This is a genomic window from Ruegeria sp. CDSA236, from assembly GCF_059611285.1.
Genome location: NZ_JBXWPG010000016.1, coordinates 1 through 99,707, shown reverse-complemented (window position 1 = coordinate 99,707; position 99,707 = coordinate 1). Strand labels below are relative to the sequence as shown.

Below are 99,707 nucleotides of genomic sequence, written 5' to 3'. Positions count from 1 at the left end.
GTGCCCAATATCGAGCGCTGGACCGAAAACGGGGTTGTTGATCGTGCGTTCTGGCGCAAAGCCGGTGACATGGGACTGATGGCTGGCGCGATCACCGAAGAACACGGCGGTGTCGGTGGTGGCATGGGATTTGATGCGCTGACCATGTACGCCCAGACCTCGCACGGAGATTCCGGTTGGGGCTATGCGATCCAGTCGATTGTCATCCACTATATCACCGCTTATGGCAGCGAAGATCAAAAGTTGAAATGGCTGCCGAAACTCGCCTCGGGCGAGATGGTCGGCGCGCTGGCCATGACAGAGCCCGGAACCGGTTCGGATGTGCAGTCGATCCGCACAACTGCGGAAAAGAACGGTAACTCATACTGTCTGAACGGGTCCAAGATCTTTATCACCAATGGGCAATCTGCGGACTTGATCCTTGTGGCCGCAAAGACCGACAAGACCCAAGGGTCGAAAGGGGTATCGTTGGTCGGGGTCGAAACGCAGGGCGCAGATGGGTTCCGCAAGGGGCGGAACCTCAAGAAACTGGGCATGAAGTCCAATGACACGGCCGAGCTGTTCTTTGAGGACGTCAAGGTCCCGATGACAAACCTGATTGGTGCGGAAGAGGGGCAGGGTTTTTACCAGATGATGCGGCAACTTCCCTGGGAACGCCTGACGATTGCAATCGGTGCCCTGGGTGCGATTGATTTCGCGATTGCCGAAACAGTGAAATACACGCAGGAGCGCAAAGCCTTCGGTCAGCGCGTGATGGATTTCCAGAATACCCGCTTCAAGCTTGCCGAGTGTAAAACCAAGGCCGAAGTGCTGCGCAGTTTTGTCAACGACTGTATTGCCCGGCTTGAGGCTGGAACTTTGGATGCATCGACCGCGTCGATGGCCAAATACTGGGGGTCTGAGGTGCAGAATGAGATCATGCACGAATGTCTGCAGCTGTTTGGTGGCTATGGGTTCATGATGGAATATCCGATTGCTCGGCTTTACGCGGATGCGCGGGTTCAGATGATCTATGGCGGGACAAATGAGATCATGAAGGAACTCATTGCTCGGTCGTTGGACACATAATCCTGTTCGGAACGCTCCCTCCCCGCAGTTTTCTAGGGTGGTCGGAATGGCCCGGTCACGAGATTTGGTCGACTTGGCCTTGCAGCCAAGAACAGAACGACTTCAGCGGCTCGGATGCCACCCGGGATTGCGGCCAGACCAGAAAGAAATCGCCCAGACTGACGCCTGGGCCTTTCCAGGCGGGAACGAGTCGCCCGGTTTTCAGGTCGTCTTCGACCAGATAGCTGGGCAGCAGCGCCACCCCAAGCCCATGAATTGTGGCTTGTCCCATAGTCGAGAATTGGTCGAACATCATGCCGCCAAGCCCTGATGCCACAAGCCCTTGTGCGGCAAACCATTGCTCCCAGGCATCAGGGCGCGTTTCCAGGTGCAGCAGCGGGGCATTCATTAGCCAGTCAATCTGTTTGGGTTTTTTTGGCAGAATTTCCGGAGCGCAGACCGGTACAACGTTTTCACGCATGATCGGCAGGTAGTTGACGCCGTGCCAATCTCGACGCCCGAAATGAATCGCGGCGTCGAAATGTTCCGTTTCGAAATCGAAGGGGCGAAGCCGGGTGTTTAGATTGACGGTCACCTCGGGATGTCGGCGGGCAAAGTCCTGAAGACGCGGCGCCAGCCAATGCATCCCAAACGCTGGCAGGATCGACAGGTTCAGCGATCCTCCGGTCGGATTGGCTCTGAGTTTTAGGGAGGCCTGCGCCAGTTGGTGCAAGCTTTTGCGCGCGACCTGAACGTATTCTTTTGCCGCCGGGGTAAGCTGCAGCCGCATCTGGGTTCGCTGGATCAGTTCGATGCCCAGCTGTTCCTCCATCGACTTGAGCTGTCGGCTGATGGCGCTTTGGGTCAGCGAAAGCTCTTCCGCTGCCGCTGAAGCACTGCCAAGGCGGTCAACGGCCTCGAGTGCCAGCAGAGAGGGGATAGACGGCAGAAAACGACGGGGGGCGATCATATGATAATTCCTCATACCTTTCGGATGGAATATCACTGGCTTTTAGGGCCCGCCAGCCCGATACCAAATGAATATTTTGGTCAAGAGAGACGTTGGCAGTGTCCAGGGAAATCGCAGCAGATAGTTTTAGGCGTGCAGACAGGCTGCGCGGGATTGAGTTGTCAGAGATTGTTCAGATCTCTGAGCAGGCTGCACGCCTAAAGGCACAGGGTGTCGATGTGGTCGCGCTCAGTACTGGCGAGCCTGATTTTCCGACCCCTGAACATGTGGTCGAAGCGGCCCATCAAGCGGCGCTGGCCGGGCAAACACGGTACCCGGCGACGGCAGGGGTGCCAGATTTGCGGGCGGCCATAGCTGAGGACGCCGGTGTGCAGTCGCAAAACGTGATCGTCTCAACTGGGGCCAAACAGGTTTTGTCGGGCGCGCTGATGGCAACGCTGGACCCCGGGGATGAGGTGATCACCGCCGCGCCGTTCTGGACCAGCTATGCGGATATGGTCAGACTGTCCGGCGGTATTCCGGTTGTGCTGGACTGTCCTGTGTCTCAGGGGTTCAAACTGACCCCCGCACAGCTTGAGGCCGCGATTACGCCGCGCACCCGTTGGCTTTTGCTGAACACTCCCTCAAATCCGACCGGCGCCGTCTATTCAGAATCGGAACTGCAGGCGTTGGGCCGCGTCTTGGACAGGCATCCCCATGTCTGGGTGATCTCGGATGAGATTTATCAGCACCTGTCCTATGCCCCGTTCACGCCCTTTGTTCAGGCCCTGCCGCATCTGGCGGATAGAGTGCTGACCGTGAACGGAGTTTCCAAGGCCTATTCGATGACCGGGTGGCGGATCGGTTGGGGCATCGGGCCGTCCCCCCTGATCAGGGCGATGATTGCTGTTCAGGGGCAGATTACATCAGGCGCATGTTCCATCGCACAGGCGGCAGCATTGGCTGCGATTACCGGGCCGCAAACGCTTTTGGGCGAACGCCTGCAGGCGATGCGGGCGCGCCGTGATCTTGTGGTTGCTGGGTTGAATGCCGCGGGTCTGGAGTGTGCCGTTCCAGATGGCGCGTTCTATGTCTTTCCCAAAACACCGGCTGAAATGCCAGTCGATCACGAATTCTGCCGGTATCTGCTGGACGAAGTCGGGGTGGCACTGGTGCCGGGGCGTGCCTTTGGTTTGCCGGGCCATCTGCGGCTTTCTTTTGCTTACGCCACCGAAAGCCTGCAAGAAGGGTTGCGGCGCATTTCTGTTGCGACCGCCAGATTGAAGTAGAGGGGCCGCCATGGATCGCGCTCAGATCGTTCATGAGAATTTCCTGACACGTGTGGCGCAAGGCCACCTGCCTGACGGCGCAGCCCCGCGCCCCGGACTTAGCAATACCGAGGCGGTGTCGCTGTACCGGTCGCAGGTTCTCAGCCGGGCGTTGGACCGGACCAGCCGCGCGATGCAGAAGGCGGGGCAGGGGTTCTACACGATCGGCTCGTCCGGCCACGAAGGCATGGCGGCTGTCGCCCACGCGCTGCGGCCCACGGATATCGCGTTTCTGCACTACCGGGATGCCGCCTTTCAGATCGCACGTTCCGAACAAGTGCCGGGCCAGCAAATCGCCTGGGATATGTTGCTGAGTTTCGCCTGCTCGAAAGAGGACCCGATCTCGGGTGGCCGGCACAAGGTGCTGGGTTCAAAGGCGCTGATGATCCCGCCGCAGACCTCGACCATCGCCAGCCATCTGCCCAAGGCCGTGGGTGCGGCCTATTCGATTGGCGCGGCGCGGCGGCACCCGCCCGAGCATCGTGAGCTGCCTACGGACGGGATCGCCATGTGTTCCTTCGGGGACGCATCGGCCAACCACTCGACTGCGCAGGGGGCGATCAATACGGCGGGGTGGACCAGCGTACAGTCGACCCCTTTGCCCCTGTTGTTCGTCTGTGAGGATAATGGGATCGGTATCTCGGTCAGAACGCCAAAGGGATGGGTTCAAGCGTCGATGCAGCACCGGCCGGGGATCAAATATTTTCAGGCCAACGGTTTGGATATTTTCGAAACCTATGCGGTTGCGAAAGAGGCGGCGGAATACGTGCGCACTCGGCGCAAGCCGGCTTTCCTGCATCTAAGAACCGTTCGGCTTTATGGCCATGCGGGGGCGGACGTCCCGACGACCTATATGGCGAAATCCGAAGTCGAAGCTGATGAGGCAAATGATCCGCTGCTGCATTCGGTGCGGCTGTTGGATCAGGCCGGGGCGCTATCGTCGGATCAGGCGCTGAAGATATATCAGGATACCTGCGCCCGCACCGACAGGATCGCGGCAGAGGCCGTGACCCGCCCACATCTGACCACCGCGTCCGAGGTCATGGCCAGCCTGATCCCGCCGAAACGCACCTGCAAACCCACCAATGGTCCGGGGGCCGAGGCCCGTGCAGCCGCCTTTGGCGGCGACATGCGCGCGATGGACGATCCCCAGCCGATGAGCCGTCTGATCAACTGGGCACTGACCGATCTAATGCTGGAACACGCCGAGATCGTGTGCATGGGCGAAGATGTGGGACGCAAGGGTGGCGTCTATGGCGTGACCCAAAAGCTGCAACAGCGGTTCGGCCCGGATCGGGTGATCGACACGCTGTTGGACGAACAGTCCATCCTGGGGCTGGCCATCGGTATGGGGCATAACGGCTTTGTCCCGATCCCTGAAATTCAGTTTCTGGCCTATCTCCACAATGCCGAGGACCAGATCAGGGGCGAGGCCGCGACCTTGCCCTTTTTCTCGAACGGGCAATTTACCAATCCGATGGTCCTGCGGATCGCCGGGCTGGGATATCAGAAGGGTTTCGGGGGGCATTTCCACAACGACAACTCTCTGGCCGTTCTGCGCGATATTCCGGGTGTGATCATTGCCTGCCCCTCGACCGGTTCGGACGCGGTGCAGATGCTTCGAGAAGGCTTAAGGCTGGCCCGCGAAGAGCAGCGCGTCGTGGTATTCCTGGAACCCATTGCGCTTTATCCGATGCGCGACCTCCATCAGGCACAAGATGCCGGATGGATGACGACCTATCCTTCACCGGATCGCAGCATCCGCCTGGGCGAGGTCGGGGTACAGGGGGACGGCACCGATCTGGCGATTGTGACCTATGGCAACGGCCACTACCTGTCGCAGCAAGCCTTGCCCGAACTTGAGGCCGCAGGAATCCGAACCCGGATTATCGACATGCGATGGTTGGCTCCATTACCTGCAGAAGCGTTGCGCGAGGCCACCAAAACCTGTGCGCATATTCTGGTCGTTGACGAATGCCGCCGGACTGGAAGCCAGTCAGAGGCGCTGACAACTTTCTTCGTCGAAGAAAGCCCCGGCACCCCAATCGCCCGGGTAGTGGCAGAAGACAGCTTTATCGCGACCGGGCCTGCATATGCTGCGCCATTGCCGTCAAAGGATAATATTGTCGCCGCTGCGCTCAATCTGACTGGAAACCGCTCATGACCCGCACTGCCGTCGTGATCTGCCCGGGTCGGGGCACCTATAACAAGGCCGAGCTGGGGTATTTGCACCGTCATCACGCAAACCGGATGCAGATGATTGGCGGGTTTGACGCCATCCGCGCCAATGCGGGGCAAGCGGCAGTCACGGCGCTGGACGGTGCCGATCGGTTCACGGTCAGCAAGTATTCGCGTGGAGATGTGGCCTCACCTCTGATCTACGCGGCATCTCTGGCTGATGCTCAGGTGCTGGCCGATGACATTGAAGTGGTGGCTGTCACCGGCAACTCGATGGGCTGGTACATCGCCCTCGCCGTCGGAGGCGCGGTGTCGCCCGAGAATGGCTTTCGTGTGGTGAACACAATGGGGACGCTGATGCAAGACCACCTAATTGGTGGGCAGCTCGTATACCCGTTTTCAGACGATAGCTGGGTGGCTGATCCTCAGCGTAAGGCTGAATTGCTGGCGGATGTGGCGCAGATCAACGCGCAGGACGGTCAGGTGCTGGCATTGTCGATTGATTTGGGCGGAATGCTGGTTCTAGCGGGTAACGAAGAGGGCTTGCGCGCGTTCGAGGCATCGTGGCCGAGTGTGCAAGACAGGTTCCCCATGAGGTTGGCAAATCACGCCGCATTTCACACCCACCTTCAAGCTCCAGTGGCTGCGGAAGGGCGCACGCAACTTGGTGCGGAGCTGTTCAAACAGCCTGACCGGCCTCTGATCGACGGGCGTGGCAAAATCTGGTGGCCGGGTGCGACGGACACGCAGGCACTGTGGGATTACACCCTGGGGCATCAGGTGACCGCGGCCTATGACTTCACCCACGCAATCCAGACCGCCGCGCGCGAATTCGCGCCTGACCTGTTCATCGTGACAGGCCCCGGAGCGACTTTGGGCGGTGCCGTTGCGCAATCGCTGGTTCTGGCCGGGTGGCAGGGGATGTGCGATCGGGCAGCGTTTCAGTCGCAGCAAGAGGCGCGGCCTTTCCTGATCGCGATGGGGCGTGAGGATCAAAGGGCTCTTGCGACGACCTGATCCCGCGTCCTAATGGTTTTTGACACCGCAAGGAGTCCGCATTGAGCGACTACGATCAATCCCTTTGGCTACACACCTGCCGCGAGCATGTGGAGAGCGCCCCGCTGACCAGCGATTTGTCTGTGGACCTTGCGGTGATCGGCGGCGGTTATACTGGCTGTTCCGCGGCTTTGACGGCCGCACGGGCCGGTGCCTCGGTCTGTGTGCTTGAAGCGCAAGAGATCGGGCATGGGGGGTCTGGGCGCAATGTGGGGCTGGTTAATGCTGGGCTCTGGGTACGCCCTGCGGAAATCTGCGCTCATCTGGGGGATGCGGCCGGAACACGTCTGATCGAAATCCTTGCGGCGGCCCCAAGTGAAGTATTCAGCGTGATCCAGACACATGGGATCGAGTGCGAGCCGATGCGCGCGGGCACGTTGCATTGTGCGCATTCTGGCTCTGGTCTTGCTGATTTGAAAATACGCCATGCACAGTTGCGTCAGGCAGGCGCTCCGGTCGAGTTGCTGTCGTCGGACAAGACGTACCAGCGCACGGGCAGCGCCACCTTTCGTGGAGCTCTGTTCGACCCGCGCGCCGGAACGATCCAGCCGATGGCATATGTGCGTGGTCTGGCCCGCGCGGCTGTCGCAATCGGGGCACGCGTTCACACGCACAGCCCAGTGATGACGATGCGCCATGTCGATGGCCAGTGGCTGTTGGAAACCCCGCAGGCCACGGTGCGCGCCAAATCAGTGATCCAGGCCACCAACGCGTATCATCGGAACCTGCCCGACACGTCGCCGGCCTATGTTCCTGTCTCGTATTTTCAATTCGCTACTGCGCCATTGTCCGACAACCTGCGCGCGAGTATTCTTCCCGGAGCCGAAGGATGTTGGGATACCGGCCTGATTATGACCTCTTTCCGAATGGATCACGACGGGCGCTTTATCCTCGGCGCAATGGGCAATCTAGAACATGCGGGCAGCGCCGCGCATACCGGATGGATCAAGCGCAAACTGTCAGAGCTTTATCCTCAGCTTGCGGATCAACCCTTGCAGCAGGGATGGCATGGCCGCATTGCGATGACCTCGGACCACATTCCCAAGATCACCCGGATCGGACCGGATGCGGTTTCGATCCATGGCTATTCAGGCCGGGGTATCGGGCCGGGCACGGTGTTTGGCCGTATGGCGGCTGAGAGCCTTTTGGCAGGGGATCCGGCGTTGCTGCCAGTTCCCGCTGTGGCGGAACATACTGAACGCTGGACCCGCCTGCGTCACGCCTACTTTGAAACCGGTGCTGCACTGACCCATTTGATCAAGGCGCGCTGATGTCAGCTGCTATGGCTTCGATCCTTCTGCGCAGCCAACGATGCGCCGGGTCATTGGCCGACCTTTGGTGCCAGACCATGTAAAGCGGAACCGGGGTGCATTCGAAGGGCAAATGCGCACAGTCCAACCCGGCCAGAGGACCTTGTCTCATCAAGGCGGTATCGGTCGAGATCAACGAGCTGCCCCGCACAAAGGCTGGTATCGCGTTGAAATGGGGCAGGGTAACAATCGGCGCTCTGATCTGGCTTTGATCAACACCCCGCATGACGGCACGGGCATTGCGGCCATCGGCAAAGCGCACCTCGATATGGTCGCTGTCGCAATAGGTCTGCCAGCTGTCTGGCGGGGTGCAATGGGCGGCGTCGAAGAACATCATCAGCGGGCTTTCGAACAGCCGTTTCTGGTAAATGTCCGGCCCATCCGGCGGCATAGGGGTGACCATCAACTGACACCGGTCGCTGCGCAACAGGTCCGGATCGGGAACGCCCGATGGGATGAACTCCAACCGTAGCCGTGCACCCTCGGCGCGTGTGTCGCGCAACAGCCTTGGGAATATCACTTCGCGTGGCATGTCATTTGTGGCGATGCGAATGTCGATCTGTTCGGATAACGGGTCAAAGGGGCGACCGTCGGTCAAGGCACGCATCCCGTCCAGCACCGTTTGAATAGGGTCCTTCAGGGACAAGGCCCGTTCGGTCGGGGTCAGGCCCTGACCTGAACGTACAAACAACGGATCGCCCAGCACCTGCCGCAGTTTGGACAGCGTGTGGCTGATTGCCGATTGCGTGACCCCCAGCCGATCGGCTGCTTTCGAGACCGAGCTTTCCTCGAGTATTGTCAGAAAGACCCGCAGGACTTTGCCGTCCAAATCAGTGAAATCATTTTTATTCATATTATTTATGATTAAGTATGAATGGTATTGCTGTCTACCGGGCATTAAGGGTCAGACGGGCAAGGGGAGGCACGCTATGGGAATCCGTTTCTTTTCAGACCGGAACAGGCCAGTTCATATGGGCGGCTACCCGCTAGAGCGGTTGGCGCGGCAGGACACAATGCCGGACCTGTCTCAGGTGACGCCTATGGGCGATCTTAGCTTTCGCCGACCCGATCAGCCCCACAGCATCGTCAATGCGATGGGTGAGTTTCAGGCGATGATGGATGCGATCCGCGACGGGTTGGTGAACCCGGCAATGGGCGATATCCCGTCAGATCCGAATGCGCGCGCCAACCATCTGAAAGCCTTTGGTTATTTCAACGATGCGTCGATGATTGGGTGCGGACCACTGCCGCCCGAAGCACTGTTGCCCGAGCTGCGCCGCAACCCTGATATCGACCGGCTGGCTGATGCCCTGAGGACACGGCAAACCAAGACGCTGGCCTCGGGCATTGATGTCATCATGGCGGATTTGAAGGACAGTATCGAGGCTGCGCCCAAGCCAATCGACAGCCACCGCCATGGAATCGTGTTCCTATATGAACACAACCGTGACCCGGACCCGTCCGAGCCCGGAGCCGATTGGATCGCGGATGCGCAGGACCATCGCGCTTGTTTGTTGGCGACCGAAAATGCGGTGGTTATTGCCAACTACATCCGCCTGCTTGGCTTTGATGCGCGGGCGCATACGGCGATGTCGTCGGACGTTGATCTGGGCAAACTGGCGGTCGCTGCGGGTCTTGCCGCGGTTGAAGGCGGAAAGCTTGTCGCCCCTTGGCTTGGGACTCGGTTCGGGCTGGCCGTAGTGACGACCGAGATGGAGATCGCCCATGACCGCCCGCTGTGCCCGATGGCCCAGCAACCGCGGTTTCGCACACAAGGGCCGGCATGGTGGTTGGGGGCGGGTTTTGCCAAGAATGCGTTGAACCGAGACTCCTATGCCAAACGGCGCTATGTCGACGGCGCGCATCCCTTCGAAAAGCTTAAGCGTGTCGAAACGCCGACAACTTATATTGACGAGGAAAACGTTGCACGCGTCCCCAAACGGGCTGACATGTTTGCCCGGGCGCAATTCGGCGACATGGGTAAGACTCTGCAGGACGCCGCCAAGGGTGGGCATTATGTGCGCAAGGCGGCCCCCAGTTTCGCGCAACGGCGCGCGCTGGGCGCGTTTGTTCTGCTGCAGGATGGCGACAGTGCCCAGACCACGCCACCGACAGATGCCGCCCGGAACGCCGCCAATATCAAGGCCGCGACCTATTTTCTGGGTGCGGATGCCGTCGGTCTCAGCCGGTGCCCCGATTGGGCGTGGTATTCACATGATGCTGCCGGAGAAGAGATCACGCCGCCGCATGATCAAGCCATCAGCATGATCATTGATCAGGGTTACGAGACCATGGAAGGGTCCAGTGGTGACGACTGGATTGCAGTGGCCCAATCCATGCGCGCCTATCTGCGGTTCTCGCTTTTGGGTGGGGTCGTTGCACAGCAGATCCGCAACCTTGGGTACAAGGCAAAGGCCCATACGGTGATGGATGGCGAGGTGCTGCAGCCTCCGCTTTTGCTGTTGTCGGGACTGGGAGAGGTCAGCCGGATTGGCGAGGTCATCCTGAACCCCTATTTGGGCCCGCGTCTGAAATCCGGTGCGGTCACAACAGATATGCCTCTGGCTCATGACAAGCCGATAGATTTCGGACTGCAGAGTTTTTGTGAAAGCTGCAACAAATGCGCGCGAGAATGCCCCTCGGGGGCGATCACCGCCGGGCCAAAACTGATGTTCAACGGCTATGAAATCTGGAAGTCCGACAGCCAGAAATGCGCGACTTACCGGGTGACAACATCGGGTGGTGCGATGTGCGGGCGGTGCATGAAAACCTGCCCATGGAATCTGGAAGGCATCTTCAAGGAACGTCCCTTCCGTTGGGCCGCGATGAACTTCCCCCAAGCCGCGCCAGCGCTGGCGAAACTGGACGATGCGGTGGGCAATGGTGGCTTGAACGACACCAAGAAATGGTGGTGGGATATCGAATTGCAGCCCGACGGCGCGTATCGCCCGACCCAGCATCCGCTGAACCGGCGCAACCTGCAGACGGACCTTGCCCTGAAATATGAGGATCAGACGCTGGCGGTCTATCCCGCCTATCTGGCCCCGCATCCCTGGCCCTATCCTTTTGCCATGGACCGCGAAGCCGGGATTGCAGCTTATGAAGCGATGGTCACGGCAGAGGAGTACAAGGCACGCAAGGCCGCCGGGGACATGTCTGTTGTTCACAACTATTCGATCGCAGGTGATGCCCCTGTCATGCGGGTCGAGCTGAGCATGGTCGACCGGATGACGGATGATGTGACCAAATATGAGTTCGCGACGCTGGATGGCGCGCCGCTGCCTCAGTGGACCGCAGGCGCCCATCTGGACGTGCTGGTCGCGCCAGAGTTCCTGCGGCAATATTCAATGTCCGGCAATCCGGCGAACCCAGCGACCTATCAGATCGGTGTCTTGCGCGAGGATGAGGGGCGGGGCGGCTCGGCCCTGTTGCACCGGATTTTTACCGAAGGGCGCAAGGTTTTCATCTCGAAACCCATCAACCATTTCGAACTGGATGAGACCGCCACCAGGACATTCCTGATGGGCGGCGGGATCGGCATCACGCCGATGATCGCCTTTGCCCACCGCCTGCACAGTCTGGGCAAACCCTTTGACCTGCATTACTCGGCCAGTACCCGCGCCGGGGCGGGGTATCTGGACGATCTGGCCGCAATGCCCTGGGCCGATCACGTGCACTATCATTTCTCGGACGAAGGTACGCGCGCTGATTTACAGTCAATCCTGTCGGGATATCAGGCAGGTTGGCACGTCTATACCTGCGGCCCGGATCGGTACATGGAAGGCGTGATGCAGGCAGCGGAACGTCAGGGGTTCCCAGACGAGGCGCGGCATCTGGAGTATTTCTCCGTTCCCGAGCAGCCCGAATATGAGAACCATTCTTTCACGCTGAAACTGGCCAAATCGGGGCGAGAGCTGCAGGTTCCCGCTGACAAACACGCGGCGCAGGTGCTGAACGAAGCCGGAATTCAGGTCGACGTGAAATGTTCGGACGGAATTTGCGGCGTCTGTAAATGCGGTGTGATTTCGGGTGAAATCGAGCACAGGGATTTCGTGCTATCGAACAAGCAGCGCGAAGGCGCAATCATCCTGTGCCAAAGCCGTGCTGCGGACCCGGACGGGGTGGTCGAGATCGACCTCTGATCCGAGGTCTGGAAACGACATTTCGGGATCGAAAAATAGGTCGTTCTTGCCATGGACGCCAGTGTGTTGCTGCACTAACGTCCCTGCGAACCCCAGTGGATCCTGACCAACAGGCGCGAGGTAAAATCATGGATTATCACAGCCCTGCCAGCTTTGCCGAGGCGTCGGCTCTGGCAGAAAATGCAAATGGCGTTACACGGTTTCTTGCCGGTGGCACCGATGTTCTGGTGCAGTTGCGCTCGGAATTGGTGACGCCTGATACATTGATAGACATCAAGAAAATCAATGGCGTAAGCGATATCACCCGCAATGCTAACGGCAGCTGGACGCTGGGCGTGGCGGCGACGGGTGCGGAAATGAGCGAACATCCTGGGTTGGGCCTCGACTGGCCCGGCGTGGTCGAAGCGATGGATTTGATCGGATCGACTCAGGTGCAGGGGCGGGCGACGCTGACTGGCAACCTGTGCAATGGCTCGCCTGCGGCGGATTCGGTGCCAGCCATGGTGGCAGCGGGCGTGACCGTGACAGTAACCGGACCAGGTGGCATCCGTGAGGTTGCCGTCGAAGATATTCCGACCGGCCCGGGCAGAACGTCCTTGGCTAAGGGTGAACTGATCTCGGCGGTCAATATTCCTGCACGCGGCGAAAACGGAGGTGATGCCTATCTGCGGTTCATCCCTAGGACCGAGATGGATATTGCGGTGGTTGGCGTAGGTGTGAATCTCCGTCTGGACGGGGATACCATCACCGAGGCCCGCGTGTCTCTGGGTGCCGTGGCTCCGACTGTTCTGCTTGTCGAAGACTGCGCCAAGGCGATCATGGGCAGCACCCTTGACGATGCTGCATTGGACGCGCTTGCCGCTGCCGCATCTACTGCCTGTAACCCGATCGACGACAAGCGCGGCACAATCGCATTCCGTACCGAAGTGGCCGGGGTTCTGGCCAAACGCGCCGCGAAAATCGCCTATGCCCGTGCCAAGGGAGAGCAAGCATGAGCAAGTTCCACGTATCCACCACCGTCAATGGTGACACGGTCGAATACCTGTGTGACCCACGCGAGACCCTGCTGGACTGTCTGCGCGACAAGCTGAACCTGACCGGTGCGAAAGAAGGCTGCGGCACCGGCGATTGCGGTGCCTGCTCGGTAACTGTCGATGGCCGTTTGGTTTGTTCCTGCCTGATGCTTGGGATCGAAGCAGAGGGTAAACAGATCGAGACCGTCGAAGGTCTTGCAGACGGGGACGTTCTGCATCCGCTGCAGAAGAAGATGATTGAATATGCTGCTCTTCAATGCGGTATCTGTACCCCCGGTATTCTGGTCGCGGCCAAATCGTTGCTGGAAAAGAACCCGAACCCGACCGAGGAAGAGACACGGTATTGGTTGGCCGGTAACCTGTGTCGCTGCACCGGGTATGACAAGATCATTCGCGCCGTGATGGATACAGCGGCTGAACTGCGGGAGGCTTCGTAATGGCACTCGACGATCGCAAATCTGAATTCACTTTCGTTGGTACCCGACCGAACCGCCCTGACGGGCTGGACAAGGTCACGGGGCGCGCGAAATTTGGCGCTGACGCCACCGCGCCGGGCATGTTGCACGGGGCTATTCTGCGCTCACCCCATGCCCATGCGCGGATCGTAAAGATCGACACCTCCAAGGCCCAAGCGCATAAAGACGTCAAGGCCGTTGTGACCCGTGACGATTTCGCTGAGGTGCCGTTTAAGCCCGGTCTTGAAGGTGAGTTCTGGAACGTGCTGGAAAACGTTATGGCAGGCGAGAAGGCCCTGTATGACGGCCACGCGGTGGCAGCTATTGCGGCAACTTCGGCGCTGTCGGCGCGTGATGCACTCAAGCTGATTGAGGTCGAATATGAGGTGCTGCCCCATGTGACCGATGTCGACAAAGCGATGGCCCCGGACGCTCCGGTTATACGCGAGGGGGCGGCGGATTATTCCGTGCCCGAAGGGATGCACCCGAACGTCGTGCGCTATCACGAAAGCGGGCATGGCAATGTCGAAGCAGGTTTTGCCGAGGCGGATCTGGTCGTTGAAGACAGCTTTGTCACCGAGGCAACCCATCAGGGCTATATCGAACCTCATGCCTGTTTGGCGACGCTGGGAAATGACGGCAAGGGTGAGCTGTGGTGCACCACCCAAGGGCACTGGATCGCGCAGAAAACCTGTGCGGCTCTGCTGGGGATCGAAACATCGCAACTGCGGGTGACGGCGTCCGAGATCGGCGGCGGCTTTGGCGGCAAGACTACCGTATTCATCGAGCCGGTCGCGCTGGCGCTGAGCCGCAAGGCCAACCGTCCGGTCAAGTTGGTGATGACCCGGTCCGAGGTGTTCCGGGCCACCGGTCCGACCGCCTCGGCATCGATGGACATCAAGATCGGGATGAAGAAGGACGGCACGATCACCGCAGCGCAAGGCGTGTTCCGCCTGCAGGGTGGGGCCTTCCCCGGAGCGCCGGGTGATATGACGGCCATGTGTGCCTTTGCTCCTTATAACCTGACTAACGTCAAGCAGGTGGGCTATGACGTAATGGCCAACCGCCCGAAACAGGCGGCCTACCGGGCGCCCGGTGCACCGATGGGAGCCTTTGCTGTTGAGTCGGTGATTGACGAGCTGTGCAAGAAACTGGGTCTGGACCCCGTGGATGTGCGTCTGAAAAACGCCGCCTACGAAGGTACGAAGGCCAGCTATGGCCCGCGCTACGAACGCATCGGTCTGGTCGAAACGCTTGAGGCCGCCAAGGCGCATCCGCACTATTCTGCGCCACTGAAACCAGGGCAGGGGCGTGGGATATCCTGTGGATTCTGGTTCAACCACGGCGGCGAGACATCGGTGTCGCTTGCCCTGTCCGAGGATGGTTCGGCCCAGCTGATGGTCGGCACGCCCGATATCGGCGGTTCGCGCGCGTCGATGGCTCTGATGGCGGCCGAGGTGCTGGGCATTCCTTACGAAAATATCCGGGTCACCATCGCGGACACAGCAACGCTGGGCTATAACGATGTCTCACACGGATCGCGCGTGACCTATGCCTCGGGTCTGGCCACGATCAAGGCGGCCCGGCATGCGGTTGAAAAGCTGAGCGAGCGCGCAGCGGCCAAGTGGGGCATTCCGGTAGATGCGGTGAAATGGGAAAACGGCTGCGCGGTGCCCTCGGGCCCCAATGCGGGCGATTTCGATCCGATGCCGTTGGCCGATATCACCGCTGATATGGGCGCGACCGGTGGTCCGATTTCGGGCCATTTCGAAGCGACGCCCGAGGGCGCAGGCGTGTCCTTCGGCACCCATATCGTCGATGCCGAGGTCGACCCGGAAACCGGCAAGACCAGCATCACCCGCTATACGGTCATCCAGGACGCCGGAAAGGCGATCCACCCGACCTATGTGGAAGGCCAGTATCAGGGTGGCGCGGCGCAGGGTATCGGCTGGGCGCTGAACGAGGAATATGTCTATGGCGAGGATGGTCGTCTGCAGAACTCGATCTTCCTCGACTATCGCATCCCGGTCGCCAGCGACCTGCCGATGATCGACACGGTGATCGTCGAAGTTCCCAACCCCGGCCACCCGTTTGGGGTGCGCGGCGTGGGCGAGACCGGCATCGTGCCGCCGCTGGCAGCCATCGCCAACGCGGTTTCGAACGCTGCGGGTGTGCGGATGAAACAACTGCCAATGTCACCGCCGCGCATTTTGGCGGCGCTCAAGGACAATGGTTGAGGTTCACCTGTGGTCCGGCCTCCGGTCTTTGACCGGGGGTCAGCAGGTGGTCGAGGTCGAGGCTAAAACCACCGGCGAGTTGTTGCAGGCGCTCGCGCGGGTACATCCGCAGCTTCAGGCGCCGATAGATGCCGGTGTATCCATCTCAATCAACGGGCGCGTGATCGCCAGCGGGCTGACCGAACCGATCCCCGAAGGCAGCGAAGTGTATCTGATGCAAAGGCTGCGCGGCGGTTAGCCCTTGGGTGACCAGGGTTCGCGCCCGACCATCCTGTCTGCTTCGGCCGTGATGTCGTTCATATGCGCCTCAAGGCTTAACCGCAGGGTCTCGAGTTCTTCTTCGCTGGCCTTGCGGGGAACATTTTCGGTCCATTCCCGGCACAGAAACACGCCTTTGTTGCGCCAGGGGCGCGGCATCAGCAGGCGATCCCAGGTACCGGCCTCGCTGCCGTGGCGGGCGGAATAAGTGATACCGAAGACCCGCTTGCCCGAGGTGCGTGCCCAAACCAGAGGCACTGTCGACAGCACCCGTTCCGGACCGCGCGGGCCGTCAGCGGCGATACCGATGGAAATGCCCCGCTTGATCTTGCCGATCACTTCGCGTGACACCGCGATGTTGTTGGCGTTTTTGCTGGTCATGGCGATGGTGTCCATGCCGAACAGTTTCTGCACCCGACCAACCATGCTGCCAGCGCGTGCCGAAGATGTGATCGAGCAGATACGCCCCTTATCCAACGGAAAGAAATAGGGTGATTGTGCCAGTCGCTGATGCCAAAGGACAACGATGACCGGCTCGCCCTGATCGGCCAGTTGGTCCAGCTCTTCATAGCCGATGCGTTGCCATTGGGTGTTGCGGTTGACCATCCGAATATAGCTCGCGATGCGGCGGGCGGTCCAATTCAGGACGGCCTCGCTATCGGCGATTTTCTTGCGGATACTCACTAATGGTGACCCTCATATTGATCAAACCGTGTCTTATAGAACTCAACGCCATACGCAACTTGTTTGTCGTGCGCATAACTGAGGAGGAATCTGAAAAAGCCTCTTGAGTCCGCCGCGCGGCTGGCATATTTGAGGCGGACCTTAGGGGTATAGCTCAGTTGGTAGAGCGACGGTCTCCAAAACCGTAGGTCGCGGGTTCGAACCCTGCTGCCCCTGCCATTCTCTCCATTGCCAGAAGTTTGTGCCAGCTTGGGCGGAATGGGACACGCGTGACCCTTTGCGCAGCCTAGCTGTTACAACTTGGACCAGCAGAGCATTCGACCGATGCGATAAACCGCGTTCTGGTTGCTCAACAAATCACGGTCTAACCCAAAATCGGTGATATGCCACCGGCAAAAGCGGCCAAGATTGGGGCCGTCAGGGCGAAGCCGGCGCGGATGATGTCACCTGTGCCTTCTGTCAGCTTATGCGACGATCTCCAGTCATCAATGTCGAATGCCTGGTCTGTGCCGCCCTGATTTCGGGCAGCCAAAGCGAGGTTAGAAATTCTTCCGTCCAGAAGGACTGCCACGGGAAGAAAGTAGCTGAGCATTAGCAAGCAAAAATATGTGCCGGTGAACAAGGCCGATGCGTTGAGCAATGCGCTATAGGCGGCCCTTTCTGATTCAGCGATCATGGGCAAGGGCCAGTACATCCAGCTTGCGGCAAAGAACATGCCGAAGGTCAGCACCAGACTGGACAGGTAGAGCTGCTGCCGCATCTGCCGCAGGTTTTGCGCCAGCTCAGCTGCGGTTGCTTCGATGTCCTGAGATTCATGCCGACCAAGACACAATATCATTCCGACAATCAGCGACCCGATCGCAAGGCCGGCCATTGCATTCACCAGGTCCAGAATACGGTTGAACAGCGAAAGAACAGGGGCCTGCCCGCATTTCCCAAACATCCAGCTATCTTCCGAACCGGAACATGCCGGTAAGGTGCCTTGCGACAATGCTGTTTCAAAAACGGCTTTGCCGATCTGGTGGTAAATCTGCGGGCTTTGGTCGGTCATATGCTTTTGAATGGTCGGCACGAGAGCCAGAAACACGATGGCGACTACAATCGCGATTGCCGCGATCCGGGTGTTTTTTTCGATCGGGCGTGACAGGGTCCGGAACAAGACTGCCACGGGCAACAAGGCCAGCGATAAAAAGAACCAGGACGCGGCAAGAAACCGAAACCGACCAACGGCTTCCTGCCAAGAGCTACCGCTCAACACAAAGTTCACTGGAACGTCCAGTTCATTGGCGATCATTTGGTTCTGGATCAGTTTATGGATTGCGAAAACACATACCGGCAGCAGGGCGATGGCAAAATAGCGCGGTTTTACTCGGCTTTTTGACACGTGATACCTTTCTTGCCGGGGCGTTGCACAGCACACAGTTTAGCACAAAACTCGTACATCGATGCCTGGAGTTTCAGGCGGGCTTTCTGATGGTGACAATCGAACGGCCGGTACGCTTGCCCATTTGCCCCAGCCAGACCGCCAGAAGTACGATACAGACACCGGCGATCTGCACAAAGGTCAAGTTTTGCCCAAGCATGACCCAACCAATCATTACGGCGGATAACGGGCTGAGAAAGCCAAGTGCCGAGACCGCAGAGGGTTCGATCCGGGCGAGGCCTCGGAACCACAGGATATAGGTCAGGGCAGCCCCGATGACGCTCAGATATCCAATTCCGAGAAGGCTGTTTGTTTCAAGCGCTGGTAAGGCGGGCTCAAATATCAGTGCAAGCGGCACCAGCAACAGCCCGCCGGCGGTTAGTTGCCAAGCGGTAAATGTCAGCAGCGGCACTGGCGGTTGCCATTTGCGCGTCAGGACAGTTCCTGCCCCCATCGAAAGGGCGCCACCCAGTCCAGCGATCAGGCCAACCGTATCAAGATTGATAGCTGTTCCGAGGACAAGGCACCCGACGCCGATCACCCCCAGCAGCGCTGCGCCGACCGATCTCAGCCCAACCGGGGTGTTCAGCAGAAATGCCGACAGGAAGACTACAATAAGAGGTTGTACCGCGCCGACAGTGGCTGCGACCCCACCGGGGAGCCTGTAAGCCGCGACGAAAAGCAGGGTCCAGAACACGGTGAAATTGAGCGCGCCCAGAATGAATATGCGGCCCCACCAATGACCTGTTGGAAGTTGACGGGACAAAACTAGCAGCAGCAGTCCGGCAGGCAGCGCACGCAGCGCGGCCATCGTGATCGGATATCCGACGGGCAAAAATTCGGTCGTAACATAATAGGTGCTACCCCAGATCAAAGGGGCAACAGCAGTTAGGGCGATGTCGGTTTGGTGTCTCATGGCGATTCCCTTTTATCTTGACGTCAAGATATATTGCAAAATCTTGACGTCAAGATAAAGTTCGGCTAGCCAGAATTCATGGATCATGTGGAGCGAATTATCGCGCAGTGGAACAGTGCCCGGCCCGACCTGGATGTGGGGCCGATGGAAACCGTTGGTCGACTGACGCGGTTGGCGGTTCAGTTGCGAAGGGCGATGGAGAATACTTGGGCTCTTCATGACATGAACGCTGCCAGCTTTGATGTCCTTGCCACGTTGCGAAGGTCTGGCAAGCCAGAGGGTCTTTCACCTGGCGAGCTTTTGGAGCTTACAATGGTGACGTCCGGCACAATGACGAATCGCGTCGATCAACTGGTTAAGGTGGGGATGGTCGAAAGAGTGCAAAACCCTGAGGATGGCCGGGGCTTCCTGATCCGTCTTACCCAAAATGGGTTCAAAGCGATCGAGGCCGCCGTTTCGGATCATGTAGAGACTCAGCAGCGCCTGGTTCAGGGTTTGTCCCTGCAACAGCGCGATCAGCTCAATCACCTGCTCAGATCGTTGTCTGAAACGCTGGACTGATCCAGGCAGGTAAGCATTCTGGACCGGGGTGCCAATTCCGATGTGGCATAAGCCGTTTTAGTGCGCACGGCTCAAATTCTATAATTCTTGGGCTATGCGGTTTCCTCGGTCAGGGGATTGGCATATTGTTCAAACGAATTTCAGGTAGCCGGATGAGGATACATGTCGCGCTTCGATGGATATTTCCTGCGGCAACTGCTGATTCTGTTCGGCTTTTTCACTCTGATTCTGGTGGGGGTTTTCTGGATCACCCGCTCGGTCAGCCTGTTTGACCGTGTCATCAGCGGTGGTCAATCGGCCATGGTGTTTCTTGAATTTACCGCTCTTACTTTGCCGACGCTGATCCGTACGGTGATGCCCATGGCCGTGTTCGCAGCGGCCGTCTATGCCACCAACCGCCTGAGCCGTGAAAGCGAGCTTACGGTGATGCTGGCCACAGGTTCCAGCCCGTGGCGGCTGGCTCGCGCTGTGGTTCTGTTCGGTCTTGTTGCTGGTCTGATGATGGCCTCGATCAGTGTTTTCCTGCGCCCGGCCTCGGTCGATCTACTGGAAAAACGGCAGGCCGAAGTGGCGGGTGACGTCACAGCGCAGTTATTGAATGAAGGCGAATTCCTGCATCCTGCAAGTGACGTGACCGTCTATATTGGGGGGATTGATCAGGACGGGACTTTGCGCGAAGTTTTTGTTTCGGACCGGCGGGATAAAACCAGCCCGGTCAGCTATTCCAGCCAAACAGCTTATCTGGTCAATAACGGCTCGGGCATTCATCTGGTGATGGTTGACGGGGTTGCCCTGCGTCAGGACCGGCAGGGACGTACCCTGTCGTCTACACTGTTTCAGGACGCGTCCTATGACATCTCAGAATTGACGAGTACCGACAACACGGCCGAGCGAAGCCTCGAGGCCATTCCCACCGCAGAGCTGTTGCGCGACCGGGCTGCGATTGCGGCAGCAGAAGGGTTCACTGAGGGCGCGTTGATCGACGAGCTGCATCAGCGATTTTCATGGATCACCATTTGTATCGCGGTCGCAATGGCGGGCTATGCAACCCTTATGTTGGGCAGCTTTTCCAGATTTGGCCTGTGGCCACAGATTTTTGGAGCATTCATAATTCTGGTCCTTTTGGAAGGTATGCGCGGCTTTGTGTCCCCGTTGGTGATCGAAGACCCGAAATTGTGGCTATTGCTCTATTTGCCTGCTGTCATGGGCATATTGATCTCGTGCCTGTTTCTTTTGATTGCAGGTCGTCCGCTTCTGCGCGTGCGCGCAAGAAAACACTCGCAGGCATTGTCCCAAGCCTGAAGTTACGGCGCATTTCGGCGCAATGTTCTTCGGCCAAGCTAATTCGTTTTTTCGCTCAGGTTTTCTGCGTTAGGCTGCGGTTGGATGATCAGTCAAAAGGACCGGACCATGCTGGACAAAACCCACAAACCCACCTGGACCAGCTTTGAAGAGGCGACCAAGGCCGATTGGGACGCCGTCATGGAATACGAAGAGGCCTATAACGCCGCGTTGCCGGACAGGATACTGGATGCGATCCGTTCGCTGGACGAGGATTGGACGCCCTATCCCGTGAACCGCTATCAGCACAGCCTGCAGGCCGCGACGCGCGCCTATGAGGATGGGGCGGAAGAAGAGCTGGTCGTCGCAGCGCTGATCCACGACACCGGCGATATCCTGTCTCCCTATAACCATGGAGAGCTGTCAGCGGCGATGATGAAGCCCTATGTCAGCCAGAAAACCCATTGGATCCTCAAACATCACTGCGTGTTCCAGGGCTATTACTACAATCACCACCTGGGCGGAGACCGCAACGCCCGAGACAAGTACCGCGACAGTCCTTATTGGGAGGAATGCCGCTATTTCTGCCATGAATACGACCAAAAGGCGTTCGATCCGGATTACCCGACCAAACCGTTGGAGTTCTTCGAGCCGATGCTGCGCCGTGTCCTAAGCCGCGGCGAGGGGCATATGGAGTTGAACGAAACCGCCGAAGGTTAGCAGGCGGCCATCAGACGGTAGACGATCTGTGCGGCGGTAAAGTCCCAGGCGGCATTGCCGTCCGGGGCCAGCTCGACCACGTCGAACCCCACGCATTTGCGCCCCCGAAGGGCATGCTCGACCAGTTGCAGCGCCTGATAATAGCCCAAGCCGCCGGGCACGGGTGTTCCTGTGGCCGGCATTTGCGAAGGGTCCAGCCCGTCGACATCAAAGCTGACATAGACCAGTTCGGGGAAATCCTTGGGCAGATCGACCGCGTTGATGTTACCGGTGACCAGCTCCTCGGCATCAATGTGGAACACGCTGTTCTTCACCCGGCTCTGCGCCTCTTCGGTCGAAAAGGCCCGGACGCCGAATTGGGCCAGTCGGACGCCTTCTTCGGCCAGTAGATGCATGACCGAGGCATGGCTGTGCTTTTCACCCTGATACGTGTTGCGCAGGTCCGCATGCGCATCAATCTGGACGATCCCGATCGGTTGGTTCAACGCGCGGGCCACACCCATCACCGCACCGTAGCTCAGAGAATGCTCACCGCCCAGAGTAACCGGCACTTTACCAGCGCGAATGGCGGCTTCGGTGCGCAGGGCAAGGCGTTCCATCACTGCAGGCATAGGGCCGTCACAGTTCAAAGGTTCCTCAGTGAAAATACCCGCTGTGCAAGGCTCGGCAAGGCCAGTGATGCGCTCCAGCTCGTTGCTGGCCTCGATGATCGCCGCCGGGCCACCGGCTGTACCCGAGCCGTAGGATACCGTGCGCTCCAGCGGTACTGGGATTACACGAAACCGGGCGTTTTCGGTCCGTTCCGATGTGGTCAATTCACTGTCGAGGAAAACGCTCATGAGAGCCTCTCTTTAAAGTCGTCATAGCCGAACTGTTTGATAATTTTCAACGCGTCGGTTTCGCTGTTCCACAGGGCGATTGTGGGCAGGGGGACACCGTTGAAGGTGTTGGTCTTGACCATCGAATAATGCGCCTGATCTAGGAAGGCAAAGCGTTGGCCGATCTCAAGCGGTTTGTCCCACGTATAGTCGCCGATCACATCCCCCGCCAGACAGGACGGGCCGCCCAGACGGTAGGTATGGCCTGCCTCGGCCTCGTCCATCAGGGCCGGGCGATAGGGGGCTTCGATCACGTCCGGCATGTGGCAGGTGGCCGAAATGTCGGTGATCGCAAGGGTCATGCCATTGGTCGGCAGGTCGAGAATTTCGCCCACCAGAATGCCCGCATCCAGTGCCACAGCCTCGCCGGGTTCAAGATAGACGTCGACGTCATGGGTTTCGCGGATCGCCTTGATGAACGCGATCAACCCATCACGATCATAGTCGTCACGGGTGATATGGTGGCCACCGCCGAAGTTCAGCCATTTGAGATGACCCAGGAACGGGGCGAGTTTTGGTGCAACGGCTTCCCAGGTGAGTCGCAAGGGCTCGAACCCTTGTTCGCAGAGGGTGTGCATATGCAAGCCATCGACCCCGGCCATGATTTCAGCGCTTAGATGGCTGACTGGCGTGCCCAGACGCGAACACGGCGCGCAGGGATCGTATTTAGGGATTTCACCTTCGGAGTGTTCGGGATTGATGCGCAGGCCGACCTGAACTTTGGCGGCCTGTGCTTTGGTCAGGAACCGGTCCTTTTGTGCGGGTGAGTTGAAGATGATGTGGTCGGACAGTGACAGGATTTCATCGATGTCAGCGTCTTTGTACCCGGCGCAGTAAGTGGCGACCTCACCGCCATATTCTTCGCGGCCTAGACGGGCTTCATAGATACCGCTGGCGCAGGTGCCGCCAAGGTGTTGGCGGACCAAGGGGGCCAGCGAGAACATCGAGAACGCTTTGAGCGCGCTGAGGACATGTGCACCGGACCTGCTGCCGACATCGGACAGGATCGCCAGATTTTTCTCAATTGCTTTTTCGTCGACCACAAAGCACGGGGTCGGCACGCGGGTGAGGTCGAAATTGCGGAAAGCACCGGCATCGCCTGCTTGTGTGGTCATCATGTCGGACATATCAGGCGTCTCCGAATTTGGAGAGGGCGGGGGGCGCTGCCCCCCGGACCCCCCGAGGTATTTAGGGCCAGATGAAGCTTTGCGGATCAGAACTCGACCGGGCCGTCTAGTTCGTGGACCTGCCATGGCAGACCATGTTCATTCAGCATGTCCATGAAATCATCCGGGTCGAGCTGTTCCATGTTCCACACTCCTGGCGCGGTCCAGTTGCCTTTGAGCACCTGCGCGGCACCGATCATAGCCGGAACGCCAGTAGTATAGCTAACCGCTTGGCTGCCGACCTCGGCGTAGCATTCCTCGTGGTCGCAGATGTTATAGATGTAATAGGTTTTCTCGCCCGAGCCATCCTTGGCCTGACCCGTGGCGATATCGCCGATACAGGCCTTGCCCTTGGTTTCGGCACCCAGATCGCCGGGATCGGGCAGTAGGGTTTTCAGGAACTGGATCGGGATGATCTCTTTACCGTCGTGCATCACCGGGTCGATGCGGGTCATGCCGACATTCTCCAACACCTTGGCGTGGGTGATGTAGGCGTCGCCGAAGGTCATCCAGAAGCGGGCACGCTCAATCTCGGGGAAGTGGGTGGAGAGGCTCTCCAGCTCCTCGTGATACATCAGGTACATGTTTTTGGGGCCGATGGCGGGGAAGTCAAACTCGACCTTATGGGTCATGGCGGGGGAGTGTTTCCATTCGCCGCCTTCCCAGTGGCGCACCTCGGCGAGAACCTCACGCAGGTTGATCTCGGGGTTGAAGTTGGTGGCGAATTCCTGATCGTTGCTGCCGCCATTGGCGTCCAGCACGTCGATCTGGCGGATCGTATCCAGCTTGTGTTTTCTCAACCACGTCGCAAAGACAGACGTTACGCCCGGATCAAAGCCCGAACCGAGGATGGCGGTCAGTCCCGCCTGTTTGAACCGATCCTGATAGGCCCATTGCCAGTGATACTCGAACTTGGCTTCGTCCTCGGGCTCGTAATTCGCGGTGTCGATGTAGTGGATGCCCGCCTCAAGGCACGCGTCCATCAGCACGAGGTCCTGATAGGGCAGGGCCAGGTTCACGAGGACCTCGGCACCGGTGTCCTTGATCAGTTTGACCGTGTCCGCGACCTTATAAGCGTCCAGCTCCGCAGTAGCGATATCAACGCCCACACGCTCTTTCACGGCCTTGGCAATGGCGTCGCATTTCGACTTGGTGCGGCTGGCCAGCGTGATTTCAGTGAAGATGTCCGAATTCATCGCCATCTTGTGCACCGCAGCGTGAGAGACGCCGCCCGCGCCGACAACCAGCGTTTTGCCACTCAAAGTTCCCATGGGGTCATCTCCTCTCGGGGGTTATTCGTAATAGGTGTAGCCATTGATCGAGTCGCGATATGCGCTCATCAGGGTTTTGCGGTCTTTGGCCAGCAGAGTACCGGTCGAGATCGCCTCGTCCACCATTTTGCGGAAGGCGGCGACACAGTCGGCCGGATCAAACTCGACATAGGACAGGACCTGACCAATGGTGTCGCCCTCTTGCTCGTGCAGCAGATCGAAACCGCCATCGGAGCGCAGGTCGATGGTAACCACGTTGGTGTCGCCGAACAGGTTGTGCAGATCGCCTAGCGTTTCCTGATAAGCACCAACAAAGAAGACGCCCATGAAGTATTCGTCATTCTCGGGCAGGGAATGTACCGGCAGGCTGGGCGAGACACCGTCGGCCAGAATAAACCGGTCGATCTTGCCGTCGCTGTCGCAAGTGATATCGGACAGCACCGCGCGGCGGTCGGGTGTTTCGTTCAGACCCTGCAGCGGCACGATCGGGTGTAGCTGGTCAATGGCCCAGACGTCGGGCAGCGATTGGAACAGTGAGAAGTTGCAGTGATAGATATCAGCCACTTTTTCCAACTGTTCGTCGACATCCGTGTCGAGCTCATCACTGGCAGCCAACGCCTTGAGGCGGGCCATCAATGACAGATAAATGCGTTCGGCGCGCGCCATCTGGCGCAGGTCGATATATCCGCGGCGGAACAGGGCGCGCAGCTCGTTGCGATAGAAGGTGGCATCGTTCCAGCACTCTTGCAACCGGTCGCTGGAGAGGTATCCGTGCACAGCTGCAAGGTCTGACACCAGATGATGGTCATCCGCCTCGACTTCCGGCCCATCCGGCGCGTCATAAAGCGTGCTTTCCAGCACGTTGAACACCAGCATGGATGAGGTCGCAACGATAGCGCGCCCGCTTTCGGTGACCAATGTGGGGTGCTCGACCTCGGCTTCATCCATGGCATAGGCGACGGTTTCGACCACGTTGGCGCAGTATTCTTCGACCGTGTAGTTGATCGAGTTTTCGGCGGCTTTCTTTTCGCCCGTGTAGTCCACGCCCATGCCGCCACCCAAGTCCAGATGGGTCAGCGGTACGCCTTCGCGGGTCAGTTCGGTATAGTATCGGCAGGCCTCACCCACTGCGCGGCGCACGTCATTGACGTCCTGCACCTGCGATCCAAGATGCGAGTGCTGCAGCTTCAGGCAGTGCAGCAATCCGGCGGCCTTCAGCTTGTCCACCGTGGCGACCAGTTGATCGGTGTTCATGCCAAAGGCGGAACGGTCGCCCGAGCTTTCTTCCCATTTCCCGCTGATCTGGTTGGTCAGTTTAACCCGTACCCCGATCAGCGGTTCGATGCTCAGTTGGTTATAGACTTCGATCACCGTGTCGGCCTCTTTCGGGCTTTCCAACACGATCACCGTATTGAACCCGATTTTGCGGCTGAGGATGGCTAGCTGGATAAACTCGGCATCCTTGACGCCGTTGCAGACGATCAGCGCCTCATTGGCCAGACGATGGGCAAGCGCGACCACAAGTTCCGGTTTCGAGCCAGCCTCAAGGCCATAATTGTACTTCTTGCCAAACTCGACGATCCGGTCGACCACCTGAGCCTGTTGGTTGACCTTGATCGGAAAGACACCGCGATAGCTGCTTTTGTACCCAACCCGGGCAATCGCCTCTGCAAAGCTTTCGTTAATATGGACAATCTCGTGCTCCAGATAGGAGCTGACGCGCAGGATCATCGGGGCCTTGATGCCGCGATCGTCCAGATCACGCAGGATGCCGGGCAGGCTGATCGCCTCGGCCTCGGGCGCAAGGGGATTGCGCAGACCGATTTCGCCGTCTTCCGTCACCTCGATGAGGTCTTTGCCCCATTTCTCAACCCCGTAGATGGAATGCGGTGCGTCGGGCGTCTGTTTCAATCAAGTCTGTCCTTAACCTAGGGTGCCTGCTTCGCGCCCGCCAATACGGCAGCAATTCGATTCGTCCAAGTGTAATCTATGTGACGGGTATTTCCGAATTTATATAGGCAGACCAACGGGAACCAGATGGTTATCCCACTGACAATCCGGCCGGGCGGAAATGCGGGCCTTGGCAGTAAGCGCTCCGACCAGCCCGGTGCCTGTGGTGAAAACAAAACCGGAAGGCCCGGCACCCAGGCCGCAAACATCCTCAAGCGGGGTCGTGTCGTTACGTTGACCGGTCAAGCTGTCGAACCGAAGCAAACTGTTGCCGCGAGGGCAAGTGATGGCGATGGTTTTGCCGTCCCCGGCAAAAGCAATGCTGCCAGCGTAACCCTGCAAGGCACTTTGCACCGATTCCGGGGCTGCAAGCAGGCGCGGAGCCTCGCCTCTTTTGTGCAGTCCCAGCAAAGGCGGGTGGTTTGACTTGTTGCCCTGCCATTGCATTGCAAACCCGACCAGACCGTCGGATCGAACGGCAAGGTGTCGGATCGAATTTTTATGCAGTGTCCGAGGCAACTCTATCTGTTCCAGGACCGAGCCTGACAGACTCAGATAACTTAGGCGCGGTTGCATGATGGGCAGATTCAGCTTGGTTCGGCCCATTTCAGGATGTGTTTCAATGCCGCCATTTGCGATGATCAGAGTTTCCCCATCCGGCATGAGCCGCATATCATGCGGCCCGACCCCGCCCGAAGAAAACTCGCCCAACCGCGTGTAGTCCTCCGAGTCCCAGACGCCAATCACACCCTCACCGGCCTCATAGTCGTTCTCGGTGGTGAACAGATGGGTTCCATCTCGGGAAAACACGCCATGGCCATAGAAATGGCGGCCTTTGGGAGCATCCATCCGTGCGGTTTGGGTTCCGCTCTTGCAATCGATCACCACGCCAAAGGTGCCAGGGCGGCGAGCGAAAGCCACGGCTTGCGCGCGTGACGGATGCGCCGCAGCGGCATGGCCGCGCGCCGGCAGGGGGAGAGAGAATAAGATACCGCCTTCAGAACTCAGGCCCGCCAGCCGATAGGTGCCGTCCGGAAACAGCGCCGCCGCCAGGAAATCTGGCGCGCCGACAGTCGACCAACCTTGTGTTGGGGCAAGGCTAGCTGCAGCCAGGCCCGCAAGGAATTGACGGCGGCTTGTCATGGCTTAGTCCCCGTCCAGCGAATTGAATCCGGCACTGATACCCAAGGTCGGGCCCAGCTCGGTTGCTGCAATCGTGCGGATGTCGTTGATCATCTGCTGCAAGGCTTCGACCCGTATCCGACCCGAAGGTGTCGAGACACCGGCCAGTGTAGGGTCGTCTAACTCACGCGTGCGGATGATAGCCTTGTCGAACGCATTATCCAAATCAGCGGCAATCTGCGGATGATCTGCGGACAGCCTGGTGGCCAGATCGCGCAGCGTGATCAATGACAGTTCGACCTGGCGTAGTGACCGTTCAGACCTGCGCGCTTCGGCCCGATTGGGGCGGGGGCGCTCTTGGGTGCCCATGGGGCGCCCAAGGCGTGTTTCGGCGGTGAATTCCAATCCGGTGATCAGAGCTTTGTAAAGTTCCTGCATGGCCTCATCAGCAGACCGGTAAGGACTGTCTCCGCCGGGCATGGTCAGGTTGGCAGAGAAAGGTTGCCAGTCGTGATCCATCGCCTTGGCATTGCGGTTTATATCTGCAGCAATCGCCCGGATCAAAGCGCATCGATAGGCCCTGTCGCCCTGATCCGCGAGGGCTGGGTCGAATAGCATCATTTCAAGCGCAAGAAACCCGCGTCCCGCGATCGAAGCCTCGGCATAGGCCTCGGGGGTGTCAACCACCGCGTCTTGGGTGGCAATCAGGCCGGATAGGGTTTTGGGTGTAAACCCTTTTGTGTCTGGCCAGAATGCCATCGCAAATGCGCGGTCATCGACCTCGGAGGGGCCAAAGCGCAAGTGGCTTACCGTGACCCAGCGGTCGAATGCCAGGTGATAGGCTGCACGAAGGTTCGGTGAAACGGCTGTGCAATCCGCCTGCGCTGCCGCATCCAGCGCAGCTGTTGCGTCAGATAGCTGTGCGTATCCGGGAAGAATGTGCCCTTCAACAACATCTGTCAGGATCTGGCTGGGATTTTGCGCCAAGGCTGACAGGGGCAGAATAAGGGCAATGGCCAGGCCGAGGGCACGCATCAGAGGCTCTCCAGAAAGCGGATCAAAGCGTCGCGGTCGGGTTTTGGCATAGACACAACGGTGTCGCGCGCCGGTTGTGCCTCTCCGCCGTGCCACAGAACGGCCTCCAGCAGCGATTGCGCCCGCCCGTCATGCAGGAATTGGGTATGACCCGAGACCTGCTCGGTCAGGCCGACACCCCAAAGAGGTGGCGTGCGCCATTCCCGGCCTGTCGCCCGCGCTTCGGGGCGGTTGTCGGCCAGACCATCGCCCATGTCGTGCAACAGCAGATCGGTATAGGGCCAGATCAGCTGAAAACTGTGTTCGGGCCGGTCGTCCATCCGGTGGGTGACATAAGACGGCGTGTGGCACGAGGCACAGCCGGTATCAAAGAACACCTGCTTGCCGCGCAGGACCTGCGGGTCATCAATGTCGCGCCGCCCTGGGACGCCGAGATTGCGGCTGTAAAACGCCACAAGGTCCATGCCTTGCTGGTCAATCTCGAACACGCGGTCGTCGTTGTCGCCATGGGGAGCGGTGACGCAATCCGCCTGCAATTCGGTGCAATCGCCATGGGCTGTAGGGAAAAGCGGGCTCGAAATCCCGATATCCCCGGCAAAAGCCGCCGCTGATTGCTCCATGATCGTGGGCATCCCGGCCTTGTATCCGAACCGGCCCATCATCGGCGCGTCGTATTCGGCTGACCAAACGATGTTGGGACGGCCCGAGATGCCGTCGCCATCCGCGTCGTCCGGGTCGGCCTTTGCCAGCAGGTCCGCGACCGGAATCGCTTCAAGCAATCCCAGACCGATCATCTGTGGGGCCACGCGCGGGCTCAGCATCGCCTCGGGGTGCAGCGGGCCATATCCAAGATCCGCCGCGGTATAGGTCGGGCTGCGGAGAATGACCGTTTCGCCGTCTGATAGCGCGACAGGAAGGTTTTCATAGGTGATGTCCAGCCGGTACTCGGCGGGGTGGCCCGCGAGGGCCAGATCCTGCATCTGCCCGCCGTAATTGGGTTCGGGCTGAGTGGCGATGTAGTCCGCGATTTCATCGATTGTGCCGCCACCGGGGATTGAGACCCGAAGGAACATCGAAACAGCCCCGTCATAGGGCCCATTTGGTGTGTGGCCGCGCCCGTCCTTGATGTGACACCGTTGGCAAGAGCGCGCGTTGTACAATGGCCCCAAGCCGTCCGAGGCCAGGGTCGAGGAAGGCGAAGACACCCAGATTTTCTTGAACAGCCCGTTGCCGACCTTGAAATCCAGTTCCTGTTCGAATTTCAGATTGCCCGAAGGTTGCGAAAATGCATCTGCGTCCTGACGTGCCCTTACGGTTGCGGCACCGGCGGGCAGGTCCTCGAACCGTTGCGCGGCGTCGAAATCCGTTGGCTCGGCGATCACATCCGCGATCCGGGCCTTTTCATCTTCGGTTCTGGGTTGGAAGTTGAGATGCAGATCCTGCAGTTCAGCGGACAGGATCGGGGTGGCTGCAATCGCAGCCACCGCCACAAGCGAGAGCTTACTCGCCTTCGTCCATTTTCGATGCGTTAAGTTGCGCATAATTGGCTTCGCCAATCCTTTCGTACAAATCAAGCTGTGTTTCGAGGAAGTCGATATGGCCTTCTTCGTCACTGATCAGGTTCTCGAACAGAGACATAGTGACGTAGTCGCCCGCCTCTCGACAATATTCACGGGCCTCAACGTACAGGGCACGCGCATCATTCTCGGCAGCCAAATCACATTCCAGAGTTTCCTTCGGGGTCTGTCCAATCCGAAGCGGGTCCAGTTTCTGCAGGTTGGGGTGACCTTCCAGAAAGATTATGCGCTCGATCAGCTTGTCGGCATGACCCATCTCTTCGATGCTTTCCTCACGGCTTTTCTTTGCCATGTGGGTCAGGCCCCAATCCTCTTGCAGACGGTAATGCAGCCAATACTGGCTGACTGCCGTCAATTCATGCCGCAGAGATTTGTTGAGGTATTCTATGACTTTGGGATCGCCCTTCATCTACACTCTCCTGTGATGCCTTGGTGCGTAATGCACAAAGCTGCATGGGGACTTCCAGATTATCGCTGGCGCGCATGGTGTCTAGGAAAAGCGGCATGCATCCGCCACAATCCGCTGATTTTCCAAGGGCATGATAGATCTTGCCAGGGGTTATGACTGCCCTAGGGTCGGAAACGCGCATCCAGTCGATGGCGGCATGAATCTCGGTGTCTGTGATCTTGGTGCAATGGCAGACGATCATGGAGGTGGCGCTCTGGTTTGTATTCTGACTATATTAGTCAGTTATTAAGTGCGTGTCCTGCGGCATACTGTCAATTAGCCGAAAATAAGTTGGGGGCGGGATAGTCCTCCGCCCCCGAACCGCTAGGTTTACTGGAAAACAGCCGTCGGGTTGTCCAGGCTTTCAGAACCTTCGAACTCAATCTGATCGACGTCCAGAATGGTGACGATCCGCTCGATTGTCTTGGTCTGGTCCACCAGCCCGTTCACACCGCCCATGATCAAAACTTCGCCACCTTCATTGCCGCGTTCCAGCATCTGGTCATAGGCGAACCCGGCCTCGGCTGTGGATTTGATCCGACCCAGCGCCTGCATTGTGTTGGCCAGCTTCAGCTTCATCTCGGCGTCCAGCGAGGGGTCCGAGGCAATTACCAGATCCGACAGCGATGCGCCGCTGACAGGAGTTCCGTCGATGCGGGTGTAGCTGCCCAGATAGACGTTCTGAATGCCAAGACCATCATAGTAGTGGCTGTTATGCGTGTTGTCCGAGAAGCAGTCATGCTCTTCCTCGGGATCGTTCAACATCAAGCCAAGACGCATCCGCTCACCGGCCTGCTCACCATAGGACAGCGAGCCCATTCCGGTGAGGATCGCGCTTATTCCTGCGCTCTCATTTTCGGTCAGGGCGGTTCGTGCCGCGCCTCCGTCCTGCCATTGGGTCGCCATCCATTCCAAATCGGTGACCAGCAGTTCAGTCACGGCCTCAAGGTACTGGGCGCGGCGGTCACAGTTGCCGCCGGTGCAGGCATCACCTTGGGCATAGTCCGTCCATGGACGGCTACCCGCGCCTTCACCGTGGCCGTTCAGGTCCTGGCCCCACAACAGGAACTCAATCGCGTGGTAACCAGTGGCGACGTTGGCCTCGATCCCGTCTGCTTCGTGCAAGGTGCCCGACAGCAGTTCCGGAGTGATTTCGTTGGCATCGATTGGTTCGCCTGAAAGTTCAAAGCTTGGGTTGGCGATGACGTTCAATGCGGCGAACTCATTTTCGTCGCTCGGGCCGCCGTAGGTGGTGTCTACATAGTCGATCAAGCCCTCATCCAAGGGCCATGCGTTCACTTTACCTTCCCAATCATCAACGATCGCATTTCCGAACCGATAAACCTCGGTCTGCTGATAAGGGACGCGGGCCGCAATCCAAGCGGATCGGGCGGCATTCAGTGTTGCGTCGTTTGGCGCGGAAATCAGCGCGGTCACGGCGCGCTGCAGCGATTTGGCTGCAATCAGGCTGTCATCGTACTTCGCCTCGGCGATATTGGCGTAGGTATTCAGAACATCGGCTTTCGAGGGGGTCTCGGTTGCAAAAGCAGAGGTGGCGGCCATCAGAGCCACGGCGCTTGTCAGGTTCAGGGGGGTATTCATTGGGGGGTAGTCTTTCTTGTCAGATAACAATGGGTTCGCGCGATGCGACGCTCGACCAATTAACTGATAGAAATAGTCAACTAAGTCAACCTGAGTTTTATAGTCAGGTAAATTGTGAGTGAAAATAGCTCATTCCTACCCAAATCTAGTGGGCTTTGGTGTATTGTGACGCGATTGCGCGAATGTTTTTTCAGTTTAGAGTCGCTTAGTTGATTCTTTTCAGATGGTTCCATGGTCATGAAGTTCTTAGTGTTTGTTTTAACGCTTTTCCCGGTAAACGCGTTGCCTCAGTCCCAGGTTGCAAATCAGCACGAGCATGGGCAGGGTCGATTGGAGGTTTCCTTTTCGGAAGCCGGGATTTCAATTTCCCTTGTGGTTCCCGGTCTTGACGTCCTGGGGTTCGAAGGCCCAGCGGAAACCGAAGGCGATCAGGCCTCGGTCGCCGGAGCCATTTCCGAATTGTCTAACCCGCTTGATCTGTTCAGTTTGCCTGAAGAGGCGGGGTGTTTCACTGTCTCGGCCAATGTCACCCTGTCTGGTGAAGGGTTGGGACCGGTCGTAGACAACGGATCAAATGTGCATACCGAATTCAGGGCAGACTATCAGATGCAGTGCCAGGACATGACGCATCTGGACCACGTCACCTTTCCTTATTTTGACCGCTTTCAACGTGCTGAATCTCTGATTGTTCAGATCGACATATCCGGGAAGGTTGATCGTCACACCGTGACGCGCGACGCGCCTGATTTAGACCTCAACACAGGCCTGTAATTCGGCAAAGAATGCAAAGGCTTTGCTGCCGGAACAGGTAGAGCTTTCCTGCGTTCTTCAGCACCAGTTTCCAGTGCAAAGGCCATCGCATGTCTGAAGCCAGAGGACCCCACATCCAACGTTAGTCTTCTTGCATCCACCGGCAAGACATTCCTGCATTGCCCCACAATCATTGTGCCACCACATACAGGATCTCGAAGACGAACAAGTGCAGGTAGGCGGCGCGCCTTTAGCAATTTCGATAATCGGGCTATCGCAAGCATTGTCGCCGAGTTGCTGCGTATATTTATGAAACACCGAGTGATCTGGAAAAACCTTCTCGATCACAGGCGACAACTCATCAAGACGAGAAGTGGCCGTATGGTTCGCTTTGTCTTCCGAGTAGCAGTCAGGATTGAGTAACTCCTGAAGCTCGGAAAGTAATCGGCACTGAGACTTGTCAGACAGTGCCGCAATGCCTTCACTAAGCCGGTCTTGCCACACTGCCGCCTGAACAGCGGCGGGAAGGCAGTCAAAAATTGACTTCTGTTCGGCGATGTTCAAAGCCGACAAGCCGATCCGAAATTTTGAGATAGATGATACGGGATTGTACATAGTAGCCCCCTTTTCTAAGGGGCCATCATAACACATTTTTCGTTTGCGCGTTTGTCCCGACCTTCTGAGGGCGCAGAGAACAGGCTGAAGCAAGGGCTCGATAAGCCTTGGTATGTCCTTAGAAGCGAGATCGAGGACGAAGTCGGAAAGAGAACGTTTTGGCTTGCTTTTGTGATGGCAGAGTCGCCAGCACCATCACAAATTAACCGGGTTTGAACTGTGAACTCAACGCTCAGTTATGAAGGACAGTCCAGACACAAGCTGTCTCAATCCAAGTGCGGCACCTGCAAAGATTGCAACGAATGTGACGGGCGCGCTGTAGGCCAGAAGTGAGAATGCAGATATACCTTGCCCGACGCTGCAACCAACCGCGATGATCGCACCTGGACCCATAATCGCAGCGCCCAGCATTTGTCGCTTGAGTTCACGTGGATCTTCGCATGCTTCCCATCGGAAATGGCCCTTAGACCACGACCCCAGAAACGCGCCAATGAGAACGCCGGAGACTGATCCGACCGCAAAGGACAAAGTGTTTCCGGACGCAGTCATAAGGTAGAAAATAGTGTCACCCAGGGGTGCCGCGAAGGTATGGGTTTGCACCGGCTCACCATCGAAACCATGTGTCGCAACCCAATTCGTGCCAAGCCAGCCCGAAACGATTGCCAGTCCAACTACAGACCCCCAAAACACCTGTGCCGGAGTGCGGCGGAAGCGATGGCTTGCCAAAGCAAAAAACACCAAAGCCACACCGATAACAGAGCCAATGAGCCAAGCTGGAATAGAGGTCAACCGTTCGGCAAGAAAGCTAATGCTCTGGGGGCCATTGAGATCCATTTCCTCTGGAAAGATCCATACCCGCAGATAGGCGAGGGGTCCGGACATTACGACGTAAGCGGAAAGACCCATGATCAAAACAATTACGAATGATCGAAGGTCACCACCTCCCAGCCTTGCCAGCGCGCCATAGCCGCAGTTACCGCAGATGGCCATTCCGTACCCGAACATGAGGCCCCCCACGATCGAACCGAGGGGGTTCCAGGTCTGTGCAAGATACCTTGTTCCGACAGGGTCAAGTCCCCCCAATGCCATAGCTGTGTGGCCGCCGACAATCGCAACACCGATTGCCATTGCCCACATGCGCAGCCGCCGGTCATCATCTGCGTAAAGGTAGTCTTCGATTGCACCCAACGTGCAAAAACGGCCGATGCGTGCGGCCAATCCCAATACGATGCCACCAATCAAACCGATCAGAGCAACGGTATTTGTGTCTCCCAATGCTTCGAGCATTGCCAGTCTCCTCCCAAAGCTGGCGGCTTTCTGACCGGCTTCTACTTCTCCCTGCAGAAAAGGTCGTAAACGACTTCCAGGATTTGGGTCGAACGATCATCAGCCAATCTGTAGTAGATCGTTTTCCCCTCGCGTCGTGTCTTCACCAAGCCCTCGAAGCGTAAGCGGGAGAGTTGTTGAGATACCGCGGCTTGACGCGCTGAGAGCATTTCCTCCATCTGCGTGACCGATTTTTCCCCTGACGACAGATAACACAAAATCATCAGGCGCCCCTCATGGCTGATTGCCTTGAGGAAATTTGACGCGGTCTGAGCATTCTCCATCATTCTGTCCATGTCTTCGGCGCACATGTCCTTGGAGAACACAGGCAGGTTCGAAGATTTGTCCAACAAGATCGCCTCGCTTTCATGGCTTCACGCATTCAAAACAGTTTATGTAATATACTGCAGTTTATCCAGAGGTCTCAATTAGTATCCCAGCGTCACGCAGTAAAACGCCCAACACACCCCAGAAAAAATCTTCACCGGGATAGCCTTCGATTCGTCCGACCTCTCGGCCATTGTCCAACAGAACAAAGGTTGGTGTGTAGTAGAGAGGCCGTTCCAATGTGATGTCGTCAGGCATGGCTGCGCGGATATCGACACGCCGAAGCGGTGCTGCATTTCCTTCGGGTGTCTTAGGGTAGATTTCTGAAATTTCGGAGTCCCAGCGGGCGCACCACATGCACCCATCTTCTTCTGCCATCAGAAGTGTCATTTCGGCCCGTAAAGCCACGGGAAAAACAAGCAACGTGATCGCAAGCAAACGTAGGATTAGGTGGCGCATCCAAAGCTCCGATTGACCGCAGTGACATATCTTTATAATTTTGAATGTGTGAATAATAGCGCGTCAGGACAGGTTTGACCATGCTCGACATTACTTTTGCAGGAGCTTTGGTCGCCGGACTTTTGTCCTTTCTGTCGCCCTGCATCCTGCCAATTGTGCCGTTTTACCTCAGTTATCTGGCGGGTGTTGGGATGGAGCAGATTTCTGCGACATCCGCCATTTCCGGCGAGGTTCGCCGCCGGGCAACGCTTGCTGCAATCGCATTTGCGGCAGGAATCATAACCATCTTTATGGCTCTCGGGGCCACGGCTTCGATATTTGGTCAGCTGGTACGAGAATACTTCGATATTCTGCGTTGGATTGCTGCAGCCATCATCATAGCGATGGGCCTGCATTTTCTGGGGTTAATTCGCATCGGGTTCCTGTATCGGCAGTTTCGTGCAGATATTGGTGAGACATCAAACGTGAGCCTCACTGGGGCATATGTACTTGGATTGGCATTTGCTTTTGGCTGGACGCCCTGTGTTGGGCCGGTGCTCGCTGCAATCCTGTTTACAGCGGCCGGAACCGAAACGGCTTGGCGGGGCGCGGGGCTTCTGTTCGTTTACGGGGTTGGAATGACTGCACCGTTTGTTCTGGCAGCCTTTTTGGTTCGCCCCTTCATGCAATGGATGGTGCGGTTCAGGAAGCACTTGCCGCAGATCGAAATGGCAATGGGGGGGCTGTTGATCCTGTTCGGGGTCCTGATCGCAACCAACTCGATCAATCACATCGCACAATGGATGCTGGACTATATGCCCTGGCTTGCGGCCATTGGTTAATCCGGGAGGAAGACATGAAACGCACTTTGTCAGTTTTGATCGCATGCATGATAGGGGCTGCAGTCTCTGCTGCTGATCTGGGCGACGATGGATTGCATAAAACACCGTGGATGCGTGACACGTTCAAAGATCTTCGCGAGGATCTTGAAGAAGCGTCAGGTGAAGGTAAGCGGTTGGTTTTGTTCATAGAACAACGGGGCTGTATCTACTGTAAAAAGATGCACGAAGAGGTTTTCCCACAGCCCGACCTGGCGGCGTTTATCGAAGAGAACTTTTTTGTCGTCCAGCTGGATTTGCATGGAAGCACCACGGCCACAGATTTTGACGGAGAAGAGAGTGAGCAGAGAGCGCTGATGCGCAAATGGGGGATTCTGTTTACCCCAACGCTTGTATTTCTGCCGGAAGAGGTGCCCGAGGATGCCTCAGCCATCGATGCTGCCGTTGCTGTAATGCCGGGAGCATTCTCCAAGGGAACAACCTTAGACCTTTTCACCTGGGTCGATCAGAAGCGATATGAACTTGATAATGGCGAAGATTTCCAAAGGTATCACGCACGGCGCATTCAGGAGCGAAACAATATTTCGCAGGAGTGAGATTGGGCGTTACAGATAAAAAAATTCATTATGATGAATTTGATGTTGCGATGAACCATGTTCGTCGACTACGGTGCACAAAGTCTTTGGGTCGCAAAGCGCCACAGGCGCGGTAGCAAATGGGAGGGATCATGAAGCTGAGACTCTTAACACTGGCATCCGCTATGATGGGCGTTGCCGCATTTGCCGAAGAGACAAATCCGAAAGACGTACCCTATGACGACTATGGTGCAATCGAGGTCTCGCTGACCGATGTTAATGGGGACGCGGCAAACGGTGCACTCATCGTTGGCGACAAGTCCAAAGGTAATTGCGTGGCATGCCACGCGGTCTCAGCTTTGGCGGACATTCCGTTCCATGGTGAGGTTGGCCCGATGCTGGATGGCGCCGGTGATCGTTGGACCGAAGCAGAGCTTCGCGGTTTAGTCGCAAACGCAAAAATGACGTTCGAAGGCACGGTAATGCCGGCGTTCTACAAGGATGACGGTTATATCCGTCCAGGCGATGCCTATACGGGCAAAGCGCCAACGGCGCCTTTAACGACGATCCTGACTGCACAGGAAATCGAGGACGTGGTCGCGTTTCTAACGACACTGAAAGAGGAATAATCTCGCCTTCTGGCGTGACTTTTCGAAGATTCAAAGGAGATTGAAAATGGAACTCTCTCGCCGCGAGACTCTGGCCCTTGGGCTGGGCGCCGCGTTCCTGACAATTATGCCGCTACGAGCGAATGCAGCTGCTGAAGATGCGATCTCCGCATTTTCAGGCGGGGCAGATGTGGCTGATGGCGGTGTTACACTGACGGCACCGGAAATCGCGGAAAACGGAAACACCGTACCAATCGAAGTCAGTGCTCCGGGCGCAGCTGCAATTCTGATCGTGGCCGCAGGCAACCCCGAACCGGGCGTGGCAACGTTCAATTTCGGCCCGCTGGCTGCTGAACAAGCCGCTTCAACCCGCATCCGTCTTGCCGGAACGCAGGATGTCATTGCTGTGGCGAAGATGGCAGATGGCAGTTTTGCCAAAGCGTCCGCGACCGTAAAAGTGACAATCGGCGGTTGCGGCGGTTAATCGCCACGCGCCCTGAAGAACAGGAGATTAACCAATGGCATCCGGTGTAAAGCCCCGCGTCAAGGTTCCAAAGACAGCCGCTGCTGGCGAAGCTGTTACGATCAAGACTCTGATCAGCCACAAGATGGAAAGCGGCCAGCGCAAGGATAAAGAAGGCAACGTCATCCCGCGCTCGATCATCAACCGTTTCACCTGCGAGTTTAACGGTGAAATGGTGATTGATGTGACTATGGAGCCTGCGATTTCGACAAATCCGTACTTCCAGTTCGAAGCAACCGTGCCCGAGGCCGGTGAGTTTGTCTTCACCTGGTACGATGATGATGGCTCAGTTTACGACGAGAAGAAAACGATCGAGATCGCCTGACGGCTCGACCACTAAGGAAGGCTAGCGCTGGTTGTGATTTCTGGCGCTGGCCCACCAAGGGAGGAACGTAATGAATACCAAGGCACTTACGGCGATCGCGGCTGTTCTGGCTTTCCCAATGGCAGCAATGGCTGGACCGGACGAAGATAATCTTGTGATCAATGACGAGCTGAATATGACCTCGGTCACCGAGGCCTCGGCGCATCTGGAGAATTTGGACACGATCTATTCGGGTTGGCATTTCCGCACAGATGAAACTCAGGCACTGCAGATTGATGATTTTGACAATCCGGCAATGATCTTCGTCGATCAGGCAGCCGACCTCTATGAGGCAGTTGATGGTGCTGCAGGTGAAAGTTGTGCCTCGTGCCATGATGGAGTGGAAAGCTTCAAAGGATTGCAGGCGTCCATGCCCAAGGTCGATGCTGAAAGCGGCGAGCTGGTGGTTATGGAAGATCTGATCAACAAGTGCCGTACCGATCGCATGGAGGCCGATGCCTGGAAATGGTCTGGTGGTGACATGCAGGGTATGGTCGCATTGATCGGTCTGCAGTCACGCGGGATGCCCATGAACGTTGCTATTGATGGTGATGCCGCGCCATTCTGGGAAGAGGGCAAGGAAATCTATTATACCCGCTACGGTCAGTTGGAACTGAGCTGCGCCAACTGTCATGAAGAAAACTGGGGCAATATGATCCGAGCGGATCACCTGAGCCAGGGTATGATAAATGGATTCCCTACCTATCGTTTGAAGCAGGCCAAACTGATCTCGCGCCACAATCGGTTCCGCGGTTGTATTCGCGATACGCGTGCGGAAACCTTTGCCGAAGGGTCGGACGAGTTCCGGGCACTGGAGCTCTATGTCGCTTCGCGTGGCAACGGGCTTTCAGTCGAAACCCCAGCTGTACGTCAATAACGAATGACCCGCTTGGGCAATGCCCGGAGCGGGTTTTTCACTTATATAACATTCACACATTTATATGTGTAATAGGAAAGTTGATAGATGATTTCTCGACGTGACTTCTTGCAGGTTTCAATGGCGGCCTCGGCTCTGTTCGGAGCGTCCGGGTTTGGCAACTGGGCCAGACTTGCTGCGCAGCAAAGTCTAACGCAGGATCAACTGCTAGAGTTCGAGAACTTTGGCAATATCAGCCTGATTCATGTCACCGACATTCACGCGCAACTCAAACCAATTTATTTCCGTGAACCCGAAGTCAATCTTGGTATTGGCGATGCAAGAGGACAGATGCCGCATGTTACTGGCGCCGCGTTCCGCAAGGCATACGGGATAGAAGATGGAAGCCCGTCGGCCTATGCGCTGACCTACACTGATTTTGAGTCACTGGCCAAGACCTACGGTCGGGTGGGTGGCTTGGATCGGGTCTCAACTGTCATCAACGCCATTCGAGCGGACCGTCCTGATGCGTTGCTTCTTGACGGGGGTGATACTTGGCACGGTTCTTACACCTGCTATCAGACGGCCGGTCAGGACATGGTTAACGTCATGAATGCGTTGAAACCCGATGCGATGACTTTCCATTGGGAGTTCACGTTGGGCAGTGACCGGGTCAATGAGATTGTCGAAGGTTTGCCTTTTGCCGCCTTGGGGCAGAACATTTTTGATGCGGAATGGGATGAACCCGCAGAGATGTTCAAACCCTACAAGTTCTTTGATCGGGGCGGTTCCAAGATTGCGGTGATCGGACAGGCCTTCCCTTACATGCCGATTGCAAATCCGGGATGGATGTTCCCCGAATACTCGTTTGGGATCCGGGATGAGAACATGCAGGCAATGGTGGACGAAGTTCGCGATGCCGGCGCCGATGTCGTTGTTGTTCTAAGCCATAACGGCTTTGATGTGGATAAGAAGATGGCGGGTCGTGTTCTGGGGATAGACGTTATCCTCAGTGGCCACACCCATGACGCGCTGCCCGAGCCGGTTCTGGTGGGTAAAACGCATATCATCGCCTCTGGATCGAACGGCAAATTCGTCAGCCGTGTGGATCTCGACGTGCGGGATGGGCAGATGATGGGGCTAAAGCACAAGCTTATCCCGATTTTCTCTGATGTTATTGCACCAGATCCTGCGATCACTGCTCTGATAAATGATCAGCGCGCGCCTTATGAGGCGGCGCTGAGTGAGGTTATCGGCAAAACGGACTCGTTGCTGTACCGCCGCGGCAATTTCAACGGCACTTGGGATGACCTGATCTGCGATGCTCTGATCAATGAGCGTGAGGCAGATATCGCAATGTCGCCCGGCGTCCGTTGGGGGCCGTCAATCCTTCCGGGACAGGAAATAACGCGCGAGGATATTTGGAACGTCACCTCGATGTCCTATCCGAACGCCTATCGCACAGAAATGACCGGGGAGTTCATCCATGTCATCCTGGAAGATGTCGGCGACAATCTGTTCAATCCCGACCCCTATTACCAGCAGGGTGGCGACATGGTCCGCGTTGGCGGGCTGGGCTATCGGATCGACGTAACCAAGCCGCAGGGGCAGAGGATCAGCGACATGACGCTGTTGAAAACCGGTGAGGCGATCGACCCGGCCAAGTCCTATGTCGTGGCCGGTTGGGCCAGCGTCAACGAAGGCACCGAGGGCCCGCCGATTTGGGATGTCGTCGAAAACCATGTTCGCAACCTTGGCACCGTAACGGTGCAAGAGAACACCAGTGTCGAAGTAATCGGCGCTTAAGAAACCGATGGAGACCTAAGAGATATGGATGACGCGTTCAAACCGTCCCGCCGGGCCTTCCTGAAAGGCAGTGCCGCGGTCGCCGCAGGATCCGTTGCAGGTGCGGCAGCGGCAGAAACACCCGACCCACTGATAACAGAGCTTCAGGATTGGGCATCTTATACGGGGGCAGGTGTTGATGAGACGCCTTATGGCATGCCGATCAGCTTTGAATCCCATGTCGTGCGCCGCAATGTGGAATGGCTGACCGCCTCTCCGATTTCGTCGATCAACTTCACGCCGATCCACGCGCTCGATGGCACGATCACTCCGCAGGGATGCGCCTTTGAGCGTCACCATTCAGGCGCGATCGAGCTGCGCAAGGAGGACTACCGCCTGATGATCAACGGGCTGGTTGATCGCCCGCTTGTCTTTACATACGAAGACATTGAGCGGTTCCCGCGCGAAAACCACGTGTATTTCTGCGAATGTGCGGCGAACACAGGTATGGAGTGGGCTGGTGCGCAACTCAACGGCGTCCAATTTACTCATGGCATGATTCACAACATGGAATACACCGGTGTTCCGCTGCGCGCGCTGTTGCAGGAAGCAGGTGCCGACATCTCACCTGACAAATGGGTCTATGTTGAGGGCGCAGATGCGTCGTCCAATGGCCGCTCTATCCCGATGGAAAAAGCGCTGGATGACGTGTTGGTTGCATTCAAGGCGAATGGCGAAGCGCTGCGGATGGAGCATGGGTACCCTGTGCGTCTCGTGGTGCCGGGTTGGGAAGGCAACATGTGGGTCAAGTGGCTGCGCCGGATCGAGGTTGTTGATATGGCGGTCGAAAGCCGCGAAGAAACATCAAAATACACCGATGTTTACGTCGATGGCACGGCCCAGAAATGGACTTGGGTGATGGATGCTAAATCTGTCATCACCTCACCCAGCCCGCAAATGCCGATCAAACACGGACCGGGTCCGCTGGTCATTTCCGGGCTTGCCTGGTCAGGCCACGGACAAATTACACGGGTCGATGTGTCAAAGGACGGTGGAATCACATGGGAGACAGCGCGTCTTGGTAAGCAGGGCGACACCAAGGCTCTTACACGTTTCTATCTCGATACGAACTGGGACGGGGCGCCAATGCTCTTGCAGGCCCGGGCGATAGACGAGACCGGTTATGTGCAACCAACCAAAGACCAGTTGCGTGAAAAACGCGGAGAAAACTCGGTCTACCACAACAACTGTATCCAGACTTGGTACGTGAGCGCAGAAGGGATCGCCGAGAATGTTGAAGTCTCTTAGTCATGTTTTCCTGCCCGTATTTGGCGGTACGGCGTTGGTGCTTGCGGTAGCTGTGTCTTTCGCGAACCGGAACTACGGCCACTCGAAGATAGAGACATTGGAAACCCGGATAGGGCAGGTTGAGGCGCATGCAGCAGTTGCCCAGGGGAATGCGGAAGCAGAATCCAAACGAGCAGCCGAACTGGAGATCAAAGTCGAAGAAATCCAGGCAGCGGCGGCAGAACGGGTCGCCAATGGTGCGAACTTGACCGCATCCGCGCCCATCCACGAGAGTAGCATTGGGCTTGGGCGGTCGGCACTGAAGGAAGAGATCGCGGCCTGGGACGTTGACGTCTTGCCTGATGGGCGTGGCCTACCCGTAGGTTCAGGCGACGTCTGGACCGGAGAAGAGGTGTTTGTGGCCCGCTGTGCGTCGTGCCACGGTGAATTTGCCGAAGGTGCCGATAACTGGCCTGTTCTGGCCGGTGGGTTTGACACGCTTGCAGACGAAGATCCTGTAAAAACCGTTGGGTCATATTGGCCACATTTGTCGACTGCCTGGGATTACATTTCCCGCTCAATGCCCTTTGGTGAAGCGGGCACGCTGACAGCGGATGAGACCTACGCAATTGTCGCATACATCCTCTACTCCAATGATTTGGTGGATGACGATTTCGAGCTGAACAACGAAAACTTCGCCGAGTTCAAAATGTACAATATGGACGGTTTCGTAGTCGATGTACGACCCGAGACCGAATACACTGAATGGCGCGAAGAGCCTTGCATGGAGAACTGCAAGGCAGAGAGCGCCGTCACGATGCGTTCTGTTTTTCTGGTTGAGACTCCTGCGGAGGGTGGTTCGAACTCGGTCATGAATAACGCCAGCCCGGATGAGTTGCCGGTGTTTTCGGCGAAAGGCCCCTCGTTCATTCCAACTGCAGCGCCAAAGCCTGATGAAGAGGCCGCAGCCATACCGTCCGCTCAAGAAACCGAAGTGACAGACGAGGTTACAGAACTGGCTGCTGCCGGAGAGAAAGTCTTTAAGAAGTGTAAATCCTGCCATCAAATTGGTGAAGGTGCAAAGCACAGCACTGGGCCTGCTCTGAACGGGGTAATCGGAGCTAATGCTGGATCGGTCGAGGGCTTCAAATACTCCAAAGCGATGCAGGCGTCTGCGGAGGCAGGACTAGTCTGGACCGATGAAGAAATGGCTGCCTTTCTTGCGAAGCCCAAGGAATACATGAAAGGCACAAGGATGTCTTTTGCAGGTCTCAGAAAACAGGACGATATCGAAGCTTTGATCATCTATCTAAAGACGTTTGGAAGTTGACGATGCGTTTGTCGAACGCGCTTGTCTGTGCCGCGTTCTTTGGGGCTACTGCTTCATCGACCTACGCTGCAGAAGACCTTGGCGATGCTGAGGCAGGGAAAGCTGTGTTTGCCAAATGCAAAGGCTGTCATCAGGTTGGAAAGGGGGCCGAAAACAAAATCGGTCCGCATCTGAATGGGATTTTTGGGCGCAGGGCAGCTGGTCTGGATGGCTTTAGCTATTCCAAAAGCCTTGCGCGCGCGGGTAGCTCGGGTCTGGAGTGGCACGCTGACACACTGTCTGCGTACATCGAAAACCCACGTGCATTCGCGTCAGGCACCAGGATGAGTTTTGGTGGCCTGAAAGACCCGGAAGACCGCGCCAACGTGATCGCCTATTTGCGGGATTTTTCCGACAATCCTCAGGACATCCCAGAAGCGGACCCGACGGCGAAGGGCACGGATCATTCTATCGACCCCGCGATCTTGGCGATTCAAGGAGATCCGGAGTACGGCGCATATCTCAGCAGCGAATGTACAACGTGCCATCAGATCGACGGAGGCGATGAGGGCATTCCCTCGATCGTGTACTGGCCTGACGAAGACTTCGTGGTCGCCATGCACGCATATAAAGACAAACAGCGGCCACACCCGGTCATGCGAATGATTGCCGGACGGCTGAGCAATGACGAGATCGCGGCATTGGCTGCCTACTTCAATAATCCATAGTGACTGTGTCCAAGAGGAGGAAACGCGATGACGCTAAATAGACGAGTATTTCTTGGAGCCGCCGGGGTGGTAGCAGCCGGGTTATCGGCACCGATGGTGTTGGCGCAAGGCAAACCACGCGTGGTAATTGTCGGCGGCGGTGCGGGCGGTGCAACTGCTGCGCGCTACATCGCAAAAGACAGCAGGAGTGAGATCGACGTAACGTTGATCGAGCCGTCGCGGACCTATTACACCTGTTTCTTCTCAAACCTGTATCTGGGAGGGTTTCAGGAGCTTTCGGACATTGCCCACAGCTATGGCACGCTTGCCGCGAACTACGGCATCAACGTGGTGCATGATTGGGCCACAGGGGTGGATCGCGATGCCAAGACGGTGTCCTTGGCAGGTGGCGGGTCTGTTCCATATGACAAGCTGATCCTGAGCCCGGGTATCGACTTTGTTGATGGTGCGGTCGAGGGCTGGGACGTCTCGGCGCAAAATAAAATGCCGCATGCGTACAAGGCTGGATCTCAGACCGAGCTTCTCAAGGCGCAGATCATGGCAATGCCTGAAGGCGGTACATTTGCAATGGTCGCGCCACCGAATCCGTACCGTTGCCCACCCGGACCGTATGAGCGGGTTTCAATGGTTGCGCATGTTCTGAAGGCGAACAACCCGACAGCAAAGATCATCGTTGCTGACCCGAAACCGAAGTTTTCCAAGATGTCATTGTTCCAAGAGGGTTGGGCCAACCACTACGAAGGAATGGTTGACTGGATCGGCGAAGATTTCGGCGGCGGCAATGTCGCCGTAAACCCGGATGCAATGACCGTTACTATCGACGGCGAAGAAACCAAGGTCGATGTCTGCAACGTGATCCCAGCGATGAAAGCCGGACGCATTGCGGAAATGGCAGGGGTGACCGATGGCAACTGGGCACCCGTGAACGCCGCGGATATGTCCTCCAAAGCCGACCTAGATATCTACGTTCTTGGTGACGCCAGCCAACAGGGTGACATGCCCAAATCCGGCTTCTCGGCCAACAGTCAGGCGAAAGTCTGTGCGAATGCCGTGCGAGGTGCGTTGACCGGGTCCAAAGTTTTTCCGGCCAAGTTCTCCAACACGTGCTGGTCGCTCATCGACACCGATGATGGTGTCAAGGTTGGCGCAACTTACGAAGCGACTCCCGAAAAGATTGCCAAAGTGGACGGCTTTATCAGCCAGACCGGCGAAGATGCGGACTTGAGAAAAGCAACTTATGAAGAGTCGCTGGGTTGGTACGCTGGTATCACTTCAGACATGTTCGGTTAAGGTATTCAGGGGCTTTGACTGGTGTCAAAGACCCTGATGAGCAATCTGAGAAGATGCGGCTCAAGAGGAGGATTAAAATCATGAAACACTTTATCGCTGTAGCCGCGTTTTCCACTGTTCTGGTGAGCCATGCGTTTGCGGAAGAGATCATCACCGCCCCATTTGACGGCAGTTTTGATGATGCAACCTTCGCCGTCGAGTCCGCGATTGTCGGACAGGGACTGGTCATCGACCATGTAAGCCACGTAGGCGACATGTTGAATCGCACGGGCGCTGATGTCGGCAGTGACAAGCAGATATTTGCGGCCGCAGACATCTTCATTTTCTGCTCGGCAAAAATCTCGCGCGAGGTGATGGAAGCCGACCCTATGAATATCGGATTCTGCCCCTACGGGATTTTTGTAGCCGAAGACGACAGTGGCGTGATGGTGGGATATCGAGGCTACCCTGATGGGCCAATGCAAAAGGTTCAGACCCTGTTATCCGAGATCGTCGAAGAGGCCGTAGGGAATTGAAATGAACTATCAGCAGTTTTTTCGTGATCAACTGGACCAGCTTCGAGAGGAAGGGAACTATAGGGTCTTTGCGGATCTCGGAAGGCAGTGCGGTGCATTCCCGACCGCGCGCAATTACGCAGAAGACGGTCCCGAAAAAGTCACTGTCTGGTGCTCAAATGATTATCTTGGCATGGGTCAACACCCCTGCATTCTTGCAGCAATGCACCAAGCGATTGATGAGTGTGGTGCCGGGGCGGGTGGTACGCGGAATATCTCAGGAACCACTCACGAGCACGTTTTGCTGGAACAGGAACTAGCCGACTTGCACTGCAAAGAGGCGGCATTGCTATTTACGTCCGGCTACGTTTCAAACTGGGCGGCTTTGGGAACTTTGGCCTCCCGCATTCCTGGAATCACCGTACTGTCAGACGAGTTGAACCATGCCTCGATGATTGAGGGAATTCGCCACAGCCGTTGTCAAAAGCGGATCTGGAAGCACAATGACATTGCAGACCTTGAAAGGCAGCTTGCTGACATACCAGCCAACGCACCAAAGCTCATTGCGTTCGAAAGCGTCTATTCCATGGATGGTGATATAGCGCCAGTTGCCGAGATCTGTGATCTGGCGGATCGCTATGGCGCGATGACCTATTTGGATGAGGTTCACGCCGTAGGGCTTTATGGACCGCGCGGCGGTGGCATCGCCGAACGTGAAGGCCTGATGGATCGCCTAACCGTTATTGAGGGGACATTAGGCAAAGCCTTCGGTGTCGTCGGTGGATACATCGCGGCGTCGAAAGAGCTTGTGGACTTCGTCCGGTCCTTTGCCAGCGGGTTTATCTTTACCACTGCATTGCCTCCGGCCGTAGCCGCAGGTGCGGCAGCCTCGGTTCGGCACCTGAAGCAAAGCAATGCGGAACGATATCTGCACCAGCAGCGAGTGCGCGAAGTTCGAGACAGGCTGGACGAACTGAGTATTCCCCATACTCCGAACCCAAGTCATATCATTCCGGTCATGGTCGGCGATCCGGTTAAGTGTCGCTTCATCTCTGATGTACTGATGCGTGACTATGGAATTTACATCCAGCCGATCAACTATCCAACCGTTCCCAAGGGAACGGAGCGTCTACGGATTACACCGTCGCCGGTGCATTCAACTGAGGACGTGGATCGACTGGTATCTGCATTGGGTGAGTTGTGGACGCAATGCCAGTTGGCGCGCAGGCCAATGGTCGCACAATGACAACTTGACCGAAGACAAGGATGCACACGCTACGAAGTGAGAGTTTCTGCTGATGGAGAGACTCATCGATCTGTTGGGAGACTCTGGCGCTTTGGCATTTGCCGGAGTGCTCGTCGGTATCTTGTTTGGCGTGACGGCTCAGAAGTCTCACTTTTGTTTAAGAGCGTCGGCAGTCGAAGTCGCTGAAGGCGAGTTAGGTCCCCGCTTGGCGGTTTGGCTGATCGCCTTCACCACTGCGCTCGCCTTGGTACAGGCGCTTATCGCGTTTGAGTGGCTAGACCTGTCCGAGACACGTGCAATCGCGTCGACAGGTAGCCTGAGCGGCGCGGTAATCGGTGGAGCGATGTTCGGCGCAGGCATGGTTCTGGCGCGTGGATGTGCATCTCGCCTTTTGGTATTAGCCTCCTGCGGTAATCTGCGCGCCCTGGTTACGGGATTGGTTTTGACCTTAGTGGCTCAAGCCGCCTATACCGGTGTTCTTAGTCCCGCCCGCGAGTTGCTGTCTGGTATCTGGGCTGTCCCAGGAGGCGCGCCGCGTGATCTTTCAGAAATACTTGGGCTCTCGCCAACGGTTTATACAGCAGTTGCAGCGTTGGGACTGGTGTCGGCCATTGTCTTTGCGTCCCACCGGAAAGTCGCGCCTATAAGGATCATAGCGGCCGCAGGAGTTGGCCTGGCTGTGGCGCTCGGCTGGTTGATAACATTTGCCATCGCGCAAGCATCTTTTGAAGTCGTGCCTGTGTCTTCAGTCACGTTTACCGGACCTGCCACGGACACACTAATGGCGTTGGTTGCAAGTCGAAACGTTGTTCTGTCCTTCGGTATCGGCCTTGTCCCAGGCGTAGTAATTGGCGCGGCAGGCTCAGCCTTGACTGCAGGGGAGTGGAGGATCGAACGATTTGGCTCGGAAACTCCGATGGAACGCTACCTCGTAGGGGCTGTTCTCATGGGGTTTGGGGCCATGCTGGCGGGAGGTTGCGCGGTGGGTGCCGGGCTTTCAGGAGGGTCCGCCCTGTCATTGACCGCATGGGTTGCCGTATTTTTCATGTGGGTCGGGGCGATCAGCACGCATAGACTATTGATGCTAATCCCTGTTCCGCAACATTCCTGAGCTACTCGAATTCCATCTGTTCGAAAACGCGCCCTGCATTTTTCGTGGCCAGTTCTTCAAACGTGTCCAGGTTGGCATAAGGTGACTGATCGACGTAGTAAGCCTCAGCCAGATCACCTCCTGCATCCATATGCTCTTGAATCTTGCCGCGCAGATATATCAGGTAGTCGCGTGTATAGCGGCGCACCTGATCCATGTTCGTAGGATGGCCGTGTCCCGGTATCACATAAGTGGCATCTAAAGCCTCGAATTCGGTGTCCCAAGTTACAAGCCAATCCGCTGTATAGGTGTCTTGAAAGATTGGCAGCATGCGTTCGTGAAACGCCATGTCGCCCGCAATGACAAGGCCTTGGTTCGGCAACCAGATCGAGATATCGCCGGGACTATGGGCAGGGCCGAGGTACTTTGCCTCAATCCGGAATTCACCCATCTCAACCACGTACTCATCATCGAATGTCTCGGTTGGGCCAGCCAGGAATGTTCCGTCTGCCTTGTCCTGATTGTATCGCTGCATTCCCTGCAGAATTTGCGGGCCATATTCCTCGAATTCAGCCGCTGCTTCTGAATGTGCGATGATCGGAATGCCGAGTTCTGACCAGTAAGCGTTGCCGAGCATCGCGTGCCCCTGGCCATTCTCGTTGAAGACAAGTCTGACCGGCTGATCCGTGATGGCCTGAATTTCCTTGTGAAGCGCTTCGGCAAGGACATAGGCTGCACCGCCGTTTATGACGACCACACCTTCACCGGTTACAATGAAACTGAGATTGTTGTTGTGACCAGAGTTTTCGTAGGTTGGTGGTGCGGTTGCGCCAATGGCGGAATAGACGCCAGGGATATACTCGACCGGTTTGGAATACAGCACGCTTTGCGGATATTGGTCTGCAATTTCCTCGCTTGCCCAAGCTGGTGCGGCCAAGGCCAAGGCAATCGCAAGCGTTCGTATCATGTTGGTTCTCCAATGAACTTATACGCAGAGCCAGTTTTTTCGACCCGGCCGATTCCACCATTCGGCAGGTGGAAGCCAATTATCTTCATTTGCTCGCGAGAAATCTGATCTAGCAGCAAACTACGAGTTGCTGCAGCTGCCTGTGGATCCTGATCGGTGCCACTGTGCCAATCAGGCCGTTCAAAAGCCACGTGTGGATTTCCCAACGCATCGCCGACAATCATCACGGATTCACTGCCGCTGCGGATTTCAAACGCCATGTGGCCGGGTGTGTGCCCAAAGCTTGCAAGGGCGGCAATGCCTGGAAGGATCTCTTGTCCGTCGTCAAAGAACGCCACCTGATCCTCAATTTCTGCCATCCGGCGCTTCGCGCCTACAGCGAACGCAGCGCGATCTTCTCCTATTGAATCTACCGTTGAAGGGTTCCACCAATAATCCCACTCTTTACGGCCAAAGTGATGCGTCGCGTTGGGGAAAAGCAGGTCGTCGAAGTCATCCAAAATGCCCCAGATGTGATCCGGGTGCGCATGGGTGAAAATCACGTGCGAAACGTCTTCGGGCGACAGGCCGATTGTTTCAACAGTTTCCATAAGTTTGCCAGACGTGGGCATGAAATCCGGCCCAGCTCCGACATCGAATAACACCGTGTTTTTACCATCACGATAGAGCGCCACGTTGCACTCTGGCTCGTACTTGGTCGCGTCCACTCGATTGCGATTCAGAAGCTGTTCGAGTTCTTCTTTCGGCATGGACCCAAAGATCATTTCCGGTGGCAATGACAGGTACCCGTCTGATACGGTTGAAATCCGAGCTGAAGGGCCGAGTTGCAACTCGGCCCTCACGATCCTGGATTGAGTACCAAGCATCCCAAGGCAAGCGGCGCTGTACAAGAAAGTGCGGCGAGAAAATGTATTTCCATCCATACACAATCAATAAAATGAATGTTATTATTTGTAAATGGAGAAAGAAAGGCTGTGTGTGCAAAGCTGCTTTCGTCTTGATCACTAAGAAGTCTACTCAACTTCTTCGGTACCGGCGGGTAAGTTAGCGATTACACCGGTGCCCCTGAGAGCCTGCATCTCAACTCTTGGAGCGAAATGGGACTGGTTGCGGCGTGTGGCGTTTCCCGCTTTTTCGTGACGATTCCCAGTTCTTTTTGAACACAAAATTCGTCTGCTGTTACCCAAAATGCCACCCAAACCATGTTTGCGGTACGTGAGAGCAACGCTGAGTTCACGTTTCTAACTGATATGTTATGGGAATTTGGTAGCGGAGGAGGGACTTGAACCCCCGACACGCGGATTATGATTCCGCTGCTCTAACCAACTGAGCTACTCCGCCATGAGTGAATGGCGATTTAAGGGAGGGGTTGGGGAGGGTCAAGAGGGAAATGGCGCCTTTGTTGGGAATATTTTAGCTGGGACTAATCCGAATTCGGCACAACCGTCGCCCTGGGTTCTGTATTTTGTACCACGCCGCGAATGAAGTTGTTGCAGATGTCCGGGACTGTCAGGGGGATCATATGGCCCAGCCCTTCGATCTGTTCAAAACTCAGACCAAACGCCTGCATTGATTCACCGTGTTGCGTGGCTGACAAGAGCGCATCCTGTGCTCCAAACAATATGGAGCCAGGCACTTTCAGGTCGCCATAACGGGCGACCTGGGCCGGCATGCTCTGTTCAATCCCGATCACATCCTGTGAGGCGCTGATAAACGCGGATGGACGCATCCCCAAAGCGCCGCCGGCGCGGTCCAGAAAGTCTTGGGGCGCGGGTTCTGGCGCAAATGCCGCGCTAAGGGTGTGCGGTGCGGTTTTTGCGGCCAGCGGGACGGCAATCGTGTTGCCGATCAGACTGCGCAGCCATGCCGTCCGGATTTCAAGCGGTTTGAACACGGCGGGCGGCCCGGGCATCGCCTGAGTAAGCGGAGCTAGCAGGGCCAGCGCTTTGATCTTGTCTGGGTAATCCAGCGCCATCGCCAGAGAAACCGCGCCACCCAGCGAATGGCCGACCAGAATTGGGTTGCTGACCCCCTTTGCCTCTAGAAATTCATGTATCATGCGGCCCTGTTCGGGCAACCGCCCAAGCTCTGCCGTCTCACGAGTTGAGTATCCGCAACCGGGGCGATCCACGGCAATGACGTGAAAATCCTCGGCCAGTTTATCCATCAAGGCGTAGGTGAAATGTTGCAACTGCCCGGCCAGCCCATGAATGAGCACAACCGTCTGATTGGAAGGGTCGCCCTTTTCCACATAGTGGATATTGCCGCCGCGCACGGGAATGATAACCCCCGGTTGTGGGACACGCATCCGGCCGTCACGGGTCAGCTTGCGTGTCCAAAGATTCATCGCAACAAGAAACAGCGCAATGAACAGCGCAATAGTCAGGAAGATTGTCATCAGCCTATCCTCTGGATGGAGCAGATCAGATTACTGACCGGATAGCGCCACAACCCGAAGGCAATGTCCACAGCTCGCTTAAAGGATCTAATGCGGACTGGGTTAGCCGCGCAAGATCGTTCCAGTTGGATCAAAGGGCGGTTCTTTCAGGATCGTTGCCCTATGCGGGCGCCCTAATACCATGACCTCGACCCTATCGCCTGCCTCGGCACCCGAAACATAGCCCAAGGCCAGCGACATACCCACGGAATAGCCATAAGCGCCCGATGTCACCCGACCAATTCCGCGCCCGTCCATGAAAATGGGTTCGCCTCCGGTCGCGTCAGCGTTCGAAGCTGCGGCGTCGGCTTCGTCCAGATGCAGCAGGACAAGCTGCTCTCTGGCCGGAGAGGTCATGGCAGAATTGGCGGCATCTTTGTTCAGGAACGATTTGTCGAATTTGCACAACCGGTCCAACCCGACCTCGTGTGGCCAGTATTCGGGGCTGTATTCGCGCCCCCAAGACCCATAGCCCTTTTCGATCCTCAGCGACATCAGTGCGCGGCTGCCAACTGGGCCTGCGCCGAACTCTTTTCCGGTCTCGATCAGCGCCTCATACAGGCGGAGCTGATCTTTCGTGGCGCAATGCACCTCCCAGCCCAGATCGCCGGTGAAGGAGACACGCAGCGCCAGGACCGCAATTCCGGCGATTTCGATCTGTTGCGAGCGCATGAAGGGGAAATCCTCGGGGCTGAGCGAGGTATTCGTAAGCCGTTGCAGGATTTCCCGCGATTTCGGTCCAGCCACGTTAAAGCCGCAAGTCTCTTCGGTGCGGCTTTCGAAACGGGTGCCGTCGGGCAGAGGAACCTGTTTGAAGAACCGTTTGTGATAGCGCTCGGCCATGCCCGAGCCGATGATCCAGAATTCGTTGTCGGCCACGCGGGTCACGGTGAAATCGCCGGCAATACCTCCCCGTTTTGAGATCAGCGGGGTCAGGCAGGATCGACCAACCGATCTCGGCATGAAATTTGCGAATACGGCATTAAGCCAACCCTCGGCTCCCGGACCTTTGCAAACATATTTGGCAAAGTTTGAGATGTCGATGATCCCGGCCCGATCGCGCAGCATCCGGCATTCCGCACCCACCGGTTCCCACCAGTTCTGGCGGGTGAATCCGTTGGTGTCCGTGGCGCCGGGCGCCTCTGCGAACCACAGCGGGTGTTCCCATCCGACATTCAGGCCAAAGACGGCACCCATGTCCTTTTGCCTGTCATAAATCGGGCGGGTCCGGGCAGGGCGTCCTGCGCTGCGTTCTTCATTAGGGAAGTGGATGGCAAAGCGGTGTGCGTACTGATCCTGCACGCGGGCCTTGGTGAAATCTTTCGTAGCCCATGTGTCGAACCGCGCCACGTCCCAGGCGAACATGTCGTATTGGGTTTCGCCTTCGATGATCCACTGCGCCGCCATCAGGCCCATGCCACCCGATTGCGAGAATCCCGGGATAATGCCGTTGCAGCAGAAATAGCCTTCGACCTCGGGCACTGGCCCCATCAGAACGTTGGCATCCGGTGACCATATCATCGGTCCGTTGATGACCCGTTTGATCCCGGCGTCGCCCACGGCAGGTACGCGTTCGATGGCGTTCATCATATTCTCTTCGATCCGCTCCAGATCGTCGGGAAACAGATCATGGGCAAAATCCAGGGGTGTGCCGTCCTCGGCCCAGAATTTCATATCCTTTTCATAAGCCCCCACCAAAAGGCCCTGACCTTCCTGCCGCAAATAGTACTCGCCATCGCGGTCACTGACCGAGGGCAGGCGGGTATCATGCGCCGCGACGTCAGCCATGGTTTCGGTGACAAAATACTGATGCTCGGTCGGTTGCAGGGGTAGCTCGATCCCGGCCAACATGGCAACTTCGCGGCCCCACAGACCGGCGGCATTCACAACCCACGGCGTTTGGATGTCCCCCTTAGGGGTGCCCACGATCCAGGTGCCATCTTCTTGCTGATCTGTCGCAGTGACCGGCGTAAAGCGGTGGATTTCGGCCCCACGCTGGCGCGCACCGACAGCGTAGGCGTTGGTGACCCCTGAGGGATCAACATTACCGCCATCAGGTTCGTACATGACACATCGGATGCCATCGTAATTGACCAGCGGGTTCAGACGCTGCGCCTCTTCGATGCTGATCTCATAGAAATTCATCCCGTACAGCTTGGCCTTGGCGGCCTGTATCCTCAGCTGGTGTTCGCGCTCTTCGGTTTGGGCTAGATATAACGAGCCGGGCTGGAACACGCCGCAGCTTTGGCCGGTTTCAGCCTCAAGCTCTTTGTACAGCGTCATCGTATAGTGTTGGATGCGGCTGATATTGGTGCTGTCATGCAGTCCGTGGATGTTCGCCGCCGCGTGCCAGGTCGAGCCGGATGTCAGTTCATCCCGTTCCAACAGCACCACGTCTGACCACCCCGATTTGGTCAGGTGATACAGGATCGAGCACCCAATCACACCACCGCCGATTACCACTGCCTGTGCATTTGTCTTCATGAGTCTGTCATCCAAAATTTTGGTCTTGTCGTCATGTGTTACCAGTACTGAACCCAAGACAACGGGTTTAAATTTCACGTGGGATTGAACAGATATAACCCAAGGCTAGTCTCCGATGCCCACCACTATGCACGTCCATACGCGACCAGTCTGTGGTTCAATTCATCTGTTTCAGAGGCCCCGGCTTCCAGGGCGAATACAAAGGCGTGGGTCAGGTAAAAACAGGCCGCGTCGATATCTTGCACCGCTTCGCATTCATCTGCTGCAATAGTGTAATAGCGGACCAACGCGGCAGGATCATCATGATCATGCGCCTCAAGTAGCAAGCGATCCAATTCTGTTCTGTCCATCGGGTCTCCGTCGCATCTGGCCAGTCAAGCATGGCCAGACAGCTGGTTCAGTCGGCGCGACCGCTTTCAATCTGCGTCGCAACCCAGTGATGGAAATTATGGGTCGGACCATCCATCACCGGAGAGAACCGACCGCCGTCGAACAACATTCCGTGCCGACCCTTTTGCATCCCTTCAACAACGAACACATCCTCTTCAAACACAGTTTTCCATTGCTGGGCGTTTGCCGCCCTCAGGCCATCATGTTCAGGTGTGTCTTCGATGCTTTTGGCATAATAAAGCTCGATATGCTCAACGGTATTTTCGTGATCAACCGGTTCCAGGACAATGGCAAAGGCATGGTCACGCTGCACACCCAAAAGAACATTTGGATACACGGCCACATACTCTGCGCCCTCATTCCATTGATCGCTTAGCCCGTCGAAATCGGCGAATGTGGTGCCGTCATGGTCAGTGAGTTGTCGATAGACCAGCGTGCCTTGACCGGAATAATGCCCGCGCATTTCGATGTTATAGTGATCTTCAAGTCGCGAATAACTGTTCAGGCCGGGATGCACCCAGGGCAGGTGATAGCTTTCGCAATAGTTCTCAACCGCCAGCTTCCAGTTGGTCTTGACCTCCAACTTGAACGAAGAGGCCTCACCGCCGTGATGTACTGGTTGATCAAACTCTTTCCAGCGTTCCAATAAGGCGGCGTGCGCCTCTTCGAATTCGGGTGCATTGCCGTCCACATTAACAAAGACCACGTCCCGCCAGACATAAGAGCGAATACGGATAAGGCCTAGAGATTTGCGATCCACGTCCTCATGGGTGTTGTGACCGGCGCCGCCAACATGTGGCGTCGCACGCAGCTCTCCCTTCAGGCTGTAGCACCAGCTGTGATAGGGGCAACGGATCGCGCCACTTATCTTGCGAGGGGTATCGACAAGGATCATCCCGCGGTGACGGCAGGTATTTTGAAATACGCCAACCTCACCATCCCGATCCCGCACGATTAGTAAAGGCATGCCTAGGAAATCGACCGGCATGGCATCGCCTTCCTCGGGCACGTCTTTGCCAAAGCCGATCCCAGACCAGTTGGCGTACAAAACCGATCTACGCTCTTCGGCGAAAAGTGCCGGGTCGATATAGTGTTCGTTTGGCAGGCCGTTTGCGACATTCACATCGACCAGAACGGAAGACAGCGCAGTATGCTTGTTCATCGGGCTCTCCTGCAGGTGTTGCTTGGTCTCTATTGGCGGATACGCTGGCATCCACTCAATATCAGAAAACCTCATCACAGGGTGATTTCACCTAAACCGAACCGTCCTGAACCTCTTGAATGATCCAATCTTTCAGCGCCCGGGCACTTTCGGACAAGTCTTCATCCGAGCGGCCAACCAGATAAAACTGGTTTGGAGCGATCTGGAGGTGGGGCCCGATTGCCACCAGCTTTCCCGATTGCAGCATGGGTTGGATCAAGCGTTGCCATCCAAGAACCAGCCCGGCCCCCTTACGCGCCCGCTGGAGGGCTACCGAATAGCTGTTCACACGAGAATCGATCGGAATGGTTCCCGTGTACCCGAGTTGTTGAAACCATTCGGGCCAAGTGGTCCAGCTGCGGTCTTCAGAGTCCAGATGTATCAGTCGTTCAGCTGCGAGATCTTCAAGGCTTGCACCGGCCAACCGATCCGCCACCTCTGGGCAGGCGACGGGGACCAGACAATCCCGAAACAGAGGAGTGTGCGAAAGGTCACCGTTGCCGTCCCGGCCGTAGCGAATAAAGAAATCGATATCCGGCCGATCCCGAAATGGTCGATCCTGTGAAAGCTGGTCAACATTTACTTCAGGCATTTCGCGCCAGAACCGGATTACCGATGGCGACAACCAAAGAGCAGCCACTGCAGTGGTTGATCCTACGGTTACCTTTTCGACGGTGGCACGGTCGCGGATTGTTGCCAGTGTTTTTGAGATGCGGGTAAACGAAGAAGCCAGCGCGTCATACAGCGCTTTGCCGTCTTCCGTCAGTTCGACCCCCCGGTGTTTGCGCTGGAACAAGGCAGTGCCAAGATCACCTTCCAACGCTTTGATCTGATGACTGACCGCGCCCGGCGTTACCGACAGTTCTTCAGCCGCATTCTTAAAGCTTAGATGGCGCGCAGCGGCTTCGAAGGCCGACAGCGTGGTGAGTGGCGGCAGATTATAGTGGCGTCTGGACATGACATGTGTAGCCGTTGGTGGTCTTCAGGTTAATTCTTCTCACTCAAATATTGGACTTTTTAAGATTGTGCGCCAGAAGAAATTTTCCAAAACGATGATGTTGAGTGCCGTGTTTCCGATACGTGCGGTAAAGATCAGGCAATGTTTCTGTGACGACCGGGTTTGGTGTCAGCCAGTTCATTGACGGTTCTTATGCCATCACGGACATGGAGTGGATCATGGATATGGGCGGAGATGATCCCGCGCCAAGCAAGGTTGAACTGATAGCAGGTCTAGTCGTCATCATGGGTCTGTAGATCATTTCGGCGGTTTCGGGTGTGGGTCGCTTCCTGCAAACATGTATCGCAATTAGTGAGGCTTGCTTTGACCAAATACCGCAATCTTTTGGGGAGGATTGGAGGATCGCCCTGTGAATATTCGTACCATGACCCGAACCGGTGGCCGCGCGGCCCGGCGCGCGCTGCGCTCTGCTCCGAATTTCGAGATGTTGCCCGGCCTGACCCGAGGCATCCCCCTATGCGAGGTGATGGATGGCAGCCAGATCGACCGGATCGACAGCGCCTCAATGGATATTCTTGAGAATGTCGGTGTTCAGTTTCGCGATGCAATCGCACTGGAGGATTGGAAAAAAGCTGGCGCAAAGGTCGAGGGCGAACTGGTCTATCTGGACCGGGGCCTGGTCCGAGAGCTGATCGCCACCATTCCCAGCACCTTCACTTATCATGCACGCGATCCGAACAAGAACGTGCGACTGGGTGGACGGCACTCGATCTTTGTGCCGATGACCGGCGCGCCCTTTCTGCGCGATCTCGATGACGTGAGGCGCAATCCGACGCTCGATGATCTGGCAATGTTCCACAAACTCAGCCACATGCTGCCGGCGATGCATTCCTCGGCGCATCACATTGTCGAACCTTACGACCACCCGATCAGTCAGCGACATTTGCGCATTACCTATTCGTCGATGAAACATTCGGACAAGACGTTCATGGGTATGACCACCTCGCCGAGAAACGCCGAAGACGTCATTGAGATGTGTGCGATCCTGTTCGGGGAAGATTTCATTGAAGATCATCCGGTCACCACGGGCAACTGCAACGGAAACTCTCCGCTGGTCTGGGACGAAACGATGCTGGGCGCGATGCGGGCCTTTTCTCGCCGCAATCAGCCTGTGTTGTGCTCGCCCTTTGTGCTGGGCGGGGCCAATACGCCCGCATCGGTTCCCGCCACCGTGGCGCAATTGAACGCCGAAGCACTGAGCGCGCTGGCCTATACCCAAGTCATTCGCAAAGGTGCTCCGGCGATTTACGGGCACTACCTGTCGACGGTGTCGATGAAATCAGGTGCCCCGATGGCCGGCACGCCCGAGATCAGCCTGATGAACTTTATGATCGGGCAGATGGCCCGGTTCTACGACGTTCCATGGCGCACCTCGAATACGCTGGGTGGGGCCAAGACATTTGATGCGCAGGCCGGGTACGAATCCGCCACGACGCTACAGGCCGTTCTTCATTCCGGTGCGAACTATATTTGGCATTCGGCCGGCTGGAATGAGGCCGGGATGCATTGTTCCACCGCCAAGTTCATTGTCGATGCTGAACAATGTGCGATGGCTTATCGCATGGCAGAAGGCCCGCAATGGGATGATTTCGACCAAGCTCTTGCCGCCATTCCAGAGGTCGGTCCAGGCGGGCACTATCTGGGTCATCCGCACACGCAGGACAATTTTCAAACGGCGTTTTTCATGCCCGAGATGTTCGACAACAACTCGATTGAGCAATGGGTGGCAGAAGGCGGGGTTGAGATCACTGAGCGCGCGTTGAAGCACGCGCGCAAGCTGCTGGCCGAATACCAGGAACCGACACTGGACGTGGCCAAAAACGAGGCCCTGCTGGACTATATCGCTCGGCGGGAACGGGAAATTCCCGCCGCTGACGAGCTGAACCAAGCCTATTAAAGATTTCGCCTTGGACCTATCCCGACTGCATTGTCGGGTGGGTTTCTATTTAGCACTCGGAGGGAAAATGGAGCTGACGGGCAAAACAGCGCTCATCACAGGGGCTGCGGGCGGCATCGGATCTGCTATTGCACAGCGGATGCGGCAGGCAGGGGCACGGGTTGCGGTTGCGGACGTTTCGGTTGAGGGTATCGAGGCCGACGCCCATTTGCCCGGCGATTTGCGCGAGAGTGCTTATGCAGATGCATTGCCGCAACATGCGGCGGATGCGCTGGGCGGGCTGGATATCGTCGTCAACAATGCGGGGGTCATCACCCGCGGAGCGGTGACCGAGACTTCGGATACCGACTGGGCATTGTCGCTGGGCGTAAATGTCGAGGCGCCCTTTCGCATCTGTCGCGCCGCAATCCCGATCATGGTGGCGCGTGGTGGTGGCGCGATCGTGAACACCGCGTCATGCTGGGGGCTGCGCCCTGGGCCGAACCACGCGGTCTATTGCATGACCAAGGCAGCTATTGCGTCGTTGACACAATGCATGGGTATGGACCACGCGCATCAGGGCATCCGCATTAACGCCGTCTGCCCGAATGAAGTAAACACGCCGATGCTGCGGTCGGGGTTTGAAAAACGCGGCTTCGATCCGGATACTGCCGTGGCCGAGCTGGGCCGGACAGTGCCCTTGGGGCGTATCGCCGAGCCCGAGGATATTGCTGATGTGGTGATGTTTCTTGCCTCGGACGCCGCGCGCTATGTGTGCGGGGCATTGCTGGAAGTGAACGGAGGAAAACCGGTTTCATGACGCGATTTACCGGCAAAACCGCACTGGTTACGGGCGGGCGCAGCGGTATCGGATGCGCCATCGCGGAACGTTTGCAACACGAAGGTGCACGGGTCTTTACCGTGCAACGTGGGAGCGATCCGGAATTCGAAGGGTTCGAGGCCGATTTCAGAGATCCCCACAGCCCGCAAACGGTGGTCAATCAGGTCGTTGATCTGTCCGGGCGATTGGACATTCTGGTCAATAATGCAGGCATGATGCAGGAAGCCGGCGTCGAGCAGATGAGCCTTGCAGACTGGCAGCGCACGCTGACAGTCAACCTCACGGCCCCGTTCCTGTTGATCAAGGCGGCGCTGCCCCATCTACGGCGGGCGGGCGGGGCGATTGTCAATATCGGCTCGATTGAGGGGCTGGGCAGCAATCCCGGCCATGCTGCCTATTGCGCATCCAAAGCCGGGTTGCATGGCCTGACACGAGCGGTGGCCGTGGATCATGGGGCAGAGGGCATTCGTTGCAACGCCGTGGCCCCTGGCTGGATCGACACCGAGTTGAACGTGGATTTCATCGCCTCAATGCCGGACCCGGAGACATTTCACGAGGATATCAAGCGCATACACCCCGTTGCCCGAACCGGAAGCCCGCAAGAGGTTGCGGCGCTGGTCGCCTTCCTGGCGTCGGATGATGCCAGCTTTATCACCGGGCAGGTCTACACAGTCGACGGAGGCCGCATGGCCAAGCTGAGCCTGCCCTGATCACTCGTCCCGCGCGCGCCATTCTTTCCAGCGCAGCACTGCATTGGCACCGATCTCTCGGAATGGTTTTGGGGGCAGGCGTTTGGGTTGATCCTGGGCGTCGAAATACCGGGTGATATTCGAGCTGTGGCCGCAGGTGCGTTCTGCTGCCGCGATACCGGTCAGGGTGCCGCGCGCCGTGCCTAGCCCATTCTGGACGCAGCCGGAAATCACGCCCTGTTCGACCTCTCGCGCGACGGAAACGCCGTTCAGGCTGAGGCAGAGATGACCGGCCCAGTGATATTGCATGTCCAGCCCCGCCAACAGCGGAAATCGCTGGTCGAATTTGCGCTGCATCACCCGCGAGGCGCGCGCCAGATCACCAGCAGTTGAGGTCATGCCCGGGCGCAGGGCCGCGCAGGTACGGGTTATGATCCGATTGCCGCCCTGCGCCGTATCAATGCGCCGCATCGTTGTACCCAACGGATCAGATGGTGTGACACTCCAGCGGGGTTGCCCCCCAAGCCGCGATAGCACTTCGGCGTCCAGCTCAGGGGTCATTGCCGCAAAAAGGAACAGTTGCATCAGTCGGTCGCGCTCGATCCCAAAGCTTTCCAGATGCCCGTTCACCGTTAGGATGACTGTACCAGTGCTGACGGTACCGCGCGCGGTTTTTACCAGCCACGCACCGCCTTGCTTCTCAAACCCGGTCACGCCAGAGCTCTCGTACAATGCAATGCCATCCTTGATCAGTCCCGCAGCCAGACCGCGAATATAGCCTGCTGGTTGCAACATAACCGTGCCGGGTGTGTATAGCCCCGACCGATAGTGGCGCGACCCTGTCAGGGCGTGCATCTGCTGTTGGTCGAGCATTTCACTGGTCTCACCCAAAGTGCTGAGATGATGCGCATAGCTGATATTATGTGCATGTCCCGCCGCGCTCACCGCTCCGTTAACCTTGCCAGCCGGATCAAAGAAATTCGGGTCGATCTGATATTGCTCGACCGCCGATCGGGCAAAATCAATTGCAAGTCGGTTTAATGTGATCATGGTGCGATCATCCCCCGGCCCGGAATAATTGTCCGAGGCCAGGTCATGTGGCAGATCGATCATAAAACCCGTATTGCGCCCCGCAGCCCCTTCGGCCACGCGGCCAGCCTCAAGCACGATGATCTTTGCGTCGCTTTGCAGCTGCCTCAAACGCTGTGCCGCTGACAGGCCTGCGAAACCGGCACCAACAATCACGACATCCGCCGTCAGATCACCATCCAGTTCTTGGGCTGGGGGTGGATCGCCTAATATGACGCTCCAGGCCGCAGGTCCGCGATGGACAGGCAGGGTTCGGGCGGCATAGCTGCTCAATCCACGGCCTCATCCGCATCGTCGGACAGGTCGACCCAGATGGTTTTTAGCTGGGTATACTGGTCATGCGCATGGATCGAGTTGTCGCGCCCACCAAAGCCAGACTGTTTATAACCGCCAAAGGGCGTGGTGATATCGCCCTCTCCAAAACTGTTTACAGTCACCGTTCCCGCCCGGATCATCCGCGCCCCGCGGATGGCGCGTTTCGCATTGGCTGTGAAGATCGACGCACACAAACCATACTCGGTATCGTTGGCGATCTTGATGGCCTCATCGAAGCTGGAAACCGTGATCACCGAAAGAATAGGACCAAAGATCTCGTCACGTGCCAGGATGGCGTCATTGCCAGGTAGTTCGACTACGGTGGCCTCGACAAAGCCATTGTCCGCTTTGCCTCCGATCACTACGTTTTCGGCCTGATCCAGATATCCGCAGACCTTATCGAAATGAGCTTCGCTGACCATTGCGCCCAATCGTGTTTCCGGGTTCAGAGGCTCGCCGATATTCCATTGCTTTACATGATGGGCGATGCGGTCGAGCAACTCGGCCTTTACGGCCTTGTGGACAATCAGGCGGGACGTGGCCGAGCAGTTCTCACCCATGTTCCAGAACGCACCATTGACGATATGTGCCGCCACGCGGTCCAGATTTTCTGCATCTTCCATCACAATGGCCGGATTCTTGCCGCCCATTTCAAGCACCACCTCTTTGGCGTTGCTTTCCGCCGAATAGCTCAGAAACCGTTTGCCAGTCACGGTTGAACCGGTGAAGGACACCATATCGATATCCATGTGCCGTCCGATAGGTTCGCCCACCTCGGCACCTGCGCCGGGGACGATGTTTAGGACGCCGCGTGGCAGACCGGCCTCCATCGCCAGTTCGGCCAGCCGCAATGCCGTCAGTGAAGTTTCCTCGGCCGGTTTCACAACCACCGAGCAGCCCGCAGCCAGAGCGGGCCCGATTTTCCATGCCAGCATCAGCAATGGGAAATTCCAGGGCAGGATTAGCCCGACAACGCCAATCGGCTCGCGCACGACCAAAGCGATGTGGTCGTCACTGGCGGGCGAGACCTGATCATAGATCTTGTCGATCGCCTCAGCATGCCATTTCAGGCAATGAATGGTCTCGGGCAGGTCGACGGTCTCGCAGTCAAAGATGGTCTTGCCACTGTCGATACTTTCCATCACCGCCAGTTCACGTGCATTGCGTGTGATCAGTTTGGTCAACCGGATCAGCACATTTTTGCGCTCGGATGGGTGCAGCCTCGACCAGCGGCCATCTTCGAACGCTTCGCGCGCCTTCTCGACGGCGAAATCCACGTCCGCTACACCGCAGGCGGCAATGTTGGCCAATTTCTTATTGGTCGCCGGGTTAACCGTTGTGAAGGACTGCCCGGAAATCGCCGGGCGATACGCGCCATCAATAAAGGCGCCGGTTGGCAAGGTCAGACCCGCGGCGATGGAGTCGTATTCGTCCTGCGTCAGCAATGTCATACCTTACTCCTCTGCCATGATGTCAGCGATTTTCTGTTTCAGCACGCGCGTCACTTGCTCTAGCGCGCGTTTGTCATCTTTGTTCAAAGATTTCAGCGGCGGCCGAACGATGCCCGCGTCAATCCCATTCATTGTGACACCATGCTTGATGGTCTGGATGAATTTGCCACCCTGTTCTAATACCCGCATCAAGGGCATCAGCGCCGACATGATCCGGCGGCCCTTGGCAAAATCACCCTCGATTACACAGGCCTGGTATAGCGCCACATGCTCGGCAGGCAGAAAGTTCGAGCCGCCACAGACCCAGAACGGCGCGCCCCAGGCAAAGAATTCCAGCGCCTGATCGTCCATACCGCATCCCAGTTGGATATGCGGATAGTCCCGCGCCAGAAGATGCACCCGGTTGATATCGCCCGAGCTTTCCTTGATGCCGCAGAAATTCCTGCTGCGTCCGACGCGGTCCAGGAATTCTTCGCCCATCATCGTGCCTGTGCGGTGAGGATAATTGTACAGCATTACCGGCAGGTCGGCGGCCTTGTCGATGGCCAGCGCATTCAGCGCATTTTCGCGGTCGGTGGGCACCGAATAGGGCGGGCTGGCCAACAGGATCGCATCCGCCCCGATTTCCTTTGCACCCGACGCCAGCGCAACCGAGTCCGACGTCAACATCGCGCCCGTGCCAACAACCAGAGGCAAACGGCCTTTCAGACGCACATGGGTGAACCGCGCCAATTCTAGCCGTTCCTCCACGGTCTGCGCATAATTCTCACCGGTCGACCCGCCCGAGATCAGACCATGCACGCCATTCTTGATCAGAAGCTCAATCACCTGCGCCAGCGCGTCCCAGTTCACGCTGTCATCGGCCTGATAGGGCGTGACCACCGGGGTATAGACCCCCTCAAATCGGAAAATTGGGTTCATTCCGTCCTCATGCAGGTTTCGAAAGCGGTGGGAGGCCCATTGGGACATCCAGCGCATCGGGCATCACGAACAGTTCGATCTGATCGCGTGACAGGTTCCAGTGATCTTCGGCCAGCTGCGCAGCAGCCGTTTCATCGCGTGCTTCGATGGCGTCGATGATGGCGTCGTGTTGCTGGCTTGCCTCGGACAGGTTTTCGACCATCCTGCCCGACTGTGGCCGGTAGAAGGTCATGCCGATACGGGCATGGTCAATCAGCAAACGGTTGAAAGAGGGCAATAGATAGACATTGCCCGACATTTCGCCGGTCACTTCGTGAAAGCGGTTATTGGCCAGGGCGCGCTCTTCGGCTGCCCCATCCCGCAGCGCGGCCTTGAATGCCTGCTGTGCGGTTTTCAGGGCTTCAATCTGCACAGGCTTTGCATTCGCCGCTGCCAGTCGCAGGATTGCACCATAGATCATCGGCGCGGCCAGAAAGAAATCGCGCAAGGTGGTATACGACATTTCGGACACGCGCGCGCTGCGGTTTGTTCGCAGGTCCAGATACCCTTCTCCGGCGAGTTGTCGGAACACTTCGCGTAAAGGCGTTCTCGACAGGCCAAACGCATCGGACAGATGCACCTCGTCCAGATCGGTGCCAGGTTGCAGGCGCAAAGTCAGGATCGAGACCTTCAAGTGCTCGGCCAGCTGCGTTTTGCGGGTTTTTGCGACGTCCTTCATCCGGATCCTCCAGCCCAGCCAGCAAGAATCGATTGGGTTCGATTGCCTCCTTTTTGTATCCGAATAAAATACATATTGTATACATAGAAATTTCGTGCAGCATAATCCAACGACAAAGACTCAGCCAATCCGGCCGAACAAAGTGGAAAACCCTATGCCTCAGATGCGGCACATCACCATTGTTCTGATCGAGGAGTTCTCGCATCTCGCCTTTTCATGTGCCGTCGAACCACTGCGGATCGCCAATCTGGTCAGTGAGAAAACGCTATATGATTGGACGCTGATATCGGAGGACGCAGAGCGTGCAGTGTGTTCCAATAAGGTGGTGACACTTGTGCATGGCGGGTTGGGCGATATTCCAAAGACTGATCAGCTGTTTGTCTTGTCGGGCATCCACATGCGCAACCATGTCTCACGCGACCTTCTGGCGACGTTGCGACGCGAACGTGCGCGGGGCACGCCGATCGGGGCATTGTGTTCTGGTGCTTGGCTTCTAGCAGAGGCTGGATTTCTGGATGGCTCTCAGGCTGCGATCCACTGGGAATATCACGATGCGTTTATGGAAGCGTTCCCAGAGGTGAACCTTGTGCGCAGTGTCTTCGTGGCAGACGCGAAACACATCACGGCATCGGGTGGGACGGCAACTGCCGATCTCTTGCTGCATCTGATCGGACGCGATCACGGCGAGGAGCTGGCGATCGCGGTTGCAGACCAGATGGTGTATAATGCTGCCCGCAACGCAACGGCCAAACAAAGGGTATCATTGCAATCGCGCAACGGGATGCGTAACGCACATCTGGCTCGGGCTATCCATACCATGCGCGAATGCCTTGAAGCACCGGTTTCTCCGTCAAAGATCGCGGATGATCTTGGCATATCCACGCGCCAGTTAGAGCGGTTATTTGGTAAGTATCTCAACACTTCGCCCAAAAAATACTTTATGGAATTACGCTTGGAACGCGCGCAAAAGCTTTTGCTTCAGACCGAAGCATCCGTCACTGAGGTCGCCTTGGCTTGTGGCTTTGAAAATCCCGGCCATTTCTCGCGGGTTTATCGATCCAGTTTTGGTGTCACACCGCATTCGCAAAAAAGCAAAATCGATTGACGGAAGGCGGCGGGGGGAGCTGCTCTGCCCTAGGGCGAGCCCGGCCCGGCAGGCGCTCACCCCCTAGTCCCGCTTGTACCCCCTCGTTAAATTCAAACTCGTAAACTGATCAGCAGGATTGACTGTTTGTATTTGGTAAAAAGGGCACAAATTCTGCAAGATCGTGTCAGATGTAAGGGGGTTTAGGGCGATATAAAGGCCCAGATTTCTGCAAAAAATGCGGCTCAAATCCCACACAATTAATAGCTCAAATAGCCAAGTTTGTCCTTGAGTTTGCGTTACATATGAAAAATGGCTTTTAAGTTTAGCCAAAATACCGGGTATACTTACAAACTATGGCAGAGATTCACATCGGGATGCATTTTCGAACCCCCATGTTCCCTTCAGCAACCAAAGCCGGAGGCCATGCATGAATTTCGAAACTTACCAGCCGGTCGTGACACCTGTCCCGCCAGTCATACCCGTAGACGTGCGCGAGGATCAGATTATTCAGGCCTCGCAGGCGGCCAGTTCAGCATTTGAAAAGATATCCGCCACGGCAATATTTGAGGTGGATACAGTCACTGATACTCAGAAGCGCATACTTGCGATCTTTCGCTGGTATTTTCTGGCGGCCTATTGCACGCGGATGTTGTCTGGGGCAACGCATCGGCTGGATCATTTGACGATGCAAGTAGGCATGGATGTATACAGTGCGGTTGGTATGATTTTGTCCCGCGATGAGATCGAGTATTCGAGAAACTTGGTTGAAAAAATGCCGGATTCTGCGGCTGATGCACGGATGAAGGCGATCGGTGCGCGGGGGCACAAGGCAGGTTGGATCGCGGCCAATCAATATAAACAGGGCAGAGGCATGCCCTTAGAGATCAAGGTCGCTCTGTCGGGTGCTTTGGCAGCTGTGGATCGTTTGAATTGAACAGCGGTCCCAATTTGACATGAATTTACAAGTGTAGGTGGATTTGCTTCGCAGCAGGCAGGCGCGCGCCTTTCGTTGAAGCTCAGGTCGAAGGGGGGAAATGCTGCCCATTCACAGTAGGGGATTGAAAACCGTACCAAATCACTACATTCACCCCTGATAGATCCAACAGGTTAATGCTACATGCCCCTTTCAAGAAGATTGCTAGCCTATGGCTCGGTTCCCGTGGTTGCGATTGTATGCTTTGCCGTTTGGTATACCAGTATCGGTTCCAAACCAGGTCCTGAGTTTGTCCGGCTGGATGGTGGAGAATTCCTGATGGGTTCGCAAAACTTTCAAGCGGAAGAGACTCCGGTCCATCCAGTGAATGTCAGGTCCTTTGACATTACGCGGACAGAAATTACCAACGACCAATTTGCGAAATTTGTCGAAGAAACCGGGTATCAGACAACGGCAGAGCGTGGCTTGTCGGCGGAGGATTTCCCGGGTCTGCCTGCAGATTTGCTTGAGCCTGGATCGATGGTCTTCGCCCAGCCTAAGGAAGCGGTGTCGCTGAATAATCCCAACGCATGGTGGCGCTATGTCAAAGGTGCAAGCTGGCAACACCCGGCAGGACCGGGCAGTTCGATTGCGGAACTGGGCGACCATCCGGTGGTGCATGTGTCACCCGAGGATGCCGCAGAATTTGCAGAGTGGATCGGAGGTCGTCTGCCGACCGAGGCCGAATGGGAATTTGCAGCTCGCGGCGGGATCGAAGGCGCCGACTACACCTGGGGTGACAGCTATGATCCCAGCAATGGGTGGAAGGCAAACACCTGGCAAGGACAGTTCCCAAGCGAAAACCTGGCTGACGATGGCCATGTCGGAACCGCACCCGTAGCTTCATATGTGGCCAATGGCTACGGCCTGTATGACATGGCGGGCAATGTCTGGGAGCACGTGGCCGACTGGTGGGTGCCGGGGCACATTCCTGGCGACCAAATTGATCCTACCGGCCCGGAAAAGGCCTTTGCCGCCCAGTTCGGTAGCGCATCGATGGGTGCAATGCGGTTGGTCAAAGGGGGCTCATGGCTTTGCGCACCGAATTTCTGTCTGCGTTACCGACCTGCAGCGCGGCAGCCGGTTGAGATGTCGTTGGGCAGCAATCATGTCGGATTTCGCGTTGTCCGCGATGTAGACTAACCGCCGGGCATTCCGGTCATGCGGCGGGCTTATTCCGCCCCGTACTGGTGGCACAATCGATTCCAGAACATATCAAGCGCGGCAAATTTAACGCCCTTGCGACGGGCAGCGCATATGTTCCAGGTCAGAGGTTGCGTGGTTCGTATCTCTTTCAACATCCCCAATTTCAGGTGCTGATCAAAATCTTCCTTCATTCCTCCGGCAATCAGGTCTGCTCTGCAGCCCATATCGGCAACTAAAGAGAAATCGTCACTTTCGATCTGGGGCAATCGGTCAACAATATGCCAGGCTTTCTCGTCATTCCCCAAAGTGGCGGCAATGGCAGAGCGCCAGTGGCGATGCATATGCGCGGTTACAAACGGATGCCGAAACACCTCAGCGATTGAGACCGGAGTAGCCTGATGAATGGGATGGTCGGGGCGAGCGCAGAAGAAAACGGGTTCCTTTCGAACGACCTGAATGTCCAGATCGCTTAGGTTGGGCGTGTGCGTAAGATCGCAAACCGCCACGTCCAGACGCCCTATCCGCAATGCTTCGAGGGGTTCCATGGTGGCCCGCACATCAACGCGGACGCGAAGATCTGGCCAGTTATCAAGCAGCTCTGCCAGAAGCGGCGTGATGATCGTCCGGGTCGTCAGGGGGCCGCAGCCGATATTCAGCACCTCCGGGCCGACCGAACGCAGCCGTTTGACTCCTGCTTCAAACTGGCTGGTCGCATTGTGCAGCGCGTCCAGAAGTTGCAGAAAGCGTTTCCCCGCCGGTCTGATGGTTGCGCCGCGGCCTGTCCGTTCGAATAGCGCCTGACCGGCATAAGTTTCTGCCTGGCCGATATAGCGTGAGAAACTTGCCGGAGAGGTTCCGATTGCATCCGCTGCCACGCGAAAGTTGCCGTGTCTGGCCAATGAGCGCACCGCATCTATGGCTTTGGAATCAATCATTTACACCCTCGTTCCAATATTCAGAACGCTCATACCAAATGATGGAATGGTCGTCTCTTTCTGTAGCCGGAATTGTCGTTTCCTGCGACATTATTGTCGACCGTGGCACGACGCCCCGGACTTCCCACATAACGGAGGATTCAATGGTTCCTTTAAGGAATATATTAGCTGTGCTTGGCGCTTCGGCGTTATCAACGACTGCAGCACTTGCCGATTCTGAGGATACACGCCCAAACGTTCTTATTCTAATCGCAGATGACATGGGGTTTTCCGATGTTGGCGCATTTGGCAGTGAAATCGAAACGCCCTCGATCGACCAACTGGCAGATGACGGTATGCTGTTCACCAATTTCCACGTCGGAGCGTCTTGCTCGCCCACTCGGACTATGCTGATCAGCGGTGTCGACAACCATCTCGCAGGCCTCGGCAATATGTTAGAGATTCAGGCCGATAACCAATTCGGCAAGCCTGGCTATGAAGGTCATTTGAACGACAAAGTTGTTGCGTTGCCGCGTCTGTTGCGCGACGCAGGATACCACACCTATATGACCGGCAAATGGCACCTAGGTCATGAGCCTGGCACGATCGCTTATGACCGCGGATTTGAGAAATCCTTTATGCTGGGCGAAAGCGGTGCGGATAACTGGGTCGAGCAGCCCTATGCCCCATTCTATACGCGGGTGCACTATTACGAGGACGACAAGCTTGTCAGCCTGCCAACGGACGACTACTTCTCGTCCGATTTTTATACCCAAACGATGATCGATTACATCGACAGCAACCTGGATGACGGTAAACCATTTTTGGCCTGGGTCGGGTATCAGGCCGTCCATTATCCTCATCAGGCGCCAAAAGAATTCATCGACAAATATGACGGCGTTTATGACGAAGGGTTCGAGGCCCTGCGGGTTTCGCGTCTGAAAAAGCAGAAGGAACTTGGGCTGATCTCTCCGGATGTGGAATTGGACCCGGAGTTTGCGAAAACCTCTTATGAACCGTGGCAGATGCCGGATTGGGAAAAGCTTAACGACGAAGAAAAAGCATTCAACGCGCGACGGATGCAGACCTATGCCGGAATGCTGGACAATATGGATGTCAATATCGGCAGGATTCTGAGCTATCTGGATGAAAAAGGTATTGCGGACAACACCATCGTCATTTTCCTTGCGGATAACGGCCCGGATCCGAACCAGTTGCCGCTGTCTGAAGCCTATCGTGATTGGTACAAAGCCCATTACGACAAGGTCTATATCGAGGATTTTGACGGCGATTATTCGGATATGGGGCAGCAGGGTGTCTATGCTGATTACGGCCCTGGCTGGGCGGCAGCCGCAGCGGTTCCGGGCAGCTACTTTAAGACATTCTCGACCGAGGGTGGTTTGCGTGTCCCTTTGATCGTGAAATTCCCGGGTGTTGTCGAGCCCGGATCGCAAGTCGATAAATTTGCCTTTGTTCGCGATATCGTTCCAACACTTCTTGACGTTTCCGGCGTAGACGTTCCCGGACCGGTCTATGACGGTCGCGAAATTTATACGCCAGACGGTATCAGTATGATGCCGGTCCTGAAGGGTGAGACGGAAACCGTGCGCGACGATAACAACCCGGTCGGATATGAGCTTGCAGGGTCCTCAGCAGTATTCCAGGGCAAATATAAACTGATGCAGAATCTGGCCCCTAAAGGCACAGGCGAATGGGAACTGTTTGATATCGAAGCTGATCCGTCGGAATTACACAATCTGGCGGACCAGATGCCCGAGCGTGTCGCAGCGATGCAGGCCTATTTTGAGGACTATGCAAAAAGGGTAAATCTTGTGCCTGTTCCAGAAGGCTATAACCCTCTGGAGCAGACGGTCGTCAACGCCAAGCGCAGTGGCGCGCATTAACTGAAATGTCATCGCGCCGTTTCGGGACGGAAACGGCGCGATGCGTATATTTGAAAAAGGCACAGTGCTGGTTGGTCCGCCGATAGATATGTGGCGCTACTGCGGGTGCAGCCACTGTTTGCCGCAAGCACACGCCCATGGAACAGGCCGGTGCATTGTTAGGAGGAGATGCGGGTTATTGCCCTGTGATTTCCGTGCAAGTTCCTTTGCCCCAACCGGTTCTACTACCAGAGGCAGAGAAATCGAACGTGCCTTTCTGGGGGTGGACGTTATAACTCAGCGTGTGATCCTCGCCGATATACAGGTAGGTCAAGGTATCGAGCCCCGGGAAAACATCGACCTCTTTGTCGATGTCACCGATCTTGATACGACCTTTGTTTTGATCTTCATATTTGATCAGTTTCGCAGCCATTTCGGGATGCTGTTCGTCTGGCGACTGACATTCAAACACCCGCTCTTCTGCAAGCGCCGTGAAGGGCATAAATATAAGAAGAATGGCCAACTTTTTCATTTGATCTCACCTAGAGCAGATTCGTTTCGAACGCCGCAGCTAGGTGTGATTTCTGTCATAAATTTGCTGAAATTCTGGCCAGACTGTGCCTTGGGCACAACCAAAGAAAATATAGGTGTTGGACCGTCTGCAAAATCAAGATTCTAGCGTCTCGGCAAGAAGCCTGTGGCAAAGATCGCATCCCAGAACAGAATGCAGGTCGGCTCCACTGAGCATTGCATTCACTACCAATCAAATCTCTCATAAGTATCTGTTTCAATACAAGTAATATTTGCATCTCCGAGGGTTGAGATCGGCTCGTCCAGAACATCCACCTCTGGGGCATTGTCGGTCGAATGGATAGCATCCCAAGGCAGGGTTCCAGGAGTACTCGAGTACAGCGCTTCGTAAGCCAGTTCTTCGTCCAAAGAATTCCCTGGGCTGACAGGGTCGTCACCGACGGTCAGGGCAAATGGGTTTTCCGAAGTGATGAGAGTGCCGGCGCTGTCTATGTCTGACACAACGATCTGACCATGAATTACGCCCTCGAAACCTACTGGCGGGGAAAGCTCCAGGTGGTTCAGGTTACAACCCGACAAATCCACCGGATCACCATTGGTGATCACCGAATGCTCACCACTGATTATCAGGGTATTTGCCGGTAACCCTTCCAGTGTAACATTCGCCTGATCAGACGCATGCGACACCTGGATGCCAACTTGGATCGCGTCGTCCTTGGGAACCGACAAACCGGGATCGGCCTGCATCACCTCACGGCCATCGGTATCCGGACCGTCCCATTCCAGCTTCAGCCCCGCATGGCCGTGGTTCTCGACATATCGGACTTCGATGCCATAAGTCCCAGGCTCAAGGTTGACCTCTTCTGAATACGTGCGAAACCCATGTGGCTTATCGTACTCGATGATCTTTGTTCCATCGATGAAAACAGCAATCCCATCATCTGCTCCGGCAAAGAAAGTATAGCTGCCCCCTTCCTCGACAGTGAAGGACCCTTCCAGCCTGGCACCGAATGTGTCGGAGGATCCGCCTTCCCAGAATGAGTCTTTTCCAAGTTCGTAGTCGATTTTGGAAACAACTTCCTGATGAGTCGGGGCTGAGTTCCAGTCGATTTGATCCATTCGGGTCAGTCTCTGGTCTACATCGTAGTAACTTGCATGAAAACCAGTTTGCATCTCGGCGCTCGGGGCAGGGGGCTGTGCTCCGCTCTCATATGGTGCCGAAGGTTGGTTCGGATCAGCAGGCGATTCAGGCTGAACCGGACCGAGACCATCTGGCTGAAACTCTGCCTTTTCCGAAATGGGATCTTGGGCATCACTCCCATCAGGAAGTTTTGCATCTGGTTCAGGCTCGTCAGGCTCGCTCTCGGTGACTTGGGGCTGGTCCCCATCTGTGCCGGCGGAAATACGGGGATCGACCATGTCCGCGACATTGACGGTAAAGCTTTCGGTCAGAGTAAGCCCGCCCTCGTCAATGACAGTTACATCCACCGTTACAGATGAGGCCTCTTCGTGATCAAGCGCCACATCAGGTTTTAGCCGCAACTGGTTGTCGACAACCTCGAACCGGTCATCAGAGACTTCAAACCGATGCGAGCCGCCAAGGTCAGGGTCGTCAAAAGAGATTTTTCCAACAACGGCACCTTCAACATTCTCGGCCACCGTTAGCTCGGCCGCAGTCAGAGTAATGTTGTCGACAAGCGCGCCATAGCTGTCATTTTGGTTTGCAGCTTCCCTCAGCTCCAGGTTGTCCTGACCGGTTCCAACCACCTGAAGGTCGAATGTTTGCCATTCGGCGGATTGAGGATCAAGCTCCGCGACCAAATTGCCATTCCAGTAGACCTCAACCGTGTCCGTTCCACCTGCAAGGCGTTCGCGCAGGTCGATGCCAAGATCATAAAGCTGGCCTGCCTCGGTTTCGACGACCTGAGAGATGCTGTCTACGCCGCGCGCATGGTCCATTTCCATTAGTTGATCACCCTCAGAAGCCTGGGTTCCGCCGAGACGGTCCCAGATTTCGATCCCGTTTGCGTCGGTCCAGGCGCCGCTATCGTCGCCGTCAAATCCCCGCCAGCGACCTTCATCAAGGTCAAACTCTTCGAAACTACCGTTGTGGATCAGGTTTTCAGTGTCATTGCCAAGGCTAAGATCTGTGGGTCCTTCGTTGATGTCTTTGATGTTGATGACAAAAGACTCGGTCACGCTCAGCCCTTCAGAATCGGTGGCGGTGACCTGCAGGTCGATCTGAGCGGTCTCTTCGTGATCAAACTGCATCCCGGGTTTCACGCGAAGCTCTCCATTGAAGACCTCGAACCGGTCATCTGACACTTCGAATACGTGGGCATCTTCCGCGTCCGGGTCGATCGCCTCGATTCGGCCAATAATCGCACCGGTGACGTTTTCCGATATTGTGGTATCGTTCAGCGCGATACCTACTGGGCCTTCATTCACGTCGAGAACATCAACCGTGAATCTTTCCGTCAGGCCCAACCCGCCGGCATCGGTGACTGTGACATCCACCTCGACCTGCGCCGCCTCCTCATGATCCAGCGAGAGGCCGGGTTTTAGCTGTAGCTGACCGTCGACAATTTCGAAGCGGGCATCCGAGACTTCGAATGTATGTGTTTCCCCGTCATTCGGGTCCACAACCGAAAGGGTTCCGACCACGCCGCCCACTGCATTTTCGGCTATAGTCGTGCCGTCCAACAAGATTTCTTCGGGGGCGTCGTTCACGTCCGGCTCCGAAAAATCTGGAGACTGTCCGGCAGTTTTCTGGAATGAAATCGGCTGACTTGCTTCCGCCGCTTGCAGAGCCAGTGGGTCAATTTCAATGGCCTGTTGTAGCTCGAAAGGAGTTTGGGCGGGCATGTTCCCTTCGAGAGGCGGGGTACGCACCGCGGGTGTGTCCGCTGTGTCCTCAGACTGCAAAGGCTGCGCGGCACTTGATGATCCAGTTGTGCTGAAATTGGATAGGCTCTGGTCGGTTGGTGCCTCGAAACTTTCAACCGCGGTTGGCGCGGTTACGTTCAGCGTTTCAATCGACTCTTCAAAGCGCGCGCGGTCTTCCAGCGCGCCGGATTGTTGCTCGCCGGTATGCAATGTACTGCGGCTGGGATCGTCAGAGGTGTTGACAGTATTGCGCGATAGATGAGCGGCGATTTCATGCGTTTCGTCGTGTTCGGCCTGCAGTGTTTTCGCCCGAAATTCCGGATTGTCTTTCATATTGCTCATCGCGTGACACCTCAGGAAATTTGTTGATTCACGTCACCTTTTACCATGCAGGTGTTCAGCGAAGGTCAATTAAACCTTTAAATTTTAAGAGAAAATATCCTCTCTCACGGCGCTCAGATTTACTGTTCTTCAATTTTACGTCCCCAAAGCTGAAGGCCAACCAACTGGGTGAAGAGAACGATGAAACCGCGTGGGTTATCCGGGCGAATGACGGCAGGACAAAGCGATATCCCTGTCTGGGCTGCATCCATTTCGCTGAATGTGCTTTCGTTGCTGATGCCAATTTCGATCCTGCTGATCTTTGATCGGATCATTCCATTTCAGTCGGTCGACACCCTGCGGGTCCTGACAGTTGTGTTATTGGTCAGCGCAGTGTTGGAGCTGATTTTGCGTCAATGCCGTGCAATTTTGCTCTCGGCTGCAGCTGAGGATGCCGCTGTATCGAATTTCCAGCGGTTTATGACCACGGTGATCACAGCGAATACGCTGAGCTTTTCCAAGGTTCCGGCAAGCACTTACGCGGAACGTTTCGGGGCGATCGGCCAGTTAAGAGATCACCAGGCCGGGCAGGGGCAAACTCTTTTGATTGATCTGCCATTCACCCTGTTGTTTGCGGTGCTGATCGGGTTGATCGGGGGGTGGCTTGTTTTGGTCCCGCTTGGAGCATTTTGTACGGTCACCATTTTCGCGGCCATCATGAAGCGTGCGCAATGGCATTTGTTCCGCCGTCGTAAATCAATCGACACGCGCCGCTATGCGTTTCTATCCGAGATTTTGACTAGCATGCAGACGGTCAAGGCCAACCGGATGGAGCGGCAAATGACCCGCCGTTTTGAGATGCTTGAAAGCCAGACAGTGGATATGAGCCGGAAGCTGATTCAGTTTTCCGGTCTGGCCCAAAACTTCGGAGCGATCTTTTCGCAAATGACCGTGGCGGCCATGGGTCTGCTTGGAGCCTATCTGGTAATCAGCAATCTGATTGGCATTGCTGAAATGGCTGCCTGCATGTTGCTGAACGGCCGGATTGTGCAGCCGTTAACCAAGCTGATGGCGCTTTGGGTCCAGTCCGAGAATGTCGCGATCTCGCGCAGCAGGCTCGGCGAAATGGGCAGTCTGCAGACGGTTTCCAGTGCGGTCTCTGATCAGCCAGCCTTGACCGGCAGGATCGAGATCAATGATGTCTCGATGAAGCGGTTGAATGGCTCTGGGCATAGTTTCGGCCCTATCAGATTTCGCGGCGCGCCTTCTGTTGGGGTTTTGATTGAAGCTGAGAAAAGCTGGATGGTAGACGAGCTTTTCGATGCCTTGTCCGGGCAACGAATGCCCGATCAAGGAGAAGTTTGGATCGACGAACGGCCCGCAGTCCAACGTGCGGCACAGCGTGGGCAGAACGCCATGGTCATGCTCGAGGCTCAGCCAGCGATCCTGTCCGGCACGCTGTTGCAAAACCTCAGTGCTTTTGGTGATGCCGCGATGGTCGAGCGAGCAAAAACAGTAGCTGCAGCATTAGGGCTGGAGAAACGCATTCATCGTCTTCCTCTGGGCTATAACACTCCGCTGAACACCGGGACAGCATTTGAAAAAGACCCGGTGAACAGGCAGATGATCGCCCTGACACGGGCTCTGGCCTTGCAGCCGCGCATCCTGCTTATGAATGAGCCAACGGCAGTTTTGGACACTGCCGAAAGGCAAGCGCTGGCTGACTATCTAATGTCTGTTTCTCCGCGACTGACCCTGATTATTGCCAGCCCCGATCCCCGAATGAAGAACCTCACACAAGAGACAGTTCGCCTCAGGTCCTCTGCCGAGGGTGTGTATGCGGAATGGGAACTCGACACGACTTTAGAGCAAACAGCGGCAAAGCTTATCAGAAAGGGGGCGGCATGATCGCTTTGAACGCGGAAATTGCAGCGCAGTTGTTACAGCAGCTTCTGGTTCAGGGCGGATGGCGAAACCGTCCGGATGCGATCATCGAAGCTACGCCACACATGTCCGAATGGTTTCGGGTAGAGGATATTCTTCAGACGCTCCGCAACCTTGGTCTTCCCCATACGCAGTTGAGGTGCCGCGAAAACGAGATATCTGATTGGCAATGCCCGGCCATGGTCTTTCCAGATCAGGGAGGCTGCTATCTTGCGATAGGACGAACAGGGCGCGGCATCCAGGTCAGCGACGATCACAATCCCGATCTGCGTTTATTACAGCCAACACATCGTTTTTGCAGGGTTATCAGGATCGACCGGTTTGATCATCAACACGAAGACGACCGCCCAATAACTGTAGGAGCAGCATTTGGTGGCTTGCGGGCGATGATGCCATGGCTGATTATTTCGTCGTTTCTAACTAACCTGCTGGGGCTGACCGCGCCCCTGTTGGTTATGGCCATTTACGATCGCGTGATTCCGTCAGGATCAGTCGATCTTCTAATTTCATTGGCTTTCGGTGTGGCCATAATCGGCCTCTCCGACCTGTGTTTTCGTCACGCTCGTACCCGAGCGCTTGCTTACATTGGCTGGAATGGCGAACGACAGATGATGGAGGCATTGTTTCGCAAGTTGATGTCCCTTCCACTGAGCCAGCTTCAGAAGTCTGACATAAATCAGCAACTGTCCCGGTTCAGACAATTCGAATCCCTGCGCGACATGTTTACCGGTCCGGTAATGGGAGCTTTTCTTGACCTGCCCTTCGTTCTGATTTTCTTTGCGGTTTTGTGTTATCTGGCGCCATCTGTCGGTCTGTTGACATTGGGTTCGATCCTGTTCCTTGTCGGCCTTGGTATCTTTACCTCTGCCTTTCAACAACGATTGGACAAGTCGGCGGCCGAGGCTAATGCGGCCAGTCAAGCCGCCATTCATGACGCGGTGCTGCATCAACAGGTGATGGTCAATCTGGGAATGCAGAAACAATGGCTGGCACGCAGTCTGCCCCTTGCTGAAGCCGGCGAACGCGCGACAGCACGTGCGCGTTTGTTTCAGTCACTTACCCAGTCGCTTGTACAGTCAATCTGTGGGTTGGCGACGGTCGGGGCAGTCGTTTTAAGCGCATATGGGGCCCTGAATGGCTCATTGAGCTTTGGCGCAATGATCGCCTCCATCGCGTTGGTGTCCAAAATGCTGGCTCCGATTCAATCTCTGTACACCAGCTTCCCGCAAATTCTGTCGTTCCGGTCCAGCAGCACACAAGCCGATCGAGTTCTTGGACTGCCCGAAGAGTTGGAAATGGGGCTCAAGCAATCGCATCAGAAGACGCTTAGCGGTTGGGTCTGTTTTTCGGGGGTGACGTACCGTCCAGATCCGTTGAATCCTCCGATCCTTTCGCAGGTCAGTTTCCAGTGCAATCCGGGTGAGGTCGTGCTGGTCATGGGGAGTGATACGGCAAGTCGCACTGCCATTCTCGACCTGATAGACGGGCTGTATAGCCCCCTGAGCGGCACCATCGAGCATGATGGGATAGATATTCGCCAGATCGCTCGCGACGAATTACGGAAATCCGTCACATACGCAACCTATGAGAAATCCTTGTTCTATGGCACGGTCGCGCAGAATTTCCGCCTGGCGGTGCCCAGCCTTTCTCCGGACCAGGTTGCCGAGGCTCTGGACGGGATGGACCTGCTGCATGATCTCGAACTTTTACCAGAAGGCCAGGAAACGCGACTGACCGACACTGTGCTGTCGCAGTTGCCTGAAGAGGCGGTCAAAGCGCTGACTCTGGCTCGCTGCATGGCGCGGCCTTCTTCGCTCTTTCTGTTTTCCGAACCGACCAATGGTCTTTCGGATCGTCGGCGTCACCTGTTTAAGCACTGGGTTGGTGACAAGCGGGGGAAATGCACTGTAGTCATCGCAACCGCCGACCGCTCATTCATGCAGATCGCCGACCGTTTCATATTTCTCAATGGCGACAAGGTTGCTGTGAATGCCACCGGAGAGGCTGGCCGGAAGAAGCTGCAAGCCGTGTTGAAAGCGCTCGGAGGATAGCCATGGCCATATTCTTGAATAAACCAATCCCGCAAGAGGCGTCGGAAGTGAACAGCCGAAATCGCAGCAGGCAGAAACCGCGCCTGGCAGCCTTTTTGGCATTGACCTCTTTGGGGATGATCACTGGCCTGATTGCTCTGTCAACGCAAACGGCGATCCCGCAAATCACGCGCGCACCGGGTACAATCATCCCTTTCGGAGACTATTTACAGATCGAGACACTGCTGGGCGGTGTCGTTCAGTCTGTGCATGTCCATGACGGTCAGATTGTCGAAGAGGGCGATGTCCTGATTCAGCTTCAACACCCAGACCTGTTGCACGAGCGCGATGTCCTTGCGGGGCAGATGTCAGCGGTCGGGCAGGAATTGGCGAACGCGCGCGCCGTGCTGACAAAACTGGGCAGTTCAGAACCGTTGTCTCAGTCGGAAATCGGGGTTCTTGCCCTGAGCGGTTTAACAAGCGCTTCGGCGGCGCTGGAGCTGTATGCCGAAAGTCAGCGTATCCAGCGTCTGTCTATTTTCCAGCAGGAGGGGACACTTTCTATCCTAGCCAAGGCGGCTACGGTCGCTCAGGAACGGGTGGACAAGAAAGAGATTGCCTTGCAGCGATACGCGCAGCTGCAGTCACAAGGCCTCAAATCCCTAAGCGATTTTCTGGAGGAAGAGGACGAGGTTGATGCATTGCGCGCTGCCGTCTCTGACGCGCGGGTCCGGGTTGCGGAACTCAGGAACGCCCTGACTTTGGCAAAGGCATCTCTGGCCCGGGAAACCCTTTCGTTACGCGAAGAAACGCTTATTCGGCTTTCCGAATTGGAACAGGAAGATGCGCGCCTGCGTGTATCGGTTGGCGTGGTAACCTCCAAGTTGGACGCCCTGCGCATTTCTGCTCCGGCTCGTGGCATCATCCAGGCGGTCACACACCCTAGCCCCGGTGAGGTCATCGCCCCCGGAGAGGCGATATTTGAACTATTGCCGACACGACAGGAACTGGTTGTCGAGGCGAGGATACCCAATTCCGAAGTTGGGCATGTAAGCACTGATCAGCCGGTCGCCGTCAGCATTGATACTTTTGATGTGCGTCGATTTGGGAAAGTCCCGGCGCGTCTGCAATCGGTCTATCCGTTGCCGTTGACAGATGAGCAGACCGGAGAGACCTATTTCCGCGCAGCCTTTGCCCTGTCCCAAGACAAAATCGGATCGGGATCGTTCCAACGTCCTTTGAGTGCAGGCATGACCGTGGTGGCCGAAATGACAACCGGAGAGCAGACTCTTTTGTCATACCTATTGAAGCCGGTTCAACAGACTATCGAGGGGGCATTCAAAGAGCGCTAGATTTTTGGCGCATCTCAGAGCCAGAGGAAATGAAGATGTAACTGCCAAAATCCAGCCTGAATTCGCTTTCCCAAGGGCCGACTTACAACAGCATCGGTTTCGTAAAACAGAGCATACAAACATCCAAAACACTGGGCATTCAGTGTCGATTTGCCCACAGCAAGGATATTAGAAACTAGCGGGAAATGGTGGGTGATGAGAGACTCGAACTCCCGGCATCTTCGATGTAAACGAAGCGCTCTATCCTAATCCGCACGTGCAACAAGGTGCTGTTTTTCCCCTGCCGCAATCAGCACTACCTTGGAGAGATATCTAGTGTTGTCAGTGGCTTGAAGGTTGGAAAATCTTCTGGACGTATCAAGATCATATGACATCTTTCTTAGATCAGGTCTGTCGCTGATCGAACTGAAACAAAGAGTTGGTGCAGCGGTGGCGCAGCGCTGCATGCACAGCCGTAGGGGCTATGGTGGCAATTGTCCCTCTGTGATCCTTAGATAGGGGCTCCAAAAAGTGTGTTGCAAATCCTTGTCGGCCCCCACTTAGTGTGTAGTGGAAAAGCAATCTAACTATTCGCAACGTAACAATACACCGAGGCGGAACTTGGTCGGTGTCATTCCGGTTTGACCTCGGAAAAAGCGAGTGAAATGGGACTTGTCGGAATAGCCGAGCATCAGACCAATCTCTGCGATTGTCATCTGGTCTTCTTTGAGGTGCTCTTTGGCGACATCGACACGCAGCCGTTTGATTTCACGGGGTAGCGTTGTGCCTTGTCGCTGAAGCGCTTTCAGAAACCGTTCCGGTTGTATTCCCAGCATTCCAGCCACCATCTCTGGCCCCAAATCGGTTTCATCCAGTTTGTCGCGTAAGACAGAGCGCAAAGCTGCCACCACGGTTACTTCTTCCTCTTGTTGAGGTGAGACTATGGGCTTGGCAGAGCCCTCAGAGACATGGTGCAAAAACAACCAATCCACAGGAAAACTAATTTGCATTCCGGGATCACTCCCAAGGCCAACCTCGATCCCTTTGTAGTCGATAGGCAGACCATTGATGTATCTGCTTTCCCATCGCACGCGCGAAGAATCCCAAGAATCTCCGACGACGGTCTGCAATAGGCGTACATAGATTGCGGCACCAAAACCGGTCACCTGAATGGGCGGGACAGTTGGTTCCTGTTGCCTCTCGATACGGTAAGTCGCTTTGTCTGCTTCGATGACGAGACTGTGCCGCACAGAATTGGACTCCTGCGGTACGAGCCCAACAAAGCGAGTAAAAAACTCGAATAGCGTTTTTGTAGATTGCAAGGCTTGAGCGAAGGGCGGCCATCCTTGTAGGTCAAACGCCTCCCCTACATTCAGTCCTAGATATCGATCCCCTGATACTTCTGAGAAGGCATTCACCAAACCGTAGACCAGCTCTGAGTGAACGAACACGGTTGGGTCAGACATCAGTTCGGCTTTCAATCCGACCTGGTCCAATGCTGGTTGCGGATTGATCTTGCGTTCGGTGAGATATTGCAAAAACGGAGCGGCTAAGGAGAGGCGAATAAAGCCCTCGCTATGCTCTTGAGAGGTGGAGTTGAAAGGCAAGCTCGTCACCCTTGTGATGATTGGTCGATTTATTCAGTGGCCATTTTTACGATCACATTCGAACATGCCAATTCAAAAGTGGCAACCGAGGCAAAATTTTCCGGACTACAGTTGGCAAAACATGAATATGAAGGGAGTACTTATGTCCGGTCTACGAATGTCGCTTTGCTCGACGGTAATTGTCGCTGCAGGTCTTTCTTTTTCAGCATCCGCGCAGGCTCAGGATCAAGAAGAACCCCAAACGTTGTTTACCAACGTGGACATCTTCGATGGCGTGAATGAACAGCGTATCGAGAATGCCAGCGTATTGGTCGAGGGCAACCTGATTAAGTCCGTATCAACCGATGCGATCGATGCCCCCAATGCTACGGTCATCGACGGAGAGGGGCGGACACTGACACCCGGGTTTATTGAACTGCACGCACATCTCATGCTGATGGGGCCGACCTTGCCTGCGATGGAGGCCAACACGACCTGGGAGGACTTTGCCATACACGGTGCGCGGATGGCTGAGATGTATTTGATGCAGGGTTTCACCACTGTCCGGGATGCTGGTGGCGCTAATGGCGGACTACGTAGGGCGATTGACTCGGGGCAAATCGAGGGCCCTCGTTACTATCCATCTGGGGCGTTTATCGGAACACGCGGTGGTCACGCTGACTTCGCGAATTTCACAGCACCACCTGGTTCGGAGACAAACATGGGTCGGCTGAACATGGCTCAGGAGGTCAGTGGTGTCGATGACGTCTATAAATTCGCACGTAACAACTTTCGTATGGGCGCGACGCAATTGAAATTCATGCAATCCGGTGGTGTCGTGTCGGCATTCGACCCTTGGCAATTGCTGGCCGGGTCGCCCGAAGAAATCAGAGCCGCCGTCCAGGTCGCGAATGAATATGGCAGCTATGTCATGGCGCATTCCTATCGTAAGGAAGCTATCCTGAGTGCGCTCGACGCAGGTGTTATGTCAATCGAACATGGTTTTTCTTTTGACTGCGAAATTGCCGAAGTCATGAACGAGAAGGGTGCGTACATTACAACAAACCTAACGGCATTTGACCCCGGCCTTCTCGACATTCCGGCTGTGGCGAATGTTCCGGCGAGCCTTGCCAAGGCAAAGTCTGCCTCGGCCACATTTGCAGGCTATATCGACAATATGAAAGAATGCCCGGTGAAGCGGGGTTTCCAGACAGACTGTGTTGGTTCGGTAGAGGCGTGCAATATCCAGATTGCCTACGAAAAACACTTAAACAATGATTTCTTCGGCCCCTATACGTCCATGGTCACGTTGACATCGACGGGTGGCGAGGCAGTCGCTCTATCAGGAGACTTTATGAACCCTTATACCGCAGGAAAACTGGGTGTGATCGAGGAAGGCGCCTATGCAGACATCCTGCTGATCGATGGTAACCCACTAGAAGACTTCTCGGTCGTTGGCACGGGTGACCAGTGGTTTGGTGCCGATCCGAGGCCGGAAAGCCCTGAAACGATCCGGCTGATCATGAAGGACGGTGTGATATACAAAAATACACTGAATTGACCCCAAAACTCGACCGGAGAGTATTCATGTTCCTTTGGTTTCGTTCCGTCTTGCTCGCGGGTTTGGTCTGTTACGGTCATTCTGCCATGGCAACGCCAGGAGCAGCGCTGGACTGGGCAGACCTCCCGGACCCATCTGTGCAGGTCTTTGAGGATCCCTATCGGGACCTCAGCCCCGAACAGTTCGACGACGTCCTATTCGTTGTGCGGATGCGTGGCAGGCTGCAGCAAGACACTGGCAGCGCGGAAGAAAGACTGAAATGGCAGGAACTTCTGACCGAGACCGAGGATGCCTTGGCGGGAGTTGGCGTTGATGTCGATTGGCTGCTCGATCAAAGAGAGCTTGTGAAAGAACGGCGAAGAAAGGCAGGAACAAACGGAAATCCGCAATTCGACGGTCAAACAATAACAATCGCGGGCTTTGCCATCCCGGGCCCGAGCGATCCAGACGGGCGATCTGTGGCGTATCTAGTGCCAGAACGAGGAATGTGTAGCCACATGCCCCCGCCCCAACCCAATCAAATGATTCGCGTGCGGTTGAATGGCGACTGGACGCCCAGCTATTTCCACGAACCCGTTCGGCTAACGGGCACGCTGACTATCGATCCCACTGTTCAGAATATGATGGTTGTGGACGGCCTCATGCCTATGAGTGCGACATTCCAGTTGGAGACGGAACGTGTCGAAACTCTAGAAACCGAAGCAGACAGGCTGGAATGGAAGCAGCGTGCCGCTGATCGTATCCGAGCGGCGGGCAATCGCAAGACCGGCGGGGCAAAGGCGTCTGAATGATAAGACTTCTCGTTGTCGTACTGAGTATTGTCTCAGCCGGCGCGGCGTCGGCTCAAGGTCTGTCCGGGCCCTCTTCGGTCGAAGCTGATCTTGAGCCCGGAGATGGACTGACCGATCCACAATATCGTTCCGATTTTCCGCGCAGTACCGCACCGGGTTGGTTTCAGTGGAAAGACCGACTGGCGGAGAATGGGTTTCGGTTCAACATTGATTACTTGGCATTGGGCCAAACCACGAGCGCGGATCTGGGGGAGGGCGAAGCTGCCAGCGGAATTGCGCGGTTCTATGGCAGTTGGCAGGCGACTGAACAGGGGTCTTTGACATTCAAGATCGAAGACCGGCACAACTATACCGATGTTGCCCCACAGTTTCTTGGTCTGGATGGTGGAGCTCTTTCGATCACGGGAACAGCCTTCAACGATAATGGTTTGCTATTGACCAACCTGTTCTGGACCCAAAGGGCCGAGAACGGTTCGTGGACGCTGCAAGTCGGCCAGATTGATGTAACGGACTTTGTGGATATTTATGGGTTGGTAAGCCCATACAGTGGTTTCCAAAACCTGTCTTTCAATACCAACCCGACAATCAACGCACCCAACCAAGGCCTTGGCATTGCAGGCGGGATAAAGCTGAGCAAGAACCTCTACGCTGTCGCGAGCGTCTCAGACGCAAACGCCGACCCGTCTGATCCAAACTTTGATGTGTTTAGCGACGGCAATCTCTTCAAATCACTCGAACTTGGTTACACCTCTGACTTTGATCGCATTTACTTCGACAATATCCATCTGACCCTCTGGCATGCGGATGCGGCTGACGATGGTAGCCGTCCAGAAGATTACGGCGCCGCGTTCTCAGCAGCATGGTTTGTTGACAATAAGTGGATGCCGTTCTTCCGGGCAGGGGCCTCAAAAGGGGCAGCAGCACTCTATGATCGGTCCGTTTCTGCGGGTATTGGCTACTACGGTCGCAATACCGATTTGGCCGGGTTGGGCCTGAACTGGGCCGAGGCAAGAGGCATAGATGGCGATCAGTTCACACTCGAAGCATTCTACCGTTTTTCAATCGCACCCGGACTGCAGATCACGCCATCACTGCAGTTCATTTCTGACCCGCTGCTGAATCCCGCTCAGGATAGCATTACGCTGTTCGGCCTAAGAACCCGGATCGTTTTCTGAGGTGGATCGAAAGTAGCAGCTAAGATCAAAACAGTTAGGGACGTTCTGTCATGAAGACCCTGTTGGCCGCATGCGCCATAGCGAGCACTTTTGGTGGCGCGCTACACGCCAGCGAGGAAAGCAAGACTTGGGATGCGTCAGAAGAGGCGAAGCATATCGTGCAAGACATAATCGTCCTCGGCATGTTGGCTAGCCACTATGGCACTGGTTGAACCGACCACTACCAGCTTCATACCTACTTCGCGCGGGCTCGGGACTTTCGCAGCACTTCACCAAGTGTCATCTCGGATACGCCCACACTGAGGGTTGGGGTTAGCAATCTCCTGTCGGTGCTCATCTCCGTTTCACTAGCCCACTTCGTCGCATCAGCACGCTTATGAATAGACTTAGATCGGGATTGCCCGTCCTTCCGCACAGTCGCCCGCCACTTACCGTTAGGTCGTTTTACTATTGTCGCCATGGTCCATATCTCCTGTGTTGGAGACATCTTTTCCGTTTAAGTGCAGCGGAGGCGCAGCGGACACAGTTTCATGCGCAGCACGGCAAAAGGTGCTAGTCGCGTAAGACCTTGATACATTGTGGGGAAAGAATGGTGGGTGATGAGAGACTCGAACTCCCGACATCTTCGGTGTAAACGAAGCGCTCTACCAACTGAGCTAATCACCCGTGAGGCTGCATTTAGCCAAGCCGGCGCGCGGGCGCAAGAGGGTCCGGCACAATTTCTTTCACTGAATTTAGACAAGGCGGGAATCTGGGGTGATATCACAGCCAACCGGGCTCCGATTTATCAGACTTTCTGAGGGATCACGAAATCTGAACCGGTCGTTTCGGACCAGGCACCTTCAAAATATCTTGGGTGTTGTAGCGGCTATGGATTGCCCGTTTCAAAGGTTCTTATTCACGATGCGTCCTATCGATGCTTGCGCGCCCCCCGCCGCCTCAGATATCCCCTGATGGAACCTTAACCTACGAGACGGGAACAATATGACCCTGTCATCCGCAAGCCGTTTTCTGGCTGCTGCTATTGTTTTGGGTAGTTTGATATCGACTCCGCAGCGTGCAGAGGCCGACGATGTTTTGGTTTTTGCTGCTGCCAGTCTGAAAAATGCTCTGGATTCACTTGTACCGAGTTTTGAACGGCAAAGCGGTCAGGAGGTTGTCATATCGTATGCGGCGTCTTCTATACTGGCACGTCAAATTCAACAGGGCGCCCCGGCGGATGTGTATATTTCAGCCAACAGTGACTGGATGGATGTCCTTCAGGAGAATGGGCTGATTGATGCTGGATCGCGGGTTAACCTTTTGGGAAATGGGCTTGTCCTGATCGGTGGGCCGACGGCCGTTGAAATTGAGGGGCTTTCCCCGCAGACGGATATCTCAGCGGCTTTGTCAGGTGGGCATCTTGCGATGGCCCTGGTCGATGCCGTGCCTGCGGGAATTTACGGCAAAGCGGCGCTGCAAAACCTAGGTCTTTGGGATAGTGTTCAGCAGCAGGTGGCGCAGACCGACAATGTACGCGCGGCTCTGGCATTGGTTGCCGCGGGGGCTGCCCCCTTGGGTGTTGTCTACCGATCGGATGCCCAGGCCGAGGATCGGGTGCGGGTTGTGGCCTCTTTCCCTGCAAATCTTCACCCGGAAATTGTCTACCCGGCCGCTGTAACAACGCAAGCCTCAGCCGAGGCATATGCATTCCTAAGCTACCTACAGACGGACGCAGCGATGGCGGTCTTTGCAGAGCAGGGATTTGCCCTGCCGGGCGACTAGCCGATGGGTTGGCTGGGACCGGAAGAACTTGAGGCGCTGAAATTGTCGCTGCGTGTCTCTTTCTGGGCAACGCTGGTTACTTTGCCCTTTGGTGTATTCGTTGCCTATGCACTGGCACGCTGGCGCTTTCCCGGGCGACAAGTGTTGAATGGGTTGGTGCATTTGCCATTGATCCTGCCGCCCGTTGTTACGGGATATCTGCTGCTATTGATCTTTGGTATTCAGGGCCCGATTGGTGGACCTCTGGCGGGGCTTGGAATTGTCTTTGCGTTTCGCTGGACCGGCGCGGCGCTGGCCGCTGGGATCATGGCGTTTCCGCTGATGGTCCGTGCTATTCGCCTTTCGATCGAAGCCGTCGACCCTAAGCTCGAACAGGCCGGAGCCACGCTGGGTGCCTCGCGTCTTTGGGTTTTTGTCACCGTAACCTTGCCAATGATTCTGCCCGGGGTGATCGCCGGAACCATCCTTGCTTTTGCAAAAGCCATGGGTGAGTTTGGCGCGACGATCACCTTTGTTTCGAACATACCTGGACAGACACAGACGTTGCCATCGGCCGTTTATGCGTTTCTGCAGGTTCCGGGTGGTGAGGCGGCGGCGATGCGGCTAGTGGTGATATCGGTCATCATCGCGATGGGGGCGCTGCTTTTGTCAGAGTTTGTCGGTCGTCGCGCCGCGGCAAGGGTGTCGGGGACATGAGCCTTTCCGTCAATCTGCAACATGATCTGCCAGGTATTCAGTTGGATGCCAAATTTGATGCGCCTGCCGGGGTGACGGTTCTGTATGGAAGGTCCGGCGCCGGTAAGACGACAATCGTTAACGCTGTTGCGGGATTGCTGGAGCCCAAAGCTGGTCGCGTATCCGTGGACGGATGGACGTTGTTCGATACTCAAAAGCGCCTTTGGCTGCCTCCGCATAAACGCCGCTTGGGGTATATTTTTCAGGAAGGACGGCTGTTCCCGCATCTGACAGTGCGCCAGAACCTGTCCTATGGGCGCTGGTTTGCGCCCAAAAGCGTGCCGCGCGAAGACCCCGATAAGGTAATTGAGATGTTGGGGATCGGGCATCTTCTGGACCGTCGTCCACTGAGCTTGTCAGGTGGCGAGAAGCAGCGTGTCGCCATAGGCCGCGCCTTATTGGCCAGCCCGCGTCTGATCCTCGCGGATGAGCCTCTGGCCGCATTGGATGATGCACGGAAGGCCGAGATACTGCCCTATTTCGAACGGCTTCGGGATGAGATTTCGGTGCCGATCCTTTATGTGACCCACTCGGCAGCCGAAGTTGCGCGGCTGGCAACTTCTGTCGTTGCCCTGCAGGACGGCAAGGTGGTTCGGCAAGGCCCGGCTTCCGAAGTGATGGCTGATCCTTCTGTGGCCCCGCTCGGTGTCAGAGCCGTTGGTGCGGTGCTTCAGGTGCAGGTATCAGCTCACCATGCAGACGGGTTGACCGAGTTGGCAGCCGAAGAGGCGCGCCTATTTCTGCCGCGTATTCCCCATAAGGTCGGCGAAAGCCTGCGTATTCGCATCCCCGCACAAGAGGTGATCCTTGCCAGTAAGCGGCCCGAGGGCCTGTCAGCGCTGAATGTACTGGAGGGCAGGGTTGATACGATCCGAGCCGGGGAAGGCCCCGGTGCGATCGTCTCTGTCATTACACCTGCAGGGACTATTCTGGCTCGGATCACCCGACGTTCGGTAGAAGCCCTTGGGCTTGCTGCGGGCAAACCTTGCTTTGCGGTGATAAAAACCGTGGCGCTTGCGCCGCAGGATGTCGGTGGGCGGCTGCACTTTGAGAATTGAAACGGCGCTTTACGGAAAGCGCATCTGTTCTATGATTTCCCAAGGAAACCATTTTGTCCGGGGTCGAGCACCATGAAATACTTTGTATCAACATGTATTCTAACGCTGATGATGGTGCCTGCCATGGCCCAGGCTGTTGGGTTCGGGGTCGGTATAAACCCCGCATTCCAAACGACAGTGACACCACGTGACAATGGCGTTTACGAGGTCTCAACCAGCGGCAGTTCTGCGCCAGTGGCCTATTGGTGCGGGATCGGGGATTTTGCGATACGCACGCTTAGAACCAAATCGAACCAGCGTATTTACATAACCCGGGCCTATGACAAACAGACACGGACGGTGCAATTCTCGCTGACTGCGCCCGAAGGGGTTGATACGACGCCGGGCTATTCGGTTACTGTCAAACGCGTTGGCGAGAACATGTCAGCGGCATCGGCGCAGCGCTATTGCTCTGACAATTTCATGGATTTCGGGTTCTGAAACCTCGGAAGTAAAAAGCACCGCAGAGGCAGGTCAGGCGTTAGACCCATTTGGCCAAGGGCGGCAGGCTCATAAGCACTGCGTCCGGGTCGTGCCCGGTCTCTAGCCCGAATTTGGTTCCGCGGTCATAGACAAGGTTGTATTCGGCATAGAGCCCGCGATGAATCAGTTGGGTATCCTTATCGGCGGCGTCAAAGCTCTGTTGCCTGCGCTTTTCAACCAAAGGCAGAAAGGCTGGCAAGAAGGCCCGCCCGATATCCTGTGTCAGGGCAAAGTCCGATGACCAGTCCCCGGTGCAATAGTCATCCAGAAAGATACCGCCGACACCGCGGGCGCGCTTGCGGTGCGGGATAAAGAAATACTCGTCGGCCCACTCTTTCAAACGCGGATAATGGCCCGGTCCGTGGGGATCCAGATGGGCCTTCTGGGTTGCGTGGAAATGGGCAGTGTCTTCGTCATATTCGATACAGGGATTCAGGTCTGATCCGCCGCCGAACCACCAGGCGTGAGGTGTCCAGAACATGCGCGTATTCATGTGAACAGCAGGAGCGTGCGGGTTCTGCATATGGGCAACCAAGCTGATACCCGAGGCCCAGAACCGCGGGTCCTCGGTCATTCCGGGAATGCCTTTTCGGGCAGCCATTGCCTGTTGCGCCCGTTCCCCGAGCTGGCCGAATACTGTCGAGACATTGACGCCGACTTTCTCGAACACGCGGCCGCCGCGCATCACGGACATCAAACCGCCACCGGCGTCCGCCCCGTCATCGGAATGCCGTTTGGTCTCTTTGACTTCGAAACGACCGGGTTGAGCATCGGAAAAAGGTCCGGTGTCGTGGGAATCCTCAAGCTGCTCAAAAGCGTTTACGATTTCATTGCGCAAGTCACGAAACCAGGCTGCGGCGGTGGCTTTTTCAGTATCGAACATCTGTTTAATGGGCCGGGGCTGCGACGGGGTCCAGCAAAGTGCGTCCACCGTCAATGGTTAGGATTTGTCCAGTGATGAAACCTGCGGCGTCCGAGGCAAGGTACTGTGCGGTTTCGGCCAGTTCGTTTGGCGCGGCAATCCGGGAAAGGGGTGTGTGCTTTTCGATATCATCCCGAAATGTGCGATTTTCCTTGAGCGTGGATTGCAGCGAAGCGCTCATCACCGATCCCAGCGCGATCGAGTTCACGCGGATGCGGTTTGGGGCAAGGGCAACGGCCAAGGATCGGGTCAACTGATCAAGCGCTGCTGTAGACACCGAATAGGCCATCAGATCGGGATGGGTGCGACGGGCAGCAATCGAGGATAAATTGATGATGGATCCCGCAGGGTTTTCGTTTTCATCATCACCGGATTGCTTGATCATCCGTTTGGCAACAAGTTGGCTCAGTCGCAAGGCCGGCATCAGGTTCTGGTTCAATAAGGTGCGGACCGAGTCGTCTTCCATGTCCAATGGATCAGACGGGATAACCTGGCGCGAGCCATTTATCAGGATGTCGACCTGTTCGAAAGCGTCAATCGTGGCCGAAAGCAGGTTCGCAATCGTCAGCTTTTCACGCAGATCCCCGGCGAAGAAACGGATGTTGCTGTCATCTGCCTGCTCGCCCAGTTCATTGGCCAGTCGTTTTTCATCCATGTCGGCGAACATGACATTGGCCCCGGCATCCGCGAAGTGACGTCCGATGGCCAATCCGACACCATTTGCACCACCTGTGACGATCGCGGTCTTGCCGGCTATGGAAAAGGACATGCGTGTTCTCCTGATGTGCGGTGCAGGTTAGCGGGTATCACCGCCGAGGGCGAGAGACGTGGAAGACCTTGAAACGATTGTCCCCGGTCACTTCCTTCACCTGCGCGAAGGCCTCGTTCAGCGTAATTTCATAGGGTAGGTGTCGATTGGCGACCATCCAAAGGGAACCGCCCCGTGTCAGACTGCGCGCAGCAGATTTGATGAATCCCTGACCCAACGTGGGATCAGCACTGCGCGATGTGTGAAACGGCGGGTTCATAATGACCGTATCCAGCGGCTCAGGCGCGCGCCAGGTGACCGCGTCGGCCCAGTGGAACTGTGCACGGTCGTCTTTTACATTTGCACGAGCACATTGCAGGGCGATGTGATCGGCCTCGACCAGATGCAATTCCTGCAGCCCCCTTGCACCCATTAGCCCTGCGGACAGGTATCCCCAGCCAGCCCCCAGATCGGCGACCCGACCGCCCAGTTTTTCAGGCAGGGCAGCAAGCAGCATTACTGAAGCCGGGTCGACCCCGTCTGCAGAAAATACTCCGGGCGCTGTCTGAAATCCGTCGGCGGATTGGGTGGCGGGTGCGGCCCAGTCCTCGAACGCGTTTACGTCGGACTGGAACCAAAAGATCTTGCCATGTGCTTTTGCGATGGGCCCCTGCACGGTTACGCGTTTGCGAATATCCTTCAACAGGCTGTCGACGCCATTTGTCTTAGCGCCGTCGACCACAACCAATCCGGCCGAACGCTTGCAAGCCTGATACACGAGGCTGCGGGCCAAAGCCTTGGCACGCGGCAGGAAAACGATGGCGTCCTGGCACAGGTCATCGGCCTCGGGCGTGGCCCTGAATCCGTGATCCGCAAAATGGTCGTGAAACGGCTTGAATGGCTGGACTACCTGCGTATCTGAAGCCAGCCCAGCGAGGTCTTCCTCGGGCGTTGGCCCAATCACGGACAGGGGTTGCGCGATTTCAAGGCCGCTTTGCAAGGCAAGATCTAGGCGAGGGGACATTGGCAATTCCGAAAAGAGGTCAGGCGTCGCCTTACTCTTCGCGTTCCATAGTGCACTGCAGGGGGTGCTGATGGCGGCGAGCAAAATCCATGACTTGCCCGACCTTGGTTTCGGCAATCTCATGACTGAAGACACCAACAACGGCGACGCCCTTCTTATGGACGGTGAGCATGATCTCGAACGCCTCTGCGTGGGTCATGCCGAAAAAGCGTTCCAATACGTGAACGACAAACTCCATCGGGGTGTAGTCATCGTTCAAAAGCAGCACTTTATACAGTGGCGGGCGTTTGGTCTTGGGGCGTGTCTGTACCAGGATCGACGCATCTTCATCGTCGTCCGGTTTGTCAGACATCATCCATTGGTTCTCAAACATTAGGCGCAAACGTCCGATTCAGGCTTCGGTTTATCTGTGCGCTTATATAACGTCCAATGCGTCAGATAAAAGAGCCAGCAGGACGTTATCCAAATGGGTGAAAAACTAACCACAATCGGGTTCGATGCCGATGACACGCTGTGGCACAACGAACGGTTCTTTCAGCTGACGCAGGCACATTTTGTCGACCTGCTATCAGATCATGCCGAATCGGATCACCTGATGGACCGATTGCTGGCTGCCGAAAAACGCAATATCCGGCATTATGGGTATGGAATCAAAGGCTTCACCCTCTCCATGATCGAAACGGCGATCGAAGTGACCGAAGACCGTGTTCCTGCAGGGGTCATTCGCCAACTGATCGAAGCGGGGCAAGAGATGTTGGCCCATCCGATCGAGCTGTTGCCCTATGCCCGGCAGGCCATCGAAAGCGCTGCCGACACCCACCGCGTAATCCTTATCACCAAGGGCGATCTGATAGACCAGGAACGCAAACTTGCGCAGTCCGGTTTGGGCGATCTGTTCGACGGGGTCGAGATCGTGTCTGAAAAGACCCCGGAAATCTATCGCCAGATCTTCGCGCAGCATGGCGAGGGGCCCGCTGCGGCTATGATGATCGGAAATTCGATGCGGTCCGATGTGGTTGCTCCGATTCAGGCCGGATGCTGGGGTGTATACGTGCCGCATGGGCTGGTCTGGGAGATCGAGCAGGCCGACGTGCCGGCCGACAGTTCCAGATACCACGAATTGCCCGATCTTGGTGGATTGACGGCGCTTGTTCGCTCTTTGAGTTGATGTTGCCATTTGGTCGCAGTTTCCGAAAATAGGGGCCGGTCGACGACACAGTCTTGACGAAATGGCAGGTTTAGCGGTGCACCGCCGTTTGCACCGCCACATCTAGTGGGTCTTTGACATACGCTGAAAGCGTTAAAGATATGAGCTTTCGGTTTCTTTCGCGGGGGTGCTGTGCTACGCTGATGGGTAATAAAATAAATAGTAGCTGACCGGGAAAACCCGGCGGCCTGAGGTAGACAGAGGCAAAAATCGTGCAGGTACGGCGGACAGTTCCGGCCCCTATGGGCGTATTCCTTGCAGCATTCCTGTTGTTGTTTTCCTTCGCTCCGGCGCAGGGCATTGCTGCACCATATGCGGCGATGGTGATCGACGCGCGAACGGGCGAAGTGCTGCATTCCCGAAACGCCGATACACGCCTCCATCCTGCCTCGTTAACCAAAATGATGACGCTGTATATCGCATTCGAAGCGGTTCGGAACGGTGAGATCACTCTCGATACGCAGGTGACCATCACCAAAAAGGCTTCCTCTGAACCGCCTTCAAAGCTGGGTTTGCGTTCGGGGCAGAAGATTGCTTTCCGCTATTTGATCCGTGCGGCCGCGGTGAAGTCGGCCAATGACGCTGCCACTGCCATTGGTGTCGCCCTCAGCGGGTCCGAGGCTGCCTTTGCGCGCCGCATGACACGTACCGCCAAGGCGATGGGAATGAGCCGTACAACCTTTAAGAACGCACATGGTCTGACCGAGGCCGGACATCTGTCGACCGCACGGGACATGACTACGCTGGGACGGCATTTGCTGTATGATTACCCGCAATATTACAACCTGTTTTCGCGCCAATCCACGAATGCGGGGATCAAAACCGTTCCCAATACGAACCGTCGCCTGCTAGCGGCCTATCGCGGTGCGGATGGGATCAAGACGGGCTATACCCGTGCAGCTGGGTTCAATCTGGTTGCCTCAGCCAAGCGCAAGGACGAACGGATCATCGCGACTGTCTTTGGTGGCAAATCCGGCGCATCGCGCAATGCCAAAGTAGCCGAGCTGTTGGACATGGGTTTCCGCCGCGCCCCGTCGCGCGCGCCGATCCGCAAACCAGCCCGGCCGGCCTATGCCGGTAATGCAGGTTTGAATGCGAAAGTCGCCAGCGTAAGCGGCGCGCCCACCAGAAGCCTGCGACCGGTTCTTCGACCCCAGCGGGGGAGTACCGTTCTAGTGGCGAACAACGTCGCCGCAACCGCAGCCAAGAACGACGCGCGGATTCAGGACGGTATCGCCGCAGCCATCGCCTCGGCAGGTGTAGAGACGCCGACCGAAGGAACGACGCGCCCGACGGTACGCACGGATGATCTGGTGCTGGCCTCGGCAGAACAGCCCGAGCCAGAGCAGGAAATCGTCACACGCTTGTCGACCTCTGGCGGTCATTTGTGGGGCGTGAATGTGGGGCGCTATACGACCCGGTACGAGGCTGAAAAGGTTCTACTGAAAACGGCCCTGTCGGAAATGACCACATTGGAAGGCACGCTGCGCAAGGTCAATCAAAACTCACGCGGGTTCGATGCGACGTTCCAGGGCATGACCCGAGAGCAAGCCGATCTGGCCTGCCGCAGACTTCAGGCCCGCAATGTCACCTGTTTCATGATCGGGCCGTCATAAGACCCGACATATACTCTCCTGGATGGGTCTGGCCACGGAATTCCGTGGCCTTTTTTTGCTGAGCGAGCGTGCCGTAGTAGGCGGCAGGGATCAGGTCAGTCGAATACGTGGCCGTGCTGATATTGCTCATCCTGACCGGCGGCCGCAGTCAGGGCCGCGACGTTATCTTTGGTAAAGAACCCATCATACTTATGACAGCGCTCGATATACTCGGTGATCAGCAGAGTGTTCTTCGAGTGTTTTGAGAAGATCTGCTTGAGGTTCGGATCGTCTTTGCACTCTCCAACCACATGGGCCAGGAATGGCACCCCTTGGTCTTTCAGAGTGTTTACAACGAAATCCACATTCTTTTCGCCCGCACCGTGATCGCCGTCCAGAATCTCGATCGCCATATGATGCAGCCGACGTCCGAAATTGCGGACGAAATCCTCGGTTGGCATGGGCCGTTTGGCAAAAGAGTTTACAAACGAAGGCGTATTATTGGCTGTAAATACCTTGGCCGGGGATTTCTTGTCATCATCCACACCGGCATTGCGGTTCACATTGGTCGACGAATTCATGTCGAAAATGTTGTACGCCCCCCAGAAATAGTAGGGCACCATCGTTAGAAATTCGAGGATCGCGTCCTCTCGCTCACCAGCCAGAACGCGTGTCGCCAGATGGTCGATGCCCAACATCAGTGAAGAGATATTGCTATCGGCACCAAAGGCAGCAGCCTCATCCAGTCGCGCTTGTTCTGCGCTGCTGAGCAATACCCTGTCGCCCAGACCCAAACTGTCGGTATCGTTGAAATCCAGCGTTGAATAACCGACCCGGTTGCAGGTGAAATCAGAAGGGGTGGTGAACCGAAGGCCCTTTAGCGTGTAAAACGGGTTCTCGGTGTCGCCGGAATATTCGAACCGGATATTCTGATCCTCCAGCGTTTTGGTCAGCGTGTTCAGGTCAGTGGCGCCAAACACTTCGCCAACATAGCGCGTTTGCGGCGTGTTTCGTGCCAACGGGTACATGCGGTTGATGCGCGGGATGAAGTCTTCGAATGTCGGGCTAAGCGGAGCCATCACGATGAGCGCCGGGTAGTCCAGGTGTGAATGCAGGACCGAGTATTTATGCGTCCGTCCAAGATAGCTGGCCGTGTGGCGGTATGGCGACATCACATATAGCTCGACCAGAGTGTCGAAAAGAACGTCAGTTTCGACCTGAAGCACGACAGCGCGCATGGACCCAACCTGCTGGGCGACACCAGAGCTGGCACGGCGTTCGTAAATTTTTGGCAAATACTCGTTGAAGAAGTCCGAATTCTTCTTGTCGCCGCGTGGTTCGTAAGACGCTAAATCAAAAGACATAAAGTTACTCCTTGCCCAGACTAGGCAAACCAGGTGCGGTTCGTTGCCGGGATTGTGGTATTCAGAACATATGCTTGCTGACATGCTAGGGAGGGAATTCAACCTCGGCAACAGTCTGAGTACGGGCGGACGCATTGCACCCGCGGGATTACCGCAGGAACTTTGTCACCTCGACCCCGCCCGCGATCAGGTTTTCGCGGACCGAATGCGCAATCTGAACGGCGGTTGGTCCATCCCCATGCAGACAGATCGTGTCGATCGCCGTTTCAAGCCTTTTGCCGGTTTCGGTAATGATGGCCCCCTCGCGGACCATTTCCAGCATCCGAGGCCCGGCGATTTCGGGGTCGTGGATGACGGCGCCGGGCAGGCTCCGGTCGACCAGAGTGCCATCGTCGTTATAGGCGCGGTCGGCAAAGATCTCACCGACCCACTTGCAGCCCAGATCCCGCACGGCCTCTTCCTGTTTGGTGACGGCCAGCACCATTATGATGATGTCCGGGTTCACGTCCAGCGCGCCCTGATAACAGGCCCGCGCCATATCGATATCGACCGAGCACATGTTGGCCAGCGCTCCGTGCAGTTTCAGGTGCCGGACTTGCGTTCCAACAGCGGTTGCCATGCCGATCGCTGATCCCAACTGATACCGAACAAGGTTGCGCAGGCTGTCATGGGGTATTTTCATATTGCGACGGCCAAAGCCCTGCAGGTCAGGAAAGCCCGGATGCGCGCCAATGCCGACCCCGTTTTCCGCCGCCAGACTCATCGTATGCGCCATGACGTCCGGATCGCCAGCGTGAAAGCCGCAGGCTATGTTGGCCGAGGTGATAATCCGCAGCAGGCTTTCGTCATCGCCCATGCTCCAAGGCCCAAAGCTTTCCCCCATATCGGCATTAAGATCGACGCTGGGCATCGGCATTCTCCTTAGTCTTTGGCATAGATCATTCCGCTGATCAGTTGATAAGATAGCAGGTCCGCAATGTCATGAGGATCACGGATCAGGGGCTCGACCTTGGATGGCAGGTTGGCGAGTTCCTTTTCAAAGGCCGCCTGCAGGGTAATGGCCTCGTCCGATTCGACCAGCCTGAACTGAAGCTGCGCGCCTGCCGGGGTCTGCGCTGCCTGTGGCATGTCACAGGGAAGGACGGTTGCAATCCTGGGGTATCCGCCGGTTGTCTGACACTCGGGCAGCAGAATGAAGGGATTTCCAGTGCCGGTCATCTGAATGTCGCCGGGGGTGATGACCTCGGACAATATGTTCAGCTGGCCCTTCGCGGCGAAACCCTCTCCGTCGCTTTCCAGCTGCATTCCCATGCGATTTGCGCGGGCCCCGCGTGTGAACGTGGTGCGCAAAAAGCGGTCCAGCGTTTGCCGGTCGAACAGCTCGGTCTGAAAGCTGGCCACAACCCGCAGCGAACCGCCCGAGAACCGATCTTCAGCCCGCAACTTCTGTCCTGCCAGCTGTGACGCTGCCCCGGCGGATAAGCTGTCTCCGGCCTGTAGGGCGCGCCCGATTTTGGCAGTAAGGTGAGTTGAGCGGGATCCCAGAAACTCCTGCATCTCAATACCGCCGCCCAGGTGCAAATATCCATAGGTTCCCCGTGTGGCGGCCCCGATCATCACCCGCTGTCCGGTTTCAAGGCGGTAAGAGGCATTCCACGAAATGGCAGTGCCATCAATACTGGCCCGCATCGGCGCGCCCGTCAGTGCAATCTGTATGGGATGAGTGGCCTCAAATTCACCGCCCATTCCGGCCATTTCAAGCGCGGCAAGTTTTGGGCTTTGTCCCAGCAATGCGGCGCCTTCGTGCAGGGCCAGTAAATCTGCTGCGCCAGATCGGGAAAGCCCTTGATCCAGATACCCGTGGCGGCCTTGATCCTGTATTGTACAAGCAGGCCCTATGCGCAGGACAGACAGGCTCAAACCGCGATCTCCTGACAGGTTGCGCCGCCTGATCCATCAACGTCATTGGCGCGAATCGCCTCTAGTTCCTCACGCGTGACTGACATGAACTGCATTTCGTCGCCGGGTTTCAGGGCAAAGCTGTTATGTGCTTCAGGACGAAAACAGCGAAAAGCGGTTTGGCCGATATGTCGCCACCCGGTTGGTGAGGGCCCCGAGAAAAGGACAAATTGCGAAATCGCCAATACCAAAGCGCCCTCGGGCACCATCGGGGTCAACTTATTGAGGCGCGGTATGTTGAACTCGGGGCCGAGCGGGCCAAGATATGGCTGACCGGGAGCAAATCCGATCGTCAGGACGCGGACGGTTGTGGCGCTCAATCGATGAACGGCTTCATCGGGGGACAGCCTGGCCGCAGCCGCTGCCTCATCTAATTGAGGGGCAAGCGCGCCGCCATAAACCGTGGGGACACTCCATAACCTGCGCCCCTGGGGGAGGGGCGCTTTGTACCAATCCTGCCGCCGCAGCAGCTGCTCGACCCGGTCGCGAAGGTTTGCGTGGGCAAACTGGGATGGTTCAAATCGGATATAAGTCGACGCCAGCGTCGCTGAGGTTTCAATGACACCTTCCCACCGTTCAGAATCCACCGCAGCTCGAAACGCCAATGCTGCCCTGTTCGATGGCTCGGCCATGGTTTCGGCGAAAGAGACCAGCAGGCCGTCAAAGCCGACGGTGCATATGCGTGGGAAGATGGCGGCGTGTGTTCGTGTCATCTCGCTGCGTGCCAGTATGTAACTAGTCAGGTGACCTGAACGCAATCCAGAGCGTTTCGCAAGAGAGGGTGCAAAGTATTTGCCGGTGCATCCCTGTTTCAGACCGCGTGCAGGCAAATTCCGACTCGGTGCGGGTGTGTTTCATACCCGGCGACTCACACGAGTCTTGTAGTAGACGTGGGGAGCTCAACAATATGTTGATATCGGGCATAGCTCGTACGGAAAGCAGTGTGGATACCTTAGCCGTGATAATGGGCTTTCCTGGGTGCATCGGTCGAATTTATCACCTTAATTATCAGAATTTATTGAGTAAAATAAGAAAGTGCAAAAAAGTTTCTCAGGGCGTGATTTTCTGCTTGCGGTGTATGTTTGTAATGCTTAGAACCCCCTTCACCGGCGCTGCTGAGGCGCTTGTGACACACTGGAGAGACGGTGGGACGGGTTGGAGAGACGGCCGGACGC

At 56.4% G+C, this 99,707-nt stretch carries 90 protein-coding genes, 3 tRNA genes and 1 pseudogene; 50 read left to right on the top strand and 44 right to left on the bottom strand.

Annotation, left to right across the window (positions count from 1 at the left end; all coding sequences use genetic code 11):
- Positions 1-1,068 (top strand): acyl-CoA dehydrogenase family protein (locus tag AC2FLB_RS19625; RefSeq protein WP_496709902.1); only part of this gene is annotated, 1,068 nt, incomplete at its 5' end.
- A 55-nt stretch (positions 1,069-1,123) separates the two neighbouring features.
- Here AC2FLB_RS19625 and AC2FLB_RS19620 read toward each other — a convergent pair.
- Positions 1,124-2,017, bottom strand: a complete 894-nt coding sequence (locus tag AC2FLB_RS19620) for a LysR substrate-binding domain-containing protein (RefSeq protein WP_496709901.1) — start codon at positions 2,015-2,017, stop codon at positions 1,124-1,126.
- A gap of 98 nt (positions 2,018-2,115) precedes the next feature.
- Here AC2FLB_RS19620 and AC2FLB_RS19615 point away from each other — a divergent pair, with 98 nt between their 5' ends.
- Genes AC2FLB_RS19615 through AC2FLB_RS19600 form a run of 4 tightly spaced genes read left to right on the top strand, consistent with a single transcriptional unit; the run spans position 2,116 to position 7,829 of the window.
- Positions 2,116-3,285 (top strand): pyridoxal phosphate-dependent aminotransferase, encoded by a 1,170-nt coding sequence (locus AC2FLB_RS19615; protein ID WP_496709904.1) that lies wholly within the window; start codon positions 2,116-2,118, stop codon positions 3,283-3,285.
- Positions 3,286-3,295: 10 nt separating this feature from the next.
- On the top strand, positions 3,296-5,488 hold the full coding sequence (locus tag AC2FLB_RS19610) for a dehydrogenase E1 component subunit alpha/beta (protein WP_496709900.1): 2,193 nt from the start codon (positions 3,296-3,298) through the stop codon (positions 5,486-5,488).
- On the top strand, positions 5,485-6,519 hold the full coding sequence (locus AC2FLB_RS19605; RefSeq protein ID WP_496709899.1) for an ACP S-malonyltransferase: 1,035 nt from the start codon (positions 5,485-5,487) through the stop codon (positions 6,517-6,519). Before AC2FLB_RS19610 ends, AC2FLB_RS19605 begins: the two co-directional genes overlap by 4 nt.
- Positions 6,520-6,560: 41 nt before the next feature.
- A complete protein-coding gene (locus tag AC2FLB_RS19600) occupies positions 6,561-7,829 on the top strand; it encodes an NAD(P)/FAD-dependent oxidoreductase (protein WP_496709898.1) in 1,269 nt (422 codons plus the stop codon).
- On the opposite strand, the gene AC2FLB_RS19595 is transcribed toward AC2FLB_RS19600, so the two are convergent.
- On the bottom strand, positions 7,816-8,721 hold the full coding sequence (locus tag AC2FLB_RS19595) for a LysR family transcriptional regulator (protein ID WP_496709897.1): 906 nt from the start codon (positions 8,719-8,721) through the stop codon (positions 7,816-7,818). The genes AC2FLB_RS19600 and AC2FLB_RS19595 overlap by 14 nt on opposite strands.
- A 76-nt stretch (positions 8,722-8,797) precedes the next feature.
- Between AC2FLB_RS19595 and AC2FLB_RS19590 the strand changes: the two genes are divergently transcribed.
- The 5 genes from AC2FLB_RS19590 (at position 8,798) to AC2FLB_RS19570 (ending at position 15,974) form a co-directional block, all read left to right on the top strand.
- Complete coding sequence (locus AC2FLB_RS19590) at positions 8,798-12,010, top strand: reductive dehalogenase (protein ID WP_496709896.1); 3,213 nt, start codon at positions 8,798-8,800, stop codon at positions 12,008-12,010.
- A gap of 128 nt (positions 12,011-12,138) precedes the next feature.
- Positions 12,139-13,005 carry an FAD binding domain-containing protein gene (locus AC2FLB_RS19585; protein WP_496709895.1) on the top strand — a complete coding sequence of 289 codons (867 nt, stop codon included), beginning with the start codon at positions 12,139-12,141 and terminating at the stop codon, positions 13,003-13,005.
- Positions 13,002-13,481 carry a (2Fe-2S)-binding protein gene (locus tag AC2FLB_RS19580; protein WP_281972452.1) on the top strand — a complete coding sequence of 160 codons (480 nt, stop codon included), beginning with the start codon at positions 13,002-13,004 and terminating at the stop codon, positions 13,479-13,481. Before AC2FLB_RS19585 ends, AC2FLB_RS19580 begins: the two co-directional genes overlap by 4 nt.
- A complete protein-coding gene (locus tag AC2FLB_RS19575) occupies positions 13,481-15,736 on the top strand; it encodes a xanthine dehydrogenase family protein molybdopterin-binding subunit (protein WP_496696213.1) in 2,256 nt (751 codons plus the stop codon). Before AC2FLB_RS19580 ends, AC2FLB_RS19575 begins: the two co-directional genes overlap by 1 nt.
- Positions 15,729-15,974 carry a MoaD/ThiS family protein gene (locus tag AC2FLB_RS19570; protein ID WP_281972450.1) on the top strand — a complete coding sequence of 82 codons (246 nt, stop codon included), beginning with the start codon at positions 15,729-15,731 and terminating at the stop codon, positions 15,972-15,974. The genes AC2FLB_RS19575 and AC2FLB_RS19570 overlap by 8 nt, the downstream gene beginning before the upstream one ends.
- Here AC2FLB_RS19570 and AC2FLB_RS19565 read toward each other — a convergent pair.
- Positions 15,971-16,678 carry a lysophospholipid acyltransferase family protein gene (locus AC2FLB_RS19565; protein ID WP_496709894.1) on the bottom strand — a complete coding sequence of 236 codons (708 nt, stop codon included), beginning with the start codon at positions 16,676-16,678 and terminating at the stop codon, positions 15,971-15,973. The genes AC2FLB_RS19570 and AC2FLB_RS19565 overlap by 4 nt on opposite strands.
- Before the next feature lie 143 nt (positions 16,679-16,821).
- Between AC2FLB_RS19565 and AC2FLB_RS19560 the strand changes: the two genes are divergently transcribed.
- Positions 16,822-16,897 (top strand) — tRNA-Trp (locus tag AC2FLB_RS19560).
- Between the two features lie 145 nt (positions 16,898-17,042).
- Here the strand turns inward: AC2FLB_RS19560 and AC2FLB_RS19555 are convergent.
- Together AC2FLB_RS19555 and AC2FLB_RS19550 are read right to left on the bottom strand one after the other, a co-directional pair.
- The gene (locus AC2FLB_RS19555; protein WP_496691697.1) at positions 17,043-18,062 is read right to left on the bottom strand and encodes a hypothetical protein; all 1,020 of its coding nucleotides are present in this window, start codon (positions 18,060-18,062) and stop codon (positions 17,043-17,045) included.
- A gap of 73 nt (positions 18,063-18,135) precedes the next feature.
- Entirely contained in the window at positions 18,136-19,017 is an 882-nt protein-coding gene (locus AC2FLB_RS19550) for an EamA family transporter (protein WP_496706344.1), read from the bottom strand.
- A gap of 78 nt (positions 19,018-19,095) precedes the next feature.
- Here AC2FLB_RS19550 and AC2FLB_RS19545 point away from each other — a divergent pair, with 78 nt between their 5' ends.
- From AC2FLB_RS19545 to AC2FLB_RS19535, 3 genes are all read left to right on the top strand, one after another.
- On the top strand, positions 19,096-19,578 hold the full coding sequence (locus AC2FLB_RS19545) for a MarR family winged helix-turn-helix transcriptional regulator (RefSeq protein ID WP_271948203.1): 483 nt from the start codon (positions 19,096-19,098) through the stop codon (positions 19,576-19,578).
- 162 nt (positions 19,579-19,740) lie between these two features.
- Positions 19,741-20,880, top strand: coding sequence for an LPS export ABC transporter permease LptF (gene lptF / locus AC2FLB_RS19540; protein WP_496700732.1), 1,140 nt, complete (start codon positions 19,741-19,743; stop codon positions 20,878-20,880).
- Between the two features lie 108 nt (positions 20,881-20,988).
- On the top strand, positions 20,989-21,579 hold the full coding sequence (locus AC2FLB_RS19535) for an HD domain-containing protein (RefSeq protein ID WP_142635974.1): 591 nt from the start codon (positions 20,989-20,991) through the stop codon (positions 21,577-21,579).
- Here AC2FLB_RS19535 and speB read toward each other — a convergent pair.
- The 10 genes from speB to AC2FLB_RS19485 form a co-directional block, all read right to left on the bottom strand.
- Positions 21,576-22,418: an agmatinase gene (speB, locus tag AC2FLB_RS19530; protein WP_496701614.1), complete on the bottom strand. Its 843-nt coding sequence runs from the start codon at positions 22,416-22,418 to the stop codon at positions 21,576-21,578. The genes AC2FLB_RS19535 and speB overlap by 4 nt on opposite strands.
- Entirely contained in the window at positions 22,415-23,584 is a 1,170-nt protein-coding gene (nspC, locus tag AC2FLB_RS19525) for a carboxynorspermidine decarboxylase (RefSeq protein ID WP_496709893.1), read from the bottom strand. Before nspC ends, speB begins: the two co-directional genes overlap by 4 nt.
- An 86-nt stretch (positions 23,585-23,670) precedes the next feature.
- Positions 23,671-24,894, bottom strand: coding sequence for a saccharopine dehydrogenase family protein (locus AC2FLB_RS19520; RefSeq protein ID WP_496709892.1), 1,224 nt, complete (start codon positions 24,892-24,894; stop codon positions 23,671-23,673).
- Between the two features lie 21 nt (positions 24,895-24,915).
- Positions 24,916-26,805: a biosynthetic arginine decarboxylase gene (speA, locus tag AC2FLB_RS19515; protein ID WP_496709891.1), complete on the bottom strand. Its 1,890-nt coding sequence runs from the start codon at positions 26,803-26,805 to the stop codon at positions 24,916-24,918.
- 99 nt (positions 26,806-26,904) lie between these two features.
- Positions 26,905-27,987: a DUF1513 domain-containing protein gene (locus tag AC2FLB_RS19510; RefSeq protein ID WP_496709890.1), complete on the bottom strand. Its 1,083-nt coding sequence runs from the start codon at positions 27,985-27,987 to the stop codon at positions 26,905-26,907.
- A gap of 3 nt (positions 27,988-27,990) precedes the next feature.
- Positions 27,991-29,001, bottom strand: coding sequence for an imelysin family protein (locus AC2FLB_RS19505; protein ID WP_496709889.1), 1,011 nt, complete (start codon positions 28,999-29,001; stop codon positions 27,991-27,993).
- Positions 29,001-30,542: a di-heme oxidoreductase family protein gene (locus AC2FLB_RS19500; protein ID WP_496709888.1), complete on the bottom strand. Its 1,542-nt coding sequence runs from the start codon at positions 30,540-30,542 to the stop codon at positions 29,001-29,003. Before AC2FLB_RS19500 ends, AC2FLB_RS19505 begins: the two co-directional genes overlap by 1 nt.
- Positions 30,502-30,987, bottom strand: a complete 486-nt coding sequence (gene bfr, locus AC2FLB_RS19495) for a bacterioferritin (RefSeq protein ID WP_142635826.1) — start codon at positions 30,985-30,987, stop codon at positions 30,502-30,504. The genes AC2FLB_RS19500 and bfr overlap by 41 nt, the downstream gene beginning before the upstream one ends.
- A complete protein-coding gene (locus AC2FLB_RS19490; protein WP_142635828.1) occupies positions 30,935-31,228 on the bottom strand; it encodes a (2Fe-2S)-binding protein in 294 nt (97 codons plus the stop codon). The genes bfr and AC2FLB_RS19490 overlap by 53 nt, the downstream gene beginning before the upstream one ends.
- Before the next feature lie 128 nt (positions 31,229-31,356).
- Positions 31,357-32,628: an imelysin family protein gene (locus AC2FLB_RS19485; RefSeq protein ID WP_496691687.1), complete on the bottom strand. Its 1,272-nt coding sequence runs from the start codon at positions 32,626-32,628 to the stop codon at positions 31,357-31,359.
- Positions 32,629-32,865: 237 nt separating this feature from the next.
- On the opposite strand from AC2FLB_RS19485, the gene AC2FLB_RS19480 reads away from it, so the two are divergent.
- Positions 32,866-33,399 carry a ZrgA family zinc uptake protein gene (locus AC2FLB_RS19480; RefSeq protein ID WP_496709887.1) on the top strand — a complete coding sequence of 178 codons (534 nt, stop codon included), beginning with the start codon at positions 32,866-32,868 and terminating at the stop codon, positions 33,397-33,399.
- 57 nt (positions 33,400-33,456) lie between these two features.
- Here the strand turns inward: AC2FLB_RS19480 and AC2FLB_RS19475 are convergent, their stop codons facing one another.
- The 4 genes from AC2FLB_RS19475 to AC2FLB_RS19460 all read right to left on the bottom strand — a co-directional run bounded on the left by AC2FLB_RS19475 (position 33,457) and on the right by AC2FLB_RS19460 (position 36,105).
- The gene (locus AC2FLB_RS19475; RefSeq protein WP_496691685.1) at positions 33,457-33,993 is read right to left on the bottom strand and encodes a bacteriocin fulvocin C-related protein; all 537 of its coding nucleotides are present in this window, start codon (positions 33,991-33,993) and stop codon (positions 33,457-33,459) included.
- 225 nt (positions 33,994-34,218) lie between these two features.
- Positions 34,219-35,280, bottom strand: coding sequence for a YeeE/YedE family protein (locus AC2FLB_RS19470; RefSeq protein WP_496709886.1), 1,062 nt, complete (start codon positions 35,278-35,280; stop codon positions 34,219-34,221).
- Positions 35,281-35,321: 41 nt separating this feature from the next.
- Positions 35,322-35,630 carry an ArsR/SmtB family transcription factor gene (locus AC2FLB_RS19465; RefSeq protein ID WP_142635976.1) on the bottom strand — a complete coding sequence of 103 codons (309 nt, stop codon included), beginning with the start codon at positions 35,628-35,630 and terminating at the stop codon, positions 35,322-35,324.
- 100 nt (positions 35,631-35,730) lie between these two features.
- Positions 35,731-36,105: a hypothetical protein gene (locus AC2FLB_RS19460; RefSeq protein WP_496691683.1), complete on the bottom strand. Its 375-nt coding sequence runs from the start codon at positions 36,103-36,105 to the stop codon at positions 35,731-35,733.
- Between the two features lie 80 nt (positions 36,106-36,185).
- On the opposite strand from AC2FLB_RS19460, the gene AC2FLB_RS19455 reads away from it, so the two are divergent.
- From AC2FLB_RS19455 to AC2FLB_RS19390, 14 genes are all read left to right on the top strand, one after another.
- Complete coding sequence (locus tag AC2FLB_RS19455) at positions 36,186-36,926, top strand: cytochrome c biogenesis CcdA family protein (protein ID WP_496709885.1); 741 nt, start codon at positions 36,186-36,188, stop codon at positions 36,924-36,926.
- A 14-nt stretch (positions 36,927-36,940) separates the two neighbouring features.
- Positions 36,941-37,519, top strand: coding sequence for a thioredoxin family protein (locus tag AC2FLB_RS19450; protein WP_496691681.1), 579 nt, complete (start codon positions 36,941-36,943; stop codon positions 37,517-37,519).
- A 131-nt stretch (positions 37,520-37,650) separates the two neighbouring features.
- Positions 37,651-38,127, top strand: coding sequence for a sulfur oxidation c-type cytochrome SoxX (soxX, locus tag AC2FLB_RS19445; RefSeq protein ID WP_496709884.1), 477 nt, complete (start codon positions 37,651-37,653; stop codon positions 38,125-38,127).
- Between the two features lie 46 nt (positions 38,128-38,173).
- Positions 38,174-38,590: a thiosulfate oxidation carrier protein SoxY gene (gene soxY, locus AC2FLB_RS19440; protein ID WP_142635846.1), complete on the top strand. Its 417-nt coding sequence runs from the start codon at positions 38,174-38,176 to the stop codon at positions 38,588-38,590.
- Between the two features lie 34 nt (positions 38,591-38,624).
- Positions 38,625-38,954: a thiosulfate oxidation carrier complex protein SoxZ gene (gene soxZ, locus AC2FLB_RS19435; protein ID WP_142635848.1), complete on the top strand. Its 330-nt coding sequence runs from the start codon at positions 38,625-38,627 to the stop codon at positions 38,952-38,954.
- Positions 38,955-39,024: 70 nt separating this feature from the next.
- Entirely contained in the window at positions 39,025-39,870 is an 846-nt protein-coding gene (gene soxA, locus AC2FLB_RS19430) for a sulfur oxidation c-type cytochrome SoxA (RefSeq protein ID WP_496706353.1), read from the top strand.
- Positions 39,871-39,957: 87 nt separating this feature from the next.
- A complete protein-coding gene (soxB, locus tag AC2FLB_RS19425) occupies positions 39,958-41,655 on the top strand; it encodes a thiosulfohydrolase SoxB (RefSeq protein WP_496709883.1) in 1,698 nt (565 codons plus the stop codon).
- Between the two features lie 24 nt (positions 41,656-41,679).
- Positions 41,680-42,942: a sulfite dehydrogenase gene (gene soxC, locus AC2FLB_RS19420; RefSeq protein ID WP_271948170.1), complete on the top strand. Its 1,263-nt coding sequence runs from the start codon at positions 41,680-41,682 to the stop codon at positions 42,940-42,942.
- Complete coding sequence (locus AC2FLB_RS19415) at positions 42,926-44,251, top strand: c-type cytochrome (RefSeq protein WP_496709882.1); 1,326 nt, start codon at positions 42,926-42,928, stop codon at positions 44,249-44,251. The genes soxC and AC2FLB_RS19415 overlap by 17 nt, the downstream gene beginning before the upstream one ends.
- A gap of 2 nt (positions 44,252-44,253) precedes the next feature.
- Positions 44,254-44,958 (top strand): c-type cytochrome, encoded by a 705-nt coding sequence (locus AC2FLB_RS19410; RefSeq protein WP_496700701.1) that lies wholly within the window; start codon positions 44,254-44,256, stop codon positions 44,956-44,958.
- A 27-nt stretch (positions 44,959-44,985) separates the two neighbouring features.
- A complete protein-coding gene (locus tag AC2FLB_RS19405; protein WP_496709881.1) occupies positions 44,986-46,248 on the top strand; it encodes an FCSD flavin-binding domain-containing protein in 1,263 nt (420 codons plus the stop codon).
- Between the two features lie 80 nt (positions 46,249-46,328).
- Positions 46,329-46,763 carry a DUF302 domain-containing protein gene (locus AC2FLB_RS19400; protein ID WP_142635862.1) on the top strand — a complete coding sequence of 145 codons (435 nt, stop codon included), beginning with the start codon at positions 46,329-46,331 and terminating at the stop codon, positions 46,761-46,763.
- Between the two features lies 1 nt (position 46,764).
- Entirely contained in the window at positions 46,765-47,988 is a 1,224-nt protein-coding gene (hemA, locus tag AC2FLB_RS19395) for a 5-aminolevulinate synthase (RefSeq protein WP_496691677.1), read from the top strand.
- Between the two features lie 52 nt (positions 47,989-48,040).
- Positions 48,041-49,099 (top strand): YeeE/YedE family protein, encoded by a 1,059-nt coding sequence (locus AC2FLB_RS19390; protein WP_496709880.1) that lies wholly within the window; start codon positions 48,041-48,043, stop codon positions 49,097-49,099.
- A gap of 1 nt (position 49,100) precedes the next feature.
- Here the strand turns inward: AC2FLB_RS19390 and AC2FLB_RS19385 are convergent, their stop codons facing one another.
- The 8 genes from AC2FLB_RS19385 to AC2FLB_RS19350 all read right to left on the bottom strand — a co-directional run bounded on the left by AC2FLB_RS19385 (position 49,101) and on the right by AC2FLB_RS19350 (position 57,515).
- A complete protein-coding gene (locus AC2FLB_RS19385; RefSeq protein ID WP_281972431.1) occupies positions 49,101-50,045 on the bottom strand; it encodes an MBL fold metallo-hydrolase in 945 nt (314 codons plus the stop codon).
- Positions 50,042-50,911, bottom strand: a complete 870-nt coding sequence (locus AC2FLB_RS19380) for an MBL fold metallo-hydrolase (protein ID WP_496709879.1) — start codon at positions 50,909-50,911, stop codon at positions 50,042-50,044. The genes AC2FLB_RS19385 and AC2FLB_RS19380 overlap by 4 nt, the downstream gene beginning before the upstream one ends.
- A 398-nt stretch (positions 50,912-51,309) precedes the next feature.
- Positions 51,310-51,386, bottom strand: a tRNA-Met gene (locus tag AC2FLB_RS19375).
- Between the two features lie 82 nt (positions 51,387-51,468).
- Positions 51,469-52,443 carry an alpha/beta fold hydrolase gene (locus AC2FLB_RS19370; protein ID WP_281972429.1) on the bottom strand — a complete coding sequence of 325 codons (975 nt, stop codon included), beginning with the start codon at positions 52,441-52,443 and terminating at the stop codon, positions 51,469-51,471.
- A gap of 102 nt (positions 52,444-52,545) precedes the next feature.
- Positions 52,546-54,966 carry a GcvT family protein gene (locus AC2FLB_RS19365; protein ID WP_496709878.1) on the bottom strand — a complete coding sequence of 807 codons (2,421 nt, stop codon included), beginning with the start codon at positions 54,964-54,966 and terminating at the stop codon, positions 52,546-52,548.
- A gap of 125 nt (positions 54,967-55,091) precedes the next feature.
- On the bottom strand, positions 55,092-55,316 hold the full coding sequence (locus tag AC2FLB_RS19360) for a hypothetical protein (protein ID WP_496691672.1): 225 nt from the start codon (positions 55,314-55,316) through the stop codon (positions 55,092-55,094).
- Positions 55,317-55,363: 47 nt separating this feature from the next.
- A complete protein-coding gene (locus tag AC2FLB_RS19355; RefSeq protein ID WP_496691671.1) occupies positions 55,364-56,518 on the bottom strand; it encodes an aromatic ring-hydroxylating oxygenase subunit alpha in 1,155 nt (384 codons plus the stop codon).
- Positions 56,519-56,609: 91 nt separating this feature from the next.
- Positions 56,610-57,515: a LysR substrate-binding domain-containing protein gene (locus tag AC2FLB_RS19350; protein WP_282021563.1), complete on the bottom strand. Its 906-nt coding sequence runs from the start codon at positions 57,513-57,515 to the stop codon at positions 56,610-56,612.
- 143 nt (positions 57,516-57,658) lie between these two features.
- Here AC2FLB_RS19350 and AC2FLB_RS19345 point away from each other — a divergent pair.
- From AC2FLB_RS19345 to AC2FLB_RS19330, 4 genes and pseudogenes are all read left to right on the top strand, one after another.
- Positions 57,659-57,808: pseudogene (locus tag AC2FLB_RS19345) on the top strand (BCCT family transporter); the annotation flags it as partial.
- A gap of 131 nt (positions 57,809-57,939) precedes the next feature.
- Positions 57,940-59,472 (top strand): trimethylamine methyltransferase family protein, encoded by a 1,533-nt coding sequence (locus tag AC2FLB_RS19340; RefSeq protein WP_496709903.1) that lies wholly within the window; start codon positions 57,940-57,942, stop codon positions 59,470-59,472.
- A gap of 67 nt (positions 59,473-59,539) precedes the next feature.
- The gene (locus tag AC2FLB_RS19335) at positions 59,540-60,271 is read left to right on the top strand and encodes an SDR family NAD(P)-dependent oxidoreductase (RefSeq protein WP_496688710.1); all 732 of its coding nucleotides are present in this window, start codon (positions 59,540-59,542) and stop codon (positions 60,269-60,271) included.
- Positions 60,268-61,002 carry an SDR family NAD(P)-dependent oxidoreductase gene (locus AC2FLB_RS19330; protein ID WP_496688708.1) on the top strand — a complete coding sequence of 245 codons (735 nt, stop codon included), beginning with the start codon at positions 60,268-60,270 and terminating at the stop codon, positions 61,000-61,002. Before AC2FLB_RS19335 ends, AC2FLB_RS19330 begins: the two co-directional genes overlap by 4 nt.
- Here the strand turns inward: AC2FLB_RS19330 and AC2FLB_RS19325 are convergent, their stop codons facing one another.
- Genes AC2FLB_RS19325 through AC2FLB_RS19310 form a run of 4 tightly spaced genes read right to left on the bottom strand, consistent with a single transcriptional unit; the run spans position 61,003 to position 65,475 of the window.
- Positions 61,003-62,343, bottom strand: a complete 1,341-nt coding sequence (locus AC2FLB_RS19325; RefSeq protein ID WP_496709877.1) for an NAD(P)/FAD-dependent oxidoreductase — start codon at positions 62,341-62,343, stop codon at positions 61,003-61,005.
- Positions 62,340-63,836, bottom strand: a complete 1,497-nt coding sequence (locus AC2FLB_RS19320; protein ID WP_496700685.1) for an aldehyde dehydrogenase — start codon at positions 63,834-63,836, stop codon at positions 62,340-62,342. Before AC2FLB_RS19320 ends, AC2FLB_RS19325 begins: the two co-directional genes overlap by 4 nt.
- Before the next feature lie 3 nt (positions 63,837-63,839).
- Positions 63,840-64,757, bottom strand: coding sequence for a dihydrodipicolinate synthase family protein (locus AC2FLB_RS19315; RefSeq protein WP_496676274.1), 918 nt, complete (start codon positions 64,755-64,757; stop codon positions 63,840-63,842).
- Between the two features lie 7 nt (positions 64,758-64,764).
- Positions 64,765-65,475 (bottom strand): GntR family transcriptional regulator, encoded by a 711-nt coding sequence (locus AC2FLB_RS19310; RefSeq protein ID WP_271948135.1) that lies wholly within the window; start codon positions 65,473-65,475, stop codon positions 64,765-64,767.
- Between the two features lie 154 nt (positions 65,476-65,629).
- Between AC2FLB_RS19310 and AC2FLB_RS19305 the strand changes: the two genes are divergently transcribed.
- From AC2FLB_RS19305 to AC2FLB_RS19295, 3 genes are all read left to right on the top strand, one after another.
- The gene (locus AC2FLB_RS19305) at positions 65,630-66,580 is read left to right on the top strand and encodes a GlxA family transcriptional regulator (RefSeq protein WP_496700683.1); all 951 of its coding nucleotides are present in this window, start codon (positions 65,630-65,632) and stop codon (positions 66,578-66,580) included.
- A gap of 409 nt (positions 66,581-66,989) precedes the next feature.
- Complete coding sequence (locus AC2FLB_RS19300; RefSeq protein ID WP_496709876.1) at positions 66,990-67,496, top strand: hypothetical protein; 507 nt, start codon at positions 66,990-66,992, stop codon at positions 67,494-67,496.
- A gap of 183 nt (positions 67,497-67,679) precedes the next feature.
- The gene (locus AC2FLB_RS19295; RefSeq protein ID WP_496706376.1) at positions 67,680-68,678 is read left to right on the top strand and encodes a formylglycine-generating enzyme family protein; all 999 of its coding nucleotides are present in this window, start codon (positions 67,680-67,682) and stop codon (positions 68,676-68,678) included.
- Between the two features lie 29 nt (positions 68,679-68,707).
- On the opposite strand, the gene AC2FLB_RS19290 is transcribed toward AC2FLB_RS19295, so the two are convergent.
- The gene (locus AC2FLB_RS19290; RefSeq protein ID WP_496709875.1) at positions 68,708-69,616 is read right to left on the bottom strand and encodes a LysR family transcriptional regulator; all 909 of its coding nucleotides are present in this window, start codon (positions 69,614-69,616) and stop codon (positions 68,708-68,710) included.
- A 143-nt stretch (positions 69,617-69,759) separates the two neighbouring features.
- On the opposite strand from AC2FLB_RS19290, the gene AC2FLB_RS19285 reads away from it, so the two are divergent.
- On the top strand, positions 69,760-71,499 hold the full coding sequence (locus tag AC2FLB_RS19285) for an arylsulfatase (RefSeq protein WP_496709874.1): 1,740 nt from the start codon (positions 69,760-69,762) through the stop codon (positions 71,497-71,499).
- Positions 71,500-71,674: 175 nt separating this feature from the next.
- On the opposite strand, the gene AC2FLB_RS19280 is transcribed toward AC2FLB_RS19285, so the two are convergent.
- Positions 71,675-72,010 (bottom strand): hypothetical protein, encoded by a 336-nt coding sequence (locus AC2FLB_RS19280; protein ID WP_142635900.1) that lies wholly within the window; start codon positions 72,008-72,010, stop codon positions 71,675-71,677.
- A 224-nt stretch (positions 72,011-72,234) separates the two neighbouring features.
- On the bottom strand, positions 72,235-75,237 hold the full coding sequence (locus AC2FLB_RS19275; protein ID WP_496709873.1) for a PA14 domain-containing protein: 3,003 nt from the start codon (positions 75,235-75,237) through the stop codon (positions 72,235-72,237).
- A 180-nt stretch (positions 75,238-75,417) separates the two neighbouring features.
- On the opposite strand from AC2FLB_RS19275, the gene AC2FLB_RS19270 reads away from it, so the two are divergent.
- From AC2FLB_RS19270 to AC2FLB_RS19260, 3 genes are read left to right on the top strand one after another with little or no spacing between them, the layout of a single operon-like run.
- Complete coding sequence (locus AC2FLB_RS19270) at positions 75,418-77,124, top strand: ABC transporter transmembrane domain-containing protein (protein ID WP_496709872.1); 1,707 nt, start codon at positions 75,418-75,420, stop codon at positions 77,122-77,124.
- Positions 77,121-79,211: an ABC transporter transmembrane domain-containing protein gene (locus tag AC2FLB_RS19265; protein ID WP_496709871.1), complete on the top strand. Its 2,091-nt coding sequence runs from the start codon at positions 77,121-77,123 to the stop codon at positions 79,209-79,211. Before AC2FLB_RS19270 ends, AC2FLB_RS19265 begins: the two co-directional genes overlap by 4 nt.
- A 14-nt stretch (positions 79,212-79,225) precedes the next feature.
- Positions 79,226-80,542, top strand: a complete 1,317-nt coding sequence (locus tag AC2FLB_RS19260) for an HlyD family type I secretion periplasmic adaptor subunit (protein ID WP_496709870.1) — start codon at positions 79,226-79,228, stop codon at positions 80,540-80,542.
- A 566-nt stretch (positions 80,543-81,108) separates the two neighbouring features.
- Here the strand turns inward: AC2FLB_RS19260 and AC2FLB_RS19255 are convergent.
- Entirely contained in the window at positions 81,109-82,128 is a 1,020-nt protein-coding gene (locus AC2FLB_RS19255) for an AraC family transcriptional regulator (RefSeq protein ID WP_496709869.1), read from the bottom strand.
- Between AC2FLB_RS19255 and AC2FLB_RS19250 the strand changes: the two genes are divergently transcribed.
- The 4 genes from AC2FLB_RS19250 (at position 82,118) to AC2FLB_RS19235 (ending at position 85,846) form a co-directional block, all read left to right on the top strand.
- Positions 82,118-83,668 (top strand): amidohydrolase family protein, encoded by a 1,551-nt coding sequence (locus tag AC2FLB_RS19250; protein ID WP_496709868.1) that lies wholly within the window; start codon positions 82,118-82,120, stop codon positions 83,666-83,668. The genes AC2FLB_RS19255 and AC2FLB_RS19250 overlap by 11 nt on opposite strands.
- 86 nt (positions 83,669-83,754) lie before the next feature.
- Positions 83,755-84,459 (top strand): DUF3299 domain-containing protein, encoded by a 705-nt coding sequence (locus AC2FLB_RS19245; protein ID WP_282027650.1) that lies wholly within the window; start codon positions 83,755-83,757, stop codon positions 84,457-84,459.
- On the top strand, positions 84,456-85,634 hold the full coding sequence (locus tag AC2FLB_RS19240) for a carbohydrate porin (protein WP_496709867.1): 1,179 nt from the start codon (positions 84,456-84,458) through the stop codon (positions 85,632-85,634). Before AC2FLB_RS19245 ends, AC2FLB_RS19240 begins: the two co-directional genes overlap by 4 nt.
- Positions 85,635-85,684: 50 nt before the next feature.
- Positions 85,685-85,846 (top strand): hypothetical protein, encoded by a 162-nt coding sequence (locus tag AC2FLB_RS19235; protein WP_496691654.1) that lies wholly within the window; start codon positions 85,685-85,687, stop codon positions 85,844-85,846.
- Between the two features lie 378 nt (positions 85,847-86,224).
- Here the strand turns inward: AC2FLB_RS19235 and AC2FLB_RS19230 are convergent.
- Positions 86,225-86,300: transfer RNA gene (locus AC2FLB_RS19230), tRNA-Val, on the bottom strand.
- A gap of 318 nt (positions 86,301-86,618) precedes the next feature.
- On the opposite strand from AC2FLB_RS19230, the gene modA reads away from it, so the two are divergent.
- From modA to AC2FLB_RS19210, 4 genes are all read left to right on the top strand, one after another.
- Positions 86,619-87,398, top strand: coding sequence for a molybdate ABC transporter substrate-binding protein (gene modA / locus AC2FLB_RS19225; RefSeq protein WP_496709866.1), 780 nt, complete (start codon positions 86,619-86,621; stop codon positions 87,396-87,398).
- Between the two features lie 3 nt (positions 87,399-87,401).
- Complete coding sequence (modB, locus tag AC2FLB_RS19220; RefSeq protein WP_496691652.1) at positions 87,402-88,094, top strand: molybdate ABC transporter permease subunit; 693 nt, start codon at positions 87,402-87,404, stop codon at positions 88,092-88,094.
- Positions 88,091-89,191: a molybdenum ABC transporter ATP-binding protein gene (gene modC, locus AC2FLB_RS19215; protein ID WP_496709865.1), complete on the top strand. Its 1,101-nt coding sequence runs from the start codon at positions 88,091-88,093 to the stop codon at positions 89,189-89,191. The genes modB and modC overlap by 4 nt, the downstream gene beginning before the upstream one ends.
- 72 nt (positions 89,192-89,263) lie before the next feature.
- A complete protein-coding gene (locus AC2FLB_RS19210; protein ID WP_496701542.1) occupies positions 89,264-89,671 on the top strand; it encodes a hypothetical protein in 408 nt (135 codons plus the stop codon).
- 40 nt (positions 89,672-89,711) lie between these two features.
- On the opposite strand, the gene hemF is transcribed toward AC2FLB_RS19210, so the two are convergent.
- From hemF to clpS, 4 genes are read right to left on the bottom strand one after another with little or no spacing between them, the layout of a single operon-like run.
- Positions 89,712-90,596 (bottom strand): oxygen-dependent coproporphyrinogen oxidase, encoded by an 885-nt coding sequence (hemF, locus tag AC2FLB_RS19205; protein WP_281995301.1) that lies wholly within the window; start codon positions 90,594-90,596, stop codon positions 89,712-89,714.
- A gap of 4 nt (positions 90,597-90,600) precedes the next feature.
- Positions 90,601-91,404, bottom strand: a complete 804-nt coding sequence (locus AC2FLB_RS19200; RefSeq protein WP_142635913.1) for an SDR family NAD(P)-dependent oxidoreductase — start codon at positions 91,402-91,404, stop codon at positions 90,601-90,603.
- A gap of 37 nt (positions 91,405-91,441) precedes the next feature.
- The gene (locus tag AC2FLB_RS19195) at positions 91,442-92,407 is read right to left on the bottom strand and encodes a class I SAM-dependent methyltransferase (protein WP_496709864.1); all 966 of its coding nucleotides are present in this window, start codon (positions 92,405-92,407) and stop codon (positions 91,442-91,444) included.
- A gap of 31 nt (positions 92,408-92,438) precedes the next feature.
- Positions 92,439-92,780, bottom strand: coding sequence for an ATP-dependent Clp protease adapter ClpS (clpS, locus tag AC2FLB_RS19190; RefSeq protein ID WP_496709863.1), 342 nt, complete (start codon positions 92,778-92,780; stop codon positions 92,439-92,441).
- A 93-nt stretch (positions 92,781-92,873) separates the two neighbouring features.
- Here clpS and AC2FLB_RS19185 point away from each other — a divergent pair, with 93 nt between their 5' ends.
- Both AC2FLB_RS19185 and AC2FLB_RS19180 read left to right on the top strand, forming a co-directional pair.
- Entirely contained in the window at positions 92,874-93,575 is a 702-nt protein-coding gene (locus AC2FLB_RS19185; RefSeq protein ID WP_496709862.1) for an HAD family hydrolase, read from the top strand.
- 281 nt (positions 93,576-93,856) lie between these two features.
- Positions 93,857-95,230 carry a D-alanyl-D-alanine carboxypeptidase family protein gene (locus tag AC2FLB_RS19180; RefSeq protein ID WP_142635921.1) on the top strand — a complete coding sequence of 458 codons (1,374 nt, stop codon included), beginning with the start codon at positions 93,857-93,859 and terminating at the stop codon, positions 95,228-95,230.
- A 95-nt stretch (positions 95,231-95,325) separates the two neighbouring features.
- Here AC2FLB_RS19180 and AC2FLB_RS19175 read toward each other — a convergent pair whose 3' ends face one another.
- The 4 genes from AC2FLB_RS19175 to AC2FLB_RS19160 all read right to left on the bottom strand — a co-directional run bounded on the left by AC2FLB_RS19175 (position 95,326) and on the right by AC2FLB_RS19160 (position 99,245).
- Complete coding sequence (locus AC2FLB_RS19175) at positions 95,326-96,573, bottom strand: hypothetical protein (protein ID WP_142635923.1); 1,248 nt, start codon at positions 96,571-96,573, stop codon at positions 95,326-95,328.
- A 148-nt stretch (positions 96,574-96,721) separates the two neighbouring features.
- Positions 96,722-97,483: a LamB/YcsF family protein gene (locus tag AC2FLB_RS19170; RefSeq protein ID WP_496706401.1), complete on the bottom strand. Its 762-nt coding sequence runs from the start codon at positions 97,481-97,483 to the stop codon at positions 96,722-96,724.
- A gap of 11 nt (positions 97,484-97,494) precedes the next feature.
- Complete coding sequence (locus AC2FLB_RS19165; RefSeq protein ID WP_496706402.1) at positions 97,495-98,493, bottom strand: 5-oxoprolinase subunit C family protein; 999 nt, start codon at positions 98,491-98,493, stop codon at positions 97,495-97,497.
- Complete coding sequence (locus AC2FLB_RS19160; RefSeq protein ID WP_496691645.1) at positions 98,490-99,245, bottom strand: 5-oxoprolinase subunit B family protein; 756 nt, start codon at positions 99,243-99,245, stop codon at positions 98,490-98,492. The genes AC2FLB_RS19165 and AC2FLB_RS19160 overlap by 4 nt, the downstream gene beginning before the upstream one ends.
- Between the last annotated feature and the right edge of the window lie 462 nt (positions 99,246-99,707).

Excerpts from the sequence above, each read along its gene's own strand:
- AC2FLB_RS19620 (WP_496709901.1), bottom strand. The coding sequence starts at position 2,017 with ATGATCGCCCCCCGTCGTTTTCTGCCGTCTATCCCCTCTCTGCTGGCA.
- AC2FLB_RS19610 (WP_496709900.1), top strand. The coding sequence starts at position 3,296 with ATGGATCGCGCTCAGATCGTTCATGAGAATTTCCTGACACGTGTGGCG.
- AC2FLB_RS19605 (WP_496709899.1), top strand. The coding sequence starts at position 5,485 with ATGACCCGCACTGCCGTCGTGATCTGCCCGGGTCGGGGCACCTATAAC.
- AC2FLB_RS19595 (WP_496709897.1), bottom strand. The coding sequence starts at position 8,721 with ATGAATAAAAATGATTTCACTGATTTGGACGGCAAAGTCCTGCGGGTC.
- AC2FLB_RS19590 (WP_496709896.1), top strand. The coding sequence starts at position 8,798 with ATGGGAATCCGTTTCTTTTCAGACCGGAACAGGCCAGTTCATATGGGC.
- AC2FLB_RS19585 (WP_496709895.1), top strand. The coding sequence starts at position 12,139 with ATGGATTATCACAGCCCTGCCAGCTTTGCCGAGGCGTCGGCTCTGGCA.
- AC2FLB_RS19580 (WP_281972452.1), top strand. The coding sequence starts at position 13,002 with ATGAGCAAGTTCCACGTATCCACCACCGTCAATGGTGACACGGTCGAA.
- AC2FLB_RS19575 (WP_496696213.1), top strand. The coding sequence starts at position 13,481 with ATGGCACTCGACGATCGCAAATCTGAATTCACTTTCGTTGGTACCCGA.
- AC2FLB_RS19570 (WP_281972450.1), top strand. The coding sequence starts at position 15,729 with ATGGTTGAGGTTCACCTGTGGTCCGGCCTCCGGTCTTTGACCGGGGGT.
- AC2FLB_RS19550 (WP_496706344.1), bottom strand. The coding sequence starts at position 19,017 with ATGAGACACCAAACCGACATCGCCCTAACTGCTGTTGCCCCTTTGATC.
- AC2FLB_RS19545 (WP_271948203.1), top strand. The coding sequence starts at position 19,096 with ATGGATCATGTGGAGCGAATTATCGCGCAGTGGAACAGTGCCCGGCCC.
- lptF (WP_496700732.1), top strand. The coding sequence starts at position 19,741 with ATGTCGCGCTTCGATGGATATTTCCTGCGGCAACTGCTGATTCTGTTC.
- AC2FLB_RS19535 (WP_142635974.1), top strand. The coding sequence starts at position 20,989 with ATGCTGGACAAAACCCACAAACCCACCTGGACCAGCTTTGAAGAGGCG.
- speB (WP_496701614.1), bottom strand. The coding sequence starts at position 22,418 with ATGAGCGTTTTCCTCGACAGTGAATTGACCACATCGGAACGGACCGAA.
- nspC (WP_496709893.1), bottom strand. The coding sequence starts at position 23,584 with ATGTCCGACATGATGACCACACAAGCAGGCGATGCCGGTGCTTTCCGC.
- AC2FLB_RS19520 (WP_496709892.1), bottom strand. The coding sequence starts at position 24,894 with ATGGGAACTTTGAGTGGCAAAACGCTGGTTGTCGGCGCGGGCGGCGTC.
- AC2FLB_RS19510 (WP_496709890.1), bottom strand. The coding sequence starts at position 27,987 with ATGACAAGCCGCCGTCAATTCCTTGCGGGCCTGGCTGCAGCTAGCCTT.
- AC2FLB_RS19505 (WP_496709889.1), bottom strand. The coding sequence starts at position 29,001 with ATGCGTGCCCTCGGCCTGGCCATTGCCCTTATTCTGCCCCTGTCAGCC.
- AC2FLB_RS19500 (WP_496709888.1), bottom strand. The coding sequence starts at position 30,542 with ATGCGCAACTTAACGCATCGAAAATGGACGAAGGCGAGTAAGCTCTCG.
- bfr (WP_142635826.1), bottom strand. The coding sequence starts at position 30,987 with ATGAAGGGCGATCCCAAAGTCATAGAATACCTCAACAAATCTCTGCGG.
- AC2FLB_RS19490 (WP_142635828.1), bottom strand. The coding sequence starts at position 31,228 with ATGATCGTCTGCCATTGCACCAAGATCACAGACACCGAGATTCATGCC.
- AC2FLB_RS19485 (WP_496691687.1), bottom strand. The coding sequence starts at position 32,628 with ATGAATACCCCCCTGAACCTGACAAGCGCCGTGGCTCTGATGGCCGCC.
- AC2FLB_RS19480 (WP_496709887.1), top strand. The coding sequence starts at position 32,866 with ATGAAGTTCTTAGTGTTTGTTTTAACGCTTTTCCCGGTAAACGCGTTG.
- AC2FLB_RS19475 (WP_496691685.1), bottom strand. The coding sequence starts at position 33,993 with ATGTACAATCCCGTATCATCTATCTCAAAATTTCGGATCGGCTTGTCG.
- AC2FLB_RS19470 (WP_496709886.1), bottom strand. The coding sequence starts at position 35,280 with ATGCTCGAAGCATTGGGAGACACAAATACCGTTGCTCTGATCGGTTTG.
- AC2FLB_RS19465 (WP_142635976.1), bottom strand. The coding sequence starts at position 35,630 with ATGTGCGCCGAAGACATGGACAGAATGATGGAGAATGCTCAGACCGCG.
- AC2FLB_RS19460 (WP_496691683.1), bottom strand. The coding sequence starts at position 36,105 with ATGCGCCACCTAATCCTACGTTTGCTTGCGATCACGTTGCTTGTTTTT.
- AC2FLB_RS19455 (WP_496709885.1), top strand. The coding sequence starts at position 36,186 with ATGCTCGACATTACTTTTGCAGGAGCTTTGGTCGCCGGACTTTTGTCC.
- AC2FLB_RS19450 (WP_496691681.1), top strand. The coding sequence starts at position 36,941 with ATGAAACGCACTTTGTCAGTTTTGATCGCATGCATGATAGGGGCTGCA.
- soxX (WP_496709884.1), top strand. The coding sequence starts at position 37,651 with ATGAAGCTGAGACTCTTAACACTGGCATCCGCTATGATGGGCGTTGCC.
- soxY (WP_142635846.1), top strand. The coding sequence starts at position 38,174 with ATGGAACTCTCTCGCCGCGAGACTCTGGCCCTTGGGCTGGGCGCCGCG.
- soxZ (WP_142635848.1), top strand. The coding sequence starts at position 38,625 with ATGGCATCCGGTGTAAAGCCCCGCGTCAAGGTTCCAAAGACAGCCGCT.
- soxA (WP_496706353.1), top strand. The coding sequence starts at position 39,025 with ATGAATACCAAGGCACTTACGGCGATCGCGGCTGTTCTGGCTTTCCCA.
- soxB (WP_496709883.1), top strand. The coding sequence starts at position 39,958 with ATGATTTCTCGACGTGACTTCTTGCAGGTTTCAATGGCGGCCTCGGCT.
- soxC (WP_271948170.1), top strand. The coding sequence starts at position 41,680 with ATGGATGACGCGTTCAAACCGTCCCGCCGGGCCTTCCTGAAAGGCAGT.
- AC2FLB_RS19415 (WP_496709882.1), top strand. The coding sequence starts at position 42,926 with ATGTTGAAGTCTCTTAGTCATGTTTTCCTGCCCGTATTTGGCGGTACG.
- AC2FLB_RS19410 (WP_496700701.1), top strand. The coding sequence starts at position 44,254 with ATGCGTTTGTCGAACGCGCTTGTCTGTGCCGCGTTCTTTGGGGCTACT.
- AC2FLB_RS19405 (WP_496709881.1), top strand. The coding sequence starts at position 44,986 with ATGACGCTAAATAGACGAGTATTTCTTGGAGCCGCCGGGGTGGTAGCA.
- AC2FLB_RS19400 (WP_142635862.1), top strand. The coding sequence starts at position 46,329 with ATGAAACACTTTATCGCTGTAGCCGCGTTTTCCACTGTTCTGGTGAGC.
- hemA (WP_496691677.1), top strand. The coding sequence starts at position 46,765 with ATGAACTATCAGCAGTTTTTTCGTGATCAACTGGACCAGCTTCGAGAG.
- AC2FLB_RS19390 (WP_496709880.1), top strand. The coding sequence starts at position 48,041 with ATGGAGAGACTCATCGATCTGTTGGGAGACTCTGGCGCTTTGGCATTT.
- AC2FLB_RS19385 (WP_281972431.1), bottom strand. The coding sequence starts at position 50,045 with ATGATACGAACGCTTGCGATTGCCTTGGCCTTGGCCGCACCAGCTTGG.
- AC2FLB_RS19380 (WP_496709879.1), bottom strand. The coding sequence starts at position 50,911 with ATGCTTGGTACTCAATCCAGGATCGTGAGGGCCGAGTTGCAACTCGGC.
- AC2FLB_RS19370 (WP_281972429.1), bottom strand. The coding sequence starts at position 52,443 with ATGACAATCTTCCTGACTATTGCGCTGTTCATTGCGCTGTTTCTTGTT.
- AC2FLB_RS19365 (WP_496709878.1), bottom strand. The coding sequence starts at position 54,966 with ATGAAGACAAATGCACAGGCAGTGGTAATCGGCGGTGGTGTGATTGGG.
- AC2FLB_RS19360 (WP_496691672.1), bottom strand. The coding sequence starts at position 55,316 with ATGGACAGAACAGAATTGGATCGCTTGCTACTTGAGGCGCATGATCAT.
- AC2FLB_RS19355 (WP_496691671.1), bottom strand. The coding sequence starts at position 56,518 with ATGAACAAGCATACTGCGCTGTCTTCCGTTCTGGTCGATGTGAATGTC.
- AC2FLB_RS19350 (WP_282021563.1), bottom strand. The coding sequence starts at position 57,515 with ATGTCCAGACGCCACTATAATCTGCCGCCACTCACCACGCTGTCGGCC.
- AC2FLB_RS19340 (WP_496709903.1), top strand. The coding sequence starts at position 57,940 with ATGACCCGAACCGGTGGCCGCGCGGCCCGGCGCGCGCTGCGCTCTGCT.
- AC2FLB_RS19335 (WP_496688710.1), top strand. The coding sequence starts at position 59,540 with ATGGAGCTGACGGGCAAAACAGCGCTCATCACAGGGGCTGCGGGCGGC.
- AC2FLB_RS19330 (WP_496688708.1), top strand. The coding sequence starts at position 60,268 with ATGACGCGATTTACCGGCAAAACCGCACTGGTTACGGGCGGGCGCAGC.
- AC2FLB_RS19320 (WP_496700685.1), bottom strand. The coding sequence starts at position 63,836 with ATGACATTGCTGACGCAGGACGAATACGACTCCATCGCCGCGGGTCTG.
- AC2FLB_RS19315 (WP_496676274.1), bottom strand. The coding sequence starts at position 64,757 with ATGAACCCAATTTTCCGATTTGAGGGGGTCTATACCCCGGTGGTCACG.
- AC2FLB_RS19310 (WP_271948135.1), bottom strand. The coding sequence starts at position 65,475 with ATGAAGGACGTCGCAAAAACCCGCAAAACGCAGCTGGCCGAGCACTTG.
- AC2FLB_RS19305 (WP_496700683.1), top strand. The coding sequence starts at position 65,630 with ATGCCTCAGATGCGGCACATCACCATTGTTCTGATCGAGGAGTTCTCG.
- AC2FLB_RS19300 (WP_496709876.1), top strand. The coding sequence starts at position 66,990 with ATGAATTTCGAAACTTACCAGCCGGTCGTGACACCTGTCCCGCCAGTC.
- AC2FLB_RS19295 (WP_496706376.1), top strand. The coding sequence starts at position 67,680 with ATGCCCCTTTCAAGAAGATTGCTAGCCTATGGCTCGGTTCCCGTGGTT.
- AC2FLB_RS19290 (WP_496709875.1), bottom strand. The coding sequence starts at position 69,616 with ATGATTGATTCCAAAGCCATAGATGCGGTGCGCTCATTGGCCAGACAC.
- AC2FLB_RS19285 (WP_496709874.1), top strand. The coding sequence starts at position 69,760 with ATGGTTCCTTTAAGGAATATATTAGCTGTGCTTGGCGCTTCGGCGTTA.
- AC2FLB_RS19280 (WP_142635900.1), bottom strand. The coding sequence starts at position 72,010 with ATGAAAAAGTTGGCCATTCTTCTTATATTTATGCCCTTCACGGCGCTT.
- AC2FLB_RS19275 (WP_496709873.1), bottom strand. The coding sequence starts at position 75,237 with ATGAGCAATATGAAAGACAATCCGGAATTTCGGGCGAAAACACTGCAG.
- AC2FLB_RS19270 (WP_496709872.1), top strand. The coding sequence starts at position 75,418 with ATGAAACCGCGTGGGTTATCCGGGCGAATGACGGCAGGACAAAGCGAT.
- AC2FLB_RS19265 (WP_496709871.1), top strand. The coding sequence starts at position 77,121 with ATGATCGCTTTGAACGCGGAAATTGCAGCGCAGTTGTTACAGCAGCTT.
- AC2FLB_RS19245 (WP_282027650.1), top strand. The coding sequence starts at position 83,755 with ATGGCAACGCCAGGAGCAGCGCTGGACTGGGCAGACCTCCCGGACCCA.
- AC2FLB_RS19240 (WP_496709867.1), top strand. The coding sequence starts at position 84,456 with ATGATAAGACTTCTCGTTGTCGTACTGAGTATTGTCTCAGCCGGCGCG.
- AC2FLB_RS19235 (WP_496691654.1), top strand. The coding sequence starts at position 85,685 with ATGAAGACCCTGTTGGCCGCATGCGCCATAGCGAGCACTTTTGGTGGC.
- modA (WP_496709866.1), top strand. The coding sequence starts at position 86,619 with ATGACCCTGTCATCCGCAAGCCGTTTTCTGGCTGCTGCTATTGTTTTG.
- modB (WP_496691652.1), top strand. The coding sequence starts at position 87,402 with ATGGGTTGGCTGGGACCGGAAGAACTTGAGGCGCTGAAATTGTCGCTG.
- modC (WP_496709865.1), top strand. The coding sequence starts at position 88,091 with ATGAGCCTTTCCGTCAATCTGCAACATGATCTGCCAGGTATTCAGTTG.
- AC2FLB_RS19210 (WP_496701542.1), top strand. The coding sequence starts at position 89,264 with ATGAAATACTTTGTATCAACATGTATTCTAACGCTGATGATGGTGCCT.
- hemF (WP_281995301.1), bottom strand. The coding sequence starts at position 90,596 with ATGTTCGATACTGAAAAAGCCACCGCCGCAGCCTGGTTTCGTGACTTG.
- AC2FLB_RS19200 (WP_142635913.1), bottom strand. The coding sequence starts at position 91,404 with ATGTCCTTTTCCATAGCCGGCAAGACCGCGATCGTCACAGGTGGTGCA.
- AC2FLB_RS19195 (WP_496709864.1), bottom strand. The coding sequence starts at position 92,407 with ATGTCCCCTCGCCTAGATCTTGCCTTGCAAAGCGGCCTTGAAATCGCG.
- clpS (WP_496709863.1), bottom strand. The coding sequence starts at position 92,780 with ATGTTTGAGAACCAATGGATGATGTCTGACAAACCGGACGACGATGAA.
- AC2FLB_RS19185 (WP_496709862.1), top strand. The coding sequence starts at position 92,874 with ATGGGTGAAAAACTAACCACAATCGGGTTCGATGCCGATGACACGCTG.
- AC2FLB_RS19180 (WP_142635921.1), top strand. The coding sequence starts at position 93,857 with ATGGGCGTATTCCTTGCAGCATTCCTGTTGTTGTTTTCCTTCGCTCCG.
- AC2FLB_RS19175 (WP_142635923.1), bottom strand. The coding sequence starts at position 96,573 with ATGTCTTTTGATTTAGCGTCTTACGAACCACGCGGCGACAAGAAGAAT.
- AC2FLB_RS19170 (WP_496706401.1), bottom strand. The coding sequence starts at position 97,483 with ATGCCCAGCGTCGATCTTAATGCCGATATGGGGGAAAGCTTTGGGCCT.
- AC2FLB_RS19160 (WP_496691645.1), bottom strand. The coding sequence starts at position 99,245 with ATGACACGAACACACGCCGCCATCTTCCCACGCATATGCACCGTCGGC.